We start from the raw sequence: 115,343 nt of genomic DNA on the forward strand, positions 1-115,343 counted from the left end.
AGAAGGTGGCGGGGGCGCTGTGCCGGTCCAGCAGCCGCAGGATCTTCGGTGCGGCGACGCGTGAACCGTACTCGCCCTGAGCGAGCTTGCCCGGACGGATCTCGCCGTCCCGCAGGGCCGGGGTCTCGTGGTCGGAGTCGAAGGAGAGCGCCACCGCGACGCGTGCGCCTCCGGGCCATGACTCCGGCACCAGGGACCGGCCGGCGCGCACCCGCTCGACGTGGCCGCGCCAGGTCCCTTCGTCCCACTGCCACGGCTCCCCGGTCGCGCGCGGTGCGTCGCCATGGGTGCGGGGGGATTCGTCTGCCATCGTGAACTCCGTTTCGTTCCGCTGTCGTTCCGTCACGCGTGGTGCCGCGCCGACGGTGGTACGCCGGCGGGGCGCGGGCCGCACCGGGACGGGAAGCGGCGTGCGGGAGCGGGGATGCGGTGTGACGGGACTGTCGGTGTGCGGTGCCTGACGGAAGTGTCAGGACTGCTGGGACTGTCGGTGTGCGGTGGTGTGTGGGGCGCGTGACGGGACTGTCAGGCACTCGTTGTGCGGTGTGCTGGGCGGTTGTGTGACGCTTTCTGGCGGTGCGGGACAAGAGCTGGGACGAGAGCGGACGGATGTGCGGAGGGACGACGGACAACGAAGGACGAACGGACGAGGGAGGAGGGCAAGCCGGAGTCCGCCGCGTGGGCCCGCGTCACACCGCACACCGCACCGGAACCGTCGCACCGTCCGGCGCGGCGACAGGAACGGTCCGCGCCCTCCCGGCGACTACGGCACATCGCGTCGACCCGCACCTCACGACCGCCGTGGCGAGCGATCCGCCCGCCCGTACGACACCGCGCGGCTGCCGTCCGGGCTACCCCTCGAAGATGTCCATCTCCCGGCTGAGTTGCTCGCCGGCCTCCAGCCGCTCGGATCCCAGGTGTCCCACGACACCGAGGGTGAGAGCGAGCCCGAGACTGATCGCCGCCGTCGTCGACGGCAGGCCCCCGGACGCCTTGCCCGAGACGCGCAACACCAACTCCGCCTCCTTGGCGAGGGAGGGGCTGCCGTCGTCCGTGACCAGCAGGACCGGGACACCTCTCGCGGCGAACATGCGGCCGATGTCGGCCGTACTTCGCGTGTAGCGGCGGAACGTGAAGGCGATGAGCAGGTCGCCCGGCCCCACGTCCAGCAGCGGCTGGTAGTCGTGCAGGACGGCCGAGGTCACCCGCCGCACCCCGCCCCGCACCCGCGCGAGCGAGAACGCCAGCGCCGACGCGGACGACTCCGAGGCGCGGCCTCCGAGCACCCACACGTTGCCGGCCCCCGCGATCATGCGGGACGCGCTGTCGAGGACGTCGTCGGGCAGGTCTCTGAGCTGTTCGAGGTTGCGCATCTCGCGTTCCCAGATGCGCGCGTATCTCCCTTCGCCGCCGGTGGGCGCGGAGGGTGACGCGAGCACGGCGCGCAGGTCACCGCGTACGGCGTCCTGCAGGTGGGGGTAGCCGTCGAACCCGAGTCGTTGGGCGAAGCGGGTCACGCTCGCCGCACTGACACCGAGCCGGTCGGCGATCTCCGCCGCCCGCAGGAAGGGCACGTCCTCGATGTATTCGAGGAGGTGGTCCGCGATCAGACGGTCCGTGCGCGACAGGCCGGAGGAGCGGGTGGCGATGCGTTCGGCCAGCACGTTTCCTCCAGGGGGGTCGGTTGCCGCAGAGTCTCCGGCCAACCCGGAACCTCTGCAATCTTGATTTCAGTTGCCGGAACTCTACAAGCAGTCTTACGCGATGGGAAGGGGTCGCGATCGCCACACCGAAATCGCGCAGCACGTGGGTCCTATCGGGAGGCTCATGGCAAATCGGACTGCGGGACGGACAACCGAGGCCGTGGAGGCGAGAGTTGCCTCGATGCTCCCGCCGAGCCTCCCCCCGCGGCTCGCTCACCCCCGTCGTGCCGGTCCTCCCGCCCCACGCCGCCCGATCCGCCCGGACCGGGTCCACTCCCGCGAGCCGCGCTGCCACGACGGCCGACTCCGTTGCGAAATGGCCCACTTCGACCTACGCGCCACGGACAACGGAGTGCTTGCGGCCGGCAGGCGGGTGTTGCTCCGGCCGCACCGCGCCATGGCCGCCCGTGAAACGTTCGTATGACGCCGTCGGAGTACCGGCAACGGACGCACCGCCCCGGAGCGGGCCGGTCCCCCGTCCCGCGGGGCTCCCCCGTCGGGACGGGCCGCCCCCTCCCCCTTGCCTTCCCGCGCCGAGCCGCGTCTCGGTGTTTGCGCCGCCCGTCCCACGGCGCATGCTGGTCGTCCGGGCGCGTCGGCGGACGCGCCCACGACCGGCAGAGGCGGGAAGGGCAGCACATGTCACAGGCGTTCGGCTCCTACCAGGACGAGATCTACCTGCGCGCGCTCGGTGGCGTCCAGCCTGATCACCCCATGGAGTACGGGGAGTTGGAGGAGCGGGCGCGCGCGGCGCTGCCCGAGTCGGTGTGGTCCTACGTCGCCGGCGGTGCGGGCGACGAACACACGCAGCGCGCCAACGTCGAAGCGTTCAGGCGGTGGGGGCTCGTACCGCGGATGTTCGTCGGCGCGAAGGAACGCGACCTGACCGTCGAGCTCCTCGGGATGCGTCTGGCGTCGCCGCTGTTCATGGCGCCGATCGGGGTGATCGGCCTGTGCGCGCAGGACGGCCACGGCGACCTGGCGACGGCGCGGGCCGCCGCGCGTACGGGAGTGCCCATGGTGGCCTCGACCCTCTCCGTCGATCCGATGGAGGACGTGGCCGCCGCGTCCGGGGACACCCCCGGTCTCTTCCAGCTCTACACGCCCACCGACCGGGAACTCGCTGCGCACCTGGTGGAACGTGCCGAGGAGGCGGGGTTCAAGGGCATCGTCGTCACACTCGACACCTGGGTGACCGGGTGGCGCCCCCGCGACCTGCGGACGGGCAACTTCCCCCAGCTGCGCGGGCACTGTCTCGCGAACTACTTCGGCGACCCGGTGTTCAGGGCCGGGCTCGACCGGGCTCCGGAAGAGGACCCGGGGCCCGCGATCCTGCGCTGGACGCAGATCTTCGGCAACCCGCTGACCTGGGACGACCTGCCGTGGCTGCGATCACTCACGGACCTGCCCCTGATCGTCAAGGGCCTGTGCCACCCCGAGGACGTGCGCCGGGCCCGGGACGGCGGTGTGGACGGCGTGTACTGCTCCAACCACGGCGGCCGGCAGGCGAACGGCGGGCTGCCGGCCCTGGACTCGCTGCCGGAGGTCGTGGAGGCGGCGGACGGACTGCCGGTGCTGTTCGACTCCGGGATCCGCGGCGGCGCCGACATCGTGAAGGCACTGGCACTCGGCGCCAGCGCCGTGGGGGTCGGCAGGCCGTACGCCTACGGCCTGGCGCTCGGCGGCACGGAGGGCGTGGTGCACGTCCTGCGGACCCTGCTCGCCGAGGCGGACCTGATCATGGCCGTGGACGGCTACCCGTCCCTCGCCGACCTGACGCCGCAGGCGCTGCGCCGGGTCGGCTGAGGAGCCGCCGCGACTCCGTCACGGACTCCGTCGGTGGTCCCGCCCCCGCGCGCCGGAGGCTGTGAGGCGGGGCGGTCCGCGGCCTGGCGGCTCGGAGCCGGGCGGTCCTCGGCCCGGCGGCTCGGACGTGCCGAGGCAGCCGTGCCCCACGGTTCCGGCGTCCCCCGGGCAGGACGACCGTCAGGTCCCGTCGCCCGGCTCCTCAGCGGGCCGGGCCGGTGCCGGGCTGGAAGGGGCCCACGTGCGACGCGGCGGCCGGCGGCGGGCTCTTGCTGACCGGCCCACCCGACCAGGCCACCTTGAGGAACGCCTTCTCGTCGGGCGGCGTGATCTCCACGGCCGCGGGAGTGACGGTCGCACCCCCGACGATCCCCGGGTTCGGGAAGCCGAGCGCGGCCCAGGCACTGTGCCCGGGGGCGAGCCGTACGGCTGCCTTCCGGGCGCCGGCGCGCGCCGGATCGGGAGCGACCCGCTTGCCCGCGCCGTCGACGAACGCGAACCCCGGAAAGCCCTGGACCGTACAGGTCCGGCCCGAGGTGTTGGTCAGCACCAGCGCGTGGTTCTCCTGCCCGGCGCCCGGATCATCCGGCCCCACGGACGCCTTCAGGTCCGAGGTGTGGCAGCGTCCGACGCCCGCCGTCGCGGACGCGTCACCGCCGGCGGTGGAGCGCCCGCCCGGCTGTGTCGTGTGCGGTCCCGACGACGTGGACCGCCGCGCGGACGGCGAGGTCGCGCCGTCCGCGGGGGCGGACGTACTCGCGCCGGTGGCTCCGCTCGCGGACGGCGAACTGCTCGCACTGTCCGTCGCGGGGCCCGCCGAACCGCTCACGCTGCGCGGGGCCGACGGCGAACCGCTGCCGCACCCTGCCAGGGCGAGACCGGAGGCCGCCACGAGTGCCACCGCGCCCACCCGGGCGCGGTGCCTGCCCGCGCCCAGTACCGCCGCCGTACGCCGCCGCCTCAGGTTCTCCGCCATACCGTGCCACCCGTCCGTCGGAAGGTCCCGTCCCATCGTGCAGGGGCCTCGCGCCGAGCGCATGCCGCGCGCCCGGGGAGGCGGCGGGGCACAAGGGGGACGGCGGGGGCGAACCGGGCAGCGACCCGGAGCGGCGACACCGTCACCCAGTGATGGACGGCGGGTCACGGTACGCGGGTCACGAGTCTCGCGACACGGGACACGCCGTCATCGGCCACGCGGTCATGCCGTCACATGCAGGCTCCGCAGGATGCGGTTCGTGCTCGCCCGGCCCTTGTCCGCGCTGCCCGCCTCGTACCGGATCTGCACGTACACCTCCGGTGGCCTGCCCGCCGACGGCGTGAGCGCCACCTCGTCCAGCGCGCGGCCCGACGTCCCGCAGGACGTCCATGTGCGCACCGTGCCGCGCCATGCCGCGTCGGAGAACGCGCGGCTGCCCCGGTACGAGCACGAGTGGTGGGTCACGGCGCCGACCTTCGCCGCGAGGTCCTTCGCCGTCCCGCCGTACGCGCCGACGAAGACCCCGCTCACCGGGCTGTTCAGGTCGTTCCAGTCGTTCACGTCCTGCGCGAGGGTGAGCCCCGGCTGATGGCCGCCGCTCAGCCCGAGGTCGGCGGGCGACCAGCCGGAGTCCACGACCTGGCGTCCCCAGGACCGCGGCACCGTGACGCTGATCCGGCCGGTGGCGTCGGCGACCCGTTCGGTGTCGGGTGTGCTGTCGTGGTGCAGCAGCGCCTCGGCCGCCGCCGTCCCGCCGCCCGCCACCACCACCAGGGCGGCCACGCCGGCCAGGACCTTGCCGGCGCGCCCGCGGCGGGCGGGCCGGGCAGGCCGCACCCGGCCGCTTCCGGCGCCGCCGGTCGTGGCGCCGGCCAGCCGGTCGAGTTCGTCCGCGAACGCGCCGGCCGTGGGCCAGCGCCGCTCCCGGTCGGGCGCCATCGCCCGCAGCACGGCGCGCTGCACGCCCTTCGGCACGTCCGGCCGCACCTTGGCGGGCGGCAGTACCTTGCCCGGCGGCCCCGGCACGGAACCGGTGACCAGGTGGTAGAGCACCGCACCCAGGCTGTAGACATCCGCGCGGGCGTCGATCCCGTCGAACGGCTCCGCCTGCTCGGGCGCCATGTATCCGGCCGAGCCCGCGATGACGGTCAGCCCCGACGCCTGCGCGAGGTTCTTGGCGAGGCCCAGGTCCGCGAGCAGGACCCGCTCCTGTCCCTCGGAGCCGCTCGCCAGCAGGACGTTGGACGGTTTGATGTCGCGGTGCACGATGCCCGCCTCGTGCAGGTCCGCCGCGCCCCGGGCGGCGCGCGCCGTCAGCGACAGGGACTCCTCGACGGACGGCGCGCCGGCGGTCAGCCGGTCGTCCAGTGTCCCGCGGTCCGCGTACTCCATGACGAAGTAAGGCCGCTCATCGGGTAGTTCACCGACGTCGAAGACCTGCACCACGCCTGCGGACGTACCCTTGCGCAACAGGCGGGCCTCCGCGAGGAAGCGTTCGCGTACATCCATCCGGTACGCCCAGTTCTCTGCCATCACCTTGACGGCGACAGGGGCGTCGAGACGGTCGTCGTGGGCCAGCCACACCACGCCGAAGGCGCCGGTGCCGAGGCGCCTTTCAATGCGGTAGCGGCCGATCAGCTCTGGTCGGGACATGTGGTTATCATGCCCGGGTGACCGAGCGACCCGTGCAGGCCCCGTGACTCATCCGTACGACACAGAGGACCTCGCGGCGCGAGCCGCCGCCGGCGACGAGGCGGCCCTCGACCTCCTGCTGCGGGAGATCGGCCCCGACGTCGTCCGGCGCTGCGGCCGGTTCCTGCCCTTCCGGGAGGACGCCGAGGAGGCCGCTCAAGACGTCCTGCTGCAGGTCTCCAGGAACATCCGCCGTTTCGAGGGCCGTAGCAAATTCAGTACCTGGCTCTATACGATCGTTACGAACTGCGCCCGTCAGAAGTACCGCGAGCTCAAGCGGCGGGCGTCGGAACGTCCCCTCACGGACCCCGACGCGGGCGGCCCCGACCCGCGCACCACCAGCGTGATCGCGGGCTCCCGGCTCGACCTGCTGGACGCGCTCGAACGGCTGGAACAGGAGAGCCCGCACCTGGTGGCGCCGCTCGTGTACCGGGACATCTGCCAGATGGACTACGCGGAGATCGCCGAGCGGACCGGTATCCCGGTGGGCACGGTGAAGTCGCGCCTGCACCACGCGCGCAAGCAGATCCGGCCCTGGCTGCTCGGCGAGCGGCGCTGAGCTGCCGGCTGCGCTGGGGCGCCTCCGGCCTGGAGCGCTCGGGCGCCGACTGCGCTGGGGCGCCTCCGCAGCGAAGCACTGAGAAACCGGGGCACCGACGTTCCGCTGCCCCGAGGCCCGGACCTGCTGGGGTGCCGAAGCGCTTGAAGGGGGTGCGGCCCGTCGGCCCGTACGGCCGCGATCACCGCCCGGAACGCGGCGCCGCTCACGGCCCGCCGCCGCTCGTGCACACGCGTCTCCGATCAGCGCGGCACGGGAGGGCCGGGGCCGGGTTCGCGCGCCCAGCGGGGCGCGCCGGTGACGAAGCGGCACCTGCACCGGCCCGACGGGCCGCGACGGGCATATTCCGCAGGTGAGTACCGTTTGAGGTAAGGCCCGGGACGACCCGGAAACCAACCAAGGGGAGACGAGCAGAGATGACGCAACCGACCGAGCGCGCAGTCCTCGCCGGGGGCTGCTTCTGGGGTATGCAGGACCTGGTCCGGCGCCTTCCCGGAGTGATCTCGACCCGCGTGGGCTATTCGGGCGGTGACACCCCGAACGCGACGTACCGCAACCACGGCACCCACGCCGAGTCGCTGGAGATCGTCTTCGATCCGACGGCGACCTCCTTCCGCGACCTGCTGGAGTTCTTCTTCCAGATCCACGACCCGAGCACGCTCAACCGCCAGGGCAACGACATGGGCCTGAGCTACCGCTCCGCGATCTACTACACGAGCGACGAGCAGAAGCGCGTCGCAGAGGAGACCATCGCGGACGTCGACGCGTCCGGCCTGTGGCCGGGCAAGGTCGTCACCGAGGTGGCGCCCGTCGGCGACTTCTGGGAGGCGGAGCCGGAGCACCAGGACTACCTGGAGCGCTATCCGGAGGGCTACACCTGCCACTTCCCCCGGCCCGACTGGAAGCTCCCCCGCAGGCGGACCACGGTCTGACGGCGCGGGCGTGAGCGACCGAGTGGAACTTGGCAGCTGGCCCACAGCGGTCGAGGCGGCGCCGCGGCTGGCCGCGGCGCTCGGCCTCGGGGCCGACGACCTGTGGATCAAGCGCGACGACCTGACCGGCCTCGGCGGGGGCGGCAACAAGGTACGCAAGCTGGAGTGGACCGTCGGCGCCGCGCTGGCCGACGGTGCCGACACGCTGGTGACGACAGGTGCGCCGCAGAGCAACCACGCCCGGCTGACGGCCGCCGCCGCGGCCCGTACGGGTGTGGCGGCGGTGCTGGTGTTCCCCGGCCGACCGGGCGCGTCCCGGTCCGGCAACCTCGCGTTGGACGGCCTGTTCAACGCCCGCATCGTGTGGGCCGGGGAGGTCGACGCGGCGGGACTCGACGGGGTCGCGCGTCAGACGTGCGAGCGGCTTCGGGCGTCGGGCGCCCGGCCCGCGCTCATCCCGTTCGGCGGGTCGAGCAGGCTCGGGGCGCGGGGGTACGAACGCTGCGGGGAGGAACTGCGTGCGCAGCTTCCTGGTCCTGTCACGGTGGTGGCCGCCCTCGGCTCCGGCGGGACGATGGCCGGGCTGGTGAGCGCGCTCGGTCCCGACGCGGTCCTCGGCGTGCACGTCGGCGCGGTGCCCGATCCGCGGGCCGCCGTGGCCGCGCTCACCGACGCGGCCCCGGCCCGCCTGCGCATCCGGACGGACCAGGTCGGCGAGGGCTACGCGAAGCTGACCGAACCCGTGCGGGACGCGCTGAAGCTGGCGGCGCGCACCGAGGGCATCGTGCTCGATCCGATCTACACGGGGCGGGCGCTGGCCGGTCTGGTCGCGGCGGTGGGGGACGGTGACATCCGGCCCGGCGAGCGGACCGTCTTCCTGCACAGCGGGGGCCTGCCCGGGTTCTTCGGCCACCCGGAAGCACCGGACTTCGCGGAGCGCGCGGCCGACCCGGTCGGCTGACCGGGCAAACCCGCCGCCGGTGCGCGTCGGCCGCCGGGCCCGTGGGCTCCGGCGGCCGACGCGCGTCGTCGCCGGTCGGTCGGGCCGGCCGGCGCCGTGGAGGGCGTGCCCCGGCGCCTTACCCCACCGACGATGGCGCACGCTGCCGTCGTACCTGCGTGCCTGCGTACCGCGTACCTGGGTATCTGCGTACCTGCCGGGGGCTCCCCTCGGTGCGGGCGTGCAGGTCGCGCCGGACCCGACCGCCCCGCTCCACGCGATGATCGAGACGAGGGAAGCGGACGATCCACTTCCCACACAGGGTCGACAGGCGATCTGTTGTGCGAAAATCGGCGCGCGGCCGGCGGCGGGACCCGGAGGCCGGATACGGCAACCGGGGAAGTGGGTGAGGGGCATACTGCGCGAGTCCGTGTTCCGCAGCGAGGACCTGCCGGTGGAGGACCGCTTCGACGCCTGGCGCGAGCGGATGAGCGCCACCCACGCACCCATGCGACTGGAGAGTAACCGCGCGGGCGACTTCCACGCCCGGCAGCGGCTGATCGGCCTCGGGGCCGTGTCGATGTGGCCGGCGCACTTCGAGCAGTTGGTCTTCCTGCGGACGCCGAAACTGATCCGGCAGTCCGATCCGGAGGTCTACCACCTCTCGCTGCTGCGGGACGGCGCCGCCGGGGTGTCCTGGGGCCGCGAGGAGAACGTGTACAGCACGGGCGACTTCCATCTCAACGACTCGTCGCGCCCGTACGAGATCTGGACTGCGGACGGCTGGATCTCGTCCGTGGGCGTCGAGATCCCCAAGGCGCTGCTGCCCCTGCCCGCGGACACCGTCGACCGGGCGGTCGGCAGGCACCTGACGGGCAGGTCCGGTCCTGGCGCGCTGCTGGCGCATTTCCTCACCCAGCTCGCCGCCGACACGAGCTCCTACCGGCTCTCGGACGGGCCGCGGCTCGCCACCGTGCTCGTGGACCTGGTCGCGGCGATGCTGGCGCACGCCGTGGAGGAGGAGACGTCTCAGTCGCCCGAGACCCGCACGCGGGTGCTGACGCTGCGGATCAAGACGTTCATCCGCCAGAACCTGCACGACCCGGAGCTGACGCCGAGTCAGGTGGCGGAGCGGCACCACATCTCGTGCGGCTACCTCCACCGGCTCTTCCGCGACGAGGGCGAGACGGTGGCCGCGCACATCCGCCATGAGCGGCTGGCGGGCGCGCACCGCGACCTCGCGGACCCGGCGCACGCGGCGACGCCCGTCCACGTGATCGCGACACGCTGGGGCTACTCCCGGGCGTCCGAGTTCACTCGTGCCTTCCGTACGGCGTACGGCATCCCGCCCACGGAGCACCGGCTCCACGCGCGGCGGGCGTGACCTCGGCGCCGCGTCCCGCGTTCCCGCTCTCCCGCGCGCGAGGGCGTGCCTGGCGCCCCCCGTACGCCAGGCGCGCCCTCGCGTCGGTACCGCCTCCCGAGCCGGTCGTGCCCGGGGGCCGGTGGGGCGGCTCCCAGACTGCCCGAGCTTCGGCCGGCTGTCGTTGGCAGCCAGTGCCCAACGGTGTTGGCACTGCGTGCACCTCGCCGGTGGCCGACAATGGTGCCCGGAGGTGAGGACCGATGTCCTTCGACAGCGTCGCCGCCTCGGGGGCGACCCGGATGGGACTCGGGCTGGCCGCCGTGGGCCGGCCCGCCTACATCACGCTGGGCAGGGACGCGGAACTGCCGGCCGTACGGACGGTCGACGCGATGCGCGAGCGCGCGTTCGAGGTCCTGGACGCGGCGTACGCGAACGGCGTGCGTTACCTCGACGCGGCACGGTCCTACGGGCGCGCGGAGGACTTCCTGGCCGCCTGGCTGGCGCACCGGCCCGACGCCGGGGACGTCACCGTGGGCAGCAAGTGGGGCTACACGTATGTAGGGGACTGGCGTGTCGACGCGGACGTGCACGAGGTCAAGGACCACAGTGCGCAGGCGTTCGAGCGTCAGCTCGCGCAGACGCGCGCGCTGCTGGGCGCGCGCCTCGACCTGTACCAGGTGCACTCACTCACCCCCGACAGCCCCGTGCTCACGGATCGCGCGCTCCAGGAGCGCCTCGCCGCCCTGGCGGCCGAGGGGGTGACGGTGGGGCTGTCCAGCAGCGGCCCCGGTCAGGCGGAGGCGATCACCGCCGCGCTGGCCCTGGAGGTCGACGGCGTGCCGCTGTTCTCGACGGTGCAGGCCACGTACAACCTGCTGGAGCCGTCGGCGGGTCCGGCGCTCGCGGAGGCGCACGCCGCGGGCAGGACCGTGATCGTGAAGGAGGCGCTGGCGAACGGCCGTCTGGCGCGCGCCGACGGGCTGCCCGAACTGGCCGCGCTGGCCGACGTGTCCGGTGGCACGGCGGACGCGGTGGCGCTCGCCGCTGTCCTGCGGCGCCCCTGGGCGGACGTGGTGCTGTCGGGTGCCGTGACGGCCGCCGACGTCCTCAGCAATCTGCACGCGGTGAGCATCACCGTGGACGAGGACCGGCTGGACGCCCTGTCGGTCCTCGCGGAACCGGCCCCGGACTACTGGCGGCACCGCGCGTCCCTGCCCTGGACGTGAACCGCCCGGCGAGCCGCGGGGATCGCTCCCGCCGGACACCCCACGGCCGCGGTGGCGCACCGGCGCTACGGTTCCAGGCGGACGACCTCGCCGATCTCCAGTGCGACATACACGGCTCCGTCCGGGCCGACGGTCAGGCCGTGCGGCTCCGAGGCGGGATCCGGCAGCGGGTACTCCTCGATGTGCCCGTCGACCGTGATGGAGCCGACCCGGCCGGTGCCCCACTCGGTGAACCAGCACAGACCCCGGCCCGGGTCAGCGGTGATGGCGTGGGGCCGGCAGTCCCGGTCCGGCAGCGGGAACTCGTCGATCCGGCCGTCCACGGTGATCCGGCCGACCTGCCCGGCCCCGACCTCCACGAACCACAGCGCGCCGTCGGCACCGGCCGTGATCCCGACGGGCGCGGCGTGGTCGGTGGGCAGCGGGTACAGGGTGACATCGCCGCCGAGCCCCACCCGACCGATCGCGTCCGCCTGGTTGAGGGTGCACCACAACGCGCCGTCCGGGCCCGCCGCGACGGCGGACGGGAACGAGCGCCCCACCGGCAGTTCGTACTCGCTGACGCGGCCGTCCGTGGTGATGCGGCCGACGCGGTCGGCGTGCAACTCGGTGAACCACAGCGCCCCGTCGGCCCCTGCCGTGATCCCGTACGGTCCGGCGCCGGGGGTCGGCACGGCGAAGGACGACATCTCGCCGCCCACGGTGAGACGACCGACACGGTTGTCCTCGGTACGGGTGAACCACAGCGCGCCGTCGGGCCCCGGCGTCAGGATCGTGGGCCCGCATCCCGGTGCGTCGAGCGGATGGCGGTCGATCCGCCCGTGCGGCCCGAGACGGGCGATGACTCCCGCGTGCACCAAGGTCAGCCACAGCGCACCGTCCGCTCCGGTGGCCAGGGCGTACGGGCCGGACGCGGCGTCCGACACGGGAATGCGCTCGATCGTGGGTGTTCGGCCTGGCATGCGGCGTCCTTCCTCCGGTTTCCCCTGCGGCGCTCGTTCCCCTGTGCCCGCTGTTGATGCGGTGCACAGCGCCCGAAGACTGTGACGTCGCGCCCCACCATTCGGCAACGGGATACCGGCAACGGGATATCCGCCGGCATGGCTCCCCGCCCGGCCGCCACGGCCTGCCGCTCGTGGTGGTCTTCGTGTCCGGCGGGATGCTCAGCCGCTTTCTCGGCGTCAGCAGGGACCTACGGATGCTCGCACCGGCCGGCCACCACCACGGGCCGGCAGGTCGGGCCGGCCGATCGGGACAGTCGATCGGGACAGTCGATCGGGACAGTCGAGCCGAGCCTCGCGAAGAAGCGTTCGCGAGGGACCGCGAAGGACTCTTTGCGAAGAACTGTTCGCGGTTCTAGAGTGGCCGCCATGCCCCGACCAGCCGGTACCGGCGATCCCGACGACGGCACCCGCCAGGCTACGAGTCCCGCCACGGCCTCCACGCAGGGCCCCGGCCCGGCGTCGGGACCGGCTCCGGTCCCCGGGGGCACTGCCGTCCTCGACACCAAGGGGCTGCGCGCGCTCGCCCACCCCCTACGGGTGCAGCTCGTGGGGTTGCTGCGCAAGCACGGCCCCTCCACGGCGACCCGGCTCGCGGAGCGGCTCGGCGTGAACTCCGGCACGGCCAGCTACCACCTGCGCCGGCTGGCCGACGCGGGTTTCGTGGCGGAGGACACCGAGCGGGGCAACGCGCGCGAGCGCTGGTGGCGCTCGCCGCACGAGCAGACGCGTTTCGAGCGCGGGGAATGCGACGGGCGCGAGCCCGAGGCGGCGCCCGCCTCCCGGCGTTCCGTGGCCGCCGCGTACACCCTGCGCGTCCAGCGGGCGCTCGACGAGGTCGACACGGCCCCGCACCCCTGGCGCGACGCCTTCGACATGGGCGACTGCACCCTGCGGATCACCGCCACGGAGGCCCTCACCCTCCGTGACGAACTGCGAGCCCTGACGGCACGCTACCGGCGGGACTCCCCCGCGTGCGGTGCGGACGTGCCCGAAGGCGCCGAGCGGGTCTCGGTGATCACCTACGTCCTGCCCGAGTTGTCCGGCCCCGGCATGGAGGGACTGTGACGCGCCGGGCCCCGGACGGTGGCGCCGACCCCGACGCGGACGGCATACCGCAGGGCCCGGACACCGCGCCCGACGGAACGCCCGCTCCGGTGCCGGGCCAGGTGGCGGACGGGAGTCGCGGCGAGGCGGCACGCGAGCCGTCCGGTGCGGCGGCCGACCGAGCGGCCGGGGGAGCCGCAGGCGGTTTCCGTGGGCTACCGCGCAGTCCCCGGCCACTGATCGGCGTGCTCACGGCGACCCTGGTCTCGCTGACCGGCACCCGTGTATCGGCCATCGCCCTGCCGTGGTTCGTGCTCGCCACCACCGGCAGCGCGAGCAGGACCGGCCTGGTCGCGTTCTTCGAGATGGCACCGTATGTCCTGGTCAAGGCGTTCACGGGCCCGCTGGTGGACCGGGTCGGACCTCGCGTCGTCTCGTGGAGCACCGACCTCGTGAGCGCGGCGGCAGCCCTCGTCGTCCCGCTGCTGCACGCGCGCGGGGACCTCGGCCTCCCCCTGCTGCTCGGCCTGGTCGCGCTGATCGGGGCCGCACGCGGCCCCGGCGACCTGGCCAAGGAGATCATGGTGCCGGAGGCCGCGGACCGGGCCCGCGTGCCACTGGAGCGGGCCACCGGGATCACCGGAGTGACGGAACGCCTCGCCTCGACCGTCGGACCCGCCGTCGGCGGCGCCGTCGTGGCGCTGTTCGGTCCGCTGACCGCGCTCGTCCTCAACGCGGGATGCTTCGCGCTCGGCTCCCTCATCATCGCGGTGGCGCTGCCCAGGGGCATGGGCAGGGCCGTCGAGTACACCGCGCGGGCCGAGGTCCCGGGGGCGGTCGACGGCACCGGCCAGGCACCGGGCTACTGGCGGCGCTTCGGCGAGGGATTCGCCTTCCTGCGCGGCGAGCCGCTGCTGCTGACCGTCATCGTGACGGTCGGCCTCACGAACCTGCTGGACGCCGCGTACAACGGCGTGCTCGTGCCCGTGTGGGCCCGGCAGTCGGGCGGCGGTCCCGCCGTGATCGGCCTGACGTCGGCCGTCGGGAGCTGTGCCGCGATCGGTGGCAGTCTGATCGCGGCGGCGATCGCGCCCCGGATGCGCCGCAGACCGGTGTTCTTCGCGGGCTTCCTGCTGGCGGGGGCACCGAGGTTCCTGGTGCTCGCCCTCGGCTCACCCCTGTGGGGGGTGCTCGCGGTCTTCGCCGTCGCCGGGTTCGGTGCGGGCTTCCTCAACCCGATCCTCGGCGCGATCTCCTTCGAACGGGTGCCGCGCCGCCTGCTGGGCCGGGTCAACGCGCTCGGCAACGCGACGGCCTGGGCCGGCATCCCCCTCGGCGGGCTGGCCGCCGGTGCGGCCGTGGCGGCGTTCGGGCTCGCGCCGGTGCTGGTGGCCGGCGGGATCGCGTACTTCCTCACGACCAACCTGGCCGGGCTGCGGCCGGAATGGCGCGAGATGGACCGGCGGCGCGGGCGGGCGGCGCCCGGTGCGGGGGCGCCGCCCACGCGGGATGCCGCGGTGCCCGCACCGGGCGCGGCGCAGGAGGCCGGCCGGGCCCCGTAGGTCAGGCGCGCGAACGCCTCACCGTGTCAGAACACGTACGCGTCGACCTCGGCGAGGTAGGCCGACCGGAGGTCCTCGTCGTCGTCGAGGAAGGACGCGAGGAACGAGTTGCGGGCCAGTTCCCGCAGCTGCTCCTCGGTGAGCCTGAGGGCATCGGCCACCGCGCGGACGTTGTCCTCGGCGTAGCCCCCGAAGTACGCGGGATCGTCGGAGTTGACGGTCGCCATGAGACCGGCCTCCAGCATGGTCCTGAGCGGATGGTCCGAGAGGACGTCCACGGTCCGCAGCCGGACGTTCGACAGCGGGCACACCGTCAGCGGCACCCGGTCGCGCACCAGCCGCGCGACCAGTTCCGGGTCCTCCATGGACCGCAGCCCGTGGTCGATCCGCTCGACGCCGAGGACGTCGAGTGCCTCCCGTACGTAGGCGGGCGGGCCCTCCTCCCCCGCGTGCGCCACGCGCCGCAGCCCGAGGCGCGCCGCCTCCTCGTACACCTCGCGGAACTTCGACGGCGGGTGCCCGACCTCCGCCGAGTCGAGGCCGACGCCGGTGATGTGGCGCAGGTACGGGGCGGCCGCCGCCAGTGTTTCGGACGCGGACTCGGCGGACTCGTCGCGCAGGAAGCACATGATCAGCCGAGTCGTGACGCCGTGGCGCTCCGGCGCGCGGTCGAGGGCCCGCGCGAGCCCCGCGACGACGGTGCCCATCGGCACACCGCGCGCCCGGTGCGCCTGGGGATCGAAGAAGATCTCCGCGTGCCGGACGCCCTGCGCCGCCGCGTGTGCCAGGTACGCCTCGGCGAGGTCGGTGAAGTCCTCCTCGGTCCGCAACACGGCCATCAGCTCGTAGTACAGGTCGAGGAAGGACTGCAGGTCCTTGAAGCGGTACTTGTGCCGCAGTTCCTCGGCGTCGGCGTACGGCAGGACGATGCCGTTGCGCCCGGCGAGCGCGAAGGCGAGCTCCGGCTCCAGAGTGCCTTCTATGTGGAGATGAAGTTCGGCCTTGGGGAGGGGCACGGGCCTGCCAGTTCGTACGGGGACAAGGACGACCGATTCTAGACCCGCCCAGGTCAGGAAGGGTGCGGGGACCGCGTGGGATACGGCACGTCCCCGCCCGCCCCGCCCCCGGCGACCGGGGCCCGCCGGCACGGGGTCCGGCCGGGCGGCGGGCGGAGTCCGTGCCTCATGGCGCACCGGGCGGGTGGTAGGCGTTCCGGTCCGGGGGCCGATCCGCGCCGGTGCACACCGTGGTCCGGCGCGGGCCGGCTCACGACATCAGGACAGGGCGCCCCGCCCCTGTCCTGGCGGCCCCTCGTTCGCGCGCCGCACCGGTCAGCCGAAGGTCCATCGCTGGTTGGCGCCGCCGTTGCAGCTCCACAGTTCCAAACCGGCGCCGTCGGGGTTCGTGGTGCCGGTGACATCGAGGCAGAGACCGGACTGGACGCCGGTGACGGTGCCGTCGCTGTTCTTGTTCCACTGCTGGTTGGCGCCGCCGTTGCAGTCGTAGATCTCGACGGGCGTGCCGGCCGCGGTCCGGTTGTCGTACGCGTCGAAGCACTTGCCCTCCAGAACCAGGGCTTTGGACGACGTGGTGTACGTGACGTTCTGGTTGGGGCCGCCATTGCAGCCCCATACCGCCAGTTGCACCGTGTTGTAGGTGGTGCCCTGCGGCGAGTCGACGCACCGGCCGGAGAGTTCGCTGGTCATCGGCGCGCCGATGGTGCCGTGTCCGGCGGCCGGGGTGACCTTCAGCAGCCGGGAGCCGTGCGTGGGCACCGACGCGGTGAAGGAGCCGCTGGAGGAGCCGAGGTCGGTGTGGCTCCACAGGTCGCGGACGGTGGCGTTGCCGGTGAAGCCGAGGTCGGACCAGTTCGCGGTGACGTTGGCGGTGGAGCCGCCCAGGTTGAACAGGCCGACGGTGTACGTCCCGTCCCCGTTGTAGGCCCACCAGGTCTGCTGCTGCGCACCCTGGTTCACGGGGTGGGCGGGGCGCCCGGCGCGGTCGACGCCCAGGACCTCGTCGTTGGTGAGCAGGGACAGGTCGCTCTGGTCCATGTGGGTCAGGTCGGTGCCGAGGACCAGGGGGGCCGCCGAGATGGACCACAGGGTCAGCTGGGTGCGGCGTTCGTCGAGGGTCAGCCCGTCGCTGGAGCCGTTGCCGACCTCAATGGAGTCCGGGTCGCCCCAGCCGCCGGGGCTGTCGTAGCGGACCCAGGCCGGCAGGTCGTTGAAGCGCTGGGAGACGTTGTTCCAGTTGGTCAGGGTGCTGCAGTAGCACTCGACGTCGCCGTCGACGCGCCAGCCGTTGGATGACTGCTTCCAGACGGCACCGTTGTTGACGTCGAGCGAGTTGGAGAGCTGGAAGTGGATGGTGCGGCCGGACTGGTTGAGCGCCTGCGACCAGTGCTGGACGTCGGCGGTGTCGTCCGGGCCGACGCCGTCCATCTTGAGGTAGTCCACGCCGTAGGAGGCGAGCAGGTCGGCCCAGGAGTTGACGAACGCCTGCGCTGCGGCGGGGTTCTTGTTGTAGTCGATGAAGTACATCGACCCGTCGCCGAAGTTGTAGTTCTTCTCGTAGTGCGTGGTGTCGGAGACGATGTCGCGGGCGTGGTACGACGTGCCCTGGATCGGGGTGTTCTGGTTGTACGCCGCCACCGGGATGCCTGGCGTCAGGTACATGCCGAATTTTTCACCCTTGCCGTGCACGTAGTCCCCGACGGCTTTCATGCCGCTCGGGAATCTTCCGGTATCGACCACCCAGCGCCCGTAGGCGTCGACGTTCGTTCTCGGGTCGAGGTAGAAGAAGTCGTCGATGTTGAGGTACGTGAACCCGTGGCCGACCAGTCCGGTGGAGGCCATCGCGGCAGCCTGCGCCTCGATGTTCGCCTCCGTCGGGTTGTTCCTGATGTAACTCCAACTGCTCCAGCCCGCCTGGGGGGTGGCGGCCGCCCCGTTCCCCTCGGCGTGCGCGGCGGGCGCGGTCGCGACGTCCGTCCCGTACAGGAAGGAGCCCAGCAGCGCGGCCGCGCCGAGCAGGCTCACCCACCCCCTGCGCCGGCGTCCGCTCGTCCTGCGTGACTGTTGGCGCGTTAAAGAGTTCATGGCGATGCGACTCCTTGCACGTCCGTGAGAGGGCGGGTACCAGGCGGGCGGGTACCAGGCCCACCCGCTACCCGTGAGCGTCCGTGTCGCATGGTGATGGGCTTTGAGTGAACACGTCAATGGAAACGACAAGATCGAAAGTATTCGAACACGGACCGAGGGCCTGAACAGGCGCTTCACAGGAGGGGGACGTGCGGCCCGAGTAGGGGTACTCCTCCCGATCCCGTTGTCGCTCGGCGTCTCGGCGTCTCGGTGCGCCCGGCCGTCGGACTCCGGCGCCGCGGCGGACGCGGTCCGCGACGCCCCCCGGGTGCGCGCGATGCGACGGCGTCCGGAACCGGTGGCGCGGGGCGGCCGGCCACGCGCGCCCGGCGTGCCGGGGCGCCCAGCCCCCGCTCGTCGTCGCGCGGGCCGTGTTGGGCATACTGTCGGCTGATCGCTTGATCGTCGCACGGTGACTCTCCCGGGACCGGCCGGGGAGCGGCGGTCTCCGCAAAGGCGGGGAGTGGGGGATTGTCGTGGGGCTGATGGACCGCATCCGCGGTGAATTCATCGACATCGTCGAGTGGACCGACGACAGCCGGGACACCATCGTGTGGCGCTTTCCGCGCCACGGCAACGAGATCAAGATGGGCGCCCGGCTCGTGGTGCGCGAGTCCCAGGTGGCCGTCTTCGTCAACGAGGGCCGGCTGGCCGACGTCCACCAGCCCGGCACGTACACCCTCACGACCCAGAACATGCCGGTCCTGTCCACGCTGAAGGGCTGGAAGCACGGCTTCGAGTCGCCGTTCAAGGCCGAGGTCTACTTCGTCACCACCCGGCAGTTCACCGACTTCAAGTGGGGCACGCAGAACCCGGTGATCCTGCGGGACGCCGAATTCGGCATGGTCCGGGTCCGTGCTTTCGGCACCTTCGCCGCCCAGGTGGTGGACGCCGCCGCGCTGCTGCGCGAACTGGTCGGCACCGACCCGCAGTTCCGCACCGAGGAGGTCGGCGAGCACCTACGGCAGCTGACCGTCTCCAAGCTGGGCTCCGCGCTGGGGTCGTCCGGTGTGCCGCTGCTGGACCTCGCCGCCCGGCAGGACGGCATCGGGCAGCAGCTGGCCAAAGCGCTGACCCTGGAGCTGTCCTCCACCGGTATCGCCATCCCCCGGTTCTCCATCGAGAACATCAGTGTCCCGCCGGAGATCGAGGCGGCGATCGACACCCGCTCCCGCATGACGATCACCGGCAACCTGGACGACTACGCCAAGCTCCGGGCTGCCGACGCGATCCCGATCGCCGCCGCCAATCCCGGAACCGGTGGCGACGCTCTCGGGCTGGGCGTGGGCATGGCGCTGGGTCAGCGAATCGTGCAGAGCACGTCCGGTGCGGCGGCTCCCTCGGCCCCGGTGACGCAGCCCCCCGCGCAGCCCGCTTCCACTCCCGCCGACGTCCCGCCGCCGCTGCCCACCACGCCGCGCTGGTTCCTCGCGGTCGGCGGACAGCAGCAGGGCCCCTACGACGAGAGCGCGCTGGCCGGGCAGGTGGCGGCCGGCAATCTGACCCGCGGCACGCTGGTCTGGCGCAGCGGGCAGGCCGCCTGGCAGAGCGCGGACCAGGTCCCGGAGCTGGCGCCGCTGCTCGCCGACGTCCCGCCGCCGCTGCCCCCGCAGGGCTGAGATCCGCTACCCGGAATCTCCCGGCACCCCAGGCCACATGGAGAAGTGAGTTGACGAATCAGGACGTCGCGCCGGCGCCCGACCGGGCGTTCAGTTGCGAGGCGTGCGGCGGGGTCAGCGAGTACGCCCCCGGGACGTACGCGCTGCGCTGCCCGTACTGCAGGCACGAGCAGGACATCACGCCGATACCGCGGCAGGTGAGCGAGCACCCGATCGAGGAGCTGGCCGCGCTGCCCCGCAGGGCATCCGCGCCGGACCGGGTGAAGGTGTACACGTGCCCCGGCTGCCACGCGGTGACCGAGAGCGACACGCTCAGTGACAGGTGCCAGTTCTGCGCCACTCCCCTGGTCGCGGACGCCTCCGGCACCGAACGCGTGGTGCCCGAGGCGGTACTGCCCTTCGGGGTGGGCCGCGAGCAGGCCCGTGACGCGTTGGCCGCGTGGGCCAGGTCCCGCTGGTTCGCACCCGACGAGCTCAAGAGCGTCACCGAGGCGGAGACCTTCCGGGGCAGCTACCTGCCGCACTGGACGTACGATGCGCAGACCACCACCCGGTACTCCGGCGAACGCGGCGAGCACTACTGGGTCGAGGAAGAGGACTCCGAGGGCAACACCCGGCAGGTGCGGCACACCCGCTGGCACCACACGTCCGGCACGGTCGACCGGTTCTTCGACGACGTGCTGGTGCCCGGCAGCAGCCAGGTGCCGGTGGAGGAACTGGACAAGCTGGCCCCCTGGCCGCTGGAGGAGACGCTTCCCTACCAGGAGGAGTACCTGGCGGGCTTCCGAACCGTCCGCTACGACATCGAGCCGGAGGCCGGCCTGGAGTCGGCGAAGGCGCGCATGGCGCCGGTGATCCGCACCGACTGCAAACGGGACATCGGCGGCGACGAGCAGCGGGTGCACTCGACGTCCACCTCCTACGGCGGCCTCACCTACAAGCTGGTGCTGCTGCCCGTCTGGTTCCTGACCTACCTTCACGCCGGCAAGGCGTGGCCGGTGATGGTCAACGCCCGCACCGGCGAGGTCATCGGCGAGCGGCCGTACAGCGCGCTGAAGATCACCCTGGCCTCGGTGGGCGGCGCGCTGCTGATCGCCCTGGTGGTGCTGCTCGTGATGATGCTGCGCAACTGAGGACACCGTCCCGTGCGGGGCCCGCGCCGGGTCAGGGGCCCGGCCGCGCCTCCCCCTCCACGACGGGCGCTCCCCGCTGGGCCGCGGGGCGCCGGACGTACCCGAGCACCTGTGGCACGGGCGGCGCGCGGGCGCGCACCGCTCGTGCCAGGCAATGCGCGCCTTCGCCGTTCGTCCCTGTCCCCTGGGTCTATCCCCGGTACGCCTCCAGCAGGCGCAGCCAGATCTCGCTGATCGTGGGGTAGGCGGGGACGGCGTGCCACAGGCGGTCGATCGGGACCTCGCCCGCCACGGCGATGCTCGCCGAGTGCAGCATCTCCCCCGCTCCCGGGCCGACGAAGGTGACTCCCACCAGCACCTCGCGGTCAAGGTCGACGATCATGCGGGCGCGCCCGGTGTAGCCGTCGGCGTACAGCGCGGCGCCCGAGACGGCGCCCATGTCCTGGTCCACGGCCCGTACCCGCAGGCCGGCCTCCTCGGCCTGGGCGAGGGTGAGGCCGACGGACCCGATCTCCGGGTCGGTGAAGACGACCTGCGTCATCGCGGAGCGGTCGGCGGTCGCGACGTGCATGCCCCAGCGGTCGGTCTCCAGCAGCGGCACGCCCTGGGCCCGCGCGGCGATGACGGCGCCCGCGATCCGCGCCTGGTACTTGCCCTGGTGGGTGAGGAGGGCCCGGTGGTTGATGTCGCCCACCGCGTAGAGCCAGTCGTGGCCCTCGACGCGCAGGGTGTCGTCGACCTCCAGCCAGGCGCCGGGCTTCAGGCCGATCGTCTCCAGGCCGAGGTCGTCGCTGCTCGGGCGGCGGCCCGTGGCGAAGAGGATCTCGTCGGCCTCCACCCGCTCCCCGGACTCCAGGACCACCGTGACGGGGCCCGCGCCGCCCGTACGCTCGACGGAGGCGGCCGCCGAGTTCGTCCGCACGACCGCGCCGGCCTCGGTCAGCGCGTCGGCCACCAGTTCGCCCGCGAACGGCTCCATACCCGGCAGCGGCCTGCCGCCCCGGATGAGCAGCGTCACCTGGGAGCCGAGCGCCTGGTAGGCGGTGGCCATCTCGCAGCCGACGACGCCCGCGCCGACGATCACGAGGCGGTCCGGCACGGTCTGGGAACTGGTCGCCTCGCGGCTCGTCCAGGGCCTGGCCTCCACGGCGCCCGGCAGACGGGGCACGAGCGCCTTGGTGCCCGTGCACACGGCCACGGCGTGGCGCGCGGTGAGGACGACCTCCTCGCCCTCCGGGGTGGTCACGGACACCCGCTTGGGCCCGGCGAGCCTGCCGTGGCCCCGGTACAGCACCGTGCCGGTGCTGTCGACCCAGCGGACCTGGCCGTCGTCCTTCCAGTGCGCGGTGAAATCGTCACGGTTGGCGAACACCGCGGGCACATCCAGAGGGCCCTGGACCGCTGCCCGCAGCCCTGGCACCTTGCGCGCGTCGGCGCGCGCGATCACGGGCCGCAGCAGTGCCTTGCTCGGCATGCACGCCCAGTACGAGCACTCGCCGCCCACCAGCTCGCTCTCCACGATCGCGGCGCTCAGACCGGCGGCACGCGCCCGGTCCGCCACGTTCTCCCCGACCGGCCCGGCACCCACGACGACGACGTCGTACTCCATTGCTTGCGTCATGCGCACAGTCTGCTTGGGTCCGGTCCGCATGGCCAGGCGATCACCGGGAAGGGGCGGCAGGAATACGCCCACGGTGCACGCCGTTGTGCGAGACGGCTGCACTGGACAAACAGGAAGAGGTAGTCAGGCCATGGCCACGATGGAACTCACGAAGGAAAACTTCGACCAGACCGTGTCGGACAACGGCTTCCTTCTCATCGACTTCTGGGCTTCCTGGTGCGGTCCGTGCCGCCAGTTCGCGCCGGTCTACGAGAAGGCGTCGGAGCGTCACGAGGACCTGGTCTTCGCCAAGGTCGACACGGAGGCCCAGCAGGAACTCGCCGCCGCTTTCGACATCCGCTCGATCCCGACCCTGATGATCGTCCGGGACAACGTGGCGGTCTTCGCCCAGCCGGGCGCCCTCCCCGAGACGGCCCTGGAGGACGTGATCGGCCAGGCCAGGGCGCTGGACATGGACGAGGTCCGCAAGTCCATCGCCGAGGCGGAGGCCAAGGAGGCCACCGCCCCGGATGCCGCCGAGTAGGCGGTCGGCGGCACGAGAACAGCACACCGCGACGACCCGGCACTCGCCCCGGCCCGCCCCTTGAGGGGGGTGGCCGTCCGTACCCGGTCCCCGACGGGGACCGTGGTCAGAAGGGATGAGTGGCCGGGTCCTCGCGTACCGTCGTCCAGCGCAGGTCGGTGAAGGCGTCCAGGTTGCTCTCGCCCCCGAAGCGCGCGCCGGTACCGGATGCCGCGACGCCCCCGAAGGGTGCCGCGGCCTCGTCGTTCACGGTCTGGTCGTTGATGTGCGCGATCCCCGTCGGGACGCGCTCGGCCAAGGCGAGCCCGCGGGCGGTGTCCCGCGTGACGATGCCGAGGGACAGCCCGTACGCGGAGTCGGCGGCGAGCGCGGCGGCCTCGTCCAGGGTCCTGAAGGCGCGCACCGGGGCGACGGGGCCGAACACCTCCTCCGCGTAGGCGGGGGTGTCGTCGGTCGCGTCCGCGATGACGGTGGGCCGGTAGAACAGCCCGTCGTACGTGCCGCCCGCGACGATCCGCGCGCCGCCCGCGGCGCTGCCGGAGACGAGTGCGTGGATCTTGTCGCGCTGACCGGCGTCGATCACGGGCCCGAGATGGACCTGCTCGCGGTACGGGTCGCCGACGGCGAGCGCGTCGGCGCGGGCCGCGAGGGCCTCGACGTAGGCGTCGTGGAGCGACGCGTGCACGAGGTGGCGGCCCGTGGTCATGCAGATCTGGCCCTGGTGGAAGTAGGAGCCCCACGTGCCCTGGGCCACGGCCGCGTCGATGTCGGCGTCCTCCAGCACCACCAGCGCGGAGTTGCCGCCGAGTTCCAGGTGCGCCCGCTTGAGCAGGCGGCCGGCGCTCTCCCCCACGGCGCGCCCCGCGGCGGTGGAACCGGTGAACGACAGGACGGGCACGGTCGGCTCCGCCACCAGCGCCCGTCCGGTCGCGGCACCCCCCGGCAGGACGTGCAGCAGGTGTTCCGGCAGTCCGGCCTCGGCGAGGACGGCGGCGAGCGAGAGGCCCCCGGACACGGCGGTGCGCGGGTCCGGTTTGAGCAGCACGGCGTTGCCGAGTGCGAGCGCCGGCGCGACGGACCGGATCGACAGGATCAGCGGTGCGTTGAAGGGCGCGATGACGCCGACGGTGCCCACGGGCACCCGCCGTGTGTAGGACAGGCGCGGTTCCTCGCTCGTGAGGACCTGGCCGGCGGGCCGGGTGGCGAGGGAGGCGGCCTCGTAGCATTCCTGGGCGGCGACGTGCAGTTCGAAGTCGGCCTTGCCGGGGACCGAACCGGTCTCCCTTATCAGCCACGCGCGCAGTTCGTCGGCGTGCGCGCCGAACAGGTCGCCGGCCCGGCGCAGCACCGCCGCTCTGCGGAAGGCGGGGGTCGCGGCCCAGCCGTGCCGGGCCTGCGCCGCGGACCGCGCGGCGGTGCCCACGTCGTCCGGCGCCGCGAGTGTGAGGGTGGCCAGCGTCTCGCCGGTGGCGGGTTCCACGACCGGTGACGCGCCACCGGTCAGGGCCACGGGCTGCCAGGTCTTCGGGTCGAGGAGTACCACGGCGCTCTCCCAGGAGTGTCATTGCGGCGGTTCGGCGGTCCCTGCCCCGAGCGGGCCGGAGTGGTCATTCCAGCGGAAGGCCCGTGTACTGGGCGGCGAGTTCGGCGGCCGCGTCACGCGACGTGGCGATGCGCTCCAGCCTGGTCAGTTCGATACGCCGGTCGAAGTCGCTCTCGCCGGGCGGGACATGGAGCATCGTGGTCATGTCGTAGGAGAAGCGGGTGGCCTGCCAGACGCGGCGCAGTGCGGCACGGGGGTACGCGTCGAGCAGGGCGGTGGATCCGGTGCGGTGCAGCGCTTCGAAGGCCCTGCCGAGCAGCCGGACGTCGAAGACCGCGAGGTTGAGGCCCTTCGCGCCGGTGGGCGGCACGATGTGTGCGGCGTCGCCCGCGAGCAACAGCCGCCCGTGGCGCATGGGTTCGCAGACGAAGCTGCGCATGGGCGTGAGCGTCTTGCTGGTGACCGGCCCCCGTCGCAGCGTCCAGTCGGGATCGGAGCCGGCCGCGAAGCGTGCGTCCAGCTCGTCCCAGATCCGCTCGTCGGGCCAGTCGGCCGGGTCGGTGCCGTTCGGGACCTGGAGGTAGAGCCGGGACACGGTGGGCGAGCGCATGCTGAGCAGCGCGAAGCCCGTCGCGCCGCGCGCGTAGACGAGTTCGTCGCTGGAGGGCGCGACGTCGGCGAGGATGCCCAGCCAGGAGAACGGATAGTCGCGCTCGTACGTGGTGCGCAGCGCGGCCGGGACGGCGGAGCGCGCCACGCCGTGGAAGCCGTCGCAGCCGACGATCCAGTCGCACTCCAGGGTGGCCTCCCGGCCCTCGTGGCGGTAACGCACGCGAGGGCTCCCGCCGTCGGCGCCCTCGACGGCGACCGCCTCGGCTCCGAAGAACAGCGGTGGTCCTTCGGCGAGTTGCAGGGCGACGAGGTCCTTGACGATCTCGGTCTGCGCGTAGACCGTGACCGTACGCCCGGTCAGCGCGCGGAAGTCGACGCGGTGGGACGTGCCGTCGAAACGCAGCTCGATGCCGTGGTGTTCGAGTCCTTCGGCGTCGAGGCGCGAGCCCGCGCCGACAGCGCGCAGCGCCTCGACGGTGCCCGCTTCGAGCATGCCGGCGCGCTGGCGCGCCTCGATGTAGGCCCGGTCGCGGTTCTCCAGGACGACGCAGTCGATGCCCGCGAGGTGCAACTGCCGGGCGAGCAGCAGTCCCGCGGGGCCCGCGCCGATGATCCCTACGGTGGTCCGCATGTCGTGGGGACGCTGTCCGTTCAGCGTTCGAGGACGAGGGCGAGGCCCTGCCCGACGCCGATGCACAGAGCCGCGAGACCGGTGCCGGAGCCCGCCGCGGCGAGCTGGTGGGCGACGGATCCCGCGATGCGGGCGCCGGACGCGCCGAGCGGGTGGCCGATGGCGATGGCGCCGCCGCGCGGATTGACGACGGACGGGTCGAGTTCGGGCCATTCGGCGAGACAGCCGAGCGACTGGGCGGCGAACGCCTCGTTCAGCTCGAAGGTGGTGAGGTCCGCGAAGGTCCTGCCGGCCTTCTTCAGGGCGCGCTGTACGGCCTCGACGGGGCCGAGTCCGAAAAGGTTGGGCTCGATGCCGGTGACGGCGGACGTCCTGATCCTGGCGAGCGGTTCGCGGCCGCACGCGCGCAGTCCGTCCTCGTCGACGAGGAGCAGCGCGGCGGCCCCGTCGTTGAGCGGCGAGGAGTTGCCCGCGGTGACCCGGCCGGTCCCGTCGGTGCGGAAGGAGGGCTTCAGCTTGGCGAGTGCCTCCATCGACGTGCTGTCGCGGATGGACTCGTCCCGGACGAGGTCGATGCCGGGGTAGGGCACGACCTCGTCGTCGTGGAGTCCGGCGGCCCACGCCGCGGCGGCCTTGCGGTGGCTGCCCAGTGCGAAGGCGTCCTGCTGCTCGCGCGTGATGCCGTGCTTGTCGGCGATCTGCTCGGCGCTCTCCCCGAGGGGGACGGTCCATTCCGCGGGCAGCCGCGGGTTGGTCATCCGCCAGCCGAGCGTGGTCGACCAGAGCTGCTGGTGGCCGGCCGGGAAGCCGCGCTCCGGCTTCTGCACCACCCAGGGCGCGCGGGTCATCGACTCCACGCCGCCCGCGAGGATCACGGAGGCGTCGCCGAGGGCCACGGCGCGGGCGGCCTGGATGACGGCTTCGAGGCCGGAGCCGCAGAGCCGGTTGACGGTCACGCCGGGCACGGAGACGGGCAGGCCGGCCAGCAGTGCGGCCATGCGGGCCACGTTCCTGTTGTCCTCGCCCGCGCCGTTGGCGTCGCCGAGGACGACGTCGTCGATCCGGGCCGGGTCGAGGGCGGGGGTGCGGTCCACCAGGGACTTCAGCACGTGAGCGGCCAGGTCGTCGGGGCGTACCGGGGCGAGGGCGCCCCCGAACCTGCCGATGGGGGTACGGACGGCGTCGACGACGTAGACATCGCGCAGGCTCATGGCTCTCGTCTCTCTCCCGCGACCGGGGGCGGTGCGGCGGTGGCTCGGTGCGGGCGGCCCGCCCGACGGCCGGGTCGCCGTGGTCACGCCGGGTCTGTGCGCTCTGCGAACACTCGTTCACTCGTGCCCGTCGAGTCTCTGCCTCGCGCCGTGCGGTGTCAACGTCCCGCGAGGGGTGACCTGGTGGACGGGCCCCGGCCACGGGGCCCTACGGTCGTTGCCATGACGCCCTACTCCGACGTACACGACCACGCCGACAGCGACGTGCCGGGCCGCACCGGCCCGGCGGCCACGACCGAGGCGGACCCCCACCAGGTGGGACAGGTCCGCACCGAGTACTCCCCCGCGCACGACGGGGACCCCGACCCGGGCGAAATCGTGTGGACCTGGGTGCCGTTCGAGGAGAACGACGGACGCGGCAAGGACCGCCCCGTCCTGGTCGTGGCACGCGAGGCCGGCGGCACGCTGCTCGCCGTGCAGCTGACCAGCAAGCGGCACAGCGACGACCCCGGCTGGGTGGCGATCGGCCAGGGCCCCTGGGACCGCGAGGAACGCGACTCGTGGGTGGCGCTGGAGCGGGTGATGCGGCTGCACGAGGAGGGCATGCGGCGCGAGGCGTGCGCCCTGGACCGGGGCCGGTTCAACCTGGTGGTGAACCGGTTGCGGGAGCGCTACGGCTGGAGCTGACGGGACGCGGCCGCCAGGCCCCGGTACGGCGTGCGGGACCCGCAGGGCGACGCCGCCCGGACGCGCCGGCGGCGCCGGTCCCCGCGCCTGCGGGGACCGGCGCCGCGCGCGGCGGGTCAGACGGCCGTCGCCAGCGAGAGCGCGAAGCGGCCCTCCGTGTCCGTCCACCAGCGGGAGGGCGCGAACCCGGCCGCGGTGACCTCGGCGTCGACCCCCTCCCTGCGGAACTTCGCGGAGATCTCCGTCCGCATGTCCTCGCCCCGTGCGAAGTGCACGACGAGATCGAGCTCGGGCACCTTGACGGTGAGGCCGCGCCGGGCCCTCAGCCGCATCTCGACCCACTCGTTCTCGCGGTCCCAGAGCGCCACATGGTCGAAGTCACTCAGCTCGAAGTCGGCGCCGAGCTCGCGGTCGACCACGGTCAGGACGTTCTTGTTGAACGCGGCCGTCACTCCGGACGCGTCGTCGTAGGCCCGCACCAGCACGCCCTCGTCCTTGACGAGGTCCGTGCCGAGCAGCAGCGAGTCACCCGGCGCCAGCAGCGCCCGTACCGAGGAGAGGAAGGCCGCGCGCTCGGGCGGCAGCAGGTTCCCGATCGTCCCGCCGAGGAACGCCACCAGCCGCGGGCCCTCGGTCGGCGGCAGGGCCACGCTCCGGGTGAAGTCCGCGATGAGCGCGTGCACCCGCAGTTCGGGGCGCTCGGCGAGCAGTGCCTCCGCGGCGCCGGTCAGGGCGCTCTCGCTCACGTCGACCGCCACGTAGTCGCGCAGCCCGGTCGCGGCGGTGAGCGCGTCGAGCAGGTGCCGGGTCTTCTCCGAGGACCCGGAGCCCAGTTCGACGAGGGTGCGGGCGCCGGTGGCCTCGGCGATGTCGGGGGCGCGGGTGAGCAGGATCTCGCGTTCCGCGCGGGTCGGGTAGTACTCGGGGAGCCGGGTGATCTCCTCGAACAGGTCGCTGCCGCGCGCGTCGTAGAACCACTTGGGCGGCAGCGACTTGGGGTCGGCGGTGAGGCCCTGGAGCACGTCGGCGCGCAGCGCGGCGCCGGTGGCGTCCTCGGGCAGGGTGCGGGTCACGGTGTAAGGGCTCACGAGGGTGGCTCCTTGAGGGGGGAGAGCGTCACGTCGGCGCGGGTCGCCACGAGCAGCGTGCGGTCGGGGACCTCGCACCAGCGGGGGTCGTCGTCGTACGGCTCCGAGGCCACGACCACGCGGCGGCCGGGGTCGTGGAGGTGCCAGAGGGTGTCGCCCCAGGCGGTGGCGGCGATGGCGGCGCCGTCGGTCAGCAGCAGGTTGAGCCGGGAGGCGGGTGCGGCGCCGGCCACGTCGTGGACGGTGTCGGCGAGCGCCTGGCCGAGCGTGTCGCCGGCCCGCAGCCGGTGCAGGAGCAGGGCCCAGACCAGTGCGGAATCGTTTCTGGCCTCCAGCGCGAGCAGCTCCTCGACGGGCAGCGCGGCGGCGAGCGCCGCGACACTGCCGGGCCAGCCGGACACCGCGCCGTTGTGGCTGAACAGCCAGGGCCCCGCGGCGAACGGCGCCGCCGCCGCCTCGCCGTCCGCGCCGGGCACCGTGGCGTCCCGTACGGCGGCGAGCAGCGCGCCCGTGCGCACCACGCGGGCCAGGTCCGCGAAACCGAGGTCCGCCCAGATCGGCCCGGCGCGCCGGTAGCGCGCGGGCACCGGATCGTCCTGCGCGTACCAGCCGACGCCGAAACCGTCGGCGTTGACCGTGCCGTGGAGCTGCCGCCGGGGAGCCCAGGACTGCTCGTACAAGGCGTGCGGCGGCTCGACGAGCACCTCGCCGAGCGGAGCCGGCGGCCCGAGGCAGGCGAGATGGCGGCACATCAGGCGTCCCGCGCGGTGCGGAAGCCGGAGAAGATCTGCCGGCGCACCGGCAGGTCCCAGTTGCGGAACGTCCCCCGGCAGGCGACCTCGTCGACCGCGAAGGACCCGCCCCGCAGGATCTTGTGGTCACCGCCGAAGAACACCTGCGAGTACTCCGGGTACGGGAAGACCGTGAAGCCCGGGTAGGGCAGGAAGTCGCTCGACGTCCACTCCCATACGTCGCCGATGAGCTGCCGGACGCCGAGCGGGGACGCACCGGCCGGGTAGCTGCCCACGCGGGCCGGCTTGAGGTGGCGCTGACCGAGGTTGGCGTGCTCGGGTGTCGGGTCGGCGTCGCCCCACGGGTAGCGGCGGGACTCCCCCGTCGCCGGGTCGTGGCGGGCTGCCTTCTCCCATTCCTCCTCGGTGGGCAGGCGCCGGCCCGCCCAGCGGGCGTACGCGTCGGCCTCGTACCAGCTCACGTGCAGCACCGGCTCGTCGTCCCGGACGGGCTCCAGTGTGCCGAAGCCGCGGCGCAGCCACTGGCCGCTGTCGTGGCGCCAGAACAGCGGGGCGCCGATGCCGTGTTCGCGGATCTGCGCCCAGCCCTCGGGCGCCCACCACCGCTCGTCGGTGTACCCGCCGTCCTCGATGAAGGCCCGGTAGGCGCCATTGGTGACGGGCACGGTGTCGATGTGGAAGGCAGGCACCAGGCGCTGGTGGGCGGGGCGCTCGTTGTCCAGGGCCCAGGGCTCCGTGGAGGTGCCCATGGTGAAGGGCCCTGCGGGCACGAACACCTCCGTGGGCAGCGCCGCCACGTCCGCCGCGCCCGGCGCGGGCGGCTCCGGCGCGTGCAGCACGGCCGGACCCTTGCGCAGCTGATGGGTGATCAGCATGGTCTCGTCGTGCTGCTGCTCGTGCTGGGCGATCATCCCGTAGGCGAACCCCGAGTGCAGCAGCGGCGCGCCCTCGTGCAGCGGGGTGCGCTCGATGACGTCGAGGACCCGGTCACGGATGTCGGCGGCGTAGGCGCGCGCCTCGGCGGGCGGCAGCAGCGGCAGCGTGGGCCGCTCGGAGCGCGGGTGCTCGAAGGCGTCGTAGATCAAGTCGATGTCGGGACGTACGGCGTCCCGGCCGCCGACGTTGCGCAGCAGCCACTGCTCCTCCTGGTTGCCGATGTGGGCGAGATCCCACACGAGCGGCGACATCAGGGGCGAGTGCTGGGCGGTGAGGTCGTCCTCGTCGACGCAGGACGTCAGCAGGGCGGTGCGGGCGCGCGCCCGGGTCAGTGTCCGGACGGCGTGGACGCGAAGAGCCTCGGCGTCCTGGCCGGGTATCAGCAGTGTGGCCGGGGGCGTCTCGCTTCCCCCGGGCGTGGTGCCCGTGACCGCGGACGAAGAGGTGCTCGCGGCGGAGTCGTTCGGGGTCTCGGCGGAGCGCTCGGTCATGGCGTCGGGTCCTTCTCGGGTTCGGATGTGCTCACGTCGTCGGCGGGACATCGGCCCCGCAGGACGTAACGCTCGGCGAAGTCGGCGACGGCGTCCTGGACGGACCGGTCGGCGCCGATGCGCGGCAGGGCCTCCAGGGCCGTCTCGAAGCAGGTGGCGGCCGTCGCCCGCAGTTCCGGGTCGGCCATGCCGTGGCGGGCGGCGTTCAGCCACAGGAGGTTGCCGGGGGCGGGCAGCGGCCCGGCCGTCTCGGCGAGGGGCTTGACCGCGCGGTACACGGTCTCGGCGGCCGCGGGATCGTCGAACAGCGCGGTCGTCACGGCGAGCGGCACGATCCACCCGTTCTCGCCGGGCTGGGCGTCGATCATGCGCAGTTCCAGGTGGCCGCGCGGCCTGACCGGCGGGAAGAGCGTGGTCAGGTGGTATTCGAGGTCGGTGCGATCGGGCGGGCGGGGCAGCCCGCGTCTGATCCACTCCCGGAAGGTGAGCCCGTCCTGTACCGCCCAGGGCCCCTCGTCGGTGCGGACGCACATCACGGGCGCGTCGAGCGCGTACGCCGTCCATGCCTCGCGCGGGTCCCGGTCGATGTCCGGCGCGCCGGTACGGGCGGGGTCGAGTTTCGTCCACACGGCCTGGCGGGTGGAGCGCCAGCCGGTGGCGCGGCCGCGGCGCATCGGCGAGTTCGCGAACGCGGCGACGAGGACGGCGCCCAGCAGGTGCGCGAGCTGCCAGCGGCGGCCGTGGCCGAGTGGCCCCGGCTCCTCGTGGCCCGCGTCGAGGCAGACCTGCACGGACGCCGTGGTGCGCATCATCGTGCGTCCCGTACCGCCGTACCGGTCGAAGTACGCCTCCATCGCGTCGTAACGGGGGGCGTGCAGCATGCGCTCGGGGTGGTGCCAGGGGTCCTGGCCGTACCCGGCGAGAGTGAGATCGGCGGCGCGGAGCTGTGTGCGGACCGCTTCCAGATCCGCGGTGACGGTGGTGACGCATTCCGTCAGCGACGCGGCGGGCTGTGAGCTGAGTTCCAGCTGGCCGCCGGGTTCGAACGTGAGGGCCGACGTGAGCGGCAGGGACCGTATCGCGTCGTAGGCGGACGTACGACGTTCGGCCGATAGGGGTTGTTCAGGGTGGTGACGATCGTGAACGAGCCATTCCAGTTCTACCCCCACCGTGCGGGGCGGTCCTGTCTTGAAGCAGATGCCGTCGAGCAGCGCCTCTGCTTGTTCCTCGGTGAGCGCACTGCGCCCATCTGCGGTGTTGTCGGATGGCATGGCCGGTTCCTCCTGTCGAGGCCGTGGCGGCGCGGGCCCCGGGTCGGGCCGAAGCGCTCCGGTCCAACCTAAAGCCACTCGTTTCCGCTCGCACAAGGGTGCCCGTGCCGTGGTCAGGAAAACGTCAGAAAATCGACGGCCGGGACCCGTTCCCCCCGGCTCGCCCACGGCTCCTCTGACGGCCGCGGCGCGGCCCCGGGACCAGGCCGGGAGCGGGATCGGCCGCCTCGGCCGGCCCCGCCGGCCCGCGCCCGGACGGGGTCTGCCCGTTGCCGGCCGGCACGAGCCCGGGAGCGGACGGTGAGACAGGCGTCCCGGCAGGCGGGACGGGCGCCTCGACAAGCGGGTGGCGCGCGCCGACCGTCGGCAGAACCGTCGACGCGGACTGTGCGTGCGCGACCGCGGACCGCACCCCGCGGTGCGCCTCCTGCCGTCCGGTGCCGTACACCGCATGCCACGCGGCGGCGGCCAGGTCCCGGCGGTCCGTGAAGGCGCCGGCGGGGATCTCCGGCAGGACGGTGATCTCCGCGGTGATCCCGCCGGCGGCGGCCACCCGCCACAGCGAGGCGGGCAGTGTGTCCTCGCCGACGAACGCGGCGGCCCCGGTGAGGCTCCCGTCCGCCGCCCGGTAGGAGATCCGTACGGGCCGGACGGCGGTGCCGGCGTCCAGCGCCGCCTGGAAGACCGCCGAGGTGAACCGCCCGCCCGCACGGCCGCACCAGGTGCACGCCTCGGGGAAGACCACCACCCGGGAGCCGGCGCCGAGCGCGTGGGCCAGCGTCCGCACCGTGCCGGGCAGGGCCCGCAGCCGCTCGCGCTCGACGAACAGGGTGCCGCCACCGGCGGCCACCCGTCCGAGCACCGGCCATCCGCGTATCTCGCTCTTGGCCAGGTTCCGGCCCGGAAGGACCGTCGCGACCAGCGGGATGTCGAGCCACGAGATGTGGTTGGCCACGACGAGCACACCGCCCTCGTGCGATCCGGCGGGCGCATCGCCCGGGCCGTGCACCCGCACCCGTACCCCGAACCCGCGCAGGAGCGCGCGCGCCCAGCGCCGGCTGATCCGGTCCCGGTGCACCGCCCCGAGCAGGGCGGTCACCGGGGCGAGGACCACACCGGCGACGAGCAGGCCGGCGCCGCTCAGCAGCCGGCCGGCCGCGACCGGCGCCGCGACCGCGGGCCCCCGGTGGACGGCGCACCCGGCAGGAGTGCAGGGCGCCCTCGGCAGCCAGCCGCTCATGACGCGGGGGCGAGCGAGAGGAAATGACGCAGGTAGCGGTCGTTGACCCGGTCCATCGAGAGGAGCACGCAGAGGTCGGCGACGCCGAAGTCAGGGTCGTGCGCGGGGGCGCCGCAGACCCAGGCGCCGAGCCGCAGGTAGCCGCGCAGCAGAGCGGGCAGTTCGGCCCGGGAGGCGGCCTCGGCGTCCGGGCCCGGGTGCCAGGGCCGCAGCGGGCTGACGCGGTACTCCTCGGGGGCGAGGTGCTTGTCCCTTACGGTGCGCCAGGCCGACGCGGCGAGGGCACCGCCGTCGCCGAGCGGCACCGAGCAGCAGCCGGTGAGGTAGCGGTGGCCCGTCGTCGCCATGTAGCGGGCCAGGCCCGCCCAGATGAGGCTGATGACGGCCCCGGTGCGGTGGTCCGGGTGCACGCAGGAGCGGCCGACCTCGACCAGCTCCGTGCGCAGGGGCGCGAACGCGGTCAGGTCGAACTCCCCGTCGGAGTAGAGCCGCCCGGCGGCGCGGGCCCGCTCGGGCGGCAGCAGCCGGTAGGTCCCGACGACCTCGCCCGTCGTCTCGTCGCGGACCAGCAGGTGGTCGCAGTGCGCGTCGAAGCGGTCACCGTCGAGGCCGGGCTCCGGGCCGTCGAGCACGGCGCCGAGTTCACCCGCGAAGACGCGGTGGCGCAGCTTCTGGGCGGCGCGGACGCCGTCCTCGTCGCGGGCGAGCGACACGCGGTAGCGGCCCCCGGCGGCGGGCCGCGCCCCGAGCGGCGGCACGGCGGCGGAGCGGGAAGCGTCACGGGGTGCGGGGGGCGGGGGCACCGCGGCCGGGTCAGCGGCGGTACGGGGGGCGGGGACGACGGCGGACATGGCTGTCTCCAGTACCGGTAGGGAGCACGGCGGCCGGGGTCTCGCACGAGCGTGCGGGCTCGGCACCTTGTTTCTTCCGTCACCGGCTGGATTCGACGTGACTGCCCGGAGGAGGGGGCATGTGAGCCGTCTGAATGAACGGGTCACGCGGCTCGGCCGTCCCGGGAACGGCTGAGTGAGGGCCGCACCGGGCCGTCTCGGCGGAAGCCGCGTCACGCCCGGAACCACCCCGGACGCCGTTCGCCCCCCGGACCCGCGTCCGTTTCCGGCAGCGCCGGTCCGCGCCGGGACACCCCCACCTCGGCACCGTCCGGGAAACCGGTTCGCAGCCACGTCCGCCCGGCCCCGGCGGATCATCGCCGCACGGCGATTCGCGAGGCCTGCCCCGGTGGCTTCGTCCGTCCGGACCTCGGACGGCTGGATTGCCGGTGGTGGGCTCTCCTGTGTTCCCGTACAGCTGCGGCGAACGGACCTGTATCGCCGCGCAACCGCCCCGGTCCGCGTTTCCCTTCACCCGGGTGGCTCGTTGGGCCGGACGAATGATCTCCGGCGGCTGAGGGGTCGCGGGTACGGCAGGACGGGGAGCCGGAAGCCCTGATCGAAGTCCGGGCACTGCACGACGACATGGAGAGGGTGCGGAACACGTCCGGAGCAAGTGGACCCGGTCTCGCTTCGCTGCTGACGTTCTTCGAGGTGGGGACTCGGTTCCCGGAGGCGGCCGAGGACGTGCCGGCCGCCGCGGTGCATGACGTGGCCCAGCAGGTGAGGGTGTCGGCCGAGGCGTGGGCGGACTACGACGGGCAGAGCAAGGCGAGGCAGGCGCAGCCCCGGCGTGAGCGCCGAGGCTGCGAGGCCTATCGCACCGGACCGCAGGGGACGGGGCACGACGAAGCCTCCGGCACGGGCGGCTGCCGTGGAAGAAGGGGCAGCGCCTGCGGCTCGCTCACCCAGGTCAGGCCGCGGCAGCGGAAGTCTCTTTTACGTCGCACGTGTGCCGATGTCACGGCTTCGGACCGTTGCGGCCGCACGGTGCAGTTCCGTGAGCACTGTCCGTACGGCTCGTCGTGCCGCCCGTTCGGGGCGGTGGAGCACGTCGACGTGGCGTCGTGGCTGCACACCGCTGAGGGGCCTGAGGGTCAGTGCGGGGTGCGGACGGGTGGTCCAGCGGGGCATCAGGGCCAGGCCGCCTCCCGCCGCCACGGCTTCGGCGGCCACGGTGAACTCGTTGATGCGATGGACGACGTTGAGCGGCCGGTTCGCCGCGGTGGCGATGGCATCGATGGTGGCCATCAGCGGGAAGCCGTCATGCACCGTGATCCAGGGTTGATCCGCGACGTCTTGCGGGGTGAGGCGTCGTTTGGCGGCCAGGGGGTGGTCGCCGGGCAGTGCGACGTCGAGAGGTTCGCGCAGCAGCGTGCTCGCGATGACCGTGCCCGGCCACGGTGGTGCCTGGCCGAGGTGGTGGGCGAGCACGAGGTCGTAGTCCTGGGTGAGCCGCGGGAACTGGTCCTGCGCGACATCCTCGTCGGCGAGCGCGAGCTGCGGGCGTCCGGGGCCCGCCTGCTGGAGCAGCAGGGGGAAGAACGCGGCGGCCGCGCTGTGGAATGCGGCTACCGACACACCTGCGTCCGGCTGCTCGACGAACTCCTCGATGGTGTTCCGTGCTCTGGCCAGTGCGGTCTCCACCTCGATCGCCGCACCGGCCAGGGCTTGCCCGGCATCGGTGAGCACCAACCGCCGTCCGTCACGTTCGGTGAGTGGGACCGGAATCGAGCGTTGCAGCAGCCGTAGCTGTTGGGAGACCGCCGAGGGTGTCATCAAGAGCGCCTCGGCTGTCGCGGTGACGCTTCCCAGCTCGCCGAGCTCCCGCAAGATCTGCAGCTGCCGTTCGTTCACGCGCATAGTGTAGTGGTTCTTCAGGGTTTCTGAAGGAGATGGCTCTTGGCTTCAGTTTCGAGGCCCTGCAGTGTGGGTGCGTGTTCTACGCCCGCCGCACTGACGCAGTGCTTCTCCTTGTCGCCATCGTCTGGGGCTCCAGCTATCTGGCCGCCAAGACGGCCACCCATGCCCTGCCCGTCCTCGTAGTGCTGTTCGTGCGGTACGCGGTCTCCGCGATCGCCTGCTTCGCCCTCGTCGCCGCTCGCCGCAGGAATGGGCGATTCACGCGGGACGAGGTTCAGGTCGGGGCGTTGCTGGGGGTCACGCAGGCGGCCGTCCTGGTGCTGGAGACGTACGGCGTCGCGCACACCAGCGCAGCCAACGCCGGCCTGATCATCAGCCTCACCATCGTGCTCACCCCACTGCTGGACCGTACGGCGGGCAGGAGCCGGCTGCCCCTGCGCTTCTTCGCCGCCACGGGCGTGTGCCTGCTGGCCGTCACCGTGCTCATGTTCGGCAGCGGCTTCCACCGCCCGCGGAGCGGTGACCTGTTGATACTCGCCGCCGCGGTGGTGCGCGCAGGGCACGTCGTACTCGTCGGGCGACTGACGAAGGGCCGTATCGTGCGGCCCCTCCAGCTCACGGCCGTCCAGACCGTTGTCGGCTCGGCGCTGTTCGTCGTACCCGCCGCGAGAGGCCTGTCGACACTGACCCAGGCCGATGCCCCGGTCTGGGGCCGGCTCGTTTATCTCGCCCTGCTCTGCAGTGTGTTCGCCTTCCTCGCCCAGACCTGGGCGGTGCAGAACAGCTCGGCGAGCCGGGCCAGTCTCCTGCTGGGCACCGAACCGGTCTGGGCCGTCGCAGCCGGCATCGGCCTTGGCGGCGAGAAGTTCACCGCCTTCGCCGGCCTCGGGGCGGCGCTCATGGTCACAGGAACGTACTGGGGGCAGCACATCGAGGGTGCCGACCGCACCACCGACAACGACAAGCCTGCAAGCCGGACAACGGCGGCTACCGGCGTCTGATCGGACTGCTCGACAGCGGCGCCCGCCCACCGGATTCGGCGGACGGGCGCATGCATGTGACCGGGCGGTCGCCGGCCCTCGGGCCGGGAGTGCTCGGGCGGTCAGTCCTTGCCGCCCTTGCTGGTGCCCGCGGCCTCGCCGCTCACCGACCCGCCTTCCGGGACGACGAGTTCGGTCATGGCGAGTCCCGCCTCGCCGGAGACGGCGGCCAGTTCCTCGCCCAGCGGCTCCGGGGTGACCACCTGGTGCTTGCTGCCGAGCTTGCCGGTGAGCAGGGACGAGACCACCGCGACGGCGCAGGCGGCGATCGCGAACCAGAACGCGACGACGAGACCGGAGTGGAACGGTCCCGAGATCAGGTTCGGGAAGAACTCCTTGTTGGTGACGGAGGCACCGTGGTCCGGCAGCTTCGCCAACTCGGGGCCCAGCAGCTGCTGGAACGGGTTGTAGCCGAGGAATGCGGCGAACAACACGGCGATCGGCGGGAGTTGGGAGACCCCCGCGGCGACGTTCTCGGGCACGCCCTGGTGGATGAGGCCCGAGTGCATCGCGGTGGGCAGGGTGTGCGAGAGGCCCGTGATCATCAGGCTGAAGAAGATGCCGATGGACAGGACGGACGCCGAGTTCATGAAGGTCGCGTTCATGCCGGCGCCGACACCGCGGGCGTCGGCCGGCAGCGAGTTCATGATCTCGGCCCGGTTGGGCGAGGCGAAGAGGCCGGACCCGAGGCCGTTGACGAACAACAGGACCGCGAAGAGCGCGTAGTTGAAGTTGGTGGGCAGGAGCATCAGCGCGACGAAGCCGCCGCCGGTGACCACCGCGCCGCCGACGGTGAACATCCGGGCGCCGACCCGGTCGGAGAGCCAGCCGGAGAGCGGAGCGGACAGCAGGAAGCCGATGGTCAGCGGGATCATGTAGATACCGGCCCACAGCGGCGTCTTCTCGAAGCTGTAGCCGTGCAGCGGCAGCCAGATGCCCTGGAGCCACATGATGAGCATGAACTGCAGGCCACCGCGGCCGAGCGCCATCATCAGACTGCCGATGTTGCCGGCCGTGAACGCCCTCAGTCGGAACAGCGACAGGCGGAACAGGGGCTGATCGACGGTGCGTTCGATCCACACAAAGATGCCCAAGACAACTACACCGCCGACGAGAGCCGCGATGACCATCGGGTTGCCCCAGCCCATCGTGGACTTGCCGTAGGGCTGGATGCCGTACGTGATGCCCACGAGCACGGCGATCAGGCCGACACCGAAGGTGATGTTGCCCCACCAGTCCATCTTGGCGTGCACCCGGACACCGGTGTCGTGCAGCTTGATGTAGGCCCAGATGGTGCCGAAGATGCCGAAGGGCACGGACACCAGGAAGATCAGCTTCCAGTCGACGGGTGCCAGCACGCCGCCGAGGATGAGGCCGATGAAGGAACCCGCGATGGCGGCGATGGAGTTGATGCCGAGCGCCGTGCCCCGCTGGTGCACGGGGAACGCGTCGGTGAGGATCGCCGTCGAGTTGGCGAACAGCAGCGCGCCGCCGATGCCTTGGACGATGCGCCAGCCGATCAGCCAGAGGGCTCCCGCGCTGCCGTCGAAGTACGTCAGCGAGAGCGCTATGGAACACACGGTGAAGACGGCGAAGCCCATGTTGTACATGCGGACCCGGCCGAACATGTCGCCCAGCCTGCCGAAGGTCACCACGAGGACCGCCGTGACCACCATGAAGCCCATCAGCATCCACAGCAGGTAGCTGGTGTTGCCGGGGTCGAGCGGATTCAGGTCGATCCCGCGGAAGATGTCAGGCAGCGCGATCAGCACGATCGACTGATTGATCATCACCATCAGCACACCGAGGGTGGTGTTCGAGAGCGCGATCCATTTGTAGTTCTCGCCGGGACCGGTCCGCGATGGTTCCGCTGCGGTTGTTCGGCTCATGCCCACAATGCCTTTACTCCTTCACGTACGCGCACCACCCCGCGGCGCGCGCGGGAAGCAGAACGTTGGTAGATGCAAGTAATCTATCTCCTCCATATGACTTACATATGTCCTGCGGATAGCACCGGCGGGACCACACCGACCCCGCCCGCCACGCATTCCCCAACCATCCGGGACGGAGCGCCCCAAACAGCAGGTGAGGGACGTCAAGGACAGTGACGCAGATCACCTTTAGCTTGTGAAACACATGTGAGAGCACGGAAGCGCGGGCGGGGCGCGCATCCCTCGCGGCGGGATTCCCCGCCGGACCGCCGTGCCCGGATGCGCCCCCGCGCGGGTCTTCAGGAAGTCTGGACGTCAATGCTGTGTTGACGTGTGTATGAGCAGTGAAGCCGCGGTCCCGCCCTCAGCCCCGCCCTCGGTACCGTTCTCCGTCCTCGACCGTTCCCGTACGCGGGAGGGGCAGGACACGGGGCAGGCGCTGCGGGACACCGTGGACTTCGCGCGGCAGGCCGAGGCGTTCGGCTACCACCGGTTCTGGGTTTCCGAGCACCACAGCGTGCCGGGCGTCGCCGGTTCCGCGCCGACGGTCCTCGCCGCGGCGGTGGCCGCCGCGACCTCCACGATCCGCGTCGGTACGGGCGGAGTGATGCTGCCGAACCACCGGCCGATGATCGTGGCGGAGCAGTTCGGTGTCCTGGAGTCCCTCTTCCCCGGCCGCATCGACATGGGCCTCGGGCGGTCCGTCGGCTTCACCGACGGCATCCGCAGGGCGCTCGGCCAGGGCAAGGAGGCGGCCGACGGCTTCCCGGCGCAACTTCAGGAACTCCTCGGCTGGCTGACCGGTGAGCAGAGCGACTACCCGCAGGTGCACGCGCGCCCCGCCGAGGGTCTGCGCGTTCCGGCGTTCGTCCTCGCCACCGGCCGGGGCGCGGGCATCGCGGCGCGGGCCGGTCTGCCGCTGGTGATCGCGTCGGTACGCGGCGAGGACGCGATGCTGCGGGCCGTCGACGCCTACCGCGCGGACTTCCGGCCCTCGGCCTGGGGCGCCGGGCCCCGGCTCATCCTCTCGGGCACGGTCGCGATCGCCGCCACCACCGAACAGGCGCGGCGCATCCTCGTCCCCGAGGCGTGGTCGAGCGCGTACTCCCGTACCCGCGGCGAGTTCCCCCCGCTGCGGCCGGCCGAGGCGGTGGACGTCGGCGCCATGACCGCCCGTCAGCGGACCCTGTTCGAGGAGGCCATGAGCGGACACCTGTACGGCACCGCGGAGGAGGTCGGCCCCGCGCTCGACGGGCTGCTGAAACGCAGCGGCGCGGACGAGTTCCTCGTCACCACCAGTACGTACGACCGGGCCGCGCTGTCCGACTCGTACCGGCGGCTCGCGGAACTGAGAGGCCTGAAGGGCTGACCGCTCCGGCCGACCGGGGCCGGGCCCGCGGCGGGTCCTGGCACACCCGGGCCCCCGGACGCGTCGTACGTCCCGGGGGCCCGGGTCCTGCTGCGGTCAGCGCGCGGACCGTCCGCGGCGGCGTGCGTCAGTACTGGACGCCGCCGGAACTGCTGCTGCTCGAACTGCCGCTCGGGCTGCCGCTGCTCTTCGGCGCCTTCGCCAGGACGGGCTTGCCCTGCGCGTCGACCACGTACCACTTGGCGCCGAAGGCGTTGAGGCCCTGGCCGTTGGCCTGGCCCGCCTTCGTGTCCTCCACGAAGTAGTACAGCGGGTGCTTGTTGTAGGTGGCCTGCAGTGTGCCGTCGCTGCGCTTGGTGGTGCCCAGCAGGTCGGAACGGACCGCGCCGGCGCTCGACGTCGGGGACGCGGACACCGACACCGAGGCGCTCGGCGAGGCGGAACCGCTGGCGGACACGCTCGCCGACGGGGACGCGCTGGAGGTGGCGGCCTTCGGCGTCGCCGTGACGATGGCCGGCGGCCACTGCTTGGCGCAGGCGCCCGTGCAGGTCGACTTGTCGGTGGTGTCCTTGGCGAACACGTAGAGCGTGTGGCCCTTGCTGTCGACCAGCACCTCGCCGAGACCCGGCACGTTGCTCGTCATGATCTTCGACGCGCCGTCCTTCATGCCGGGCATGCCGGACGACGCCGAGGCGGTCGCCTGCTCGGCCGCCGCCTTGACGTTGGCGCCCGTGTCCTCCTTCTGGTGCGAGGACGACCCGCTGTTCGAACAGGCCGTCGCCGTCGTCGCGAAGAGAGCTGCCGCCACCACGGCGGCCGCCCTCACAGCGGTGTTCTTCATCCGGACTCCTTCGGAAGCCGCCGGGTAGGCGGGCACGGCTCACCCGAGTGGGGCCGCATGACCTCCAGTGGATGTCATGATCGCGCGAGGAGCGAAGCGAACAGGGCCGTCCGGTGCACCGAACCGCCCGATAGGAGGCATCGGGGAGCAGGCGGGAGCCCCCTTCGGTGCCGTTCGGGCTCCGGCCGCCGCGCTGCTCCGAACGGGGGACGGAGCAGCTCCGGCGCCCGGCCGGGAGGTGGTTGCTCCGCCGGCTGCTCGGGCCGGCCGGCGCGGGCGCCCGGCCGCGGACGGGCTCGCGGCGCGGGCCCCGGGCCCGGTAGGGACACCCTGCCCGCTGCGGACTCCCGGAACGCGCGCCGGCCCGTACGGACGCCCGGCGCCCGGGCCGGTACCCGATCCCGTACGCCGGCCGGTGCCGATTGACCGGCGCGACGGGTCAGGCCGGGCCGCGCACCACGGGCGCGGCCCGGCCTGCCGGGCGGGACCCGTCGGCGGTCCGGGCCCCGCCTCCGCGGACGGCTTTCCCCGATGCCCGGCCCCCGTCGTGGCTGTCCCTCTCAGCGGGTGGCCTTGCGGTTCGCCCGCAGCCACTCCCTGTTCATCGAGGTGATGGACATCAGCGGGATGCCCTTCGGGCAAGCGGTCGCGCACTCCCCCGTCAGCGTGCAGCCGCCGAAGCCCTCGTCGTCCATCTGCGTCACCATGTCGAGGACCCGCGACTCCCGCTCGGGGGCGCCCTGCGGCAGCACGTTCAGATGGTTGATCTTGGCGGAGGTGAACAACATCGCCGACCCGTTAGGGCACGCCGCCACACAGGCACCGCAGCCGATGCACTCGGCGTGCTCGAAGGCGAAGTCCGCGTCGGGCTTGGGTACGGGCGTGGAGTGGGCCTCGGGGGCCGCTCCGGTCGGCACGGTGATGTACCCGCCGGAGCCGATGATCCGGTCGAACGCGGAGCGGTCCACGACGAGGTCCTTGACCACGGGGAACGCCCCCGCGCGCCAGGGCTCGACGTCGATCGTGTCGCCGTCCTTGAAGTGCCTCATGTGCAGCTGGCAGGTGGTGGTGCGCTCGGGGCCGTGGGCGTCGCCGTTGATGACGACACCGCAGGCGCCGCAGATGCCCTCACGGCAGTCGTGGTCGAACGCGACGGGCTGGTCGCCCTCCAGGATCAGCTTCTCGTTGAGGGAGTCGAGCATCTCCAGGAACGACATGTCCTCGGTGATGCCGTCGATCTCGTAGGTGACCATGTTGCCGTCGGCGTCGGCGTTCGCCTGCCGCCAGACGCGCAGGGTGAGCCTCATGCGTAGCTCCGCTGGGTGGGGTGGACGTACTCGAAGACGAGGTCTTCCTTGTGCAGGACGGGCGCCTCGCCGGTGCCCGCGAACTCCCAGGCCGCGGCGTAGGAGAAGGCGTCGTCCTTACGGGCGGCCTCGCCGCCCTCGGTCTGGGACTCCTCGCGGAAGTGGCCGCCGCACGACTCGCTGCGGTGCAGCGCGTCGAGGCAGAGGAGTTCCGCGAGTTCGAGGTAGTCGACGACGCGGTTGGCCTTCTCCAGGGACTGGTTGAGTTCCTCGCCGGTGCCCGGGACCTTGATCCGGCGCCAGAACTCCTCGCGGATCTGCGGGATACGGTCCAGTGCCTTGCGCAGGCCCTCATCGGTGCGGGCCATCCCGCAGTGGTCCCACAGGAGTTCACCGATCTCCTTGTGGAACGAGTCGGGTGTGCGGTCGCCGTCGACGGACAGCAGCAGCCTCAGCCGGTCCTCGGTGTCGGCCACGGTCCCCGCTACCTCCGGGTGGCTCTCGTCCAGCGCGTCGAGGCGGGGGTTGCGTGCCAGGTAGTCGTTGAGCGAGGGCGGCAGCACGAAGTAGCCGTCCGCGAGGCCCTGCATCAGCGCGGAGGCGCCGAGCCGGTTCGCGCCGTGGTCGGAGAAGTTGGCCTCGCCGATCGCGAACAGGCCCGGGATGGTGGTCTGGAGGTCGTAGTCGACCCAGAGGCCGCCCATCGTGTAGTGGATCGCGGGGTAGATCCGCATCGGGACCTCGTACGGGTTCTCCGCGGTGATCCGCTCGTACATCTCGAAGAGGTTGCCGTACTTGGCCTCGACCGCCGGCCGTCCGAGGCGCTCGATGGCGTCGGCGAAGTCGAGGTACACGCCCTGTCCGCCGGGCCCGACGCCGCGGCCCTCGTCGCACACGGTCTTCGCGGCACGGGAGGCGATGTCGCGGGGCACCAGATTGCCGAAGGACGGGTAGACGCGCTCCAGGTAGTAGTCGCGCTCGTCCTCCGGGATCCGGTGCGGCGGGCGGTCGTCGCCGCGCTCCTTGGGCACCCAGATGCGGCCGTCGTTGCGCAGCGACTCGCTCATCAGCGTCAGCTTCGACTGGTGTTCGCCGGAGCGCGGGATGCAGGTGGGGTGGATCTGGGTGAAGCAGGGGTTCGCGAAGTACGCGCCGCGCCGGTGGGCCCGCCAGATCGCGGTGGCGTTGCTGTTCTTCGCGTTGGTCGACAGGTAGAAGACGTTGCCGTAGCCGCCCGAGGCGAGGACGACGGCGTCCGCGAAGTACGTGGAGACGGAACCGGTGATCAGGTCGCGGGCGACGATGCCCCGGGCCCGGCCGTCGACCACGATCAGGTCGAGCATCTCGGTGCGGGCGTGCATCTCGACGGTGCCCGCGGCGATCTGCCGCGAGAGTGCCTGGTAGGCGCCGAGGAGGAGTTGCTGGCCCGTCTGGCCGCGCGCGTAGAACGTACGGGAGACCTGGACGCCGCCGAAGGAACGGGTGTCGAGGAGGCCGCCGTACTCGCGGGCGAACGGCACGCCCTGCGCGACACACTGATCGATGATCTCGACGGAGACCTCGGCGAGGCGGTGCACGTTGGACTCGCGGGAGCGGAAGTCGCCGCCCTTGACGGTGTCGTAGAACAGCCGGTGGACGGAGTCGCCGTCGTTGCGGTAGTTCTTCGCGGCGTTGATACCGCCCTGTGCGGCGATGGAGTGGGCCCGGCGGGGCGAGTCCTGATAGCAGAACTGGACGACGTGGTAGCCCTGTTCGGCGAGGGTCGCGCCGGCGGCGCCGCCCGCGAGGCCGGTGCCCACGACGATGACGGTGTGCTTGCGGCGGTTCGCCGGGTTGACCAGTTTGGCCTCGAAGCGGCGGCGGCTCCAGCGGTCCTCGACGGGGCCGTCCGGTGCCCTGGTGTCCGCGACGGGCTCGCCCGTGGAGTATCGGATGTATTCGTTCATGTCAGCTCACCAGTCCGGTCATGACGGCGACGGGTACGGCGATGAATCCGGCGGTCAGCAGGAGCGCCAGCACGTTCGCCACGGTCTTGAAGGCACGGTCGCGGGTGGCACTGCCCGCGCCGAGGGTCTGCGCGGCGCTCCAGAAGCCGTGCTGGATGTGCAGGCCGAGGGCGAGCATCGCGACGATGTAGATGACGTCGTTCCACCACTCGTTGAAGGCGGCGACGACGTTGGCGTAGGGGTGCCCCGGCACGAAGCCCGGCTGCACGGTGCCGGTGGTCAGGTCGAGGATGTGCCAGACGATGAACAGGCCGAGGATCACCCCGCCCCAGCGCATGGTGCGGGTGGCGTAGCTGGTGCGGGCCTTCTTGTGCACGTACTTGGTGGGGCGGGCGGCGATGTCGCGGCGGCTGAGCTGGTACGCGCTGACGGCGTGCGCGACGACGGCGACGACCAGGACCACCCGGATGATCCACAGGAGCCATGAGTAGTGGAAGAACGGCTCGCCGATGACACGGAGCCAGTGTGCGTAGTCGTCGAAGGTGGTGGGCCCGAAGAAGATCTTCAGGTTCCCGTACATGTGGACCACGAGGTAGCCGAGCATCAGCAGACCGCTGACGGCCATCACCGTTTTCTTGCCGATCGTGGAGTCCCAGACCGATTGGGGCAGGGACGGCCGTTTGTCAGTCCGCGAAGCCAGAGCCATGGCGCTGACGTTAGATCCGGTGGGCCCCAGAGGTCCAAGACATGGATTGGCTCATATCCATAGCCTGTACCTATCATGACATCGTGCAGTTCCATCAGCTTCACTACTTCGTCGCGGTCGCCGAGACCCGCCACTTCACGCGAGCCGCCGAGCACGTGCACGTCTCGCAGCCCTCGCTGTCCCAGCAGATCCGGGCGCTGGAGAACGAACTGGGCGCCGCGCTGTTCAGCCGGGCCCGCGGCAATGTCGCGCTCACCGAGGCCGGGGAGTCGCTGCTGCCACTGGCCCGGCGGATCCTCGCGGACGCGGAGACCGCGCGGCACGAGGTGCAGGAACTCGTGCAGCTGCGCCGGGGCCGGATCCGGCTGGGCGCCACCCCGAGCGTGTGCACGGGCCTGCTGCCCGATGTGCTGCGCGCCTTCCACGACCTGCACCCGGGGATCGAGCTGCGGATCGAGGAGAGCGGTTCGCGCGACCTGGTGCGGGAGCTGGCGCGGGGGGCGGTCGACCTGGCTCTGGTGGTACTGCCCCTGCCGACCCCCTCCCCCGCGCTCACCACGGTGGAGCTGCTGCAGGAGGACCTGGTGGTGGTGTCGTCGGCGGCCGGGCCCGCACCCCGCCGGCCGGTCAGGATCTCCGATCTGCAGGGCGAGCCGCTCGTGATGTTCCGGCACGGCTACGACCTGCGGGAGCTGACGGTCGGGGCCTGCCACGCGGCGGGGTTCGAGCCGTCGTTCACCGTGGAGGGCGGCGAGATGGACGCCGTGCTCGGCTTCGTCCGGGCGGGACTCGGCGTCGCGGTCGTACCGAGCATGGTCGCGGAGCGCGCGGGCCGCGACCTGCGGGTGACGGAGCTCGCCCCACCGGGACTGCGGCGGACGATCGCGCTGGCGCACCGCAGCGACGTGCCGCCGCCGCGCGCCGCGCGCGAGCTGCAACGGCTGCTGCTCGCGACCAGGACGGGCCCCGCCGCCGGCGCGCCCTGATCCGACGGGAAACGCCGGCCCCCTGACCGTTGCGGCCCCCGGGCCGGGCACGAGCCGGGTCCCCGAACGCCCGACGCCCCGCGGCGGGGGCGCTCCCTTGCCGCCTTGCCGGGTGCCTCGGCCGCCCCGGCCTTGCGAGGTTGCGCGCGGTACCGCCGCGGGCATCCTCCCGCCGGTGGCTGCCCCCTCCCGTACGCGGGTCTCCTCGGGGGCCACCGGGCCCACCGGGCGGACGGCCCCGCCACCGGACGCGCGGCGCCCGACCGGCCGGCGCCTCCTGGCGGGCCGCCGCGGGGGGATCCGGGCTCAGCCCGAGGTCTCCAGCAGGCGCCGCAGCTCGTCGGCCATCCGCAGGGCCGCCGTGCGCCCCGCACCGTCGAGTTCGGTGTCGGCCGGCCGGCTGCGGTCGACGACCACCCGCAGCGCCACCGCCGCGTGCCGCGCGAACAGGGCCAGCAGGTCCAGTTCGTCGAGGCTGGAGCGCGACTGCGGCGCCGGATCCAGCACCTCCAGCACTCCGAGCAGCCGCTCGCCGTGGGTGAGCGGCGCGGCCATCAGGGCGTCGGGCACGTACCGGGTGGACTCGGCGAAGTCGCGGGCGAAGGAGGTGTTGTGGGAGAGGTCGTCCACGACCATCGGCTCGCCCGAGGCGACCACCCAGCCCGCTATGCCGCCGTCCGCCGGGAACCGCCGTCCCACGAGAGAACTCTCGCCGCGCCCCGAGACCGCCTGGAAGACCAGTTCGTGCCGGTCCTCGTCGAGGAGGAAGACCGAACTGGCCTGCGCCCCGAAAATGGCCCGCGCCGTATCGACCACGGATCGCATCAGCTCCTGGGAGAGCGGATCGGTCGCTGTGTTGCTGTCTGTCACGAGGCACCCCTGACACCGATGTGTACGTTGGCGGCGGAAAGGTAGAGAGCGTTCTTGAGCTGGAAAGTCGTCATCCGGCGGTGCTTGGAGAGGATCCGCGCGCTCAGCCCGGCGATGTACGGGGTCGCGAAACTGTTGCCCGTCGTACGGATGGATGTGCCGCCGAGCCAGGCGACCCGCACGTTCTGGCCCGGGGCGAAGAACTCCACCGGGGGCCGCGGGTTGTACAGGTGCAGATCCGGGTCCTCCTCCTGGTGGCTGCCCACCGAGATCACCGAGGCGAAGCGCCACGGATAGCTCTCCACCGGCGTGTTGTGCGCGGAGGCGACGATCACCGAGCGGCGGAAGTACGCCTCGTCGGCGAGCGTGCGCAGTTCCTCGGCGAACCGCACGCGCGTGGTGGACAGGCTGAGGTTGATGACATCGAAACCCTGTTCGATCGCGAACCGCAGTCCCGCGAGCAGCACGTCACCCGTGCCGCCGAAGCCCTTGCCGAGCACCTGCACGCTGTACAGCTCGCACTCCGGCGCCGCCCTGCGGATGATGCCCGCGCAGGCCGTGCCGTGCCCGCAGCTGTCGGAGGGCTCGCTCGCCGACACGGTGAGCTCCGCTCCGTCCTTGCGCACGACCCACGCCCCGTCGACCGGGCCGACCAGGGGATGGCCGTCCTCCACGCCGGAGTCCACGACGCACACCCGTACGCCCCGCCCGCGCGCGCCGTCCCACTGCCAGGACGGCGCGGGCCGCTCCCCGTCCGCGGCCACGATCACGTCCTGCAGGCTCTTGCCGCGCAGGCTCCAGGTGAGCCCTGCGCGCGGCACCGTCCCCGCGCTGTCCATCCGACCTTCTTTCCAGGGCCCTACCGGCGCCGGCCGGCGGGCGATTCGAATCCTCGGAGCGGGGCCGCGAAACGCCCCCGTCCCCGTGCGCCGCGGTGTCGCCGCGGGCGGCGGTCAAGCCCGTCCGGGACCGGCCGGCACCCCCGCGGTCCCGGTCCTCGCCAGGGGCGCGGTCAGCCAGGTTTCGCGTGCTGAAGCGGCGGACTCCCGGCTTCCAGGGCCGCGTGCATCTCCGCGGCCCGCCGGGCACCCGGCAGATGCCCCTTGGCGGTGAAGCACCGCTGCGCCCGCAGGGCCGCCTCGCCGGCCCCCGCACGCCGCCCCGAGCTCCGCAGCACCTCGGCCTGGTCCAGCAGCGCGACGGCCCGCACGACGGTGGAGTCGGTACGCGCGGCGGTGAGCACCGCGCGGTCGGCCAGGGCGGTGGCTTCGCCGGGCTCGCCCCGGGCCGCCGCGATCCTGGCCAGCAGGCCGTCGAGGTCCGCGGCCTCGGAAGGGGCCGGGGTGGTGGGCGCGGAGCCGGACACCGGTCGATCCGGCGGGGGCAGTCGCAGGGCGGCCTCCTCGAACCGGCCCTCGTCCACGAGCAGCCGTGCCGTGTCCCTCGCGACCGCCCCGAGCAGCCCTTCGGCCTTGAGCCGGCGCCCCGAGTCCGCCGCCTCCTCCAGCAGGGCCAGGGCCCGGCCCGTGTCGCCCGCCAGCGCCGCGACGGCCGCGGAGAACAGCGGAAGCACCACGGCGCCCTCGGCGTAGCCGAGTTCGCCGGCCAGCCGCCGGGCGTCGGCCAGCGCGGTGTCCGCCTCCTCCCAGTGCTCCTGGAGTGCGAGCAGCACCGCGAGGGGGCAACTCAGCGTCAGCCGGGCCGTGGGCCGCCGCTCCCCGTGCTCCCGCAGCAGCAGCCGGGCGCGCGAGACCGCGTCGGGGACCGGCTCGGGCCCCCGCCACAGCGAGATCCCGATCGCGCCGAGTGCCAGCGCCCGTTCGGGCTCGGCCCCTGATCGCGTGGCGTGTTCCAGGGCCCGCGTGAGCAGGACGTCGGCCGCGCCGTGCCTGCCGTGCAGTTGCCTGTCCTGGGCGATGCGGATGCACGCCCTCGCCTGTCCCAGGTCGTCCCCGGCCCGTTCGAACACCGGCAGGGTCCGCGACGCGGCGCTCCCGGCGCTGCTCCCGTCCGGCGCGGCGGAGGCCGCCGCGAGTTCGAGGAGGGCGTGCGCGGCCTCCACCCGGCTCCCCGCGTCCGCCGCGGTGGGGCCCCCGCCGGTCCCGCCCCCGGACGCCGAGCGCACCGGTGACGGGGTGGGCCCGCCCGGCACGGGAGGGGTCGCCGCCAGGACCGCGAGGAGGAGGGAGCGCCCCTCGTCCACCTGGCCTGTCGCCAGTCGTACGCCACCGAGGCGGCGCGCCGCGGCGACCCACTCGTCATCGGTCGGTGAGGTCAGCTCGACCGCGCGGCCGAGCAGGACCCCGGCCCAGGAAAGGTCGGACCTGGCAAGGGCCTGTGATCCGCCGCGGATCAGCAACCGGGCCGCACCGAGCCGGAGTTCGTGGGTCCGCGCGTCCAGCAGGCCCAGTTCCGCCCGGTAACGGTAGGCGTGCTCCAGGTGGCCCGCCACCATCGCGTCGGCCTCGGCCGGCCCCGCTCCCCGGACTGGTGGGGCCTCGGACAGCCGCGCCTCGGCCAGTCGGGCGGCCCGCTCGTGCCGTTCGGCGCGGGCCCGCTTGGCCATGGACTGGTAGGTGACCTCGTGGACCAGCCCACTGCTGAAGCGCAGCCCCGGCGTTCCCGGCGCCTGCCGCTCCGTCACCCGGACGAGCCGGTGCCGCCGCAGGCGGGCGAGTGCGCTGTCGATCGGCCCGCGACTCCCGCCGGAGCCCTGCCCCGCGGGAGTGTGGAGCGCGCCGCCGGGGGCGCCTTCACGGTCCTCCGCCGCGAGCGCGGCGACGTCGTCCGCTCCGAACTCGCGTCCCACCACCGATGCCAGGTCCAGTACGGCCCGCTCGGCTCGTCCGAGCCCGCCGATCCTCGCCCCCAGCAGGGCCTGCAGGCTGGTCGGCAGGGCGCCCGCCCCGTCGAGGCGGTAGCCGGACTCCGGCTGCCCGAGTGCGGTGAGCAGCTGCTCCAGGTAGAACGGATTGCCGCCGGCTGCCTCCAGGACGTGTACCGACACGGCGGACCCCAGCCCGTCCGCGCCGCCGTCCGCCCCGATGCCCGTGCCGCCCGTGCCCGTGCCGGCCCCGGTCAGCGCCCCGGCGAGCGCCTCCGCCTCCGCCGGAGTCAGGCCGGGCAGGGTCAGCGCCGACGGCCGCAGGCGTCCCTGCCCCCAGCCGGGACGCCGATCGTGCAGGTCAGGGCGCGCCATGCAGACGAACAGGACAGCCTGGGAGGTCAGTTCGCCGGCCAGCGTCTCCAACACGTCGAGCAGGAGTTCGCTCGCCCACTGGCAGTCGTCCACGACCAGCACCACCGGCCGCCTGCGGGCCACTACCGTGAGCAGACCGACAACGGCCGCGCAGGTGTCGTCCAGCGACGGGTTCGGCGTGCCGTCCTCCAGCAGTCCCGCCGCGAGCACGTCCAGCGACCTGGCCGCCTCGGTCCGGTCCGCGGTGGCCCCGGCCTCGGCGGGCCCCGGGTCGTGGTCCGCCGTCAGCTCCCCGCACACCGACGACAGCAACTGCCGGAGCGCGTCGGCGAGCGGCGCCAGGCTGCCGTGTTCCCCGTACGGGCGGCAGCGGCCCGAGCCCTGGGCGAACGAGTCCCCGTCCGCCTTGTGCCATTCGTGAATGAGCCGTGTCTTGCCCATCCCGGCCTCGCCGTAGAGGGTCAGCAGGTTCGCCCCCCGCCTGACGGGGACCACGGTGGACATGAACGCCTCGCGAAGCCAGGCGAGTTCGGCGGTCCGCCCGACGAAGGGGACATCGAATCGGCGGCCCGCCGCCGGGTCCGCCTCGACGACGCCCAGCAGCCGGTGGGCCGTGACGGGCTCCTCCTTGCCCTTCAGCCCCAGCGGGCCGACGGATTCGGTGCGGACCGCGGCGCCCGCGGCGCGCCGCGTCTCGGGACCTATCAGCACTTCACCCGTGGCGGATGCCTGTTCGAGCCGCGCGGCGATGTTGACCGTCTCGCCGGACACCAGGGCCTGCCGGGTCGACACGTCCGTACTCGTCACGGCGGGGCCGGTGTTGACACCGATCCGGACGCCGAGGCGGATGCCGAGCGAGGGGTGCAGTTCCCTCTCGTTGAGCCGCTCCACCGCGTCGAGCATGGCCAGGGCCGCGGCGCTCGCCCGCGCCGCGTCGTCCTCGTGCGTGACCGGGACGCCGAACACGGCCATCACCGCGTCGCCGATGAACTTCTCGACGGTGCCGCCGAACTCCTCCAGGCACTCCCGCATCAGGTCGAAGTACCGGAGCACCACCGTGCGCAGCGTCTCCGGATCGAGGACGCCGGACAGTGCCGTCGATCCCACCAGGTCGCAGAAGACCACGGTCACGACCTTGCGCTCCTCCACCGGCGCGACCGCGGACTCCACGGGGACCGCGGAGCCGCAGGCCGGGCAGAAGCGCGCGTTCGGCGGCAGTTCTCCGTCGCAGGGTGCGCACCGCATGGCTTTGTCCTTTCCCCGGAACGCCCGGAGAGGTCTCAGAAGAGCGCCCCGCCGGCGATCTCGCTGTGCGCTTGCACTTCGGGGCCGACCTCGTCGAGGCGTGCCTTGATGTCGAGGACCAGCTCCAACTCCTGCGAGCTCAACTCGCCCAGCACCTGGCGCTGTTCGTCGGTGAGGCCGTCGACGCCGAAGCCGTGCGACGCCAGGATGTCCAGTGTCTGTTCGCCGCGGGAGTCACCGGCGGCCCGTGTCGTGTTCTCGCTCATGACGTACTGGTCCCTCCTCTTGCAGGGTTCTCGTCCACGCAGGCCGCGCGGTCGATTCGGGCGAACAGGTCCAGCAGGCCGGACACGGTGTGCAGGGCGCTCGTGGTGAGCGCGTTCACCAGCACCGGGCCGATCGGCAGGGTGTCGACGAGGGCGAACAGGTCCGCCGTGTGGTCCGTGTCCAGCTCGGCGTGCTCGCGCACGGTGCGCAGCGCGGCCCGGGGGACCCCGGCCGCCTCGGCGATCCGCTCCGCCAGCCAGGGCGCGGGCGCGCAGCTCTCCAGCACGGCGATGTATCCGAGCAGCGCGACCGGGTGGTGGTGCTCGATCCAGTAGTACTGGGTCCCCACGAACCGGGCTACCTCGGGCGGCGGTTGCCGCGCGCGCACCGCCGCCGGGTCCCCGCCGAGCGCCGCGATGTCGCCGAGCAGCCACTCGTCGTGACCGCGCTCCTCCTCGACGTGCTCACGCAGGTAGGCGGCGAGCGGCGCCCCCACCGCGTCGGTGGCGCCGAGCGCGGTGGAGCGCTCCGCGGCCCGTTCCATCAGCGGTACCGAGGCCCGGATCACCGCGTGCATCACCGGCAGGTACACCGCGTACCGCCTGCCGAGTCCGTCCGGCCGCCACAGCCACCCGGTCGCGGCCCGCACCGCCGGCTCGGTCAGGGCGAGGCGGGCCCGCAGCGCCGTCCCGGCCGTCACCGGCGCACGGGTGCCCGGGGTGCTCATCGCGGCGGCCCGGGGAGAGCGACCAGATCCGCGTACGGCGCGCAACCGTGCCGACGCACGAGCGCGACCGGGCCCGCCTCGGTCTGCGCCCTGGCCGCCTGTCCGTCGAGCAGCTCACCGAGCGGTCCCGACGCGAACGAGGCTGCGGCGTCGAGGACTTCGGGATGATCGCCGAGAGTGCGGCAGCCCGCGCAGTACCCGGGCGGGGCGGCTCCTTCCGGGGCGGTGGCGAACCGGGCCCTGAGGTGGGCGGGGCCCACGGTCCTGATCATGCGCAGCGCCGGCGAGGAGAGCGCCCGCGCGCGCACCGACGACCAGGTGTCCCGGGTCACATGACCGAGCGTCAGGTGTTCCGGCGACGGCCTGCGGTCCACCACGTGCTGGTTGCAGCACGCCAGGACCGTGCCGTCGGCCGCCACGACGGGCCAGGCCGCCATGGAGCACGGCAGTGCGCGCCACGGGTCCGGGTCGACGGCGCGCGCGGTGGCCCAGGACGCCGCGCGGCCCACCTGACGCAGGGAGTTGACGAGCATCGGCACCCGGTCGTCGAAGGTGCGCCGGATGTCGGAGGTGACGTCGGCCAGGTAGGGGTCGTCGGGCCCGGATCCGACGAGGTGGAAGCTGACGGCCCCGCCCGCGTCCTGCACCCCTCGGATCAGCCGGAACACGGCACGGCGGCTGATCTCCCGCTCGTGGAAGGCGTCCAGGCTGACCGAGAAGTGGTCGACTGCGGCGATCGCGCGGGCGATCCGTGGCGGGAGGCCCACGCGCCGCCCGCCGTCGTCCCGCACGGCGAAGTAGGCCCCGGTCAAAAGGACGCTCCGGGTCGCCACCGCCCGTGCCGTATCGGCCAGTTCGGTCACCAGGTCCGGCCGCAGCAGCGGTTCGCCGCCGGTCATCATCAGCACCTCGGGGCGGTTCTCCGCGCTGAACGAGTCGACGAAGCGCACGAGTTGTCGCGCGTCCGGCTCTCCTGCCGCCATGGTGGCCGCGGTCGAGCAGTGCGCGCAGTGCAGCGGGCAGCGTCCGGTGACGGTGAGCAGCAGCCCCGCGCCGGGTACCGGACGGAGCGTCATCAGCTCGGCGAGTTCCATCGCGTGCTCCCTCCTGGTCCTCCACAGTCTTGGCTCGTGCGGTTCGGCACGGGGAGAGGAGCGGTTCGGAACTGGTAAATCCGCAGGCGGGTGCAGTCCTGGCGGGAACTCTCAGGCCGTGGCGCGCACCGCGGGGGCCGGCTGCCCGACCGCACACTGACGCGCGTACACCCGGCTCAGGCACGGCAGTTCGTACTGGGCCGCGTGCGCGGTGACCTCGCTGTCGGGAGCGAGCAGCGCGCCCGCGTCCAGGAGCGCCTCCAGCTTCCGTAACGCGTCATCCTGGGCGCAGTTGAGTACGGCCGCGGCCTGCCGCAGGCTGAAGCCACCGGCCGGCAGGCCCCCGAGCAGGCAGAGAGACGCCCGATCGGCCGCGGACAGGTCGTGCCAGCCACTCGCCAGCCTCGATCGCACATCCATGTCGCCGGCCACCAGTTCGTCCAGGACGATCCGGCCGTCGGCCAGCCGTTCCGCGTATTCGGCGAGCGGCAGATGCCGTCGTACGGCGAGTTTGAGTCCGCTCACCCGTACCGCGAGCGGGAGGCCGCCCGTGGCGCGGGTGATGCGCTCAGCGGCCTCGGGGCAGTTGTCGAGACGGTCCCGCCCCACGATGGCACGCAGCAGGGCCAGGCTCTCGGCGGTGGCGAACGGCCCGGTCTCCTGGCGATGCGCGGAGACCAGCCCCACCAGCCGGGTGCGCGCCGTGACCAGTACGGCGCTGGCGCCGCGGTCCGGCACCAGCGGGCGGATGCCCGCCTCTTCCCTCGCGTCGTCCAGGACGAGCAGCACCTTGCGCGGCCCGAGCCAGGCCCGCCACGCGGCAGCGGCCTCGTCGAGGTCGCCGGACGCGGCGAGGGCCCCGGCCGCCGGGCCGCCCCAGGGGCCGCCCCCGTCGTCCGCCTCCCCCGCGCCGGCGCCGGCGCCGGCGCCGGACAGGCCCGTGCGCCGCGTGAGTTCGGCGAGCACCGACGCACCGGACCTGGGGCGCCCGGCTTCGTCGCGCATCCGGATCAGGACCCGGCCGTCGGGGAAGCGGTCGCCGAGCCGGTGGGCCGTGTGCACGGCAAGCGCGGTCTTGCCCGAGCCCACGGGTCCGCTGACGACGGCGAGCCGGCCCTCGCCCGGCCCCGTGCCCTCGGCGCCGGACTCCAAGAAGGCCGTCAGCGCGCGCCGTTGCTCTCCCCGTCCGGTGAAGTCCGGGAGGTCCTGCGGCAGCAGGGTGCCGAGCGTGCCGTCGGACCATCGGCCTCCCGCGCCGCGACGGGCCGCGAACGGCCCCCCGACGTCGCGCGGACCGCCGTCCAGCATCGACCGGTACAGCGTTTCGAGCGCGGGGCTCGGCTGCAGCCCGTACTCGGCCGCGAGGAGCCGTCGCAGTCCCTCGTACCCGGCGAGTGCCTCGGTCTGCCGCCCCTGGGCGAACAGCGCGTTCATCTGAGCTGCCCGCAACCGCTCCCGCTCCGGGTGCCGTTCGACCAGCTCCCCGACGGTGTCGGCCACTTCATTGGTGTGGCCGAGCCGGAGTTCGGCCTCGGCCCAGTCCTCGTAGACCCGCAGAACACGGTCGTCGAGGCGTTCCGCCTCCATCCGGACCGCGGGAGAGAAGCGCAGGTCGTGCAGGGACAGGCCGCGGCGCAGGCCCAGCGCTTCCCGCAGCAGGCGGGAGGCGGCGCCGATCGCGCCCTGGGCCACGGCTTCACGGGCCGCCCGGGACAGCGACCGCAGGCGCTCGGCGTCCAGTTCCCCGGGCTCCACCCGCAGGCGGTACCCGCCCGTCCCGTGCGCCAGCCGGTCGCACCCACCGCCCGCCGCCAGGACCTTGCGGAGCGCGGACACGTAGACCTGGATGTTCTTGCGCGCGGTACGCGGCGGGTCGCTCTCCCACAGCGTGTCGATCAGCAGGTCCGAGGAGACGGGGGTGTTGGGGCGGCACAGCAGCATCGCCAGGACCAGCCGCTGTTTGAGCGGTCCGAGGGGCAGCGGTCCGTCCGCGGTGTCCGCCGAGAGGGGGCCCAGGACGGTGAACTTCAGGTGATCGTGCGGTGATTCAGCCATGTCGGTATGTCACCTTTCCCACTGCCGGACCCCGACGCGACGGAGCAGCTGAGATGAATGGCGCTCGGCGAATGACTTATATCAGACGAGACGCGACGCGGGAACGCCTCAACGGATCGGCGTCCGGGTCGAGTTGGGGAAACCCCCCGCTGGCTGCGGTGATACCGACCGCATACCGCGCGCAGACCGGTTCCGAATCCGCCGCTCCTAGCTTCTGTGGTGTTCGCAGCCCCACTCGTGGATCCACTGATCGAAGGAGAAGACCATGGCTGACGCCGTCGAGCCCACCACCGAGGACAACGAGGCCGGCAACGAGGTCGAGGCGCACGCCGCGACCCCGCTGGAGCTGCAGGAGATGGGCCTGAGCCAGCCCGACAAGGGTACCGACGGCCTCGTCGCCGGCAACAGCTCGGTCAGCGCCGCCGTCTGCGCCTGAGCCGACAGCTTGTGACGTGCCCGCCGCCGGTGGTGCCGCCCCGTGGCGCACCACCGGCGGCGCGCCGCTCCCCGGACACCTCCCGCGCCATGGGCCCGGGAGGGGAGCACGGACGCTCCGCTCGGCTGGAACCGGGTGGGCATCATCAGCTCCTTTTTCCCCTCTCACCCGCAGGAGACGGACATGACCGATCCGGCGAAGCCCACCGACCCCGACAGCACTCCCGATGTCGCCTCATCCGGGGAGGAGTTCGAGGTCCAGGCGCACGCCGCGGCCCCTCTCGGCCTCCAGGAGCTGGACGTCAGGGGCCCCGACCAGGACTCCCTCCTGGTGGTGACCAGCAGCGCGACCAGTGTCGCCATGTGCTCGTGAGCCACCGGAACGGCTCCGGCCCACGCGCGCGAAGTGACCGCCGCTCGCTCGCGCCGTCAGTGATCATGTGCCGCGCGCGGGCCGGAGTCCGATCCCACCCCGGTGCCTTCCTGCGGGGTTCGGGGTTCTCGTCCGACCCGTGACCCGTGACCCGACGAACCCAGGAGCACTCCATGGCGGACTCGACCGAAGCCACCACCGAGGACATCGAGCCCGGCCAGGAGGTCGAGGCGCACTCCGCGAAGCCCCTCGGCCTCCAGGAAATGGGCGTCCGGGCCCCCGGCCAGGACTCCCTCCTCGTGGCGACCAGCACGACCAGCGTCATCTCGTGCGAATGACCCGGCGGGATCGACGGCGCCCGCCCGGCCGGCGGCGGGGGTCGCGGCACACCGCCGCAACCGGCACCGATCCCGATCGCCGTCCGTGTGCCGACCGGCACCCGGCCCGCCATGCCGGGCCATCGCGGCGCCCAGCTCGCCCACCGCACCCACCGCGGAAGGAGAAGGCCGTGGCTAACTCCGTCGACGCCGGCGAGGCCGACGAATCCCACGAGGACGGCAACGAGGTCGAGGCGCACGCCGCGACCCCCGTCGAACTCCAGGAAATGGGCGTACGCGACCCCCGCAATGGGGCCGACGGTGTCATCGGTTCCAGCATCGTCAGCCTCGCGGCCTGCTGAGCCGATCAGGACCGGCCCGCATCCGCCCGTGGCACCGCCCGGGCGCACCACCGGCGGCCCGCCGCCTCCCTGCGCACCCACCTCCCTCCCACCCCGACCGAAGGACGGACATGAGCGATCCCACGAAGCCCGACGACACGGATGCCACAAGCGAACTGACGGAGAGTGAGGACGAGTTCGAGGTCGAGGCGCACTCGGCTGCGCCGCTCGGCCTCCAGGAACTGGGCATCAAGAGCCCCGAGCCGGAGAATCCCGTGGTCGGCGTGAGTCTGAGCAGCATGATCCTCTGCTAGCGATCCCGGCGAGCAGTCCCTCTGCCTGCCTGTGGCGACGCGCGCCCGACCGGCCGCCCCGGCCCGGCCCTTCCTCTGAGCGTGGAGGAGAGGGGCGACCCCGCCGGGGAGCACCTGCCGACCCGCTGACACGCGCCCTGCCACCCGTAGTCGCACTCGAACCCACCGTGGAGAGGTCCATGATCCCGTTCCCGTTCGTCGTCGCGGACAAAGAGTTCTACGCACCGTTGGAAACAGCCCGCGACCGCGGCGAGGTCTACCGGCCCGGCCACGTGCCGGACGGCTGGAGCGAGACCGGGTCCGGCGTCTGGACCATGTGGCACCGGGGCAGGCAACTGCGCGGTGTCGAGGACGGATGGAAGGTGCACGTGTCGGCGCGGCCCGGCCGCCTGCCGCACGTCCTCGACACCGTCGCGGCCGTCTGCTTCGAGCAGGACGTCGCGTTCAAGCACCTGTCATGCCACTTGTTCTACTGGTGGACGCACCACAAGCAGGCGGCCCGTGCACAGAACGGCAAGTTCATCGCCGCCTACCCGACGAGTGTCACCGCCGCCCGCGACCTGATGGAGCGGCTGCGCGAGGCACTCGCCGACGAGGACGGCCCGTACATCCTCACCGACCGGCGCTACCGCGACTCGCGCACCGTGCACTACCGGTACGGGGCCTTCGCGCCGCGCGAGCGGGTCAACGCCGACGGCACCCACACCCTGCTGGTGCGGGGCGCGGGCGGCGCTCTGGAGGAGGACCGGCGCGGTGTGTCCTTCCACCTCCCGGCCGGCGTGTCCGATCCCTTCGCCGAGAGGCGCCCGGCCGCCGAGGAGGCCCCGCCGGGCACTGCGGCCCAGTCCGCGCCGATCTCCTTCCACGGCTTCGAGTTCGAGGAGGCGCTGCAGTTCACCAACGGCGGCGGCGCGTACGTGGGCCGCGAGACGTCGACCGGACGACGGGTCTTCATCAAGGAGGCCCGCGCCTACGCGGGTGTGTCCGAGGGCGTCGCCTGCGCACCGGACACACTGCGCACCGAACACGCGACGCTGGTGGCGCTGCACGAGGCCGCGCCGGGTCTGGGGCCCGAGCCGCTCGCCTACTTCCGCGAGTGGGAACACGACTTCCTCGTCACCGAGTTCATCGAGGGCAGCACGCTCTCCCGCTGGATGGTCGCCCACCAGACCATGCTCGGAACGGGCCGCGAACCCCACGAGTTCAGGGAGTACCACGCACGGTGCGAGAAGGTACTCGGCCGGATCGAGGCCGCCTTGGAGCGCCTGCACACCGCGGGCTACGCCTTCGTGGACGTCAGCCCCGGCAACGTACTCGTCTCCGAGGACGACGGTGTCCGCCTGATCGATTTCGAGGGCGCCCAGCTGATCGGCACCAAGGAGTTCAGGACCATCGGCACCCCGGGCTACATGCCTCCCCCGGAACTCGCCGGGGACGACCCGCTCGTCCACGACGCGTACGGTTTCGCCGGTCTCGCGCTGCTGCTGGTCGGCCCCTTCCACCAGGTGGCGCAGCGCAACCCCGACACGCTCGCGCACCTGCACGGCGAGCTCGTCGAACGTGCCCCGCTGCCGGACTCGTTGTGGCGCACCGCCACCCGGTTCCACCAGCCGAGGCCCGCACCGGAGGGGGTCGCACCGATCCCGACCCCGCAGGAGGTCGCCGCCGACCCGCTGCGCCACCTCGCCGAGTTGCGCGACCGGACCGCCGACGCCCTCGTCGCCATGGCCGACCCGGACCACCCCGACCGGGTGTTCCCCACCATCGCCGAGGGCTACCACACCAACACCCTGTGCCTGGCGTACGGCACGGCGGGGGTCGTGCACGCTCTGGGCCGCGCGGGCCGCCCGCTGCCGCCGGGAGTGCTGGAGCGGCTGCGCGGCGACGCGCTGCGCGCCGTGGACAAACTGCCGCCGGGTCTCTACGCGGGCACGGCGGGCATCGCCGAAGTGCTCGCCGGACGCGGCCTGCTGGAGGAGGCGGGCGACCTGCTCGCGGCCGCCGACCGGCATCCCCTCATCACGTCGGGCGCGTCCGTGACGCTCTTCGGCGGCACCTGCGGCGTCGCGCTGGCCCACCTGGGCATGTACGGCCGCACCCGGGACGAGCGGCACGTGGACCGGGCCCTGGAACTGGCGGCGGCCCTGCCCGAGGACGCCGACCTCACGCCGCACGTCGGCGCCGACGACGCCACCGGCCTGCTCCACGGCCGCACCGGCATCGCCCTGCTGCTCCAGCAGCTCGCCGCGGTGACGGGCTCCACGCACCACCTGGACCGGGGGGTCCGCCTGCTGCACGCCGAGCTCGACCGCGCCACCGACCCCCGTCCCGACTCCCCCGGCCTCGCCTTCCCGATCTCCACCACGGACACCCGCAGCCTGCCCTACCTCTACTGCGGCTCGGCCTCGGTCGCGCACGCGGTCTCCCGCTACGTGCTGTGCGTGCAGGACGACCGGCTGCGCGCCGCGCTGCCGCGCTTGCTGGCCCCGATGCGCACGACGTACACGGTCATGCAGGGGCTCTACCAGGGCCTGTCGGGACTCGGTTTCGTGCTCGCCGAGCACGGGGAGCTCTTCGCGGACGAGCGGAGCCGGGCGGACGCGTTCCGCGCGGCCCGCGGGCTGTTCAAGTTCGCTGTCCCGCATCCGACCGGGATCCGCTTCCTCGGCGACCAGTTGATGCGGTTCAGCGCCGACCTGTGGAGCGGGTCCGCCGGGGTCCTGGTGTTCCTGTCCCAGCTGCTCGACCCGAAGCCGGACGCCCTGTTCACCGTGGACGCGCTCGCGGGCTCGCGGGCCCCGCTCGCCGGGGCGCGGTGAGGACCCTGTGAGCAGCGAGGACACCGGCACGGGGCGCGTCGACGCCGCGCCCGGTCCCCAGCCCCGGTCACAACCACCCGCCGAGGACACCGGCCGGCGTCGCGATGTCAGTCTCTACTGGTGCGGCCAGACCGCTTCCGCCTTCGGGTCGGTCTTCACCGCGATCGCGCTGCCCGTCGTGGCCGTCGTGCAACTGCACGCCTCCCCCGGCGCCATCGGCCTGATCAGCGCCGCCACCACCGCGCCCGTCCTGCTCCTCGGCTTCCCGGCCGGGGCGTTCGCCGACCGCATCGCGCGTCCTCGGCGCGCACTGGTGCTGCTCGACCTGCTGTGCGCCGTGGCCATCGGCACCGTCGCCCTCGGTCTGGCCAGTCATGTGATCACCCTCCTGTGGCTGGTCCTGCTGTGCCTGTTCATGGGTGCCACCTCCACCGTCTCCACGTCCGTCTACTTCCTGCACCTGCGCCAACTCGTCGGCGCCGACGGCATCGGCGGCGCCCGGGCCCGCTTGCAGGCCGGCCAGTACGGCGCCGCACTCGTCGGGCGGCTGCTCGCCGGACCCGCCACGGCGCTGCTCGGCGCGGCCGCTGCTCTGAGCATCGACGTGGGAAGTTACGCGCTCAGCGCCGTGGCGCTGCTGTCGATGCGCTCGCTCGACCTCGTGCCGCGCGAACCGGGGACCTCGGCGCTGGCGACGCTGCGCGGCGCGCTGGCCGGAATGCGCCTGTTCACCGGGGACGCCTTCCACCGCGCGCTCGGCCTGTTCGTACTCGTCCCGGCCGGCACCATGGCCGGCGTGACCGCGCTCACCGGCCCCTTCCTGCTGCGCGACATCCGGCTGCCCACCGCCGCCTACGGTCTGGTCTTCGCCCTGTCCGGGCTGATGGGCCTGGCCGGGTCGGCCGCCGCGGTCCGGCTGCTGCGACCGGAGCGCGATCCGCGGCGCCTGATGCTGGCCGCGTTCACCGCCGCGGTGATGTGCAGCCTCCTGCTCCCGCTGGCCACGGGTCCGCTGCCGCTGGCCGCGTTCTGCGCCTCGCTGGGCATCGGCCTGCCGATCTTCTTCGGCTCCATCGCCAATGTGGCCCTCAGCTCCGTACTGGTCACCGACATGGCGGAGGAGGTGCTGGGCCGCAGCATGGCGGCGCTCCAGGTGTGCACCGCCGCGTCGGCACTGGTCGGCTCGCTGGGATGCGGGCTGCTCGGCGATCTGCTGGGGGTCCGCGACACCCTGTGGATCACCGCTGTGATCGCGCTGGTCAGCATGGCGGTCACCCTGCCCGCGGCCTTGCGCGCGATCCAGCGCGGTGCGGAGGCGGAGGCCGAGCCCGCGCGTACCTGATCCGCCGCGGGAGTGCACCCCGCGCGTACCTGATCCGCCGCGGGGCCGGCCGCCGCACGGCCCGGCACCCGCGCACCACATCCACATCCGCATCCACATCCGGGCAATCCGAAGGAGACACCGATGAACGACGTCCTCAGGCTCCAGTCGCTGGGCGGGTCCGACGACGAGGGGAGCGTCCCGTTGCAGCCGGTCAGCGTGGCCGGCAGCACCCTCAGCCTCGTCTGCGACTGGGGCTGCGTCTGGGGCAGCGCCCTGCGCCTGGCCCAGGAACCGCAGGTCAGTCCCGTCTAGCCGGTCCGCGCACCGCCGGGGGACGGAGCGCAGGGCGTCCCACCCGGGCCGGGCCGCGGCGGCGACAGGGGGCCGCCCCGCGCTCGCGGAGGGCGACGCCACGACAGGTCGCCCTCCGCGAGGGCGGCCCGGGCCCCGTGGTCGGCGGCCTTCCGCGGGCGCGGCCCGGGCCCGGCCTCGCAAGGTGGTGAGGGCGCACCCGGCGCCGCCGTCGGCGGCCGGCTCGCACGGGCGACACACCGCACCGTACGGCCCCCCCCCGCACGGCCGTCCCGCACAGGAGATACGGACCGTTCCCGTCCCGGCCCGCACCCGCTAAGGTGAGGCACGGCAGGGCGCGGCTCCACACGAGTTGACGGCCGGGGGAGGCAGACGATGAACGAGCCCGAACGCGGCGTGTCCGCGTCGCCACCCGGTAGCGCGCTTTCCGCCCCGCCCGCCCACGCCCCGGCGTCCCCGCCGACACTGTCGGACCGGATCGACGCCCTGTTCCGGATCGTCCGGCGCCCCAGCCGCGAGCAGTACAGTCACGAAGAGGTCGCCCGCGCGTGCCGTGAGGCCACCGGCGAGACCTTCTCCGCCACCTACCTGTGGCAACTGCGCACCGGCCGCCGCGACAACCCGACGAAACGGCATCTCGAAGCCCTGGCCCAGTTCTTCGACGTGCCCGTCGCCTACTTCTTCGATGACGAGCAGGGCGCCGGCATCGCCCGGGAGCTGGAACTCCTCGGCGCCCTGCGCGACGCGAGCGTCCGCAGTGTGGCGCTGCGCGCCGTCAATCTCTCGCCCGAGGGCGTGGGCACGATCAGCGACATGATCGACGTGATCGCCCGGCGGGAGCAAGGAGCTCAGGGCGTCGAGCCCTGACACGACCGGACTCCTCGGTGAAATCTCGCGAGTGCGGCCGGCGGAGAGGGGATGGCGTGTGAGAAGGGATCGCAGCTTAGGGCTGTGGCATCGATGTCAACGGACGGTCGACGAACTCGACCTGCCGAACCCGTTCGACGCCACCGTCCTCATCGGCACACTCGCAGGCGCCCGCGGCCGGCCCATCGAACTGATACCGGTCGCGTCCCGGCCAGGGACCCCCTGCGGCGTGCTGGTCACCACCCACCGCACCGACTACATCCTGTACGCGGGGGACACCACGGCACTGCACCAGCAGCACATCGTGCTGCACGAGGCGGCGCACATCATCTGTGGCCACCACGAGTCGGCGCCCGCGGTGGCGGCCGCCGCGCAGACACTGCTGCCGCACCTGCCCGCGTCCTTGGTCCAACGCGTCCTCGGCCGCACGGTGTACGCCGAACCGCAGGAGCAGGAGGCCGAGTTGGTCGCCTCACTGATCCTCACCCGGGCCACCCGCCTCGCCAGGACCTCCGCCGCCCCGGCGCCGGCCGACCTCCAGGAATCCCGGGTCCAGCGGCTGTTCGGCGCCCCCGGCCGCCGGAGCGAGGGCCGTTCCCGTGGTTGACCTCGCCTCGCTCTTCGCGGCATGCCTCTTCCTCGCCTTCAGCGTCCACCGGCTGGCGATCACGCGCAGGGCGCGGACCGACCCCGCGCAGCGCTACCTCGCCGGCTTCGGGCTGTGCCTCGGCGCGGCGATGCTGGTCTACTCCCCCGTCGTCACCCGGCTACCGGCGTGGAGCGGCACTTTCGCCAGGCTGGACATCGTGGCCACCGACGACCTCCGGATGGCCACCTTCTTCTTCCTCCGCCTGGTCGCCCTCGCCCTGACAGCGCCCGCCACCGCGTCGTCGGGGAGCCGGTGGCGGCGCCTTGGCCCCGGCGCCGTCGTCATCACCGTGTCGACGTGCCTGTACTTCACCGCACACGTCACCACGCACGACGGGCGGGCGTCGGTACCCGACGGCCGCAGATGGGCGCTCGCGTCGCACAATGCGCTCTTCGCGCTCTACGGGACCTGGTGCCTGGCCCTGCTGGTGCGCGGACTGATCCGGCACATGCGGCGGATCGAACCGGGCCCGCTGCGTACGGGGCTGCGCCTGATGGCCCTCGCCGTGCTGATGGGCATGGTGTGGACGCTGTGGACCCTGGACGACGTGGTCGACAACCTCACCCTCGGCCTGCAGGAGACCGGCGAGGACCAGCCCTCCGCGATGCTCGGTTCACTCACCGCGGTCCTTGCCACCACCGGAGCCACCGCGACCCTGTGGGGCGGGCGGATCGGCGCACCCGTGCGGTGGCTGCGCGCGTATCGGCGCTACCGGGCGCTGGAACCCCTGTGGAGGGCCCTGCACGCGCAACTCCCCCAGATCGCCCTCGACCCGTCGGCGGCCGACCGGGGACCCGGCCCGCGGCACGCCGAGTTCGCGCTGTACCGGCGGGTCATCGAGATTCGCGACGGACTCCTCGCGCTGCGGCCCTACTTCGACCGGGCCGTCCCCGCCCGGACCGGGGAGCCGCAGGACCGCGCGCCGGAACAGGGGCCCGTGCAGGAAGCCGCCTGCATCGCGGCGGCCCTGGACAACCTGCGGGCGGGACGACGGCAGGACGACGGCCCCACCGACCGCCTTCCGCCGAGCCGGAGTCCCGGCGTGCCGGGGACCCTGGAGGCCGAGACGGCCTGGCTGCTCCAGGTGACCGCGGCACTCACCACCTCGTACGCCGTCCCGCGCCGGCGCCCTCCGGCACCCGCAACCCCGCGTCTCGCGCGGCTGTTGACGACCCATCACGCCTCGCGCCCCCCTGCCGGAGGGGGCTGAAACCGCCGGGGGGACCACGCCCCCGGGCCCTCTCCCGCCACCCCGGCCCCGGACTGAGGGGCCCTACACGGCATCCATCAGCGACAGGTCGTGCAGCCGCTCCGGCGGGCCGGGCCTCGCGTAGTACCAGCCCTGGGCGGTGTCGCAGCCGAGGCGGCGCAGGTGGTCGGCCTGCGCGCCGGTCTCCACGCCCTCCACCGTGACCATCAGGTCCAGGCTGTGGGCGAGCGAGACGATGCCCTCCACGATCTTGAGGTCGACCGGGTCGGCCGGATGCTGCTGCATGCCCTGCGTGAACGAACGATCCAGCTTGAGCACGCCGACCGGCAGTCTGCGCAGGTTGGCGAGGTTGGAGTAGCCCGTCCCGAAATCGTCCAGCGCGATGTGCACGCCCATCTCGGCCAACTGGCGCAGGGGTTTGAGCAGGTCCTCGTCGGCCCCGATCAGCGCCGACTCGGTCACCTCCAGGCACAGCGCGCCCGGCGGCAGCCCGACCCGGTCCAGCACGTCCACCGTTTCGGCGACCAGACCCGGATGGTGCAGCTGTGCGGGCGAGAGGTTCACGTTGACCCGCAGCGGGCGGTCCTGCTCCTCCGGGGGCCGCGCGTCGAGCCACATCTTCGCCTGGCGGGCGGACTGTTCGAGCACCCAGCGGCCGAGCGGGACGATCAGGCCGGTCCGTTCGGCGAGCGGGATGAACCGGTCGGGCCCGAGCACGCCGTGCTGCGGATGCGCCCAGCGCACCAGTGCCTCCGCGCCGTGCACCGAGGCGTCACCGAGGTGCACGAGCGGCTGGTACTCGATGAAGAACTCGCCGCGCTCCAGTGCGGCGGGCAGCGCCGTCGTCAGGCTGTGCCGGGTGATGGCCCGCTCGTCGGACTCCGGGTCGGCCGTCTCGTAGCGGTTGCCGCCCGCCGCCTTCGCCCGGTACATGGTGATGTCGGCACTGCGGAGCACTTCGGCTGCGGTGTGTTCCGCGGCCGTGCCCTCCACGATGCCGATGCTCCCACGGACCGTGAACTCCCGTCCCTCCAGCCGGATCGGGGTGGCGAGCACGCCCAGCATGCGGGAGGCGAGGTCGACCGCCTCGGTACGGGTGCCGGGGCCCGTGGTCAGGGCCACGAACTCGTCGCCGCCGAGGCGGGCCACCATCTCGCCCGGCGCGGTGGCACAGCTCTGGAGCCGGTCCGCGACCTCCACGAGGAGCCGGTCGCCGGAGGAGTGACCCAGGCTGTCGTTGATGGCCTTGAAGCCGTCGAGGTCCAGGTAGCACAGCCCGAACCTGGCGCCCTCGCCCGCCGCGAGCGTCTTGTCGAGACGTTCGAAGAACAGCGTGCGGTTGGGCAGGCCGGTGAGCGCGTCGTGGGTCGCCTCGTAGCGCAGCCGCAGGTTGAGCAGCCGCCGCTCGGTGGTGTCCTCCATCAGCGCCAGCTGGTACTGCGGCGCTCCCTCGCCGTCCCGCAGCAGGGACACGGTGAGGTTGGTCCACAGCACGGTTCCGTCGCCCCGGTAGAAGGGCTTCTCGATGCTGAAGTGCTCGCGCTCACCGCGCACCAGCTCGCCGTGCATCCGCCAGACCTGCGGTTTGTCCTCGGGGTGCACCCACTCGTTGACGTTGCGGCTGCGCACGTGGTGCTCCAGGCCGCCGAACATCTTGGTGAGCGTGTCGTTGACCTCCAGGACCGTGCCGTCGAGATCCGCGATGCAGATGCCGATGGCCGCGCCCTCGAAGACCGCGAGGAAGCGGGCCTCGGTGGCGCGCAGCGCCTCCTCGGCGTCGGAGCGCGCGCTGAGCGCCGAGCGGGCGATGGCCTCCTGCTCGGCGAGGGTGCGTTCGCGCAGCGCCTGGGCGAAACCGCCGGCGAGCGCGTGCTGGAGCCTGGCGCAGCGGGCCCGGTTCTCGTCGCCCGCGAGTTCCTCGGTTCCGCAGTAGAGCACCAGGTAGGACTCGATGACGCCGAGGGTGCGGGCGAGCGCCTCCGGGTCGGTGCAGTGCGCGTCCACGAGTGCGGCGCCGATCCGCTGCGCGGGCACGGTGTCGAACGGGCGGGCGCGCAAGGCCTCGTTGAGTTCACGGGCGAGCGGCAGCAGGTGCGTCTCGAACTCGGGGCGCGTCAGTGACGTCGCCGAGGACGGGAAGACCGCGCGGCTCCAGATGGTCGCGAAGCGCCGGAGTCTGTCCTCCAGCGCGTCCTGGTCGTCGTGGGTGCCCGACGGGGGCGAGGGGACCGTCACGCCTTGCGCCCCACACCGGAGAAGGCCGACGAGGCGTATGGATCTGCCTGCGCGGGCGGGACCTCGGGACGCCACTGCGCCAGGGTGACGAGGCCCGGGTCGACCAGTTCGAACCCGTCGAAGAACCGCGAGGTCTCCTCGCGCGAGCGCAGCACGATGGGACTGCGGATGTCCCGGTAGACGTCCACGGCGGCCTGCGTGCGCTCGCGGGGCACGGGAACACCCTCGTAGCCGGCGTGCGAGAGGATCAGCAGGCTGCCGGGCGCGAGGGCGTCCCGCAGTTCCGCGACGGCGCGATACGGCTCGTCGCTGTCTTCGAGGAAGTGCAGGACGGCGACCAGCAGGAGCGCCACCGGCCGCTTCAGGTCGAGCAGTTGGGCGACCTGGGGGGCGTCGAGGACCTCGGCCGGCCTGCGCAGGTCGGCGGTGGCGACACCCGCGCCGGGCACGCCGTCCAGTACCGCCCTGCTGTGCGTGACCGCGACGGGATCATGATCGACATAGACCACCCGCGTATCGGGAGCGACCTCGCGCGCCACTTCGTGCACATTCCCGTACGTCGGAATTCCTGAGCCGACGTCCAGGAACTGCCGCACGCCCTCGGCCAGCGCGTATTTCACGGCACGGCGCATGAATGCCCGGTTGGCTTTCATGATCGCCGGGAGCCCCGGCATGAACTCCATCGCCCTGCGAGCGGCGTGCCGGTCTACCTCGAAATTGTGCGAACCGCCCAGGTAGTAGTCGTACATGCGGGAAACGCTCGGCACCGATATGTCGATGCCCTGCGGGGCCCACGCGGGACGTTCCATCGAGGTCTCCAACGAGTGTCGCCACAAGTCATGGCCGGGTGCCCGGCCGGGCGTTCGAGCAGAGGCTACTGACCGGGCGCCGGAACGGCGAGTCCGGGCAGGGATCCGCGATCCGCCCGCGGTCGTACGACTTGGGCACGCGCCCCTCCCCCGTCCGGTCCGTGGCTGACGGTGATCCGGTCATGACCGTACGCGTCCGCGACCATACCGACCACGTGTCCCACCCCCGCAGGACCGGTACTTCGCGACGCACTCAGTGAACTCACGGAGCATACAAGCGCGTTGCCTGGTTCGGCGGATCGGGTGGCGGCCGCAAACCCGCCGGCGCCGAATCCCGGTCCGCCAAATCCCCCTATCCGGGGGAATCCTGACGCCTTTCGGCGTGGCAACGCAATTCACGGTCCAAGCTCTCCGCCGTGTACGGAACCCACGCGGGGCGGCTCCTGGCGGCCTGCGCCCTCGTCTGGCTGTCCGCCGCCGGGCTGTCCACGCCGGCCGCCGCGGACAGTTGCGCCTATGCCTCCATCGGGCCCGACGGCATCTGGGCGGTCGCGGTGGCCGGCGGCCACGGCTGCCGCCCCTGCCCGCCCCAGTCGCCGACCCCGCCACCACCGCCACCGACCCCACCGCCTCCACCCACGACGCCACCTCCGCCTCCGCCTCCCCCGCCACCACCGCACACCCCCACGCCTCCGCCCCCTCCACCACCACCCCGGGTCACACCGAAGCCGCCACCGCCGGTACGGCACACCCCGCGGCCCCGCCCCGCACCGAGGACACCGCCCCCGGTGCTGCGGGCTCCCGCGCCGCCACCACCCGCCCCGCCCCGCCCCACGCCGAAACCCTCCCGTCCGCGGCCCACGCCGTCGGCCCGGCCGAGCCCTTCACCCGTAGCGCTGCCCCACTACCGCAGGACCGTGCGCAAACAGCCCGTGGGTCACACGTCGCCCGTACTGATGATGCTCGTCATCACCGCACCCGCCGTGCTGGCCGTGGCCGTACTGCGCCCGCGCTCCCGGTGAGATCCCCGGTAGCTCCCGAAACTTCCCGATCCGCCGCATCCGCTGTATCAGCTGCACATCCGGAGACTTCATGACGGAATGGTTTGTCCTCACCATCGCGATGGCCGCCGCCGTCGCCGTCGTCCTCTCGATCGTCGTCGTCAACCACCGCTGGGTACGGCGCCGGCTCGGTGACGACGACGACCCGACCGAGACGCCCGACGTCCTCGACTACATGGTGATGATGATCGGCGTGATCTACGCGATCGTGCTGGGTCTCGCGATCGCCGGCGTCTGGGAGGGGCGCAGCTCGGCCCAGGACAACGTGCGGCAGGAAGCCCAGACCCTCCACGAGATCAGCGAACGCGTGCAGGTCTACCCGCCCGCTGTCCGCGACCGCATCCGCGACGACGTCGACACGTACGTCTCGTACGTGGTCCACACCGAGTGGCCGCACATGGCGGAGCACGAGGCACTCAGCCCGCGCGGTACCCAGCTGTTCTCGAAGCTGCGCACCGACGCCTCCTCCTACGCGCCCCGCACCGATCTGGAGGGGCAGGTCTACCAGCCGCTGATGGACGACATCGCGGCGGCCGACGACGCGCGCGGGGCGCGGGGGCAGAACGCGGGGGCCACCATGCCGGGCGTGGTCTGGTTCGGCCTGATCGCGGGCGCCGTGGTCACCGTGGGCCTGATCTTCCTGCTCCAGATCAGACGCTCCGTGCGCGAGCTGCTCCTCGCGGGCCTCTTCAGTGTGCTGGTCGCGTTCCTGCTGTTCCTGATCTGGGACTTCGACGCACCCTACGGACGGGGGATCTCCGCCACGGCGGGGCCGTTCCTCGATCTCTTCCCCGGCATCACGAAGTGACCTGGCGCCCCGACAGGTACCCCCAGGCGCCCTGACGGGCCGTCCGCCCACGGCACGCGTGTCCGCCGCACGGGGGACACGCGTGCCCCATTCGTCCGCCAGCGATCGCGGCTGTGGTACGGCGCTCCTAGCGTCGAAGTCATCGAGGTGCATCTCCCACGACCAGCGGAAACCGTTCCGCAGGCTGCCCCTCGGGACTCGGAGGACCGCCATGCGCACCATACGTGCCGCTGCCGCAGCCGCCCTGACGGTGGCCGCCGTCGCCCTGACCGCTCCCACCGCCGGCGCGACACCCGCAGGCGGCGGCGTCACACCGTTCGGCTTCTCGGTGAGCCCCTCGACCATCGCGCCGGGAGGCCAGGTGAGACTGTCCGTGACCGACTGCGGCTCCACCGCGACGGCGTCCTCCGCGGTCTTCGACACGACGACGATCCCCCGTGGCCGCAGCGCCGTGGCCACCGTCGACCGGGACGCCCGGCGGGGCGCCGTCTACCGGGTGACCTTCACCTGTGACGGCCGCTCAGGGACGACCACCCTGACCATCGCGGGCAGCTCCTCCCGCCCGGGGCAGAACGACCCGGTCCCCGGCGGGGTGCGCGGTGGCCTCGGCGGCAGCGTGGGAGGTTCGAACACCGCCGAGATCGCGGCCGGCGCGGCACTCGCCCTCGCGGCGGCGGCCGGCACCGTCCACGCGGCCCGCAGGCGTACGGCGGACCGGCGCCACTGACGCCCGTTCCCACCGTACGCACGCCCGTCGCCCCGAGTCCCTGTGGAGGACTCGGGGCGGCGGGCTTTCCCGTCCCCGCCGCCCGGCCGGGCGGCCGGTCCGTGCGGCGGGGGCGGATCAGAACGCGCCGAGGGTACGGCGACGGCGCGCGACGAAGGCGGTGCCGCCGACAGCCGCGGTCGTGACGAGCCCCGCGCCGACCGTCATCTCGGTCGAGCTCGGGCCGACGGACCCGCCGAGGCCACCGAGAGCGCCCCGGCCGGCCACCACGTTGAACTGCCGGGTCGCGACGCGGTTGTTGTCGTCGCACCGCACCGCCAGGTTGTAGGTGCCGGGCGTCGCCCTGTCGAAGATCCGCGCCGTGGCCCTGGAGGACCCCGACCGCTCCGCCGAGAGCCGGGTCCTCGGGAAGGCGTTGGACGTGGCCCAGCCGCCCCGGGGGCAGCCGTCGACGGTGATCCGCAGCGAGCCGCCCTGGTGCACCGTGTAGGGGCTGACCTGGACGTTGACCGGACCGCCCGTGGCACTGGCCAGCGGTGCGGAGAACGCCATCGCGGCACAGGCGGTCGCGGTCACCGCGAGAACGCGTGAAGCACGCATCGTTGAACCTCCATGGAAGACGCCCCGGAGCGGCTCCCCGGGATGATCGAGGCGAACGCCTTCCATGACGAACCCTCACTGGACGCTCACATCGGTGCATTTCGGCACCCGGTCCGGATCCGGTCCGACACGCCGTCAGGGACCCGGCCGGACCGGGGAGCGGCAGGTCAGCGCGGGTTACGGGGCGTCAGAACTTTTGCCGCGGCGATACTCCGACGGGTCATGAGCGCCGGACACGCCACCCGTTCGCCCGCCAGTGATCGCCGGGACGCCGGGGCCCGCTTACGTTGCGTACAGGCCGCCCACGAAGGGAGAACCATGCGCCTGGACCAGCTGGGCCAGGAGAGGAGGCGGCGCTCCCCCTGGGGCGCGCTCGCCCTCGTCCTGCTCACCGGCGTCGCGCTGATGCGCAACGGCCTGGACGCTCCGCTCGGCCCCCCGCAGCCGGCGGCGGCCTCGACGCTCGACGCCCTGCATCGCGACCCGGCCGCGGGCGCGCTGCCCGCGAGTGCCGTCAAGCCGTTGCCGTACGCCCCGCCGGCCCGGGTGCGGATCCCGGAGATCAAGGTCGACGCGCCGATGATGGACGTCGGTCTGGACAAGGACGGGTGGATCGAGGCCCCGCCGCCGTCCGACCGCAACATGACCGGCTGGTACCAGAACGGCGTCGCACCCGGGCAGTCGGGCACCGCCGTGGTCGTGGGCCACGTCGACAACGAGACGGGCCCCGCGGTCTTCTACGGTCTCGGCGCCCTCAAGAAGGGCGAGCACGTCGAGGTCGCCCGGTTCGACGGGCGGGTCGCGGTCTTCGAGATCTACGACGTCGAGGTGTTCTCCAAGAACGACTTCCCGGGCGTCCGCGTGTACGCCGACACGGGCTATCCGGAGCTGCGCGTCCTGACCTGCGGGGGCGGGTTCACCAAGGCGGCCGGCTATGACGGCAACGTGGTGGTCTTCGCCAGGCTGGTCAGCACCCACTGACGTCGACGGACGCGGCACCCCTGCCCCGGCGAGGGGCGGGGCGCCGCGTCCGTCCGTGTCCCGCCCCGTCCGGTGCCGGCCACGAGCCGGCGCCGGACGGGGCGCTTCAGGGGTGCGGCAGCGCGGTGGCGTAGCCGTGCTCGGCGAGCTGCGGCAGGTACTGGCGCAGCGCGGCGACTGTCTGTTTGCGCACACCGCCGCCGTCATGGGAGAGGATGACCCGGCCCGGGCCCAGACCGCCGAGAACGGCCCGCACGATCTTCCCGGTCCCCGGCTCCGACCAGTCGAGCGTGTCGACGTACCAGGCCAGGGGCTCCATCCCCATCTCCGAGCCCAGCTCGAAGGTGTACGCGTTCCAGGAGCCGTAGGGCGCGCGGAACCAGGCGGGCGGGGCGCCCGTGGTCTTCTCGATGATCTCGCTCGTCCGCCCCATCTCGTCCTTGATCTTCGCCTGGGACAGTGTGGGCAGTTCGGGGTGGGTCCAGGTGTGGTTGCCGATGAGGTGGCCCTCGTCGGCGGCCCGGCGGACGAGGTCGGGGAAGTACGACACCATCTCGCCGCAGACGAAGAACATCGCGCGGACGTCGTGCGCGGCCAGCAGGTCGAGCACCTGGGGCGTGTAGGTGGGTTCGGGTCCGTCGTCGAAGGTCAGGACCACGGAGTGGCCGAGGCCCGGGAGTTCGTAGAAGGGCTCTTCGCGTACCGGCGGCGCCTTGCGGTAGACGGGCGGCGCCTGCGCGGTCATGGGCTGGAGCCGGTACGTGGCGGGGTTGCGGCGGACGGCGGCCGGCGGCCCCGCCGCGGGTGCGGCGGCCGGCTTCGCGGCGGCCTTCTCCGGGACCCCCGCCTGGCAGGCGGCGACCAGGGCGGTGGCCGCCGCGGCGCCGAGCCCCGCGACGAGGCGCAGCGCACCTCGGCGCCCATGCGTCATTTCATCGTTTTTCATGATTAATAACTCACACGGCCGAAGCGCCGAGCCGTTGATCAACACGGTCGTCACGGCACAAGCACCCGATGTGGTTACGCAACGGGGTCCCGGTTTGACAGCGCGCGCACGCCCGGAAAGCCGCCCATTCCCCTTTCGTCGCCCGGCCTTCGGCCCTCTCGACCCCTCCGGACCTGGACACACGCGCGGAAGGGGATAACCTGCGTGCCGTGAAGGAGCCTGAACAGCAGCCCACCCGGTTCGAACGCGGTACCGACGGCCCGAAGGTGATCGTCGTGGGCGTCGACGGATCCCAGTCGGCCTACCGCGCGGCGGCGTACGCGGCGGGGCTGGCGCGGCGGCAGAACGCGCTCCTGGCCATCGTCTACGTGCAGCCCGTGCTGCCCGCGGGATCCGCGCTCGGCGCCCCGATCGCCGACACGACCGGGGAGATCGCCGAGAACCTCATCGAGGAGCTGCGCAAGAACTCCGAGCGCAACAAGGGGATATGGGACCTGCGCTGGGAGTTCCACACCTTCCGCGGCGACCCCTACAACGGCCTCGTCACGGCGGCCGACGAGCTGACCGCGGACGCGGTCGTGGTGGGCGCGTCGGAGTCCGCCGGGCACCGGATCGTCGGATCGGTCGCCGTGCGGCTGGTCAAGTCGGGTCGCTGGCCCGTCACTGTCGTGCCGTAGCCCGTACGCGGCCCGCGGTGGCAGCACGGGCGCACGACCCGGGCTCCGCCGCCCTGTTGCGCGCAGCCCCGTCCTCCGTGGTCCCGTTGCCCGTGGTCCCGTTGCCCGTGGTCCCGGCGCGGGCTCCGGCGCGGCGCACCGTCGGCGTCCCGGGGTGGTTCAGCGGCTCACCGTCAGGCCCGTCCCGCGCCCCGCCCCGGCTGAGAACGGCGGCCGAGATCGCGTCCAGGGCCTCCATGTGGCAGATCGCGAGGTCCGCGCCGGAGACGACCGGCTTCACCCCGGCGAGCATCGCCGCGAAGTCGTAGCCGGCGCCGTGCCCGGCGAGGGACGCCTGCCTGATGACCGAGTCGTGCGGCAGGACGTCTCCCGAGGCGACCAGGGTGAAGGCGCGCCGCGGTACGCCGTCGCCCGTGGAGTGGGCCACTGGGCCCGGCGCCCGGCCGGGGGGCCGGACGCCGGCCTGCGCCGTGCAGGCGGCGGAGCTGATCAGCAGGGCCGCGGTGAGCGCGCCGGCAGGGCGCGTGCGTCCGTTCATGACGTCACTCCGCTTATAGGACGATATGAACCTTTCACTCCTTCATGACTGGACGAGGACGTTTCGCATGGATACAAGGAGCGGCGCCGAGCCGGTCGCCCGGACGGCGTACGGATGGCGGAGGGTGACCGGGGGGCCGCCGGGGGCCGCCTCTGCAATCACAGGCGACACCCGCGTCACAATCCCGCCCGTGGCGGCCGCCGATCCGCGACTTCTGGCCACGCGGAGCCTTCCCCGCCGGTTCAATGCTCCGTGAAGCAGGGCCGCGCTCAGCGGCCCGGGCAAGGAAGGCGGGGACCATGCGTCAGGAACGTGCCGAGGGGCCCGGTGGTGGCCTACTGGTGCCGATGGCGTGGATGCGCGCGGAGTACATCGCGGACGAACTGCTGCGCGGCGGCCATCTGATGCCGCCGTCCACACTGGAGTACCGGGCCGGGCGGGGAGCGCTCGCGCTCACCATCTTTCTGTCCGAGGGACCGGTCGGCGGGGAGCGCGCGGCCCGTCGGGTCGCCGAGTGGCGCTCACTGACCGAGTACGGATCCACCTGGCGCGCCTGGGTGTGCGAGCGTCTGGACCGGCTGGAGGCGCGCGCCTTCGAGCTGGGCGCCGGGACGGAGGCCGGGCAGCGCACGCCGGACCTCGAACTCGCGTCGGCCACCTGGCGCTGGCTGGAGGAGACGGAACTGCTCGCGCCCGATCTCGACGCCGTGGTGCCCCCGGCGCGCGGCGGTCCGAGGAGGCCCGAGCACGAGGGGCCCCAGGCGTGGACGCCCGCCTGGCAGCTGGGGCTGCCGCTCGGGCACCTCGCGATGCACCTGTACTGAGCACCCGTACGGGCTGCAGGCCACCGGCGCGGGAACCCGCAGGCGGGGGCGCGTACGGCCGGGCCGAGGGCCCGCCCGCGAGCCACGGGCCCCGCGGTGTGCCCGGTGCCGTCCGCCGCGCACGGCACCGGACAGCGGTCGGGGACCGCCACGCTGAATGATCCGGGGCCGCGGCCCGTACGCAACGGTATGCGGACATCCGAGGACCCTCATCGCGACGCGGCTTCCTACGCCCTGGGCGTACTGGACCCCGGCGACGCGTACCGGTTCGAGGACCATCTGATGGTCTGCCCGGGGTGTTCGTTCGTGGTGAGCGGGTTCGGTGGGGTACGGACCCGGCTCGACGCCTACGTCCGGTCCGCCCCGCCCGGCGTCCCGCCCGTCGTGTCACCCGGTGGGGCCGTGCTGCGCGGCGCGCTCGGCGCGGTGGAGGCCCGGCGGCGGGCCGGCCGCAGACGACGGCTCGCGCTGGTGACCGCCCTGGCGGCGCTGGCCGTGGGCGGTCCGCTCGGTGTGCTGGCGGTGGGCGCGGAACCCCGCCACGCGGCGGTGCGCTGGAGCGGCTCGGACGGGGTTACGGGCGCCTCGGCCGTGGCCACCGCCACCTCGCGGGCCTGGGGGTCCGAGATCGGCTTCGAGCTCATGGGCCGTGAGGCGGCGGGCGCCTGCGAACTCGTCGCGGTGGGCCGGGACGGTTCACGCGAGACGGTGACCACCTGGTACGGCACCGGAACGGCGGCGCGCCCCGTGGTGACCGCCGGCGGGGCGGCACTGCACCCGGACCAGATCGACCACTTCGAGGTGCGCGCACCCGACGGTCGCGCGCTCGTCACACTCGCCGAGTGAGCCCGGCCCTCGGACCGGCACGCCACCGAGCCCGGCGGACGGTACCTCGGCGAACGGGGTCGTACCGGCCGGGGTACACGCCGGCGGAAGTCGCCCCGGCGCACGTCACCCCGGCCGGGGACCCCGTGGACGGTGCCCGACGGCCTGCGGGGTGGGGCAGAGCCCCGGTCGCGGCCCTACTTCAGCAGCCGGGACAGCCTGCGGTCGGCGAGCGGCTTACCGCCCGTCTGGCACGTCGGGCAGTACTGGAGCGACGAATCGCTGAAGGACACCGACCGGATGGTGTCCCCGCAGACCGGGCACGCCTCCCCCGCCCTGCCGTGCACGCGCAGACCGGACTTCTTCTCCGACTTCAGCCGGCCGGCGGCGATCCCCCGGGAGCGCTCCACGGCGTCCGTCAGCGTACTGATCATCGCGTCGTACAGGAGGGAGATCTCCTCGTCCGACAGGTTCTGCACCTGCTTGAACGGGGACATCTTCGCGACGTGCAGGATCTCGTCGCTGTACGCGTTCCCGATGCCCGCGATCAGCCGCTGGTCGCGCAGGGCGCCCTTGACCTGCCGCCGCTCCCCCGCGAGCAACCGGGCGAACGCGGCCCGGTCGAAGGACGGGTCGAGCGGCTCCGGTCCGAGCGTGGCCATGCCCGGCACGTCGGCCGCATCGCGCACCAGGTGCACCGCGAGCCGCTTCGTGGTGCCCTGCTCGGTCAGGTCGAAGCCCGTGCCGTCCGCGAGCAGGACCCGCATGGCGAGTGGCCCCTTGCCGGGTCGCGGCGGCGCGTCGGGGAAGGAGTCCTTCCAGCGCAGCCATCCGGCCCGCGCGAGATGGACAGCCAGATGGAGCGGCGCGCCATCGCCGCCACGGGTGACGATGTCGAGATATTTGCCTCGTCGGCCGACCTCGGTGACCGTGGACCCCTCCAGGGCGGAGAGCGGCGGATCGTACGTCTTCAGCACATTGACCGTCAGCGGCAGGGCACGCACGATTTCCTTGCCCACCAGACGGCCGTCGAGGAACTCGCGCAGCGCTTCGACTTCGGGAACTTCCGGCATGCCTCCAGCGTGCCGGAAGCGGAGCGCGGACGCCCGGCGGACCACGGAAAGGAACACCGTGCACGCAACGGTACGAGAACGGGCACCGGTACGGCCCGCGCTGGTCCTCGAAAGGACCGAGACGAGGCCGCGCGCCGCCGTGCTCGTGCTGCACGGCGGGAGCGCCGACGGTGAGGCGCCGCCGCGCCGACTGAACGTGGCCGCTGCCCGGATGTGGCCGGTGACCCACGGCCTGCTGCGCGCCACCGAGGGGCTCGGCGTGGTGGTCGGGCGGGTGCGCTACCGCTGCCGGGGCTGGAACGGCGGGCGCGCCGACGCGGCCCGCGACACGCTGCGGGCCCTGGACGAGCTGGGGCTGCTGCTCGGGCGGCTGCCCGTGGTACTCGTGGGGCACTCGATGGGCGGCAGGGCCGCCCTGCACGCCGCGGGGCACGACCTGGTGGGCGGCGTCGTGGCGCTCGCACCGTGGTGCCCGCCGCAGGACCCCGTGATGCAGCTCGCGGGCCGGCAGGCGGTGCTCCTGCACGGCGAGCGCGACCGGGTCACCGATCCGCGGCAGAGCGTCGAGTTCACGGCCCGCGCACGGCGTGCGGGGGCCCGGGCCGGCACGGTACTGGTGGCGCGCGGCGAGCACTCGATGCTGCGCAGGGCGGTCACCTGGCAGTCACTGACCACACGAACCGTTGCCGCGTTCCTCGGCGTGGGCTCCCTGCCCGACGTGGTCCGGCAGAGCCTGCTGGACGGCACGAGCCCGGTGCAGCGCGCATAGCGGAACCGCACGGCCGCACCCGCCCCTGCCGGGTGCGCGGCTGCCCGGCTGCGGGCGGCCGCCGTGCGGCCGGCACATGGGCGGCGCGCCGCCCGCAGCACCTCACGGCGCCCGGCACCCGCACCGCGTCCGCGCGCGGCACACCGCGGCAGGCCCCGCGCCACCGGCCGGACCCGAGTCGGACTCCGGCAGCCGTCCCCCGCGGCGGACTACGCGTGCGTCAGGCCGTAGACCCGGGTGGCCGTGCCACCGAAGACCTCGGCGCGTTCGTCCTCGGTGAGCGAGGCGGTCAGTTCCCCGGCCGCTTCCCGCACCCGCGCGTAGGAGGCGGCGAGCGTGCACACCGGCCAGTCGGAGCCGAACATCAGGCGCCCGGGGCCGAAGGCGTCGAGGACGGTGTCCGCGTAGGGCCGCAGGCCGTCAGTGGTCCAGGTGTCCCAGGCGGCCTCGGTGACCAGCCCGGAGAGCTTGCAGACGGTGTTCGCCCGCTCGGCGAGCCGGGTGACGTGGTGCGCCCAGGGCTCGGTCTCGCCCGCCGCGACCGGGGGCTTGCCGAGGTGGTCGAGCACGAACGTCAGCCCCGGCAGCAGATCGGCGGCACGGGCGGCGGCGGGCAGCTGGTGCGGCAGCACCACCAGGTCGTACGCGAGGCCCGCGGCGGCCACCGCGGTGAGGCCGCGCCTGACCTCGGGGCGCAGGATCCACTCGGGGTCGGGCTCGCCCTGGATCTGGTGGCGTATGCCGACGAGCTTGTCCCCGCCCGGCAGGTCCGTGAGTTCGGCGAGCCGGTCGGCGACGGCCGGGTCGGTGAGGTCCGTCCAGCCGACGACGCCCGCGACGAGGTCGCTGCCGTGCGCGAGTGCGAGGAACTCGGGGGTCTCCTCGGGGACCGAGATCGTCTGTACGAGAACGGTGGCGGTCACGCCCGCGGCGCGTGCCTCCGGCTCCAGGTCCGCGACGCCGAAGTCACGGCGGAGGCGGACCATCTCGGGGCCGGTGATCCACTCCTGGTCGCGGACCGACAGGTCCCAGAAGTGGTGGTGCGCGTCGACGACGGTCGGCTGTGGCATCAGCAGTCAGAGCTCCGGGGTGTGGGGTCCGAGTCGAATATTCATCGGATGACTCGGCCGCGTCAACACCCGGGCTCACCTCGCGCGCACGCTCCCGCGCGGGACGACGAACTCGCACCACACGCTCTTGCCGCTGCCTCGCGACTCCACGCCCCAGCCGTCGGCGAGGTTGTCCACGAGCAGCAGCCCGCGCCCGGAGAGACCGGCTTCCCCCAGCTCCCGCCTGCGTGGCAGCGCGCTGGACCGGTCCTCCACCTCGACCCGCAGCCTGCGCTCCGCGCCGGAGACGACCCGTACCGTGACGACCGCTCCGTCGTCGGTGTGCATGAGCGCGTTGGTGATCAGCTCGTCGGCCGCGAGTTCGATGTCGTCGGAGCGCTCCCGGGCCCCCCACGCGCCGACGGCCGCCCGGATCATCTGCCGGGCCGAGTGGAGCGCCGCCGGGTCGCGCGGCGGGACCCGCTGCTGGAGCCGGCCACCGGCCTGCGGCACGTAGGCGCCCCGGCGGCGCAGCAGGAGCACCGCCACGTCGTCCTCGCCGCCCCGCTCGTCCACGACCTCGCACAGCCGGTCGGCGAGCACCTGGAGGTCGTGGGGGCCGCTGCGCACCAGCTCGGCCAGTTCCAGCAGGCCGTCGTCGAGATCGGCGCCGGGCGCTTCGACGAGGCCGTCGGTGTACATCAGGAGGGTCTGGCCGGGATCCAGCTCCATCGTCTTGACCGGGTACTCGAGCCGGCCGAACATCGCGGACAGGCCGAGCGGCATGCCACCGGGCACCGGCAGCCGGCGGCAGCTGCCGTCGGTGTCGCGCAGCAGCGGGTCGACGTGCCCGGCCCGCACGAGCTGGACGACGCCGGTGGTGAGGTCGGCCTCGGCGTAGGCGCAGGTGGCGAAGCGGTCCGTGTCGAGTTCGTGCAGGAACACCGAGGCGCGGGCCATCACGGTGGCGGGCTCGTGGCCCTCGGCCGCGTACGCGCGCAGCACGATCCGCAGCTGGCCCATGACGGCCGCGGCATGCGTGTCGTGGCCCTGCACATCGCCGATGACCGCGCCGATCCGGCCGCCGGGCAACGGGATCACGTCGTACCAGTCGCCCCCGATGTCCCGTCCGAGCCGCGCGGAGCGGTACCGCACGGCGATCTGGGCACCGGGCACCTGCGGGATGCGGCGCGGCAGCATGGCCTGCTGCAGGCCCTCCGCCAGGTCGTGGTCCTGCTCGAACAGCATGGCCCGTTGGAGGCTCTGCGCGATGCTGCTGCCGAGCGCCACCAGCAGGTTGCGGTCCTCGGCGTTGAAGCCGCTCTTGTCGCTGTAGAGCAGGCCCAGTGCGCCGATGGGCCGGCCCTGGGCGATGAGCGGCAGGTAGGCGGCGGCGGTGATACCGAGCCCGTCGATGTGCTGCCACAGCTCCGGATAGCCGGCCGCGAAGTCCGCGGCGGAGTCGATGAAGCGCGGGCCGAGGGTCCGCACCGCCTCGCTCATGGGGTAACGCTCGTCGATCCTGGTGACGCGGGTGCCGGGCACGAACGAGCCCTCGGGCCCCTCCGCGACGAGGTGGATGCGGCCGGACTCCACGAGGCCCATGACGACACTGGACGCCCCGAGGTGTTCCAGGCCGTGCGACTCCTTGAGCACGTCGATGACGTCCTGCACGGTCCGCGCGTGGGCGAGCGCCGCCGTGGTGCCCTCCACCACGCTCGTCCGTACCCGGCGCGCATCGTCCAGTTCGAGGCGGGCCGCGGAGTCGGCGAGTTCCTGGGCGGCGTCGCGGACGATGCCGATGATGCGGTGGGGCAGTCCGTCGGGGCCCCGGCGGATGCTGCCCTGCGTGTGGGTCCAGCGCAGCGAGCCGTCACGCCGCCGGACCCGGAAGTAGGCGCCGTAGGCGTCGCGGCCGTCCTCGGCCGCGCGCGTGACGACGGCGCGCAGGCGGGCGCCTTCGTCCCCGGGCAGCCGCACCAGGAGCGACGCCGGCCTGTCGTCGTACTCGTCCCGGCGCAGATCGAAGACCCCGAGGGCCGGCTCGTCCATGTGCATCAGCCCGCTGTCGAGGTCCCAGTCGAACGTGCCCAGGCGATTGAGGGAGAGGCTGATGTCCGAGGGGGCCGGCCAGTCCTCGGGGAGCGACAGGGGACCTGCTGCCCTATCCACCATGGAGCCACTCTGTCATTGTTTGTCGCATTCTTCGACCCTGCGGAAACGGGCCGGCTCCGGCGCAGCGCAAGCGTGCGGGTCAGTCCCGGACCGGCGCCGGACCGGTCAGGACATCCGTGGCCTGCGGGGCGTCGGGGACCGGCGGGTCGCCGTCGGGCGTACCGGGCCCGTCCGGCGGGGGTGCGTCCCCTGCCGCCGCGGCCTGCCCTGACGGCAGCGGGGCGTCCGGGCCGCCGGTGGGCTCGTCGGTCGGGGCCGGCGGCACGGCCGGGCCGCTCGGCTCGGGCGCTGCGGTGCCGGTGGGCTCGGCACTGGGGCTGTCGGAGGGGGTGTCCGGCAGCGTCGGGTCGGGCGGTGTCACCTGCTGGGGGTCGAACAGGTCGGCGTCCGGGCTGTACGGCGGCAGGGAGGCGGGAATGCCGTCCTGGTCCCCGTCGGTACCCGTGGTGCGCTGCATCCAGGTGTTGTCGGCTCTGTTGACGATCGTCAGTGCGGCGGCCCGCCGGGCCGCGCGCGAGATCAGCAGCACATGGTCGGGGCGGTAGCCGTGCCAGGGGGTGCCGCGGTGGGCGACGGCGCCCTCCATGGCGACGGCGGGGCCGAGCGGATTGCCGCAGGAGCAGCGGACCCGGGGCACGCCCCGGTCGTCGGCGAGCACGGCGGTGCCCGCCTGGAGGACGGCCTGGTAGGAGGTGGGCGCGCCATTGCGGTAGCCGTGCGAGGTGACCCGGGTGTCGGCGCGCAGCACCACGGGCGTGAGGCCCCGCAGGAAGCCCGGCACGTCGCCGCCGCCGACGCGGGCGCCGGTGGCGAAGGCGGCCGACCTGGCCGTGTTCTCGGTGAGGAGGCGGACCTGGCGTTCGACGTCGCAGTTGGAGGCCCCCTGGGTGCCGCCGTACACGCCGGGGGTGTCGCCGGGCAGGGTGCGGGCCTGGCCGCCCGCCCGGGCGGCGCTGCCCGCCGGGGCGTCGGCAGCGGTGGCCGGCACCGGGACATCGGCCGCGCCGGCGGCCCGGGTGGCGCCCGCCGCCTTGCCCGTGCCCGGAGCGTCGGGGCTCGCCGGGGCGGACGGCGAGGGGGCCGCGGTCGACGTGTCGGAGACGGTGGAGGGGGTGAAGGGGTCCGGTCCGCGCGTCGCGGCGGGCTGGAAGAAGAGCTGCCGGGCGCTCGCGGCCTCCTCGGCCCCCGCCCCTCCACCGCAGCCCGCTGTGAACACAACTCCCACGGACAGCGCGGCGAGCGCCGCGGTCCGACGACGGATGGGTGAGCGCACCGGAGATCTCCCGCCTGATCCTGCCTCAATGTCCTTATATGTCTGCCCGATCATGATCGAACCCGCAAGCGGACCGCCACGCGATCGGGTCCGCTTGCGCCCCGGCCCTTGCCCGCCCCTGCGGCCGGGCATAGGCTCGACATTGAGTTGAACACGTTCAAAAATAACGGGACCCATCGGACGGCCGCACGTCGTCACAGGTCAGAGCCGGGGCGCTGGACGGGACGCTCGGCCCGGCGCGTCCTGCCCGACTCGCACCGCCCGCCGCAGACCTTCACCCCGATCCGGCGCGGGCGCGCTACGCCGCCGGTGGTGATCCCGCACCGCCGCGGTGCGCCCGCCCGCGGCCGGACGCACCGCAGGGAGTACCGGATGAGCACACCCGAAGTCACCCGCGCGGCGGGGGCCTTCACCTATCGGGAAGTGGGCGCTACCCGGCTCGGGCCGCTCCCGGACGGCTACCACCACCTGCACCACCGCACGAGGATCGGCCGCGGCCGGACGGTCTTCGACGCGGCCGGGTCCGCGCTGACCACCTGGCGGCTGCACCGGGCCACCGGCGTCCGGGTGCGCGCGGACGTCGCGCGCGCCCGGCCGGGCGGGACCGTCGAACTCTCCCTGGGCGTTGGGCCGGTGGCGGTGTCGGGGCGCTGCGAGGTCGTCTGGACGGTGTACGGGCGGGACCGTACGGGCTTCGGCTACGGGACGCTGGCGGGCCATCCCGAGCGGGGCGAGGAGTCGTTCGTGGTCGACCTGCGCGATGACGGCTCGGTCTGGTTCACCGTCATGGCCTTCAGCCGCGCCGACAGGTGGTACACGAGGGCGGGCGGCCCCTTCGTCCGGTTGCTGCAACGGGCCTACGCGCGACGGCTCGGCCGTACGCTCCGGCGGCTCGCGGCGGCCTGAGAGGGGTGCGGGGCCGGGAGGCACCACGCGCGGCGGGGTTGCGGCGCCTACGGCCCCGGGTCGCGGCCGGCGGGTTGGCCGAGACGGACGCGCGGCATCCCCGCACAACGGGACGTCCGGGCGCCGGGCGGCATGTGACAGGGGCCGGGGCGCGCACGCCGCGCACCCGGACCCCGGTACCGGTGCCCTCCGCCCGAGCAGGTCGGTCGGGGCCCCGTCGGGGCAGGTCAGGTCAGCAGCGTCCTGCCGAGCCAGTCCGCGCTGTCCCGTACCCCGGGCACCGCGAAGAAGTACCCGCCGCCGTACGGCTTGATGTAGTCCACCAGCGGCTCGCCGGCCAGGCGCTTCTGCACGGCCGCGAACTGGCGGTCGATGTCCTGCTGGTAGCAGCAGAAGACCAGCCCGGTGTCCAGGTCCCCGTTGTCCCGCACACCCCGGTCGTAGTTGTAGCCGCGGCGGATCATCCGCATGTCCGCCGTCGCCGCCGTACGGGGGTTGGCGAGCCGGATGTGCGAGTCGAGCGGGATGATGTTGCCCTGCGGGTCCTTCGCGAACTGCGGCTGGTCCGTCTCCCGCCGGCCGTCGAGCGGCGCGCCGGTGTCCCTGGCCCGCCCCATCATCCGCTCCTGCTCGTGGATGGAGACACGGTCCCAGAACTCCACCAGCATGCGGATGAGGCGGACGACCTGATAGCTGCCGCCGGCCGTCCAGTCGGGCTCGCCTGAGTTCTTCGCCACCCACACCAGCTGGTCCATCATGCGCCGGTCGGTCGCGGACGGGTTGGCCGTGCCGTCCTTGAACCCCAGCAGGTTGCGAGGGGTGCCGGACGGGCGCGGCGGCGACACGAAGCCGTCGAGACGCCAGCGGATCTGCATCGCGCCCCGGGTGTGGCGGGCGATGTCGCGCAGCGCGTGGGTGACGGTGTCGGGGTGGTCGGCGCACAGCTGGAGCATCAGGTCGCCGTGGCACCAGTCGGCGTCGAGGTCGTCGTCGGGGAAGGTGTCCATCGGGCGGAGCCTGCGGGGCTTGCGCGCGCCGAGCCCGAAGCGGTCGTCGAAGAGGGCGGAGCCGACGCCGAGCGTGGCGGTCAGCCCGTCGGCGGGCACCACGGGGCCGAGGACGCCGGAGTCCGGGAGCGGCGCGGAGATCCCGAGCGGGTCGGGCACGCCGCCCTTGGTGAGGAACCGCAGCCGCTCGGTCACGGTCTTGAACAGGTCGCCCAGTTCGGCGCGGCTGCGGGCCGTCACGTCGAAGGACGTGAAGACCGCGCTGCGCTGCAGCGGGGTGAGGATGCCGGCCTGGTGCGCGCCGTGGAAGGCGATGACCCTGTCTCCGTCCTCGGTGGTCGTACTCGCGTCCGGGGCCGCGCTCGTGCCGCCGTCGGCGGCCCACGCAGCCGTGCCCATGCCCGCGGCGCCGAGTGCGGCTCCCGCCGCGCCCGCGGCGACCGCCCGGTGCAGGAAGGACCGCCTGCCCACGCCGTGACCCAGGGGGCACGTGCCCTCACCCGCCGGGTGTGTGGTGTCCCCCGCGTCCCCCGCGCCGCGCGCGGGGTCGTCGCCGGTCGTGGCCGCCATGCCCGGGCGGTCGGGGCCCGCCGGTTCGTCACCGGCCGGGAGGTCGGTCGTGGGGTCGTAGCCGCTCATCGCGCTGCCTTCCGGGGCCGTGCCGTGGGTACCGTCGTCCGCCGCGCGCCGCCCGCTCACGAAGTCCTCCGGATGTCGAAGATCACGGCGACCGGGGCGAGCCGCTCGGCGAGGTCACCGAAGTCCGCGTCGACCCGCTCCCGTTCGGCCCGGGACAGCGTGTCCGGCGCGCGCCAGTCCGAACCCTTCCGGGTCGCGTCCAGATCGCCCTGCGCGGTCGCGAGGGCCGCTTTCAGCTGCGGGAGTCCGGGGTCCCTCGGCGCGAGCAACGGCTGCAGCACGTCGAGCAGTTCGACCGTGCCGTCCAGGCCGGCCCGCGCGGTCGCGTAGGACGTGCCACTGCCGAAGTCGGAACGCCCGGTCAGGTCGAGCTGGATGCTGTCCTCGGTGATCTCGTGCGCCCGCAGGCCCGTGTCCAGCGGGTCCATCCGCGTACCGGCCCACTGGTCGCTGAGGTCCTTCAGGTCCTTGGCGAGCTGGTCGGTGGGGGCCTTCAGGTCCGCGGCCGACTGGCCGTGCCACAGGCCGTACTCGACCCGGTGGAAGCCGCTGAAGTCCTTGTCGTGCACGCCCGCCGGCAGCCCCGCGTCCGTCTCGTCGACGGCAGCGCCGAGGTCGCCGAACGCGCCGTAGGCGCCCCCGAGGCGGGTGTACGCGAGGTGGGCGGGCAGCCAGGCGCGGCGGGCGGCGTCGAGGTCGCCCGCGTCGACGGCGGCCTTGAGCGTGCCGACCTTGTCGAGGACGCTCTTGAAGCCCTCTCCCACCCACTTCTGGTAGGCCAAGGTCGGCGGGATCACGTCGTGCTGGTTGACGGGACTGACCGCGGGGCCGCCCTTGGCGGGGCCGGTGGTGACGCGGACCGCGGGGCCGTTCACCGCGTCCGTGTCCTCGATCAGGCAGCGGAACGCGTAGCTGCCGCGCCCCAGTTGGACCTGGATCGGGCGGGTCGTGCCGGGGCCGAGCCCGTCGATCTCGCCGAGCAGGGCGCCCGAGGAGTCGGTGAGGTAGACCTCCGCCGCGTCGGTCGCGACGTTGTGCACGTCGAAGACCTGGAGGCCCGGCTTCGGGTCGGTCCACCCCTTGCCGCACTGGTCGGACGACGCGGACGCCTCCACGGCGGTGTGCCGCAGACCGTCGGCGACGTCGACGGATGTCGCGGCGGGTTCGCCGTTGCCGGAGGTCAGGCCGAGGGCGAGGACCCCGCCCGCAGCGGCCACCACGACGCAGGCGGCGAACACGACCCACCCCCGGCGTACCCGGCGCACGGGTCTCCCGTCGGGGGCCTGCTCGTCCGGCGGGGCCGGGGACGAGGCGTCCTGCATGTTGTTGCGTATCGGCACGGAACCGGATGTTAGCTCCGCCAACCGGGGGCGCCGGGGATCATTCGGTGAAGTTCCGCCAAAGTTCGGGTGTCCTGACGTCCCATGACGCCCGATGCGTGCCTTTCGGATCCCGGGGACCGGCGGCACCGTCGGGACCCGCGCCGCCCGTCCTGCGACGTCGCCGCGCGGTGCTCGTACCGGCGTGTCCGCCGCGCCACGAACTCCGGGCCCGCCCGCACGACACGCCCGTACGACACGCCGGTACGAGGCCCGTAGGCGGCTCGTACAAGCCCTGGACCGGCCGCGTCGGAGGGCCGAACGAGCCGGGCGGGCCCATGCCCCGGGCGACGGAGTGACCACCGTCACGCAACGGGCCCCGGGGCGGCGCGCACGACGATCCCGGATCGCGTACCCGGCCTGGCCCTGTCCGCCGGGCCTGCCCCGGTCCGCGACTCCCCCACCCGGCGGGCCCCGATTACCTCACCGTCGAAGAAACGGAAATCTATGTCGGCTGGAGTAGACATTGGGGGGTGGGCGTGGTTATGGTTTCTCTCGTAGCCGAGATCGAGCAGGGCCCGGCAGAGACGAACTGGCGGGCAGCGGTACACGCAGTTGCAGTGCGCAGGACGGTGCGGTGGTGGAGTCCCGGAGCCAGGGTTGTCGCAGGACGGCGACGGGACTGACGACCGCACCGGGTGGCCCGCAGTGATCAGGGGCCGCCGCCAGTAGTAGCGCGGTTCAGCAGTACCCAGCAGTGAAGTCACAGAGCAGCACCTTGGTGAAGGCGTCGGCTGGGGGCGCGCGCACCGGGAGGTTCGGCAGTGGGGTTCCAAGCCAGGGCAGATGCAGGACGGGCGACGGGGCTGGCTGTCGAAGAGTGGCGCTGTCACAGGTCACCGAGCAGTACGCATCACCAGCAGTTCGCAGGAGAGCAGTACGAGAAGTACCAGCAGTACGTAAGTGATCCCAGAGGGAAGAAACGGAGGGATTGAGCGCCATCAGGATCGCCCGGGCGGAGTCACAGAACCCGGGTACCGCAGGACATCGACAGTGAGGTGGTCTCCGGTCAAGCAACCGCGATCCCCGCATGCCCCGTCCTCTCCCGGAGGGCCGTGCGGACACAGGGAGCCGGCGCCGTACCAAGGCCGGCAGATGGTGTAGCAGTTCCTTCGGGGCCCTGGTGCCGTACGGCACCAGGGCCCCTCAGCGCGTTCCACAGAGAGGTGCGATGACAGCAGACGATTCGTTCGACCGTCTCAATGACGACGACTTCCCCGCCTACACGATGGGGCGGGCCGCCGAGTCCCTCGGCACCACGCAGGGTTTCCTGCGCGCCCTCGGCGAAGCCCGCCTGATCACCCCGCTGCGTTCCGAGGGCGGACACCGGCGCTACTCCCGCTACCAGCTGCGCATCGCCGCCCGCGCCCGGGAGCTCGTCGACCGCGGCACGTCCATCGAGTCCGCCTGCCGCATCGTCATCCTCGAAGACCAGCTTGAGGAAGCGCGGCGCATCAACGCCGAATACCGTCGTGCCGCCGCCGAATCGGCGGATCCGCCGGAGGCGGACTGACGTGGTGCGGGCCCACCGGACACCGGCGGTCCCGCACACACCCCGCAGGCGATGTGACCGCGGGGCCGTGCGGCCACCACCGCCCGGCCCCGATCCGCGTCCGGACCGTATGCGGGACCCGTGCACGGACGATGAGCGGCGCGGAGCGCGCGATCCCGTCCTCCGAAACGACGGTCGTGCGGCGACCTCTGCGGGCGCCTGCGGCCGCCGGCAGGCGGTGAGGTCGGGGAGTCCCGCCGACGGGACTCCGGCCTCGGGCCCTCCCCCGCGCCGAGCCATCAAGTGGTCGGCCGGCAGGCACGGATTCCTCGCGTGGTGAACGACGACCCCGTTCCTTGAATCCTGCGGCCCCTGTGAGCCAGTATCTGCGACCGCAAGGTGAGAGTTCCCCTTGCGGCGCCGGGAGGGTCCCACCGGCATTGAACAGTGGTGGAGTTATTCCCGTGAACGCAGGAAGATACGACATGCTATGGTCGATCTCAGTTGCAGTTGTGGTTCCCAAAACTTCAAGCGCCTCCACTCGGCCTTCTGTCGCACGAGAGCGCTTTTTATTTCCGGGGCATTTTTCCGGACGGGGCATCATCGCGGCGACACGGCGTCCGTGCAGTGCGGATGCTGGTGTACTGCCCCAAAGGAGATCTGACATGGCATCTGGCACCGTGAAGTGGTTCAACGCGGCCAAGGGTTTCGGCTTCATCGAGCAGGACGGTGGCGGCGCTGACGTGTTCGCCCACTTCTCGAACATCGCCGCCCAGGGGTTCCGCGAGCTGCTCGAAGGCCAGAAGGTCACCTTCGACATCGCGCAGGGCCAGAAGGGCCCCACGGCCGAGAACATCGTTCCGGCCTGACACTGACACGCAGAGACAGCTGGGGCCCGCATCCCTCGGGGTGCGGGCCCCGGCTGCACGCATTTCCCGCTGTGGTTCTCCTGCGGGACGACCACCTCCCAGGAGCTCCTCCGGGGCGCGGACCGTTTCACGTCCGCACTTTCCCGGATCCCCTGGATTCGACGTTCGCTTGACGTCATCCCCTTTCAGCGCCTGCGCCGGCACGGTTCTCCGTGCGCAAGGTCCGCTTTCGCATTCCGTTCGGCCCGTTCTTGTGATTCCCCGCGCTGTTCTTCCGCTGCGGGAATTCCTTGATGCGTGCCGTATCAAGGAAGGTTCTGAATGAACCCCACTCGTACGAATGACCGTTCGTCCCGCGGCCGCCGCACCGGCGGCCCCGCTTTCGGCTCAGCCGCGGGTCCGGTTCGCGGCAACAGCCGCTCCGGTTCGTCCGCCCCGCGCCGCTCGGGCGGCTACGGCCGGCGCCCCGCAGCGGTGCAGGGAGAGTTCGCCCTGCCGAAGACGATCACTCCGGCGCTGCCCGCCGTCGAGGCGTTCTCGGACCTCGCCATGCCCAGGGAGCTCCTGGCCGCGCTCACCGCCCAGGGCCTGTCGGTACCGTTCCCGATCCAGGGCGCGACACTGCCGAACTCCCTGGCCGGCCGTGATGTCCTCGGCCGCGGCAGGACCGGTTCCGGCAAGACGCTGGCCTTCGGTCTGGCCCTGCTGGCCAGGACCGCCGGGCAGCGCGCCGAGGCCCGTCAGCCGCTGGCCCTGGTCCTGGTGCCCACCCGCGAACTGGCCCAGCAGGTCACCGATGCCCTCACCCCCTACGCCCGCGCCGTGAAGCTGCGCCTGGCCACCGTCGTCGGCGGGATGTCGATCGGCCGGCAGTCGGGCGCGCTGCGCGGTGGCGCGGAAGTCGTCGTGGCCACCCCCGGACGCCTCAAGGACCTCATCGACCGCGGCGACTGCCGGCTGGACCAGGTCGCGATCACCGTCCTCGACGAGGCCGACCAGATGGCCGACATGGGCTTCATGCCCCAGGTCACGGCCCTCCTGGACCAGGTGAGCCCCGGGGGCCAGCGCATGCTGTTCTCCGCGACCCTGGACCGCAACGTCGACCGCCTGGTCCGCGGTTACCTCAGCGACCCCGTGGTCCACTCCGTGGACCCCTCGCAGGGCGCTGTCACCACGATGGAACACCACGTCCTGCACGTGCGGGACGCCGACAAGCACCGGATGACGACGGAGATCGCCGCGCGCGAGGGCCGGGTGATCATGTTCCTGGACACCAAGCACGCCGTGGACCGGCTCACGCAGGATCTCCTGAACTCAGGAGTGCGGGCCGGCGCCCTGCACGGCGGGAAGTCACAGCCGCAGCGCACCCGCACCCTCGCCCAGTTCAAAACCGGGCACATCACCGTCCTGGTCGCAACGAACGTCGCGGCCCGCGGCATCCACATCGACAACCTCGACCTCGTCGTCAACGTGGACCCCCCGACGGACCACAAGGACTACCTGCACCGCGGTGGGCGTACGGCCCGTGCCGGGGAGTCCGGCCGCGTCGTCACCCTGGTCACCCCCCACCAGCGGCGCGACATGACCCGTCTCATGGCCGCCGCCGGCATCGTCGCCCAGACCACCCAGGTCCGCTCGGGCGAGGAAGCCCTCAGCCGGATCACCGGCGCCCGCACCCCCTCCGGCGTCCCGGTCACCATCAGCGCGCCGGCGGCCGAGCGGCGTCAGCGCGGCCCGGTCTCCCGCGGCCGACGCAGCCAGGCTTCCGTCGCCCGTCGCCCGTCGCGCGAGCACGCGGCAGTCGGCCTTCGACGCGGCGGCCTGACTGCCACGTGATCAGGAAGCTGACCCACCACTGCAGGAGGCACATGTTGACGCTGGTCCGGATGGGGCCCCGCTCGGCGAGCGCCGTCCCCGCGTACACGACGGTGGCCGACGCCATGGACACGGCCGGACCGCGGGTCCCGCACGACATGGCCGTCGGGGCGGCCCTGGCCGTGATGGCAGGTACCCGCGCCGGGCACCTGCTGGTCCGCGACGCCGACGGCCTGTGCACCGGGCTGGTCACCCGGGCCCAGCTCAATGCCGTCGCTGACGGCTCCGCCTCCACGGACCGGGGCCGGTTGTGCGACATCCTCAGTGGTCACGGGCCGTTCACCTCACCCGTGACCACGGTGGCCGAAGCCGAGCACACCATGCGCCACCGCCGGCTCGCTGCCCTGCCCGTCGTCGACGAACAGGGCAGCGCTCTCGGCATCCCCGCCCTTGCCCGCTGAAAGAACCGTCCCCTTCTTCCGCCTGTGAGGCATCATGCGCTGTGTCATCGCCCGCTTCCCGTTCGACCTCAGCAAGAGCGGCGTCCTGGAGACCATGAAGGGCGTCAAGCCCGAGCAGGTCGTCGGCGAGTCCGTGATCATCGGCCGCCGCACCTATCCCGTCAAGCAGGTCGGCCAGGTCATCACCCGCCAGGACCGCCGCGACTTCACCAGCGGTGAGGTCGTCCGGGCCATGACCCGGCTCGGCTTCACCTGCCGCGGCCTTCCGCAGGCCGCGGCGCCCGCGCCCGTCCTGAACGCGTTGGAACAGGCCTCGGCGATGCTCGGCGCTCCTGCGGCCGTCTGAGCGAAGAGCAGGCACGAGCCGCCACCACAGCGGTGAGGGTCCGACCGGCGCGTGCCGGTCGGACCCTCTCCTCGTACGGCTGGGCGGGACGCTCCGACGAGGACCACCTCGCAGCCGGGAGCGCCTTCGAGCGGGCCGTTCGCCACCGGCCCCCGGAGCAGCCGACGCACGCGCGTCCGCCGTGCACGAACGATTCGGCTGCCGCGCGCGGACGCGCATTCTCCGACCGGACGGCGGCGCTTCGCCGACCGGCCTAGTCGACGCCCTGCAGGATGTGCGGCTCGGCGAGGTCGTCCTCGTACCCGGCGAGGCGGATGGGTGCGGACCTGGCCCACACCTCCAGGCTGCCCAGCTCGTCCGGCTTCCGTGTGCGCCGCTCGACGCCTTCCGGTGGCTGGTCTTCCTGCTGCGTCTTGTCTGGTGTCACCGCGAGACTCCTCCGTGTCGCGTACCTCTGGGGCAGGGGCAGTTCCGTCGCGGTGGCGCCGTTACTCGGAACGGGATCGCGGCCGGGTGCATGGCCTGTCCCAGCAGGCGGCTCCGGGGATGGGTGATCCCCGGTTCGCCGTCCGTACGGACCAGATTAGCCAGATGAGCACGTTCACGCTCCGCCGAGCTCACTTTCGGGGGAGCTTTTCGGTCACTTGGCCCCTACCAGTTGGCGCGGGCGTAATCCTTGAGGAAGCAGCCGTAGAGGTCCTCGCCGCCCTCACCGCGGACGATCGGGTCATAGACGCGGGCGGCGCCGTCCACGAGGTCGAGCGGGGCGTGGAAACCCTCCTCGGCGAGGCGCACCTTGTCCGGGTGCGGCCGCTCGTCCGTGATCCAGCCGGTGTCGACGGCCGTCATCAGGATGCCGTCACTCTCGAACATCTCCTGCGCGCTGGTACGGGTGAGCATGTTCAGCGCGGCCTTCGCCATGTTGGTGTGCGGATGCCCCGCGCCCTTGTACCCCCGGGCGAAGACGCCCTCCATCGCGGAGACGTTGACGACATAGGCGCGCCCTGCGGCCTGGGCCATGGCCGCGCGCAGCCTGCTGATCAGGATGAACGGCGCCGTCGAGTTGCACAGTTGTACTTCGAGCAGTTCGACCGGGTCGACGTCGGAGACCGTCTGCACCCAGCTGTTGGTGTCGTGCAGGTCGGGTACGAGCCCGCCCGCGTCGATCGCGGTACCGGCCTCGATCCGGGCGAGCGTCGCGGACCCGCCGACGAGCGCGAGGCCCGTCACGTCGGCCGCGCTGAGCGACTCGCGACCGGACGGGAGGGCGGCCTGCGCGCCACTGCCGAACGCGCCGATCACCTCGGCGGCCGGCAGCTCACCCGCGGGCAGCGGCGCGGACTCGGCCGAGAGAAGTTCGCTGTAGGCACCGGGCGAACGGCGCACGGTCTGCGCGGCGTTGTTGATCAGGATGTCGAGCGGACCCTCGGCCGCGACGGAGTCGGCCAGCGCCACCACCTGGGCGGGGTCGCGCAGGTCAATGCCGACGATCTTGAGGCGGTGGATCCAGTCGGCGCTGTCCTCCATCGCCTTGAAGCGGCGGATGGCGTCGTTCGGGAAGCGGGTGGTGATGGTGGTGTGGGCGCCGTCGCGCAGGAGCCTCAGCGCGATGTACATGCCGATCTTGGCCCGGCCGCCGGTGAGCAGCGCGCGCTTGCCGGAGAGGTCGGTGCGGGCCTCGCGCCGGGCCCGGTTCTCGGCCGCGCACGCCTGGCACAGCTGGTGGTAGAAGGCGTCCACCTCGACGTAGCGCGTCTTGCAGATGTAGCAGGAACGGGGGCGCCGCAGGACGCCCGCGATGGTGCCCGCCGTGGAGGACGACGGCAGCAGGCCCTGCGTCTCGTCGTCGATGCGCTCGGCGGAACCGGTGGCCGTGGACTCGGTGACCGCCTTGTCGTGGGCGGTCTTCGCCGCCCGGCGCTCCTGCCGCCTTCGGTGCTTGACCGTGCGGTAGACGCCCGCGGTGGCCAGGCGCACGGCGATCGCGTCGGGGTGGTCGATCTCCACGGTGTCGAGTTCGTCCAGCACCGCGAGGCAGATGGCGAGCCGCTCGGGGTCGATACCGGGGCCGAACGCGAGCGCCGACCCGTCCCCGGCCGCCGCGCCGGGCTCACCGGTGGCGGGCTCGCCCGGTCCGCTCTGCTCCGGGACGGAGCCGGCAGCGGACAGCGGTCGTTCGCCGTGCGCTACGGTTTCCGCCTCGGGCACGGTGCTCTCGCCGTACGCGGAGGTGTCCTGGGTCACCGTCATCGTCGCTGCCGTTCCTCGCTCACTGGTCCCACACGGGTCTTTATTGCGGGCATTTATCCGGTATTGCGACTATCGCCGCAGGTCAGGAGCATACCGACGGGCCGGACCCGGGCAAAATCCGGTTTCGGCACCCGGTCCACGGGGAGTTCGGCCCCGGGTACGGACTGAAGCGCGCCCTCGCACGCCGCGTCGGATGCGGCGTCCGCGGCAGGCCGCCCCCCGCGGGGTCCGGCCGTCGGCGAGCTCCCGTTCAAGGCCCGCTCCGCCCCGTGACGGGACGCGCCCGCCTCGGTCCGCCCCCGCGAAGGACGTACGCCACTGTCCCCCGTACCTCTCCTGAGGAGGACCGGAAACGGCTCCTCGCAGGTGCTGGGCGCCACCCTGCGAGGAGCCGTTCTCAGGCCGCCGGGATCCGTACCCCGGCGAAGGTGATCTTCCGGCGCAGTGCGAAGCCGAGCGTTTCGTAGAGCCGTACCGCCCCCACGTTGGCGGCGGCGGCGTGCAGGAACGGCTTCTCCCCGCGCTCCTGGATCCCCGCGGCGACCGCCCTGATCAGCCGTCCGCCGAGGCCCTGGCCCCGGAAATCGGGGTCGGTGCAGACGGCGCTGATCTCCGTCCAGCCCGGCGGGTGCATGCGTTCGCCCGCCATGCCGACGAGCCGGCCGCCCCTGCGGATGCCGAGATACGTACCCATCTCCCCGGTACGCGGCAGGAAGGGGCCGGGACGGGTGCGCTCCACCAGGTCGAGCATCTCGGGGACGTCGGCGGGGCCGAGGAGTACGGCTTCGGGGTCGGCCTCACCGCGGACACCCGTGCCGTCCATCTGGACGCCGTCCGCATGGAAGAAGACATCCCAGTCGGCGGGCGGAACGGCGTCGAAACCGGCGACGGAGAAGGTGCCGCCGGGCTGGACGAACTCCGTGATCTCCGCCCAGCTCCAGTTCTCCCGCTCGTCGGGCAGCGCGAGCCAGGGCGACATGTCGACGGGGTAGCGCAGCAGCTGCCCGTGGCGCTCGGCGAGGTGAGCGTGCGGCCCGGTCAGCGAGGACCGGGCGGGGTTGTCGAGCGGATGGCCCGCTGCCGTGGTCAATGTGTCTCCTCGACTCCTCAGGCGGTGCCCTTCGCGCCGCCCACCTCCTGGTCAAGGCCGAAGCGCCCCGCCATGTTCCCGCCGCCGTCCGGGGACGGCGGCGGGAGGGCGGTTCACTCGCCGACGGGTGCCTCGTGCGGCCTCAGGAGGCGCGTACGGAGAGCGACACCAGGCGCGCGTCGTGCGGGCGGCGGCCCGTGACGGTCAGTGCGACGTAGCGCGCGGTGCCGGCGGCCCGCAGCGACGAGACGCGGCCGCGGGAGGCCAGCGGGCCGACCGCCGTGTAGGCAAGGCCGTCCGTGCTGAACGCGACGGTGGCCCCCGGCACCCGGCCGGCGCTCCACACGGCGCCGATCTCCGTGACGGGCCGTGCCGCGCCGAGGTCCACCACCATCCGGCCGCCCGTGCCCGGGTCCCAGGACGTGCCGGCGTCGCCGTCGACGGCAGCGGCCGGGTCGGACATGCCCTTCGGCAAGGGTGAGGTGGGGAAGGTGGGACGGCCGAGCGCCGCGTCCGCGAGCGGGTACGGCGTCACCCCCCGCAGCGAGACGCGCCGTGTCCGGCCCCGGGACAGCGTGACGCGCACGGCCGGCCGGCCGGGTGCGGCGACGAGAAGGCGGCACGAGGGTCCCGACAGTTCCACGGTGGCCGCGTCGACGACCTCGGCGCGCACACCGGTGGGGACCCGGCCCCCGCCCGCGGAACGCAGGGTGACGCGGGCGGGCAGCACCGCCGCGGTCGCCGCCGCGATCCGTACGTCATGGTCCACGCCGGTGGCCGTGACGGTCGAGGTGCCCGCGAACAGGGTGAGCGTACGGGTGTCCCCCGGGACGGACACGGTGGTGCTCACCGCGGCGTCCGACAGGTTGAACACGCTGAGATGGCCGCCCGCGGTGGACGCGCTGACAGCGGGGTCACCGGCCGCCGGCACGGGGCGGGCCGCCGCCGCGCGGACCGCGGCGGGGCTGCCGTCGGGCACGCCCTCCACGACGATCGCCTCGGCGGGACCGTCGGAGAGCACGACCTCGTCGCCGTAGACCGCGAGGGGGTTGTGCCCGCCCCGTACGACAAGACCGGCCCGCCCGTCGACGGAGATCCAGCCGCCCGTGCTGGTCGCGTCGGGGCGCGGATAACCGGCCAGGTCGGTCCAGGTGACTCCGTCGGTGGACCCCTGGATCCGGTAGACGCGGCCCGCCGCCGTCTCCCAGCTGAGCGTCGCGCGGTCGATCTCGTGTGCGGAGCCGAGGTCGACGGCGAGCCAGCTGTCGCCCTTCGAACGGTCAGCGACGGCGACGGCCCAGCGGGTCGCCGGGTCGCCGTCGACGGTGAGCGCCGCGCCCTTGCCGGTGTCGGCGGACGAGGCCGTGGCGGTGGCGCCCCGGGCCAGGTCGGGCCCAGACGCGCCGTCGCGCACCTCGAAGGCGTAGAGCGAATAGCCGTACGGGGACTGGCCCGTGACGCCCTGCATGCGGACGTGGCGGCAGGTCGTGGCGGGGAAGGTGAGCGTGTCCGTGCGCGGTCCCGCGGTGGGTCCTGTGCCCCCCGCGTCGACGGCCTTGACGCTGACGCCGCCCTCGGCGGTGGTGTACGTACGGCTGCCGTCGAGCCCGGCGACCCCGGGCATCGTCAGGTTGAAGACCTCCAGGTGGCCCTCGCCCGCCGCCGTGCCGGTCGTCGCGTAGACGACCTCGCCGCCGGGCAGGGTGGTGAACCCGGCATGGCCGGAGCCCAGGGTGAACACGGTGGCGCTCGCGTCCAGGCCGTCGCGCACGGCGGTGTACGTGGCGACGCTGCGGCCGCTCACGCTGCCCGAGGACGCGGGCAGGAACATCGGTGTGCTGCCGCTGAGCGTGAACAGCCAGTCGTCGTGCGCGGGCTGCCACGCGAACTTCACGAAGCCCGGCTTGCTCACGGCGGCGGCCCACGCCCTCGGCGACTGGTGGGCGACGAGGCCGGGGCCCGTCCCGAAGTCCCGCACTCCGGCGGCCTCGGCGAACATCTCCCGCTCGGTGAGCGCGCGGACAGCGCTGCCCTGCCGGGCCCGCCACTCGTGCAGGAGGTAGCTGATCGCGACCTCGGCGCGGGCCTCGGGCTCGTACTTCGGTTCCCCGGAGAACTTGGTGATCCGGTTCACCGGCGGGTACGCCTGGTACGCCGGCAGCCGCTCGGCGAGCGCGAGTTCCGCGCGGGCGGCGGCCCGGTCGCCGAGCACCTGCGCGAGGAAGGCGACCGGGATGACATCGCGGCCGTAGAGGTGTTCGCGGTCGTTGACCATCGGCATCAGGGGTTCGCCCGCGTCGCTCATCACCATGAGCAGGCTCTCCCACAGCTGGTCGCCGTTGGGCTGAGCGGTCAGCACCTCGGGCAGCGGCCGGTCCGCCGTGAGGAAGTGGATGGTGTTGCGTCCCGAGGTGCGCCACAGCTCGCACTGGTAGTGCGGCCCGAAGGAACCGTGGTTCTCGACGATGAAGGTGTCGTACAGGTTCTGCGCCGTGTTGTCGGAGACGGGAACGCCGTCGACGACCGAGGGGTTGGCGCGGTCGGCCGCCGGCAGGCTCGTCTCGTTCCTGCTCCACCGGCCGTACGCGGTGTTCCAGGCGCCGTAGCGGGGGTCGTCCGACGCCCAGGCGAGGCCCGGGGCGAGGGACTGGGCGTAGACGCCCATCTCCTCCAGCTTCGTGTCGCCGACGAAGCCGCCGGTGAGCCCGTTCGGGGTCCAGCCCGCCGACAGCGGGTCGTTGCCGGTGCCGAGCGAGGTGGTGTACGCGGCCTGTTCGCGCACCAGGGTGTCGATGTTCTTCCTGGTCGTGTCGTCCAGCTGGTCCCACAGCAGCCGGGCGGCGAGGACGAAGTACAGCTGGAAGGTGGTGTCGAAGAACAGCGTCTTGCCCCACTCGGTGCCGCCGGTCAGGCGGTTGGAGGCGGCGAAGTGCGTGAGGGTCGCGAGGGTGCGCGAGCGCAGGGTGTCCTCGTCGATGCCGGCCAGGTCCGCGTCGTACCCCGCGCGGGTGAGCAGCAGCGCGTGGCCGAGGACGACGGCGAAGCCGAAGTCGGTCGCCGTGTAGTGGCCCTTGGCGGCGTCCCACTGCGTCTCGGTCCACCGGGTGTGGGTGAGCAGCACCTTGTGGTAGACGGCGGCCGTGTCGTCGGGGGCGGTCGGACGGGCGGCGGCGCCGGCGGTACGGGACGACGGTGCCGCGGACGCCGGGCCCGCGGCGGCCAGGGTGACCGGGGCGGCGGCGACCGCTGCGGCGAGGCCTGCCAGTTGGGCGAATCGACGGCGGCTCAGCTCGGCCGGTTGACGGTGCACGCGGACGCGCCTCCAGTCTGCGATGTGGACAACGTTGTCAAAGCGCGATCATTCTTGGCGCCGCGTTCCACACCCGTCAAGGGCCAGGACAGATCCGGGCGTTTTCCACAACCCGCTGGTCCCGGCCGTCCCGGAAAGCCGGCGGCCGCGCAACGGCGGCGGCCGGCCCCCGGGGGCCCGGCGCGGGCAACCCGGGCGGCGGCGGCCGTCAGCCGACCAGCTGACCCTTGCCCAGGGCGATGACCCCGTTCGCCGAGACCGTGTACAACTCGGCGTCGCGCTGGGCGTTGACGCCGATGGTCGCGCCCGGCGGCACATCGACGTTCTTGTCCAGGATCGCGCCGCGCACCACGGCGCCGCGGCCCACGCTCACGTTGTCGTGCAGCACCGAGCCCTGGACGACGGCACCCTCGGCTACCACCACACCCGGCGAGAGGACCGAGCCGGTCACCTGACCGCGGATCACGCAGCCGGGGCCGACGATGGACTCGCTCGCGATGCCGCCCGCGACGAAACGCGCGGGCGGCAGCTGGTGCGCGTTCGTGTAGAGGGGCCAGCGGCGGTTGTCGAGGTTGAACGCGGGCTGCGGCGAGAGCAGGTCCATGTGCGCGTCGTAGTACGAGTCGAGGGTGCCCACGTCACGCCAGTAGCCGTGCTCACGCGCGCTCTCACCCGGCACGTGGTTGTCGTGGAAGTCGTAGACCTGCGCCATCCCGCGCTCGGTGAGCATCGGCAGGATGGAGCCGCCCATGTCGTGCACGGAGCTGGAGTCCTCCGCGTCCCGGTGCAACGCGTCGACCAGGACCTTGGTGGTGAACAGGTAGTTGCCCATCGAGGCGAAGACCATGCCCGGGTCGTCCCGCAGCCCGGGCGGATCGGCCGGCTTCTCCAGGAAGTGCTCCACCTGGACGCCGTCGGAGCCCGGTGTGATCACACCGAACGACGACGCCTCGGCGCGCGGCACCCTGATGCCCGCCACCGTCACACCGGCACCGCCCTCGACGTGCTGCGCCAGCATCTGGCGCGGGTCCATCCGGTAGACGTGATCCGCCCCGAACACCGCTATGTAGTCCGGGCGTTCGTCATGCACGAGGTTCAGGGACTGGAGGATCGCGTCCGCGCTGCCGAGGTACCAGCGCGGCCCGAGCCGCTGCTGCGCGGGCACCGGTGTGACGTAGTTGCCGAGCAGGCTCGACATCCGCCAGGTCGTGGAGACGTGCCGGTCCAGCGAGTGCGACTTGTACTGCGTGAGCACGCAGACGCGCAGGACGTCGGCGTTGACCAGACTGGACAGGACGAAGTCCACCAGCCGGTACGTCCCGCCGAAGGTCACCGCGGGTTTGGCCCGGTCGGCCGTGAGCGGCATCAGGCGTTTGCCCTCACCGCCCGCCAGGACGATCCCGAGCACCGAAGGTCCACCGCGCATCCCTGCCCCCTGTCCGTCAGCCCAGCAGCTTCTCGTAGATGTCGACCGTGCGGCGGGCCACCCGGTCCCAGCCGAACTCCCGCACCGCGCGCTCCCGTCCCGCGGCGCCCATCCGGTGCGCCGAGGCCGGGTCGTCGACGACGCGGTTGAGTGCCTCCGTGAGCGCGGACTCGAAGGCCGCGGGGGCACGTTCGTCGTAGGGCACCAGCAGTCCCGTGCGGCCGTCGTCGACGACCTCCGGGATACCGCCCACCGCGGAGGCCACGACGGCGGTGCCGCAGGCCATCGCCTCCAGGTTGACGATACCGAGCGGCTCGTACACCGAGGGGCAGACGAACACGGACGCGTGGGTGAGCAGTTGGACGATCTCGGGGCGCGGCAGCATCTGCGGCACCCAGATGACGCCGTCCCTGCTCTCGCTCAACTCGGCCACCAGGGTGCGGAACTCGCGGTCGATCTCAGGGGTGTCGGGCGCGCCCGCGCACAGCACCAGCTGTACGGACGGGTCGAGGGCCCGGGCGGCGCGCAGCAGATGGGGAACGCCCTTCTGCCGGGTGATGCGCCCGACGAACAGTACGTACGGCCGGTCGGGGTCCACACCGGCGCGGGTGAGCGCCGCCGTGCCCGGGTCGGGCCGGTACAGGCCGGTGTCGATGCCGTTGTGGACGACGTGGACCCGCGCGGGATCGAGGGACGGGTAGCAGGCGAGGACGTCGGCGCGCATGCCGTGCGAGACCGCGACGACGGCATCGGCCCCCTCGACGGCGGTACGCTCCGCCCAGCTCGACAGGGTGTACCCGCCGCCCAGTTGCTCGGCCTTCCAGGGGCGCAGCGGCTCCAGCGAGTGCGCCGTCATGACGTGCGGCACGCCGTACAGCAACTTCGCGAGGTGACCGGCGAGGTTCGCGTACCAGGTGTGCGAGTGGACGAGGTCCCGGTCCCCGAGGGCGGAGGCCATCGCGAGGTCGACGGAGAACGTCCGCAGCGCGTCGTTGGCGCCGTCGAGAGCGGTGTCGGCGAGGTGGCGTACGACGTCCTCGCGGGCGTCGGGGGCCGGGCCGCCCGATCCCCAGCAGTGCACCCGGAGATCGGTCAGGGCGCGCAGTTCCCGGGCCAGGAACTCCACGTGGACGCCCGCGCCGCCGTACACGTCGGGCGGGTACTCCCGGGTGAGCAGCCCTACTTTCACGCCATTCCCCCGTCGTCGCCGGACGCAGCCCTGTCATGGTCACCCGGAATCGTCCGGTGCGGAAGACCGCTGCGGCGGGCAGTGCGGGCCGGGGCGCGGCCGCGCGACGTGCGGGCCCGCGCGAACGGGTGCGGCGCGCGACGCGTGGGCCCGGCGCGTGCCCCGTCGGCACGGCCTCCGGGGGCGGTGCCCCACCACGGGAGGACGCCGCGCAACGCCGTGTACTGCGGAGGCAGTACACGCGAAAGGGCTCCTGAGGACGACGACGGCGACACCCTCGCGGCGGGAAGGTGGGACCATGAGCACCTTCGTCGTCGCCGTCGTCCTCTCCCTGGTCTCCGCCGTCGCCTACGCGGCCGGCGCGATCGTCCAGGAGCGGGTCGCGGCGGCCGTCCCCGACGCGTCGTACGGGCCGCTGCGCAACGGCGTGTGGTGGGGCGCCGTACTGCTGAACGGCGCGGGCGGCCTGCTGCACGTGGCGGCGCTCGCGTACGGCCCGCTCAGCCTGGTGCAGCCGCTGGGCGCGCTCACCATCGTCTTCGCGCTGCCGATGGCGGCGCTGTTCGCGCGGCGCGGGCTCGGGGGGCGGGCCGGATCCGGGGCGGGCCCCTCCGCGTGGCGCGGCGCTGTCGTCGCCACGGTGGGTCTCGCGGGGATGCTCGCCCTGACGCAGGGTTCCGACGGCCGGACGCTGGACGGCACGCACCGGATGCTGCTGGCGCTGGTGACGCTCGGTCTTGTCGGGGTGCTGTGCGTCGCGTCGGCGATGGTCACGGGGCGTGCCACGCGCAGCGTGCTGCTGGCCGCCGCGAGCGGCGTCGCGTTCGGCATCTCGTCGGTCTTCATCAAGACGGTGACCGTGGACCGGTCCGCCGTGGGGACCGCCGTCCAGGCCGCGAGTCTGGCGGGGGTCGCGGTGCTCGCGGTGGCGGGTCTGCTGCTGTCCCAGGCCGCCTACCGGGGGGCGGGGCTCGCCGCGCCGCTCGCGGTGGTGACGGTGGTCAACCCGGTGGTCGCGACGGCCGTCGGGCTGACACTGTTCGGCGAGGGGTTCCGCCACGGCACGGCGGGCGGTGTGGTGGCGCTCGCCTTCGGCGTGGTGTCGGCGGGCGGTCTCGTCCTGCTCAGCCGCGCCCAGCCGTCGGACGGCGACGCCGGGGGCACGCCGGGCGGCGGCGCGCCGGCCGGCACCGTGCCGGTGGCGGGCCGGTCAGATGTGCACGCCGTGCGACCGCAGGTAGGCGAGCGGGTCGATGTCGCTCCCGTACGCGGGCCCCGTGCGCATCTCGAAGTGAAGATGAGGTCCCGTTACGTTGCCGGTGGCTCCTGAGCGTGCGATGCGCTGGCCCTCGCCGACCTTCTGGCCCACCTTCACACTGATCGCGGAGAGGTGCCCGTACTGGCTGTACTTGCCGTCCGGGTGCCTGATGACGACCTGGTAGCCGTAGGAACCGCCCCAGCCGGCCGTGACGACCGTGCCCGCCTCCACGGCCTTGACCGACGTGCCGGTCGGTACGAGGAAGTCGACGCCGGTGTGGTAACCGCTGGACCAGGACGAGCCGGAGGCGCGGTACGGCGTGCCGATGGCGGCGTGGACGGGCGCCTCCACACCCGACGCGGCCGGCTTCGCCGCGGTGTGCGCGGGCTTCGTCGTGTGCGTGGGCTTCGCGGTGTGCGCGGGCTTCGTCGTGTGCGCGGGCTTCGCGGTGTGCGTGGGCTTCGGCGCGGGTTTGTGGGCCGGCTTCGCGGTGGCCGACGGCTTGGCCCCGGGCGTGGACGTGGCGGCCGGTGCGGCGGTGTGGGCGGGGGCCGGCACCGCCGTCTTCTTCGCCGTGGGCTTCGCGGCGGGTCCTGGCGCCGTGGACTGCCCCGATGCGGCCGCCGGGACGTGCAGCACCAGTCGCTGGCCGGGGAAGATCAGGTCGGGGTCGTCCCCGATCAGTTTGTGGTTGTCGTCGTAGACCTTCTGCCAGGTGCCCGCGAGCCGGTGGTCGACGGTGATCTGCGAGAGCGAGTCGCCCCGGGCGACCGTGTAGCCCTCGCGCCGCGTCGGCACGTCGGTGGGGGCCGACTTCGTCGCGTCGCCCTTCGGCTCGGCCTTCTTCGAGGCCGTGGCCACGGGCTTCGTGTCCGCCGTGTCGGTGTGTATGGTCCGCGCCGGCGCGGACGCGGCGTGCCCCGCGGTGTCGGCGAGGGTCGTGACGTGCGGCGCGGGGCCGCCCCGGGTGAGCCCGGCGTGGACCGAGCAGACCGGCCAGGCGCCCGGCCCCTGGCCCCTCAGGACCTTCTCGGCGACGGCGATCTGCTGGTCCTTGGTGGCCAGGTCGGCGCGCGGCGCGTACGCCGTGCCGCCGTAGGCGTCCCAGGTGGACTGGGTGAACTGCAGTCCGCCGTAGAAGCCGTTGCCGGTGTTGATGCCCCAACTGTCGCTGGACTCGCAGGCCGCGACCTTGTCCCACACGTCCACCGAGGCGCCGTGGGCGACACCGGCGCCGATCAGGGGCAGCGCCATGCCCGCGCCGCCCGCGGTGACGGTGAGCGACGCACGGTTGATACGGCTCGGCTGGTAGCGGCGGTGGCGACCGGTTACGGCCATGGGTCAACTCCCCCTTGAGAGGCAGGACGTGTCGCGGCTCGCCAAGTTACGGGGCCGGTACGCACTGTGACAAGAGCCTGCGCCAGGGCTGTCCATTTCCCGCCAGTGCGGGGGCCGTTGAACTGTGCGTGTCACGCAGGGTAGGCGAAGTCCGGGCGAGGACCAGGAGAGAGGCGAGCGACGTGACCACGTTGCCGTGCCGTGGTGCCCCGCCCCGGGGAGCCAAGGCGTTCCCACCGGCCGGGGTGCTTTCCCGTGCGGCCTCCGCCACGTATCCCGGCACCCTCGTCCACCGCACCCGAGCGACGTCCCGGAACCGGCCCCGCAGCGCCGGGGCGTCCCCGCCGTCCCCGGCGGTCCACCCGGGCCACCGTGAAGTCGCCCGCCGTTGCTCCCCCCCACATCAGCCCGGTGAATCGGCCGCACATCAGCCCGGCGAATCCGCCGCCGCGGCCGGGGTGACGGCATCGGCCACCGCTGCGGCCTCGGTGCGGGCCGCGGCGGCGCCGCCGGGCGCGGGCGTGCGCCGCCACCGCATCGTCGACACTTCGAGCCCGCCGTCCGGCGGTCCCGCCGGGGCCGGGAGCCTGCTGCCGCCCCGGGCGAGGAAGGCCGCGAGCGGCAGCGTCGCGGCCCCCACCGTCACCGCGTCCGGGCCGAGTTGACCCATCTCTATGGTGGAGCGGGCGGCGGCGTGCCCGAGCGAGTAACGTCCGGCATGCCGGCGGATGGCGGGCAGCAGGTGCGGCCCGATGAGCAGGCCTGCCCAGCCCCCGAGCAGGACCCGGTCGGGCAGGAAGACGTTGATGACGTCCGCGAGCGCCGCGCCGAGGCACTCGGCCGTCTCGTCCAGCAAGGACACCGCCAGCGGGTCGGGTCGGTCGGCGGGGTCGGACGGGAACGCCGCTTCGAGGAGCGCGGCGAGCGCGCTCTCGTCGTCGGCGTCGTCGGGCAGCGGGCCGCCGGCCTCCCGCCACCGCTCGCGCATCGCCTCGGCGCCGGCGTACGCCTCCAGGCAGCCGATGGCGCCGCACCGGCAGCGGCGGCCGCCCATGTGCACCGTCGTGTGCCCCCACTCGAAGGCGGTCCTGCGGCGGCTCTCCTCGACGAGCGCGCCTCCGTTGATCACGCTGGCGCCCACGCCGGAACCGATGAGGGCGATGGCCGCCGTGCCCGCCCCCCTGCCGCCGCCGAACCACATCTCCGCCTGGCCGAGCGTCTTCGCACCGTTGTCGATGAACAGTGGCACCTCGGCGGGGACTTCGATCACGGCCCGGAGCAGCTTCTCGAACGGCACCGCGCTCCAGCCGATGGTGGGACCGTGCACCACCGCGCCGTCGGGGCCGCCGCTCTCGATGATGCCGGGGGTGCCGATGCCGATGCCGAGGAGTTGCGCGGGGTCCGCCCCCGCCGCCTGGAGGACCTCGGCGATGCCGCGGCGCACATGGGAGAGAACGAGACCCACGTCGTAGCCGTGCTGTTCCAGCAGTCGGTCGCTGCGGGCGAGTTCGGTGAGCGAGAGGTCGAACAGCTCGACCCGCACGCGGGTCTCGCCGAGGTCGATCCCGATGAGCAGCCCGCCGGCCGGGGCGACCCGGAGCAGTGTACGGGGCCTGCCACCGTCGGAATCGACGACTCCGGCCTCCTCCAGAACTCCCTCCGCGGCGAGTTCGGCGACGACGTTGCTGATGGAACCTGAACTCAGCCCGGTGCCCGCGCCGAGCTCCTGGCGGCTCAGGGGACCGTCGAAATACAACCGTTGCACTACCCGCGCACGGTTGCCCCGCCGCAGGTCACGCACTGTCCGTCTGCCGCGCTCAGCCATGTGTCTCCTTCCCGTGACGCAACATACCCCCGCCCAAGACCTTGACGCGACCTTCTCTCACCTCTTAAATCACGGCATAAATTAAGTCATGGAGGCCGTTCGACTCTCGAACGCTGCCATCCCCGGAAAGGGGCCACCTCACATGCGCAAGACCAGAGCCGCAGCAGCTGTCACCGTCGTCACCGTCATGGGATCTCTCCTCGCCGCCTGCGGCGGGGGTTCGTCGACCGATGGCGGCGGAAGCAATGATTCGCCGAAGACGCTCACCTACTGGGCGTCGAACCAGGGCCCCAACGTCGACTACGACAAGAAGACGCTCGGCCCCGAGCTGGCCAAGTTCCAGAAGCAGACCGGCATCAAGGTCAAGCTGGAAGTCATCCCGTGGTCCGACCTGCTGAACCGGATCCTCGCGGCGACCACCTCGGGTCAGGGCCCCGACGTCCTCAACATAGGCAACACGTGGTCCGCCTCGCTCCAGGCGAGCGGCGCCCTGCTGCCCTGGAACAAGGCGAACTTCGACGCGATCGGCGGCAAGGACCGGTTCAACGACTCGGCGGTCGCCGCGGCCGGCGCGGAGGGCAAGGACCCGTCGGCGGTCCCGCTGTACTCGCTTGCGTATGCGCTCTACTACAACAAGCAGATGTTCAAGGACGCCGGCATCGCCAGCCCGCCCAGCACCTGGGCGGACGTGGTCAAGGACGGCCAGAAGATCTCCAAGAACGGCACGTCGGGCAAGTGGGGCCTCGGCCTGGAGGGCAGCAACCTCCAGGAGAACATCCACACCTCCTACGTGCTCGCCAAGCAGCACGGCGCCGACTTCTTCGACAAGTCCGGCAAGCCCACCTTCACGTCCCCCGGCGCGGTCGACGCGGTCATGCAGTACGTCGACCTGATGCAGAAGGACAAGATCATCAACCCGGGCAACGCGGAGTACGCCCAGAACCAGTCCCTCCAGGACTTCGCCAAGGGCAAGACGGCGATGGTCGTGTGGCAGGCCGCGGCCAGCAACTTCACGTCCCAGCACATGTCCACCAACGACTGGGGCGCCGTCCCGATGCCGGTGCAGTCCGGCACCCCGGGCCAGGGCGCGCAGGTCAACTCGATGGTCGCCGGCATCAACATGGCGATCTTCAACAACACCAAGAACGTGGACGGCGCGAAGAAGTTCGTGAAGTTCATGACCAGCGACGACGAGCAGGTCATCCTCAACAAGGCCTACGGATCCGTCCCGCCGGTGAAGGCAGCGGACAGCAACCCCGCCTTCCAGCAGAGCGACATCCAGGTCATGGCCAAGACGCTGCAGACCAGCGCGACGCCGCTGCCCCAGGTCCCCGCCGAGTCGCAGTACGAGACGCAGGTCGGCACCGCGATCAAGAACCTGTGGGCCGACGTGGCGGCCGGCAAGACCGTCACCAAGGACACGGTCAAGAGCGAACTGTCCAAGGCCCAGCAACAGATGACTCAGTGAGGCCGGCTCCATGACCGCCACCGTGACACCTCCCAGTGCACACGACGCGGGCGGCAAGGAGACCTCGGGGGCCGGGGGTGCGCGCAAGAAGTCGCGTATCCCCGGCCGGCTGCGCCGGATAGGCCTGCCGTACCTTCTGCTCCTGCCCGCGATCCTGTTCGAGCTGCTCGTCCACGTCGTCCCGATGGTCGTCGGCGTCGTGATCAGCTTCCGCCAGCTGACCCTGTTCTTCATCCACAACTGGGGCGCCGCGCCCTGGGCGGGGCTGCAGAACTTCAAGGTCGCCCTCGACTTCAACAGCGCCGTGGGCAAGTCGCTGCTCCACTCGTTCTTCATCACCGTTCTGTTCACGGTGCTGTCGGTCGGTCTGTGCTGGCTGTTCGGCACGTCCGCCGCGATCATGCTCCAGGACACGTTCCGGGGGCGGGGCACGCTGCGCACGATCTTCCTCATTCCCTACGCGCTGCCCGTCTATGCCGCCGTCATCACCTGGGCGTTCATGTTCCAGCACGACAACGGCATGGTGAACCACCTCCTCCACGACCAGCTGCACCTGACCGACAGTGCGTCGTTCTGGCTGATCGGGAACAACAGCTTCTACACCCTGCTGATCGTGTCGCTGTGGAAGGGCTGGCCGTTCGCCTTCCTGATCGTGATGGCGGGCCTGCAGAACATCCCGTCCGAGCTGTACGAGGCCGCCTCGATCGACGGCGCCGGCATCTGGCAGCAGATCCGCAAGATCACCCTGCCCTCGCTGCGTTCGGTCAACCAGGTCCTGGTCCTGGTGCTGTTCCTGTGGACGTTCAACGACTTCAACACGCCGTTCGTGCTGTTCGGCAAGAACGGCAACGCACCGGGCAGCGCCGACCTGATCTCGTTCCACATCTACCAGTCGTCCTTCTCGTCCTGGAACTTCGGCTCGGGCTCGGCCATGTCGGTCCTGCTGCTCCTGTTCCTGCTGGTCGTCACCGGCATCTACCTGGCGCTCACCACGCAGCGGGAGCGAAGCAAGACGGGCGTCGGCCCCAAGCGCCGGGCGAAGTCCCCGGTGGTCCGGGCTCCCGGCGCGGAACTCGCCACCGCCGGCGCCACCGTGACCGAGGCCCCGTCCACCGCCACCGAGGCGGCCGGGGCTCCGTCGACCCGGGCCGGTGAAGTCACCGCGCCTTCCCTCGAAGAGGCCGCCGCCGCACCCTCGGCGAGGGCCGTCGAGGCGTCCCCCGCCCGGGACACCGACGCTCTCGCGGACCCGGCCGACGTGCCGGGCCCGACCACCGACGCGGCCGGCTCCACTCCGGCCAGGGAACTCGTCGCCGTCTCCACCAGGTCACCCATGGCGCCGCCACTGTCCTTCCTGTGGAGCCGCGGCGTCCTGCTGAGCATCCTGGTGCTGTTCACCCTGCTGCCCGTCTACGTGATGGTCTCCAGCTCGCTGAAGCCGCTGGAGGACGTGCAGGGCAAGTTCACCTGGATCCCGTCGCACCTCACGATCCGCCCGTACATCGACATCTGGTCGACGGTGCCGCTCGCCAAGTTCTTCATGAACTCGGCGATCGTGTCGGTCTCCGCGACGGTGTGTTCGGTGGTCATCGCGGTGTTCGCCGCCTACGCCGTGAGCCGCTACCGCTTCCGCGGCAAGCGCCTGTTCACGGTGACGGTGCTCTCGACGCAGATGTTCCCCGGCATCCTGTTCCTGCTGCCGCTGTACCTGATCTTCGTCAACATCGGCAAGAGCACGGGCATCGACCTGTACGGCTCGCGCGGCGGGCTGATCATCACGTACCTGACGTTCTCGCTGCCGTTCGCGATCTGGATGCTCATCGGCTACTTCGACTCGGTCCCCCGCGACCTGGACGAGGCGGCCATGGTGGACGGCTGCGGCCCGTTCGGCGCGCTGTTCCGGGTGGTCGTACCGGCCGCCGTGCCGGGCATCGTGGCGGTCGCCGTGTACGCGTTCATGACGGCGTGGGGAGAGGTGCTGTTCGCCTCCGTCATGACCAATGACAACACCAAGACGCTCGCCATCGGCCTGCAGAGCTACTCGACCGAGAACAACGTCTACTGGAACCAGATCATGGCGGCCTCGCTGGTCGTCAGTGTGCCCGTGGTCGTCGGGTTCCTCCTGCTCCAGCGCTACCTTGTCACCGGCCTCACCGCGGGCGCGGTCAAGTGACGGATTCAGAAAGGCAGTTCGTGAACGAGCTCGACGCCCTTCCGGCGGACTTCACCTGGGGCGTGGCCACCGCGTCGTACCAGATCGAGGGGGCCGTCGCCGAGGACGGCCGTGCCCCCTCGATCTGGGACACGTTCTCGCACACCCCCGGCAGGATCGCGGGCGACGACAACGGTGACGTGGCCTGCGACCACTACCACCGGGTGCCCGAGGACATCGGCCTGATGAAGGGCCTGGGCGTCGACGCCTACCGCTTCTCGCTGGCCTGGCCGCGCATCGTGCCGGACGGCGACGGCCAGGTGAACAAGGCCGGTCTGGACTTCTACGACCGGCTGGTGGACGGGCTGCTGGAAGCCGGCGTCACCCCCTTCGCGACCCTGTACCACTGGGACCTGCCGCAGGCGTCCCAGGACCGGGGCGGCTGGCCCGAGCGCGCGACCGCCGAGCACTTCGCCCGGTACGCGGGCATCGTGGTGGAACGCCTGGGCGACCGGGTGAAGGACTGGGCGACCCTGAACGAGCCGCTGTGCTCGTCGTGGATCGGCCACCTGGAGGGCACCATGGCGCCCGGTGTGCGCGACCTGACGGCCGCGGTACGCACCTCGTTCCACCTGCACCTGGGCCACGGCCTCGCCGTGCAGGCGATCCGTGCCGCGTCCTCGGACGCCCGGGTCGGCATCGTGAACAACCTGAGCCCGATCCTGCCCGCTTCGGACAGCGACGCGGACCGCGCCGCCGCCGTACGGGCCGACGGGCACACCAACCGCTGGTGGCTCGACCCGATCCACGGCCGCGGCTACCCCGAGGACATGGTCGAGGTCTACGGGGTCGACCTGCCGGTGCGCGACGGCGACCTGGAAACCATCGCCGCGCGGCTGGACTGGCTCGGACTGAACTACTACTTCCGGCAGTTCGTCCAGGACGATCCCGAGGGCCCGGCGCCGTTCGCGAAGATGGTGGACTCCCCGGTCGCGGACCGCCCGCACACGTACATGGACTGGGAGGTGTACGCCGACGGCCTGGAGGAACTGCTGGTGCGGGTGAGCGACGAGTACGCCCCCCGGCGCGTGTACGTCACGGAGAACGGCTCCGCCTACCAGGACGTCGTACGGGCCGACGGCACCGTCGACGACCCTGAGCGCACCGCCTACCTGGAGGAGCACCTGGCGGCTCTCGCCCGCGCCGCCGCCAAGGGCGCCCCGGTCGCGGGGTACTTCGCGTGGTCGCTGCTCGACAACTTCGAGTGGGCGTACGGCTACGACAAGCGGTTCGGCCTGGTGCACGTCGACTACGACACCCAGGTGCGGACGGTCAAGAGCAGCGGCAGGCGCTACGCCGAGATCATCCGGGGTGCCCGCGAGCGCGCCGGACGCGTCGCCTGACGCGCGGTGCCCGGCCGGGCACCCACGCGGACCCGTGGGGGCCGCCGCCCTCTCCCTCCTGGGAGGGCGGCGGCCCCCGCGGCCGTGTCCGTGCCTCCCCCGGCTCAGGGGTGCGCAGCCACCGGCGCGGTCAGTGCCGTGCCGGAGCTCGCCACCACCGACGCGGCGGCCCGCCCCGCGAAGGCCAGGATGTCCGCTGCCTGTTCGCGGGTCACCCGTACGGGCCCGCCGGGCGGCGGGGCCAGTGCCACGACCCGGTTCAGGACGGCCGCCGCGAAGGCGTCACCGGCGCCGATCGTGTTCACGACGGTGACGGGTGCCGCGGGCACCGCGACCCGCTCGCCGTCCGGGGTGAAGGCCACACTGCCGTCCGCGCCCCGGGTGAGCAGGGTGAGCCGGCCGCCGGCCGCGAGTTCCCGGCAGGCGTCCTCGGCGCCGCGGTCCGGCCAGAGCGCCGCCAGGTCCTCGTCACTCACCTTGACCACGTGCGCGTGCCGGCACAGCTCCCGCAGCAGCCGCGCGCCGTCCGCCGGGTCGATCGACCGGTCGGTGCGGACGTTCGGGTCGACCAGCAGGACGCAGGAGCGGGCCGCCGCCCGCGCCGTGGCCGCCACCGCCGCCGCGGCGGGCGGCACGACGGCGGCCAGCCCGCCCGCGTACACGGCGGCGAACTCGTCGGCACGCCCGGCGAGTTCGCTGATCCGGAAGGTGGCCGTGTCCGCGAGGTGGAAGTGGTAGCCGTTGCCGTCCGGCCGGGGGTCGGTGACCGCGAGCGTGGTGGGCAGCGGGGAGCGGGAGGTCAGCGAGAGGTCCACGCCCGCCCCGGTGAGCACGCGCTCCAGGTCGCCGGCGAAGGCGTCGCCGCCGAGCGAGCCGGCGAACCAGCTCGGTGTGGCGAGCCGCGCCAGCCCCACGGCGACGTTGACGGGCGCGCCGCCGGGCTCCGCCGCGTACCGCCGCACCCCCTGCGGTCCCTCCTCGTACGGCACGAGGTCGATCAGCGCCTCCCCGAGGACGAGGACGGCGCCGGGCGGCGGTACCCGGCTCACGGCTCGATCACGATCTTGCGGCCCTGACCCGCCTTGAAGCGGTCGAGCGCGCGCGGGTACTCCTCCAGCGGCATCCGGTCGCTGATGAAGACGGCCGGGTCGAGCACACCGCTCGCGAAGAGGGCGGCGGCCCGCTCGTAGCTGTGCAGGACCGCCATCGAGCCGGTGATGGTGATCTCCTGGTTGTAGATCTTGTACGGCTCGATGACGGCGGTCGTCGCGTAGTCCGCCACCCCGAACTGCAGGAAGGTGCCGCCCTTGGCGACCCTGCCGAGGCCGTCCTGGATGGCGCCCGCGTTGCCGGTGGCGTCCACGACGACGTCCCAGCCGCGTACGGTCTCCAGTTCGTCGGCGCTCGACGCGGAACGGGAGCAGCCGAGCTTCACGGCGGTGGTCAGGCGCTCGGGGTTGACGTCGAGCATGTCGACGCAGGCCGCGCCGGTGCGCTTGGCGAGTTCCAGCATCATCAGGCCCATGGTGCCCGAGCCGTAGATCAGCACCTGGGCACCCAGGGTGGAGTTGAGCACGTCGTATCCGCGTACGGCGCAGGACAGCGGCTCGATCAGCGCCGCGTCGTGCACGTCGATGTGGTCCGGCAGCTTCACGCAGTTGGCGACCGGGGCGAGTGCGAACTCGGCGGCGCCGCCCGGCTTGCTGACACCGATGGCGTTCCACCGCTCGCACAGGTTGCCCCGGCCGATGCGGCAGTAGTGACACTCGTGGCAGTAGAGCGAGGGGTCGACGGCGACCTTGTCCCCCACGGCCAGTTCGGTGACGTCCGAGCCGAGCGCGACGATCTCGCCGGCGAACTCGTGTCCGGGCACGATCGGCAGGGTCGGCGCGAACTCGCCCTGCAGGATGTGCAGATCGGTGCCGCACAGGCCGCACGCGGCGACCTTGACGAGGACGTCCCGGCGGCCCGGCGTCGGGTCGGGAACCGTCTCGACGGACACCTTGCCGGGCGACTCGATGATCGCTGCCCTCATTTGACTGCTCCAAGCGAAAGGCCCTGGACGAGTTTGTCCTGGGCGGCGAAGCCGGCGGCGAGCACCGGCAGGGACACGACGACGGACGCGGCGCACAGCTGGGCGAGGAACAGCCCCTGACTGGTGACGAATCCGGTCAGGAACACGGGGGCGGTCTCGGCGCGCACGCCGGTGAGCACCCGCGCGAACAGCAGCTCGTTCCAGCTGAAGATGAAGCAGATCAGCGAGGTCGCGGCGATGCCGGGCGCGGCCACCGGGGCCACCACCCGCACCAGCACGGTGGGCAGTCGCGCGCCGTCGACCTGTGCGGCCTCGATGATGGAGACCGGCACGTCCGCGAGGAACGACTGCATCATCCACACCGCGATGGGGAGGTTCATCGAGGTGTAGAGGATGACGAGCAGCCACACGTTGTCGAGCAGGCCGGTGTTCTTCGCGAACAGGTACACCGGCAGCAGGCCGGCGACGACCGGCAGCATCTTCGTCGACAGGAAGAAGAACATCACGTCGGTCCACTTCTCGACGCGCTTGATGGACAGCGCGTACGCGGCCGGCAGGGCCAGCACCAGGACGAGCGCGGTCGAAAGCAGCGACGAGGTGGCCGAGTTGATCAGCGGCGGCCAGGGGCTCGCGCCACCGCCCGCGCCGAAGAACACCTTGTATCCGGAGAGGGTCAAAGGCGCCGCGATCGACGGCGGGTTGGTGGCCGCGTCGGGCTCCGAGTGGAACGACGTGAGCAGCATCCACAGCGCCGGCAGGCAGAAGGCGATGCCGACGACCCAGGCGAGCATCCCGAGCCCGGCGGACCTGCGGCGCTGCTTGCGGGTCTGGGGCGCGTGCCGGACCCGCGCCGTGCGGGCTGCGGCGGGCGCTGACGCGGTGGTCGAGGTGGTGGTCATGCGCGGCCCGCCTCCTGGCTGAACAGGGACGAGACGACCCGCAGCGCGAAGGTCGCGATGATGATCGTGCCGATCACCACGACGACGCCCGCTGAGGAGGCGAGTCCGTACTCGTGGGCCTGGTAGAAGGTCTGGTAGATGGTGTACGGGAGGTTGGCGGTGCCGAGGCCGCCCGCCGTGATGGTGAACACCGCGTCGAAGTTCTGCACGATGTTGATCGAGCCGAGCAGGATGCCGAGTTCGAGGTAGCGGCGCAGGTGCGGCAGGGTCAGGTAGCGGAACATCTGCCACGCGCTCGCTCCGTCGAGGCGGGCCGCCTCCAGTGTCTCGGCCGGCCTGCTCTGCAGGCCCGCGAGCAGGATCAGCATCATGAACGGCGTCCACTGCCACACCAGCGCGATCTCCACGGCCGTGAGCGGCAGGTCGGAGATCCAGTCGGGCTGGACGGGGGTGTGGTCGCCGAACAGTGACGTCACCCAGGCCCACGCGCCGTTGAGCAGGCCGTACTCGGGGTTGTAGAGCACGTGCTTCCACAGCAGGGCGGCGGAGACGGGCACCAGCAGGAACGGGGTGATCAGCAGGGTGCGCACGAGGCCCCGGCCGAAGAACTTCCGGTCCAGCAGCAGCGCGAGGAGCAGGCCGATGACGACACTGGCGACCACCACGGTCACGGTGAGCAGGATCGTGGTGAGGACCGAGTCGCGCATGTCGGGATCGGTGAAGACGGTGGCGTAGTTCGACAGGCCGTGGAAGTGGCGTTCACCCGGGGCGAGTGAGTTCCAGTCGAAGAGGGAGATCACCAGGGTTGCCACGAAGGGCAGTTGGGTGACGGCGATAAGGAAGATCAGAGCGGGCATCAGCGGCGCGCGGGTGGCCCAGGCGCGCGCCCTGCCGCCGGGGGCCCGGCCGCCGCGGCGCGCGGTGCGCGCCGGGCCGGCCGGGGACAGCGCCGGGGTGGTGACGGAAGTGGTCACCGCTGCTCCTTGCCGGCCTTCTCGGCGAGGGCCTGGGAGGTCTTCAGCGCGGCGGCCACGGACTCCTTGCCGGCGATGGCGGAGCTGATCTCCTGGGAGACCTTCGTGCCGAGGTCGGTGAAGTCGGGGAAGTCGACGAACTGGATGCCAGGGGTGGGCCGCTGCTGCACGCCGGGGTTCTTCGGGTCGACGCCCGCGATGGAGGACTTGGTGATGTCCGCGAACGCGGAGGCGTCCTTCAGGTAGTCCGGGTTGGAGTAGGTGGAGGCCCGCTTGCCCGCGGGCACGTTCGGCCAGCCGATCTTCTGGCCGACCAGCTTCTCGTAGCCCTTGCCGGACGCCCAGGAGATGAACTTCCAGGCGGCGTCCTGGTTCTTGGAGGCCTTCTGCACGCCCCACGCCCAGGTGTAGAGCCAGCCGGAGGTGCTGGTCTGGTCGACGGGCGCGGGAACGTAGCCGATCTTGCCCTTGACCGGCGAGTTCGACGCCTCCAGCGAGCCCGCGCCCGCCGTGGAGTCGTACCACATGGCCGTCTTGCCCTGCGTCATGTCGTTGAGGCACTCGGCGTAACCGGACTGGGCGGCGCCCGCCTCACCGTGCTTGCGGACGAGGTCGACGTAGAACTTCGTGGCCTTCTCGAAGGCCGGCGAGGTCAGTTGGGCGTTCCAGTCCTTGTCGAACCAGGTACCGCCCATCGTGTTGACGACGGTGGTCAGCGGCGCGATCATCTCGCCCCAGCCCGGCAGGCCGCGCAGGCAGATGCCCTTGACGCCGGGCGCGGCGCCGTCGGCCTTCGCGGCGAGGTCGGCGACCTGCTGCCAGGTGGGGTGCGCGGGCATCGTCAGGTGCTTCTGCGCGAAGAGGTCCTTGCGGTACATCAGGAACGACGACTCGCCGTAGAAAGGCTCCGCGTAGAGCTTGCCGTCGGTACCGGTCAGCGACTCCTGCATGGGCTTGAGGATGTCGTTCTGGTCGAATGCCGTGTCCTTGGCCGCATAGCCGTCGAGCGGCGCCAGCCAGCCGTTCTTGGCGTAGAAGGGCACCTCGAAGTTGCTGATGGTGGCGATGTCGTACTGGCCGGCCTGGTTGGAGAAGTCCTGGGTGAACTTGTCGCGGGCGTCGTTCTCCGGCAGTACGGTGAAGTGCACCTGGATGCCGGTCTTCTTGGTGAAGTTGGCGGCGGTGAGCTTCTGCAACTCGGTCATCTGCGGGTTGTTGACCATGAGGACGTTGAGCGTCTTGCCGCCGCCCCCACCGGAGGAGCTGTCGTCGCCACCGCCCGCGCCCGCGCACCCGGCGAGGAGGGTGGCCGCCGCCACGCTCGCGCCCAGGCGCCCATACCTTCGCTGCCGTCGCTGGTTGACTGACATGGGGTCTCCCGATCATCGTCGTTCGGTGGATGGTGAATGTGGAGGGTGAATGAGGAAGTGGGGACAGGAGTGGGGTGCGCGGCAGGGTCCTGGAGTGCCCGGCGCCCGGTCCTGAGCCCGTCCGCCGCCCGGCCGGCCCCTGCTCCCGGGGGGTCGGGGACAGGGCGTCAGCGCCACGGCGGGCGGGGACGGAAGCAGGGTGAACAGGTCTCGGGTACGGCGCGGTCACGGGGTACCCGGCGGTCCTGGGCCGGGGTCAGACGCGCAGCACCTGCGGGCCGAGCAGGCTGTAGCGGTGTGCCTCGGTCGACGAGAGGCCCGCGTCCGTGACGATGGTCTCGAAGTCCGCCACCTCCGCGAACCGGCAGAAGCTGACGGCCCCGAACTTCGTGTGGACACTGGTCAGGACGCGCCGTCTGGCGCTCCGCATGGCCTGCGCCTTGACCTCGCTGACCGCGGGATCG

Annotated in this window: 96 protein-coding genes and 3 pseudogenes (2 of these 99 running past the window's edge); 44 read left to right on the forward strand and 55 right to left on the reverse strand. The window is 72.7% G+C overall.

All coding sequences use genetic code 11. The annotated features are described in order from the left end of the window. Positions 1–310 carry the 5' end (the start) of a polysaccharide deacetylase family protein gene (locus OG310_RS03265; RefSeq protein WP_329454353.1) on the reverse strand. Its footprint begins 677 nt before the window's first position, so 310 of the gene's 987 nt are visible here — the first part of the coding sequence; the start codon lies at positions 308–310; its stop codon lies beyond the left edge, outside the window. A gap of 541 nt (positions 311–851) precedes the next feature. Beyond that, complete coding sequence (locus OG310_RS03270) at positions 852–1,664, reverse strand: MurR/RpiR family transcriptional regulator (protein ID WP_329454354.1); 813 nt, start codon at positions 1,662–1,664, stop codon at positions 852–854. A gap of 678 nt (positions 1,665–2,342) precedes the next feature. Here OG310_RS03270 and OG310_RS03275 point away from each other — a divergent pair. Further along, positions 2,343–3,509, forward strand: coding sequence for an alpha-hydroxy-acid oxidizing protein (locus tag OG310_RS03275; protein WP_329454355.1), 1,167 nt, complete (start codon positions 2,343–2,345; stop codon positions 3,507–3,509). 202 nt (positions 3,510–3,711) lie between these two features. On the opposite strand, the gene OG310_RS03280 is transcribed toward OG310_RS03275, so the two are convergent. Beyond that, positions 3,712–4,485, reverse strand: a complete 774-nt coding sequence (locus tag OG310_RS03280; protein ID WP_329454356.1) for a DUF4232 domain-containing protein — start codon at positions 4,483–4,485, stop codon at positions 3,712–3,714. A gap of 222 nt (positions 4,486–4,707) precedes the next feature. Further along, complete coding sequence (locus tag OG310_RS03285) at positions 4,708–6,138, reverse strand: serine/threonine-protein kinase (protein WP_329454357.1); 1,431 nt, start codon at positions 6,136–6,138, stop codon at positions 4,708–4,710. 43 nt (positions 6,139–6,181) lie between these two features. On the opposite strand from OG310_RS03285, the gene OG310_RS03290 reads away from it, so the two are divergent. From OG310_RS03290 to OG310_RS03310, 5 genes are all read left to right on the forward strand, one after another. After that, positions 6,182–6,736, forward strand: coding sequence for an RNA polymerase sigma factor (locus tag OG310_RS03290; RefSeq protein WP_443078537.1), 555 nt, complete (start codon positions 6,182–6,184; stop codon positions 6,734–6,736). A gap of 416 nt (positions 6,737–7,152) precedes the next feature. After that, positions 7,153–7,668, forward strand: a complete 516-nt coding sequence (msrA, locus tag OG310_RS03295) for a peptide-methionine (S)-S-oxide reductase MsrA (protein WP_329454359.1) — start codon at positions 7,153–7,155, stop codon at positions 7,666–7,668. Positions 7,669–7,678: 10 nt separating this feature from the next. After that, positions 7,679–8,629 (forward strand): pyridoxal-phosphate dependent enzyme, encoded by a 951-nt coding sequence (locus OG310_RS03300; protein WP_329454360.1) that lies wholly within the window; start codon positions 7,679–7,681, stop codon positions 8,627–8,629. A 394-nt stretch (positions 8,630–9,023) separates the two neighbouring features. Next, positions 9,024–9,992, forward strand: coding sequence for a helix-turn-helix domain-containing protein (locus OG310_RS03305; protein WP_443078817.1), 969 nt, complete (start codon positions 9,024–9,026; stop codon positions 9,990–9,992). Between the two features lie 242 nt (positions 9,993–10,234). Next, the gene (locus OG310_RS03310; protein WP_329454362.1) at positions 10,235–11,200 is read left to right on the forward strand and encodes an aldo/keto reductase; all 966 of its coding nucleotides are present in this window, start codon (positions 10,235–10,237) and stop codon (positions 11,198–11,200) included. A 65-nt stretch (positions 11,201–11,265) separates the two neighbouring features. Here the strand turns inward: OG310_RS03310 and OG310_RS03315 are convergent, their stop codons facing one another. Then, positions 11,266–12,162 (reverse strand): Vgb family protein, encoded by an 897-nt coding sequence (locus OG310_RS03315; RefSeq protein ID WP_329454363.1) that lies wholly within the window; start codon positions 12,160–12,162, stop codon positions 11,266–11,268. A gap of 408 nt (positions 12,163–12,570) precedes the next feature. On the opposite strand from OG310_RS03315, the gene OG310_RS03320 reads away from it, so the two are divergent. Further along, positions 12,571–13,269 carry an ArsR/SmtB family transcription factor gene (locus OG310_RS03320; protein ID WP_329454364.1) on the forward strand — a complete coding sequence of 233 codons (699 nt, stop codon included), beginning with the start codon at positions 12,571–12,573 and terminating at the stop codon, positions 13,267–13,269. A 215-nt stretch (positions 13,270–13,484) separates the two neighbouring features. After that, positions 13,485–14,810: an MFS transporter gene (locus OG310_RS03325; protein WP_443078818.1), complete on the forward strand. Its 1,326-nt coding sequence runs from the start codon at positions 13,485–13,487 to the stop codon at positions 14,808–14,810. Between the two features lie 26 nt (positions 14,811–14,836). Here OG310_RS03325 and OG310_RS03330 read toward each other — a convergent pair whose 3' ends face one another. Then, on the reverse strand, positions 14,837–15,826 hold the full coding sequence (locus OG310_RS03330) for an adenosine deaminase (RefSeq protein WP_329454365.1): 990 nt from the start codon (positions 15,824–15,826) through the stop codon (positions 14,837–14,839). A gap of 315 nt (positions 15,827–16,141) precedes the next feature. Then, the gene (locus OG310_RS03335) at positions 16,142–17,911 is read right to left on the reverse strand and encodes a glycoside hydrolase family 27 protein (RefSeq protein WP_329454366.1); all 1,770 of its coding nucleotides are present in this window, start codon (positions 17,909–17,911) and stop codon (positions 16,142–16,144) included. Positions 17,912–18,438: 527 nt separating this feature from the next. On the opposite strand from OG310_RS03335, the gene OG310_RS03340 reads away from it, so the two are divergent. Both OG310_RS03340 and OG310_RS03345 read left to right on the forward strand, forming a co-directional pair. Further along, positions 18,439–19,572, forward strand: coding sequence for an SPFH domain-containing protein (locus OG310_RS03340; protein WP_329454367.1), 1,134 nt, complete (start codon positions 18,439–18,441; stop codon positions 19,570–19,572). Between the two features lie 50 nt (positions 19,573–19,622). After that, positions 19,623–20,705, forward strand: coding sequence for a hypothetical protein (locus OG310_RS03345; RefSeq protein WP_329454368.1), 1,083 nt, complete (start codon positions 19,623–19,625; stop codon positions 20,703–20,705). Positions 20,706–20,895: 190 nt separating this feature from the next. Here OG310_RS03345 and OG310_RS03350 read toward each other — a convergent pair whose 3' ends face one another. Further along, complete coding sequence (locus OG310_RS03350; RefSeq protein WP_329454369.1) at positions 20,896–22,326, reverse strand: dihydrolipoyl dehydrogenase family protein; 1,431 nt, start codon at positions 22,324–22,326, stop codon at positions 20,896–20,898. Positions 22,327–22,456: 130 nt separating this feature from the next. On the opposite strand from OG310_RS03350, the gene trxA reads away from it, so the two are divergent. Further along, entirely contained in the window at positions 22,457–22,849 is a 393-nt protein-coding gene (gene trxA / locus OG310_RS03355) for a thioredoxin (protein ID WP_329454370.1), read from the forward strand. A 106-nt stretch (positions 22,850–22,955) separates the two neighbouring features. Here the strand turns inward: trxA and OG310_RS03360 are convergent, their stop codons facing one another. The 3 genes from OG310_RS03360 to OG310_RS03370 all read right to left on the reverse strand — a co-directional run bounded on the left by OG310_RS03360 (position 22,956) and on the right by OG310_RS03370 (position 26,846). Next, positions 22,956–24,392: an aldehyde dehydrogenase family protein gene (locus OG310_RS03360; RefSeq protein WP_329454371.1), complete on the reverse strand. Its 1,437-nt coding sequence runs from the start codon at positions 24,390–24,392 to the stop codon at positions 22,956–22,958. 64 nt (positions 24,393–24,456) lie between these two features. Next, positions 24,457–25,635 carry a 4-hydroxybenzoate 3-monooxygenase gene (locus OG310_RS03365; RefSeq protein WP_329454372.1) on the reverse strand — a complete coding sequence of 393 codons (1,179 nt, stop codon included), beginning with the start codon at positions 25,633–25,635 and terminating at the stop codon, positions 24,457–24,459. Between the two features lie 20 nt (positions 25,636–25,655). Beyond that, the gene (locus tag OG310_RS03370) at positions 25,656–26,846 is read right to left on the reverse strand and encodes a thiolase family protein (protein ID WP_329454373.1); all 1,191 of its coding nucleotides are present in this window, start codon (positions 26,844–26,846) and stop codon (positions 25,656–25,658) included. A 222-nt stretch (positions 26,847–27,068) separates the two neighbouring features. On the opposite strand from OG310_RS03370, the gene OG310_RS03375 reads away from it, so the two are divergent. Next, positions 27,069–27,533: a type II toxin-antitoxin system PemK/MazF family toxin gene (locus tag OG310_RS03375; protein WP_329454374.1), complete on the forward strand. Its 465-nt coding sequence runs from the start codon at positions 27,069–27,071 to the stop codon at positions 27,531–27,533. 116 nt (positions 27,534–27,649) lie between these two features. Here the strand turns inward: OG310_RS03375 and egtD are convergent, their stop codons facing one another. The 7 genes and pseudogenes from egtD to OG310_RS03410 form a co-directional block, all read right to left on the reverse strand. After that, complete coding sequence (egtD, locus tag OG310_RS03380) at positions 27,650–28,621, reverse strand: L-histidine N(alpha)-methyltransferase (RefSeq protein WP_329454375.1); 972 nt, start codon at positions 28,619–28,621, stop codon at positions 27,650–27,652. Continuing rightward, entirely contained in the window at positions 28,618–29,373 is a 756-nt protein-coding gene (gene egtC / locus OG310_RS03385; RefSeq protein ID WP_329454376.1) for an ergothioneine biosynthesis protein EgtC, read from the reverse strand. The genes egtD and egtC overlap by 4 nt, the downstream gene beginning before the upstream one ends. Beyond that, positions 29,373–30,800: an ergothioneine biosynthesis protein EgtB gene (gene egtB, locus OG310_RS03390; protein ID WP_329454377.1), complete on the reverse strand. Its 1,428-nt coding sequence runs from the start codon at positions 30,798–30,800 to the stop codon at positions 29,373–29,375. The genes egtC and egtB overlap by 1 nt, the downstream gene beginning before the upstream one ends. Then, positions 30,797–32,071, reverse strand: coding sequence for an ergothioneine biosynthesis glutamate--cysteine ligase EgtA (egtA, locus tag OG310_RS03395; protein WP_329454378.1), 1,275 nt, complete (start codon positions 32,069–32,071; stop codon positions 30,797–30,799). The genes egtB and egtA overlap by 4 nt, the downstream gene beginning before the upstream one ends. Before the next feature lie 439 nt (positions 32,072–32,510). Continuing rightward, positions 32,511–33,311: pseudogene (locus tag OG310_RS03400) on the reverse strand (lysophospholipid acyltransferase family protein); the annotation flags it as partial. Beyond that, the gene (locus tag OG310_RS03405) at positions 33,308–34,162 is read right to left on the reverse strand and encodes a GNAT family N-acetyltransferase (RefSeq protein ID WP_329454379.1); all 855 of its coding nucleotides are present in this window, start codon (positions 34,160–34,162) and stop codon (positions 33,308–33,310) included. The pseudogene OG310_RS03400 and the gene OG310_RS03405, both read right to left, overlap by 4 nt. 978 nt (positions 34,163–35,140) lie before the next feature. Beyond that, positions 35,141–36,058, reverse strand: a complete 918-nt coding sequence (locus OG310_RS03410) for a LysR family transcriptional regulator (RefSeq protein WP_329454380.1) — start codon at positions 36,056–36,058, stop codon at positions 35,141–35,143. Between the two features lie 38 nt (positions 36,059–36,096). Between OG310_RS03410 and OG310_RS03415 the strand changes: the two genes are divergently transcribed. Further along, positions 36,097–37,065, forward strand: coding sequence for a DMT family transporter (locus OG310_RS03415; protein ID WP_443078538.1), 969 nt, complete (start codon positions 36,097–36,099; stop codon positions 37,063–37,065). A 101-nt stretch (positions 37,066–37,166) separates the two neighbouring features. Here the strand turns inward: OG310_RS03415 and OG310_RS03420 are convergent, their stop codons facing one another. Further along, positions 37,167–38,993: an MFS transporter gene (locus tag OG310_RS03420; RefSeq protein ID WP_329454381.1), complete on the reverse strand. Its 1,827-nt coding sequence runs from the start codon at positions 38,991–38,993 to the stop codon at positions 37,167–37,169. Between the two features lie 379 nt (positions 38,994–39,372). Between OG310_RS03420 and OG310_RS03425 the strand changes: the two genes are divergently transcribed. Beyond that, positions 39,373–40,404 (forward strand): LLM class flavin-dependent oxidoreductase, encoded by a 1,032-nt coding sequence (locus tag OG310_RS03425; protein WP_329454382.1) that lies wholly within the window; start codon positions 39,373–39,375, stop codon positions 40,402–40,404. A gap of 127 nt (positions 40,405–40,531) precedes the next feature. Here OG310_RS03425 and OG310_RS03430 read toward each other — a convergent pair whose 3' ends face one another. From OG310_RS03430 to OG310_RS03445, 4 genes are all read right to left on the reverse strand, one after another. Further along, positions 40,532–41,245 (reverse strand): COG4315 family predicted lipoprotein, encoded by a 714-nt coding sequence (locus OG310_RS03430; protein WP_329454383.1) that lies wholly within the window; start codon positions 41,243–41,245, stop codon positions 40,532–40,534. A gap of 560 nt (positions 41,246–41,805) precedes the next feature. Next, complete coding sequence (locus OG310_RS03435) at positions 41,806–42,552, reverse strand: succinate dehydrogenase/fumarate reductase iron-sulfur subunit (protein WP_329454384.1); 747 nt, start codon at positions 42,550–42,552, stop codon at positions 41,806–41,808. After that, positions 42,549–44,498: a fumarate reductase/succinate dehydrogenase flavoprotein subunit gene (locus OG310_RS03440; RefSeq protein ID WP_329454385.1), complete on the reverse strand. Its 1,950-nt coding sequence runs from the start codon at positions 44,496–44,498 to the stop codon at positions 42,549–42,551. The genes OG310_RS03435 and OG310_RS03440 overlap by 4 nt, the downstream gene beginning before the upstream one ends. Before the next feature lies 1 nt (position 44,499). Beyond that, entirely contained in the window at positions 44,500–45,204 is a 705-nt protein-coding gene (locus tag OG310_RS03445) for a succinate dehydrogenase cytochrome b subunit (protein WP_329454386.1), read from the reverse strand. Between the two features lie 83 nt (positions 45,205–45,287). On the opposite strand from OG310_RS03445, the gene OG310_RS03450 reads away from it, so the two are divergent. Beyond that, on the forward strand, positions 45,288–46,190 hold the full coding sequence (locus OG310_RS03450; RefSeq protein WP_329454387.1) for a LysR family transcriptional regulator: 903 nt from the start codon (positions 45,288–45,290) through the stop codon (positions 46,188–46,190). A 306-nt stretch (positions 46,191–46,496) separates the two neighbouring features. Here the strand turns inward: OG310_RS03450 and OG310_RS03455 are convergent, their stop codons facing one another. From OG310_RS03455 to OG310_RS03485, 7 genes are all read right to left on the reverse strand, one after another. Then, positions 46,497–47,015: a GAF domain-containing protein gene (locus OG310_RS03455; protein ID WP_329460008.1), complete on the reverse strand. Its 519-nt coding sequence runs from the start codon at positions 47,013–47,015 to the stop codon at positions 46,497–46,499. Between the two features lie 41 nt (positions 47,016–47,056). Beyond that, positions 47,057–47,899 (reverse strand): S8 family peptidase, encoded by an 843-nt coding sequence (locus OG310_RS03460; protein ID WP_329454388.1) that lies wholly within the window; start codon positions 47,897–47,899, stop codon positions 47,057–47,059. Between the two features lie 173 nt (positions 47,900–48,072). Next, positions 48,073–51,504: an adenylate/guanylate cyclase domain-containing protein gene (locus tag OG310_RS03465; protein WP_329454389.1), complete on the reverse strand. Its 3,432-nt coding sequence runs from the start codon at positions 51,502–51,504 to the stop codon at positions 48,073–48,075. 35 nt (positions 51,505–51,539) lie between these two features. Beyond that, positions 51,540–51,770, reverse strand: a complete 231-nt coding sequence (locus tag OG310_RS03470; protein WP_329454390.1) for an aroma-sacti cluster domain-containing protein — start codon at positions 51,768–51,770, stop codon at positions 51,540–51,542. Continuing rightward, positions 51,767–52,498, reverse strand: coding sequence for an iron-containing redox enzyme family protein (locus OG310_RS03475; RefSeq protein ID WP_329454391.1), 732 nt, complete (start codon positions 52,496–52,498; stop codon positions 51,767–51,769). The genes OG310_RS03470 and OG310_RS03475 overlap by 4 nt, the downstream gene beginning before the upstream one ends. Then, on the reverse strand, positions 52,495–53,592 hold the full coding sequence (locus OG310_RS03480) for a radical SAM protein (protein WP_329454392.1): 1,098 nt from the start codon (positions 53,590–53,592) through the stop codon (positions 52,495–52,497). Before OG310_RS03480 ends, OG310_RS03475 begins: the two co-directional genes overlap by 4 nt. A gap of 111 nt (positions 53,593–53,703) precedes the next feature. Next, the gene (locus OG310_RS03485) at positions 53,704–55,647 is read right to left on the reverse strand and encodes an AfsR/SARP family transcriptional regulator (RefSeq protein WP_329454393.1); all 1,944 of its coding nucleotides are present in this window, start codon (positions 55,645–55,647) and stop codon (positions 53,704–53,706) included. Positions 55,648–55,912: 265 nt separating this feature from the next. Here OG310_RS03485 and OG310_RS03490 point away from each other — a divergent pair, with 265 nt between their 5' ends. The 11 genes from OG310_RS03490 (at position 55,913) to OG310_RS03540 (ending at position 64,608) form a co-directional block, all read left to right on the forward strand. Further along, positions 55,913–56,083: a hypothetical protein gene (locus OG310_RS03490; protein WP_329454394.1), complete on the forward strand. Its 171-nt coding sequence runs from the start codon at positions 55,913–55,915 to the stop codon at positions 56,081–56,083. Between the two features lie 183 nt (positions 56,084–56,266). Next, positions 56,267–56,455 (forward strand): hypothetical protein, encoded by a 189-nt coding sequence (locus OG310_RS03495; protein ID WP_329454395.1) that lies wholly within the window; start codon positions 56,267–56,269, stop codon positions 56,453–56,455. Between the two features lie 173 nt (positions 56,456–56,628). Beyond that, positions 56,629–56,793, forward strand: a complete 165-nt coding sequence (locus tag OG310_RS03500) for a hypothetical protein (protein ID WP_329454396.1) — start codon at positions 56,629–56,631, stop codon at positions 56,791–56,793. Between the two features lie 170 nt (positions 56,794–56,963). Further along, complete coding sequence (locus OG310_RS03505) at positions 56,964–57,134, forward strand: hypothetical protein (protein ID WP_329454397.1); 171 nt, start codon at positions 56,964–56,966, stop codon at positions 57,132–57,134. Between the two features lie 110 nt (positions 57,135–57,244). Further along, entirely contained in the window at positions 57,245–57,427 is a 183-nt protein-coding gene (locus tag OG310_RS03510; protein ID WP_329454398.1) for a hypothetical protein, read from the forward strand. A 179-nt stretch (positions 57,428–57,606) separates the two neighbouring features. Next, positions 57,607–60,246, forward strand: coding sequence for a class III lanthionine synthetase LanKC (gene lanKC / locus OG310_RS03515; RefSeq protein WP_329454399.1), 2,640 nt, complete (start codon positions 57,607–57,609; stop codon positions 60,244–60,246). A 7-nt stretch (positions 60,247–60,253) separates the two neighbouring features. Beyond that, complete coding sequence (locus tag OG310_RS03520) at positions 60,254–61,588, forward strand: MFS transporter (protein WP_329454400.1); 1,335 nt, start codon at positions 60,254–60,256, stop codon at positions 61,586–61,588. Positions 61,589–61,711: 123 nt separating this feature from the next. Continuing rightward, positions 61,712–61,882: a hypothetical protein gene (locus OG310_RS03525; protein WP_329454401.1), complete on the forward strand. Its 171-nt coding sequence runs from the start codon at positions 61,712–61,714 to the stop codon at positions 61,880–61,882. A gap of 375 nt (positions 61,883–62,257) precedes the next feature. After that, complete coding sequence (locus tag OG310_RS03530) at positions 62,258–62,749, forward strand: helix-turn-helix domain-containing protein (RefSeq protein WP_329454402.1); 492 nt, start codon at positions 62,258–62,260, stop codon at positions 62,747–62,749. Between the two features lie 58 nt (positions 62,750–62,807). Further along, complete coding sequence (locus OG310_RS03535; protein WP_329454403.1) at positions 62,808–63,356, forward strand: ParH-like protein; 549 nt, start codon at positions 62,808–62,810, stop codon at positions 63,354–63,356. After that, positions 63,349–64,608 carry an MAB_1171c family putative transporter gene (locus OG310_RS03540; RefSeq protein WP_329454404.1) on the forward strand — a complete coding sequence of 420 codons (1,260 nt, stop codon included), beginning with the start codon at positions 63,349–63,351 and terminating at the stop codon, positions 64,606–64,608. Before OG310_RS03535 ends, OG310_RS03540 begins: the two co-directional genes overlap by 8 nt. A 63-nt stretch (positions 64,609–64,671) precedes the next feature. Here OG310_RS03540 and OG310_RS03545 read toward each other — a convergent pair whose 3' ends face one another. Continuing rightward, entirely contained in the window at positions 64,672–66,843 is a 2,172-nt protein-coding gene (locus OG310_RS03545; protein WP_329454405.1) for a putative bifunctional diguanylate cyclase/phosphodiesterase, read from the reverse strand. After that, positions 66,840–67,652, reverse strand: a complete 813-nt coding sequence (locus tag OG310_RS03550; protein ID WP_329454406.1) for an SAM-dependent methyltransferase — start codon at positions 67,650–67,652, stop codon at positions 66,840–66,842. The genes OG310_RS03545 and OG310_RS03550 overlap by 4 nt, the downstream gene beginning before the upstream one ends. Positions 67,653–68,744: 1,092 nt before the next feature. Between OG310_RS03550 and OG310_RS03555 the strand changes: the two genes are divergently transcribed. Together OG310_RS03555 and OG310_RS03560 are read left to right on the forward strand one after the other, a co-directional pair. Continuing rightward, entirely contained in the window at positions 68,745–69,521 is a 777-nt protein-coding gene (locus tag OG310_RS03555) for a bestrophin-like domain (protein ID WP_329454407.1), read from the forward strand. 211 nt (positions 69,522–69,732) lie between these two features. Next, positions 69,733–70,248 carry a hypothetical protein gene (locus OG310_RS03560; protein ID WP_329454408.1) on the forward strand — a complete coding sequence of 172 codons (516 nt, stop codon included), beginning with the start codon at positions 69,733–69,735 and terminating at the stop codon, positions 70,246–70,248. A gap of 117 nt (positions 70,249–70,365) precedes the next feature. Here OG310_RS03560 and OG310_RS03565 read toward each other — a convergent pair whose 3' ends face one another. Beyond that, complete coding sequence (locus OG310_RS03565) at positions 70,366–70,848, reverse strand: hypothetical protein (RefSeq protein WP_329454409.1); 483 nt, start codon at positions 70,846–70,848, stop codon at positions 70,366–70,368. Between the two features lie 318 nt (positions 70,849–71,166). On the opposite strand from OG310_RS03565, the gene OG310_RS03570 reads away from it, so the two are divergent. After that, positions 71,167–71,829, forward strand: a complete 663-nt coding sequence (locus OG310_RS03570) for a class F sortase (RefSeq protein ID WP_329454410.1) — start codon at positions 71,167–71,169, stop codon at positions 71,827–71,829. Positions 71,830–71,935: 106 nt separating this feature from the next. Here OG310_RS03570 and OG310_RS03575 read toward each other — a convergent pair whose 3' ends face one another. Beyond that, on the reverse strand, positions 71,936–72,775 hold the full coding sequence (locus OG310_RS03575; protein WP_329454411.1) for a polysaccharide deacetylase family protein: 840 nt from the start codon (positions 72,773–72,775) through the stop codon (positions 71,936–71,938). A gap of 209 nt (positions 72,776–72,984) precedes the next feature. Between OG310_RS03575 and OG310_RS03580 the strand changes: the two genes are divergently transcribed. Beyond that, a complete protein-coding gene (locus OG310_RS03580) occupies positions 72,985–73,452 on the forward strand; it encodes a universal stress protein (RefSeq protein WP_329454412.1) in 468 nt (155 codons plus the stop codon). On the opposite strand, the gene OG310_RS38475 is transcribed toward OG310_RS03580, so the two are convergent. Continuing rightward, the gene (locus OG310_RS38475; RefSeq protein ID WP_443078539.1) at positions 73,436–73,990 is read right to left on the reverse strand and encodes a hypothetical protein; all 555 of its coding nucleotides are present in this window, start codon (positions 73,988–73,990) and stop codon (positions 73,436–73,438) included. The two genes, OG310_RS03580 and OG310_RS38475, sit on opposite strands and share 17 nt — an antisense overlap. A 299-nt stretch (positions 73,991–74,289) precedes the next feature. On the opposite strand from OG310_RS38475, the gene OG310_RS03590 reads away from it, so the two are divergent. Both OG310_RS03590 and OG310_RS03595 read left to right on the forward strand, forming a co-directional pair. Further along, positions 74,290–74,814, forward strand: coding sequence for a hypothetical protein (locus OG310_RS03590; protein ID WP_329454413.1), 525 nt, complete (start codon positions 74,290–74,292; stop codon positions 74,812–74,814). Positions 74,815–75,003: 189 nt separating this feature from the next. After that, the gene (locus OG310_RS03595; protein WP_329454414.1) at positions 75,004–75,660 is read left to right on the forward strand and encodes a zf-HC2 domain-containing protein; all 657 of its coding nucleotides are present in this window, start codon (positions 75,004–75,006) and stop codon (positions 75,658–75,660) included. Positions 75,661–75,836: 176 nt separating this feature from the next. Here the strand turns inward: OG310_RS03595 and OG310_RS03600 are convergent, their stop codons facing one another. Continuing rightward, the gene (locus OG310_RS03600; RefSeq protein ID WP_329454415.1) at positions 75,837–76,712 is read right to left on the reverse strand and encodes an Fpg/Nei family DNA glycosylase; all 876 of its coding nucleotides are present in this window, start codon (positions 76,710–76,712) and stop codon (positions 75,837–75,839) included. 58 nt (positions 76,713–76,770) lie between these two features. Here OG310_RS03600 and OG310_RS03605 point away from each other — a divergent pair, with 58 nt between their 5' ends. After that, complete coding sequence (locus OG310_RS03605; RefSeq protein ID WP_329454416.1) at positions 76,771–77,481, forward strand: alpha/beta hydrolase; 711 nt, start codon at positions 76,771–76,773, stop codon at positions 77,479–77,481. 209 nt (positions 77,482–77,690) lie between these two features. Here the strand turns inward: OG310_RS03605 and OG310_RS03610 are convergent, their stop codons facing one another. The 3 genes from OG310_RS03610 to OG310_RS03620 all read right to left on the reverse strand — a co-directional run bounded on the left by OG310_RS03610 (position 77,691) and on the right by OG310_RS03620 (position 81,978). Further along, entirely contained in the window at positions 77,691–78,551 is an 861-nt protein-coding gene (locus OG310_RS03610; RefSeq protein WP_329454417.1) for an amidohydrolase family protein, read from the reverse strand. Positions 78,552–78,626: 75 nt separating this feature from the next. Then, positions 78,627–80,705: a SpoIIE family protein phosphatase gene (locus tag OG310_RS03615; RefSeq protein WP_329454418.1), complete on the reverse strand. Its 2,079-nt coding sequence runs from the start codon at positions 80,703–80,705 to the stop codon at positions 78,627–78,629. Positions 80,706–80,784: 79 nt separating this feature from the next. After that, positions 80,785–81,978, reverse strand: coding sequence for a DUF6777 domain-containing protein (locus OG310_RS03620; protein WP_329454419.1), 1,194 nt, complete (start codon positions 81,976–81,978; stop codon positions 80,785–80,787). 372 nt (positions 81,979–82,350) lie between these two features. Between OG310_RS03620 and OG310_RS03625 the strand changes: the two genes are divergently transcribed. After that, positions 82,351–82,884, forward strand: coding sequence for a DUF1990 family protein (locus OG310_RS03625; protein WP_329454420.1), 534 nt, complete (start codon positions 82,351–82,353; stop codon positions 82,882–82,884). 227 nt (positions 82,885–83,111) lie between these two features. Here OG310_RS03625 and efeB read toward each other — a convergent pair whose 3' ends face one another. Together efeB and OG310_RS03635 are read right to left on the reverse strand one after the other, a co-directional pair. After that, the gene (efeB, locus tag OG310_RS03630; RefSeq protein ID WP_329454421.1) at positions 83,112–84,590 is read right to left on the reverse strand and encodes an iron uptake transporter deferrochelatase/peroxidase subunit; all 1,479 of its coding nucleotides are present in this window, start codon (positions 84,588–84,590) and stop codon (positions 83,112–83,114) included. Next, positions 84,587–85,870, reverse strand: a complete 1,284-nt coding sequence (locus OG310_RS03635; protein ID WP_329454422.1) for an EfeM/EfeO family lipoprotein — start codon at positions 85,868–85,870, stop codon at positions 84,587–84,589. The genes efeB and OG310_RS03635 overlap by 4 nt, the downstream gene beginning before the upstream one ends. A 1,210-nt stretch (positions 85,871–87,080) precedes the next feature. On the opposite strand from OG310_RS03635, the gene OG310_RS03640 reads away from it, so the two are divergent. From OG310_RS03640 to OG310_RS03660, 5 genes and pseudogenes are all read left to right on the forward strand, one after another. Then, positions 87,081–87,422 carry a MerR family transcriptional regulator gene (locus OG310_RS03640; RefSeq protein WP_329454423.1) on the forward strand — a complete coding sequence of 114 codons (342 nt, stop codon included), beginning with the start codon at positions 87,081–87,083 and terminating at the stop codon, positions 87,420–87,422. A 644-nt stretch (positions 87,423–88,066) separates the two neighbouring features. Further along, positions 88,067–88,270, forward strand: a complete 204-nt coding sequence (locus OG310_RS03645) for a cold-shock protein (RefSeq protein ID WP_030304224.1) — start codon at positions 88,067–88,069, stop codon at positions 88,268–88,270. Between the two features lie 321 nt (positions 88,271–88,591). After that, positions 88,592–90,095: pseudogene (locus OG310_RS03650) on the forward strand (DEAD/DEAH box helicase). Between the two features lie 46 nt (positions 90,096–90,141). Continuing rightward, the gene (locus tag OG310_RS03655) at positions 90,142–90,546 is read left to right on the forward strand and encodes a CBS domain-containing protein (RefSeq protein ID WP_329460009.1); all 405 of its coding nucleotides are present in this window, start codon (positions 90,142–90,144) and stop codon (positions 90,544–90,546) included. Between the two features lie 34 nt (positions 90,547–90,580). Further along, positions 90,581–90,892 carry an SCO5918 family protein gene (locus tag OG310_RS03660; RefSeq protein WP_329454424.1) on the forward strand — a complete coding sequence of 104 codons (312 nt, stop codon included), beginning with the start codon at positions 90,581–90,583 and terminating at the stop codon, positions 90,890–90,892. A 253-nt stretch (positions 90,893–91,145) separates the two neighbouring features. On the opposite strand, the gene OG310_RS03665 is transcribed toward OG310_RS03660, so the two are convergent. The 6 genes from OG310_RS03665 to glgA form a co-directional block, all read right to left on the reverse strand. Next, positions 91,146–91,319 carry a hypothetical protein gene (locus OG310_RS03665; RefSeq protein ID WP_329454425.1) on the reverse strand — a complete coding sequence of 58 codons (174 nt, stop codon included), beginning with the start codon at positions 91,317–91,319 and terminating at the stop codon, positions 91,146–91,148. Between the two features lie 224 nt (positions 91,320–91,543). Continuing rightward, complete coding sequence (locus OG310_RS03670) at positions 91,544–93,142, reverse strand: SDR family NAD(P)-dependent oxidoreductase (RefSeq protein ID WP_329454426.1); 1,599 nt, start codon at positions 93,140–93,142, stop codon at positions 91,544–91,546. Between the two features lie 397 nt (positions 93,143–93,539). Next, positions 93,540–94,232 carry a GNAT family N-acetyltransferase gene (locus OG310_RS03675; RefSeq protein ID WP_329454427.1) on the reverse strand — a complete coding sequence of 231 codons (693 nt, stop codon included), beginning with the start codon at positions 94,230–94,232 and terminating at the stop codon, positions 93,540–93,542. A gap of 142 nt (positions 94,233–94,374) precedes the next feature. Further along, a complete protein-coding gene (locus OG310_RS03680) occupies positions 94,375–97,542 on the reverse strand; it encodes a discoidin domain-containing protein (protein ID WP_329454428.1) in 3,168 nt (1,055 codons plus the stop codon). A gap of 208 nt (positions 97,543–97,750) precedes the next feature. Then, on the reverse strand, positions 97,751–98,968 hold the full coding sequence (gene glgC / locus OG310_RS03685) for a glucose-1-phosphate adenylyltransferase (protein ID WP_329454429.1): 1,218 nt from the start codon (positions 98,966–98,968) through the stop codon (positions 97,751–97,753). Between the two features lie 16 nt (positions 98,969–98,984). Further along, positions 98,985–100,157, reverse strand: coding sequence for a glycogen synthase (gene glgA / locus OG310_RS03690; protein ID WP_329454430.1), 1,173 nt, complete (start codon positions 100,155–100,157; stop codon positions 98,985–98,987). Positions 100,158–100,455: 298 nt separating this feature from the next. On the opposite strand from glgA, the gene OG310_RS03695 reads away from it, so the two are divergent. Then, complete coding sequence (locus OG310_RS03695) at positions 100,456–101,487, forward strand: DMT family transporter (RefSeq protein WP_329454431.1); 1,032 nt, start codon at positions 100,456–100,458, stop codon at positions 101,485–101,487. Here OG310_RS03695 and OG310_RS03700 read toward each other — a convergent pair. After that, positions 101,368–102,753 carry a transglycosylase family protein gene (locus OG310_RS03700; RefSeq protein ID WP_329454432.1) on the reverse strand — a complete coding sequence of 462 codons (1,386 nt, stop codon included), beginning with the start codon at positions 102,751–102,753 and terminating at the stop codon, positions 101,368–101,370. The genes OG310_RS03695 and OG310_RS03700 overlap by 120 nt on opposite strands. 427 nt (positions 102,754–103,180) lie before the next feature. Then, positions 103,181–104,578 carry an ROK family transcriptional regulator gene (locus OG310_RS03705; RefSeq protein ID WP_329454433.1) on the reverse strand — a complete coding sequence of 466 codons (1,398 nt, stop codon included), beginning with the start codon at positions 104,576–104,578 and terminating at the stop codon, positions 103,181–103,183. Positions 104,579–104,720: 142 nt separating this feature from the next. Here OG310_RS03705 and OG310_RS03710 point away from each other — a divergent pair, with 142 nt between their 5' ends. From OG310_RS03710 to OG310_RS03725, 4 genes and pseudogenes are all read left to right on the forward strand, one after another. Continuing rightward, positions 104,721–106,046 carry an ABC transporter substrate-binding protein gene (locus OG310_RS03710; RefSeq protein ID WP_329454434.1) on the forward strand — a complete coding sequence of 442 codons (1,326 nt, stop codon included), beginning with the start codon at positions 104,721–104,723 and terminating at the stop codon, positions 106,044–106,046. A 10-nt stretch (positions 106,047–106,056) separates the two neighbouring features. After that, positions 106,057–107,043 (forward strand): annotated as a pseudogene (locus OG310_RS03715) (carbohydrate ABC transporter permease); the annotation flags it as partial. 336 nt (positions 107,044–107,379) lie between these two features. Then, positions 107,380–108,219: a carbohydrate ABC transporter permease gene (locus tag OG310_RS03720; protein WP_329460010.1), complete on the forward strand. Its 840-nt coding sequence runs from the start codon at positions 107,380–107,382 to the stop codon at positions 108,217–108,219. 20 nt (positions 108,220–108,239) lie between these two features. Beyond that, on the forward strand, positions 108,240–109,601 hold the full coding sequence (locus OG310_RS03725) for a GH1 family beta-glucosidase (RefSeq protein WP_329454435.1): 1,362 nt from the start codon (positions 108,240–108,242) through the stop codon (positions 109,599–109,601). A 104-nt stretch (positions 109,602–109,705) separates the two neighbouring features. Here OG310_RS03725 and OG310_RS03730 read toward each other — a convergent pair whose 3' ends face one another. The 6 genes from OG310_RS03730 to OG310_RS03755 form a co-directional block, all read right to left on the reverse strand. Further along, complete coding sequence (locus OG310_RS03730) at positions 109,706–110,650, reverse strand: PfkB family carbohydrate kinase (RefSeq protein ID WP_329454436.1); 945 nt, start codon at positions 110,648–110,650, stop codon at positions 109,706–109,708. Beyond that, the gene (locus tag OG310_RS03735) at positions 110,647–111,636 is read right to left on the reverse strand and encodes a zinc-dependent alcohol dehydrogenase family protein (RefSeq protein WP_329454437.1); all 990 of its coding nucleotides are present in this window, start codon (positions 111,634–111,636) and stop codon (positions 110,647–110,649) included. The genes OG310_RS03730 and OG310_RS03735 overlap by 4 nt, the downstream gene beginning before the upstream one ends. Further along, positions 111,633–112,535, reverse strand: coding sequence for a carbohydrate ABC transporter permease (locus OG310_RS03740; protein WP_329454438.1), 903 nt, complete (start codon positions 112,533–112,535; stop codon positions 111,633–111,635). Before OG310_RS03740 ends, OG310_RS03735 begins: the two co-directional genes overlap by 4 nt. Next, a complete protein-coding gene (locus tag OG310_RS03745) occupies positions 112,532–113,509 on the reverse strand; it encodes a carbohydrate ABC transporter permease (protein ID WP_443078542.1) in 978 nt (325 codons plus the stop codon). Before OG310_RS03745 ends, OG310_RS03740 begins: the two co-directional genes overlap by 4 nt. Continuing rightward, positions 113,506–114,879, reverse strand: a complete 1,374-nt coding sequence (locus OG310_RS03750) for an ABC transporter substrate-binding protein (RefSeq protein ID WP_329454439.1) — start codon at positions 114,877–114,879, stop codon at positions 113,506–113,508. Before OG310_RS03750 ends, OG310_RS03745 begins: the two co-directional genes overlap by 4 nt. 256 nt (positions 114,880–115,135) lie before the next feature. After that, on the reverse strand, positions 115,136–115,343 hold the 3' end of the coding sequence (locus OG310_RS03755; RefSeq protein WP_329454440.1) for a DeoR/GlpR family DNA-binding transcription regulator. It continues 554 nt past the right edge of the window; the window shows 208 of its 762 coding nt (coding positions 555–762); its start codon lies beyond the right edge, outside the window — the gene reads right to left on this strand; it ends in the stop codon at positions 115,136–115,138.

Origin of the sequence: Streptomyces sp. NBC_01497, from assembly GCF_036250695.1 — a bacterium.
GTDB lineage: Bacteria > Actinomycetota > Actinomycetes > Streptomycetales > Streptomycetaceae > Streptomyces.

Excerpts from the sequence above, each read along its gene's own strand:
- msrA (WP_329454359.1), top strand. The coding sequence starts at position 7,153 with ATGACGCAACCGACCGAGCGCGCAGTCCTCGCCGGGGGCTGCTTCTGG.
- OG310_RS03375 (WP_329454374.1), top strand. The coding sequence starts at position 27,069 with ATGACGCCCTACTCCGACGTACACGACCACGCCGACAGCGACGTGCCG.
- OG310_RS03530 (WP_329454402.1), top strand. The coding sequence starts at position 62,258 with ATGAACGAGCCCGAACGCGGCGTGTCCGCGTCGCCACCCGGTAGCGCG.
- OG310_RS03625 (WP_329454420.1), top strand. The coding sequence starts at position 82,351 with ATGAGCACACCCGAAGTCACCCGCGCGGCGGGGGCCTTCACCTATCGG.
- OG310_RS03710 (WP_329454434.1), top strand. The coding sequence starts at position 104,721 with ATGCGCAAGACCAGAGCCGCAGCAGCTGTCACCGTCGTCACCGTCATG.
- trxA (WP_329454370.1), top strand. The coding sequence starts at position 22,457 with ATGGCCACGATGGAACTCACGAAGGAAAACTTCGACCAGACCGTGTCG.
- OG310_RS03435 (WP_329454384.1), bottom strand. The coding sequence starts at position 42,552 with ATGAGGCTCACCCTGCGCGTCTGGCGGCAGGCGAACGCCGACGCCGAC.
- OG310_RS03365 (WP_329454372.1), bottom strand. The coding sequence starts at position 25,635 with ATGCGGACCACCGTAGGGATCATCGGCGCGGGCCCCGCGGGACTGCTG.
- OG310_RS03350 (WP_329454369.1), bottom strand. The coding sequence starts at position 22,326 with ATGACGCAAGCAATGGAGTACGACGTCGTCGTCGTGGGTGCCGGGCCG.
- OG310_RS03405 (WP_329454379.1), bottom strand. The coding sequence starts at position 34,162 with ATGTCCGCCGTCGTCCCCGCCCCCCGTACCGCCGCTGACCCGGCCGCG.
- OG310_RS03750 (WP_329454439.1), bottom strand. The coding sequence starts at position 114,879 with ATGTCAGTCAACCAGCGACGGCAGCGAAGGTATGGGCGCCTGGGCGCG.
- OG310_RS03495 (WP_329454395.1), top strand. The coding sequence starts at position 56,267 with ATGACCGATCCGGCGAAGCCCACCGACCCCGACAGCACTCCCGATGTC.
- OG310_RS03340 (WP_329454367.1), top strand. The coding sequence starts at position 18,439 with ATGGACCGCATCCGCGGTGAATTCATCGACATCGTCGAGTGGACCGAC.
- OG310_RS03735 (WP_329454437.1), bottom strand. The coding sequence starts at position 111,636 with ATGAGGGCAGCGATCATCGAGTCGCCCGGCAAGGTGTCCGTCGAGACG.
- OG310_RS03500 (WP_329454396.1), top strand. The coding sequence starts at position 56,629 with ATGGCGGACTCGACCGAAGCCACCACCGAGGACATCGAGCCCGGCCAG.
- OG310_RS03275 (WP_329454355.1), top strand. The coding sequence starts at position 2,343 with ATGTCACAGGCGTTCGGCTCCTACCAGGACGAGATCTACCTGCGCGCG.
- OG310_RS03415 (WP_443078538.1), top strand. The coding sequence starts at position 36,097 with ATGGCTCTTGGCTTCAGTTTCGAGGCCCTGCAGTGTGGGTGCGTGTTC.
- OG310_RS03510 (WP_329454398.1), top strand. The coding sequence starts at position 57,245 with ATGAGCGATCCCACGAAGCCCGACGACACGGATGCCACAAGCGAACTG.
- egtC (WP_329454376.1), bottom strand. The coding sequence starts at position 29,373 with ATGTGCCGCCATCTCGCCTGCCTCGGGCCGCCGGCTCCGCTCGGCGAG.
- OG310_RS03525 (WP_329454401.1), top strand. The coding sequence starts at position 61,712 with ATGAACGACGTCCTCAGGCTCCAGTCGCTGGGCGGGTCCGACGACGAG.
- OG310_RS03285 (WP_329454357.1), bottom strand. The coding sequence starts at position 6,138 with ATGTCCCGACCAGAGCTGATCGGCCGCTACCGCATTGAAAGGCGCCTC.
- OG310_RS03425 (WP_329454382.1), top strand. The coding sequence starts at position 39,373 with ATGAGCAGTGAAGCCGCGGTCCCGCCCTCAGCCCCGCCCTCGGTACCG.
- OG310_RS03445 (WP_329454386.1), bottom strand. The coding sequence starts at position 45,204 with ATGGCTCTGGCTTCGCGGACTGACAAACGGCCGTCCCTGCCCCAATCG.
- OG310_RS03370 (WP_329454373.1), bottom strand. The coding sequence starts at position 26,846 with ATGAGCCTGCGCGATGTCTACGTCGTCGACGCCGTCCGTACCCCCATC.
- OG310_RS03455 (WP_329460008.1), bottom strand. The coding sequence starts at position 47,015 with ATGCGATCCGTGGTCGATACGGCGCGGGCCATTTTCGGGGCGCAGGCC.
- OG310_RS03440 (WP_329454385.1), bottom strand. The coding sequence starts at position 44,498 with ATGAACGAATACATCCGATACTCCACGGGCGAGCCCGTCGCGGACACC.
- OG310_RS03320 (WP_329454364.1), top strand. The coding sequence starts at position 12,571 with ATGCCCCGACCAGCCGGTACCGGCGATCCCGACGACGGCACCCGCCAG.
- egtA (WP_329454378.1), bottom strand. The coding sequence starts at position 32,071 with ATGCCATCCGACAACACCGCAGATGGGCGCAGTGCGCTCACCGAGGAA.
- OG310_RS03315 (WP_329454363.1), bottom strand. The coding sequence starts at position 12,162 with ATGCCAGGCCGAACACCCACGATCGAGCGCATTCCCGTGTCGGACGCC.
- OG310_RS03720 (WP_329460010.1), top strand. The coding sequence starts at position 107,380 with ATGGCGCCGCCACTGTCCTTCCTGTGGAGCCGCGGCGTCCTGCTGAGC.
- OG310_RS03590 (WP_329454413.1), top strand. The coding sequence starts at position 74,290 with ATGCGTCAGGAACGTGCCGAGGGGCCCGGTGGTGGCCTACTGGTGCCG.
- OG310_RS03280 (WP_329454356.1), bottom strand. The coding sequence starts at position 4,485 with ATGGCGGAGAACCTGAGGCGGCGGCGTACGGCGGCGGTACTGGGCGCG.
- OG310_RS03485 (WP_329454393.1), bottom strand. The coding sequence starts at position 55,647 with ATGGCTGAATCACCGCACGATCACCTGAAGTTCACCGTCCTGGGCCCC.
- egtB (WP_329454377.1), bottom strand. The coding sequence starts at position 30,800 with ATGACCGAGCGCTCCGCCGAGACCCCGAACGACTCCGCCGCGAGCACC.
- OG310_RS38475 (WP_443078539.1), bottom strand. The coding sequence starts at position 73,990 with ATGAACGGACGCACGCGCCCTGCCGGCGCGCTCACCGCGGCCCTGCTG.
- OG310_RS03700 (WP_329454432.1), bottom strand. The coding sequence starts at position 102,753 with ATGGCCGTAACCGGTCGCCACCGCCGCTACCAGCCGAGCCGTATCAAC.
- OG310_RS03490 (WP_329454394.1), top strand. The coding sequence starts at position 55,913 with ATGGCTGACGCCGTCGAGCCCACCACCGAGGACAACGAGGCCGGCAAC.
- OG310_RS03600 (WP_329454415.1), bottom strand. The coding sequence starts at position 76,712 with ATGCCGGAAGTTCCCGAAGTCGAAGCGCTGCGCGAGTTCCTCGACGGC.
- OG310_RS03335 (WP_329454366.1), bottom strand. The coding sequence starts at position 17,911 with ATGAACTCTTTAACGCGCCAACAGTCACGCAGGACGAGCGGACGCCGG.
- lanKC (WP_329454399.1), top strand. The coding sequence starts at position 57,607 with ATGATCCCGTTCCCGTTCGTCGTCGCGGACAAAGAGTTCTACGCACCG.
- OG310_RS03475 (WP_329454391.1), bottom strand. The coding sequence starts at position 52,498 with ATGAGCACCCCGGGCACCCGTGCGCCGGTGACGGCCGGGACGGCGCTG.
- OG310_RS03570 (WP_329454410.1), top strand. The coding sequence starts at position 71,167 with ATGCGCCTGGACCAGCTGGGCCAGGAGAGGAGGCGGCGCTCCCCCTGG.
- OG310_RS03695 (WP_329454431.1), top strand. The coding sequence starts at position 100,456 with ATGAGCACCTTCGTCGTCGCCGTCGTCCTCTCCCTGGTCTCCGCCGTC.
- OG310_RS03670 (WP_329454426.1), bottom strand. The coding sequence starts at position 93,142 with ATGACGGTGACCCAGGACACCTCCGCGTACGGCGAGAGCACCGTGCCC.
- OG310_RS03705 (WP_329454433.1), bottom strand. The coding sequence starts at position 104,578 with ATGGCTGAGCGCGGCAGACGGACAGTGCGTGACCTGCGGCGGGGCAAC.
- OG310_RS03575 (WP_329454411.1), bottom strand. The coding sequence starts at position 72,775 with ATGAAAAACGATGAAATGACGCATGGGCGCCGAGGTGCGCTGCGCCTC.
- OG310_RS03430 (WP_329454383.1), bottom strand. The coding sequence starts at position 41,245 with ATGAAGAACACCGCTGTGAGGGCGGCCGCCGTGGTGGCGGCAGCTCTC.
- glgC (WP_329454429.1), bottom strand. The coding sequence starts at position 98,968 with ATGCGCGGTGGACCTTCGGTGCTCGGGATCGTCCTGGCGGGCGGTGAG.
- OG310_RS03660 (WP_329454424.1), top strand. The coding sequence starts at position 90,581 with ATGCGCTGTGTCATCGCCCGCTTCCCGTTCGACCTCAGCAAGAGCGGC.
- OG310_RS03615 (WP_329454418.1), bottom strand. The coding sequence starts at position 80,705 with ATGGTGGATAGGGCAGCAGGTCCCCTGTCGCTCCCCGAGGACTGGCCG.
- OG310_RS03560 (WP_329454408.1), top strand. The coding sequence starts at position 69,733 with ATGCGCACCATACGTGCCGCTGCCGCAGCCGCCCTGACGGTGGCCGCC.
- OG310_RS03470 (WP_329454390.1), bottom strand. The coding sequence starts at position 51,770 with ATGAGCGAGAACACGACACGGGCCGCCGGTGACTCCCGCGGCGAACAG.
- OG310_RS03460 (WP_329454388.1), bottom strand. The coding sequence starts at position 47,899 with ATGGACAGCGCGGGGACGGTGCCGCGCGCAGGGCTCACCTGGAGCCTG.
- OG310_RS03565 (WP_329454409.1), bottom strand. The coding sequence starts at position 70,848 with ATGCGTGCTTCACGCGTTCTCGCGGTGACCGCGACCGCCTGTGCCGCG.
- OG310_RS03645 (WP_030304224.1), top strand. The coding sequence starts at position 88,067 with ATGGCATCTGGCACCGTGAAGTGGTTCAACGCGGCCAAGGGTTTCGGC.
- OG310_RS03480 (WP_329454392.1), bottom strand. The coding sequence starts at position 53,592 with ATGGAACTCGCCGAGCTGATGACGCTCCGTCCGGTACCCGGCGCGGGG.
- OG310_RS03420 (WP_329454381.1), bottom strand. The coding sequence starts at position 38,993 with ATGAGCCGAACAACCGCAGCGGAACCATCGCGGACCGGTCCCGGCGAG.
- OG310_RS03465 (WP_329454389.1), bottom strand. The coding sequence starts at position 51,504 with ATGCGGTGCGCACCCTGCGACGGAGAACTGCCGCCGAACGCGCGCTTC.
- OG310_RS03550 (WP_329454406.1), bottom strand. The coding sequence starts at position 67,652 with ATGGAACGTCCCGCGTGGGCCCCGCAGGGCATCGACATATCGGTGCCG.
- OG310_RS03740 (WP_329454438.1), bottom strand. The coding sequence starts at position 112,535 with ATGACCACCACCTCGACCACCGCGTCAGCGCCCGCCGCAGCCCGCACG.
- OG310_RS03310 (WP_329454362.1), top strand. The coding sequence starts at position 10,235 with ATGTCCTTCGACAGCGTCGCCGCCTCGGGGGCGACCCGGATGGGACTC.
- OG310_RS03610 (WP_329454417.1), bottom strand. The coding sequence starts at position 78,551 with ATGCCACAGCCGACCGTCGTCGACGCGCACCACCACTTCTGGGACCTG.
- OG310_RS03595 (WP_329454414.1), top strand. The coding sequence starts at position 75,004 with ATGCGGACATCCGAGGACCCTCATCGCGACGCGGCTTCCTACGCCCTG.
- OG310_RS03640 (WP_329454423.1), top strand. The coding sequence starts at position 87,081 with ATGACAGCAGACGATTCGTTCGACCGTCTCAATGACGACGACTTCCCC.
- OG310_RS03555 (WP_329454407.1), top strand. The coding sequence starts at position 68,745 with ATGACGGAATGGTTTGTCCTCACCATCGCGATGGCCGCCGCCGTCGCC.